Annotated in this window: 112 protein-coding genes, 27 tRNA genes and 1 pseudogene (1 of these 140 running past the window's edge); 61 read left to right on the top strand and 79 right to left on the bottom strand. The window is 41.6% G+C overall.

The annotated features are described in order from the left end of the window. The 6 genes from H6H03_RS11595 to H6H03_RS11620 form a co-directional block, all read left to right on the top strand. Window positions 1-1,261 carry the 3' portion of a cysteine desulfurase gene (locus tag H6H03_RS11595; protein WP_190955276.1) on the top strand. The gene continues 2 nt to the left of window position 1, outside the view, so only the last 1,261 of its 1,263 coding nucleotides appear in the window; only part of the start codon is in view: it crosses the left edge, with 1 base visible at window position 1; the stop codon is at window positions 1,259-1,261. Window positions 1,262-1,377: 116 nt separating this feature from the next. Then, complete coding sequence (locus tag H6H03_RS11600) at window positions 1,378-1,590, top strand: hypothetical protein (protein ID WP_242057831.1); 213 nt, start codon at window positions 1,378-1,380, stop codon at window positions 1,588-1,590. A gap of 26 nt (window positions 1,591-1,616) precedes the next feature. Further along, on the top strand, window positions 1,617-2,249 hold the full coding sequence (locus H6H03_RS11605) for a Uma2 family endonuclease (protein ID WP_190955277.1): 633 nt from the start codon (window positions 1,617-1,619) through the stop codon (window positions 2,247-2,249). Between the two features lie 51 nt (window positions 2,250-2,300). Beyond that, on the top strand, window positions 2,301-2,933 hold the full coding sequence (locus tag H6H03_RS11610; RefSeq protein ID WP_190955278.1) for a Uma2 family endonuclease: 633 nt from the start codon (window positions 2,301-2,303) through the stop codon (window positions 2,931-2,933). A gap of 113 nt (window positions 2,934-3,046) precedes the next feature. After that, window positions 3,047-3,268 carry an addiction module protein gene (locus tag H6H03_RS11615; protein ID WP_190955279.1) on the top strand — a complete coding sequence of 74 codons (222 nt, stop codon included), beginning with the start codon at window positions 3,047-3,049 and terminating at the stop codon, window positions 3,266-3,268. After that, window positions 3,265-3,564, top strand: a complete 300-nt coding sequence (locus H6H03_RS11620; RefSeq protein ID WP_190955280.1) for a type II toxin-antitoxin system RelE/ParE family toxin — start codon at window positions 3,265-3,267, stop codon at window positions 3,562-3,564. The genes H6H03_RS11615 and H6H03_RS11620 overlap by 4 nt, the downstream gene beginning before the upstream one ends. A gap of 104 nt (window positions 3,565-3,668) precedes the next feature. On the opposite strand, the gene H6H03_RS11625 is transcribed toward H6H03_RS11620, so the two are convergent. Beyond that, a complete protein-coding gene (locus tag H6H03_RS11625) occupies window positions 3,669-4,367 on the bottom strand; it encodes a Uma2 family endonuclease (RefSeq protein ID WP_190955382.1) in 699 nt (232 codons plus the stop codon). Between the two features lie 220 nt (window positions 4,368-4,587). Here H6H03_RS11625 and H6H03_RS11630 point away from each other — a divergent pair, with 220 nt between their 5' ends. The 6 genes from H6H03_RS11630 to H6H03_RS11655 all read left to right on the top strand — a co-directional run bounded on the left by H6H03_RS11630 (window position 4,588) and on the right by H6H03_RS11655 (window position 11,504). Continuing rightward, the gene (locus tag H6H03_RS11630; RefSeq protein ID WP_190955281.1) at window positions 4,588-6,165 is read left to right on the top strand and encodes a type II CAAX endopeptidase family protein; all 1,578 of its coding nucleotides are present in this window, start codon (window positions 4,588-4,590) and stop codon (window positions 6,163-6,165) included. A 728-nt stretch (window positions 6,166-6,893) separates the two neighbouring features. Beyond that, entirely contained in the window at window positions 6,894-7,169 is a 276-nt protein-coding gene (locus H6H03_RS11635; protein WP_096534455.1) for a TM2 domain-containing protein, read from the top strand. 232 nt (window positions 7,170-7,401) lie between these two features. Further along, window positions 7,402-7,554 (top strand): hypothetical protein, encoded by a 153-nt coding sequence (locus H6H03_RS11640; protein ID WP_190955282.1) that lies wholly within the window; start codon window positions 7,402-7,404, stop codon window positions 7,552-7,554. Window positions 7,555-7,783: 229 nt separating this feature from the next. After that, window positions 7,784-7,963 (top strand): hypothetical protein, encoded by a 180-nt coding sequence (locus H6H03_RS11645; protein ID WP_190955283.1) that lies wholly within the window; start codon window positions 7,784-7,786, stop codon window positions 7,961-7,963. A gap of 335 nt (window positions 7,964-8,298) precedes the next feature. Beyond that, window positions 8,299-10,824 carry a heavy metal translocating P-type ATPase gene (locus tag H6H03_RS11650; RefSeq protein ID WP_190955284.1) on the top strand — a complete coding sequence of 842 codons (2,526 nt, stop codon included), beginning with the start codon at window positions 8,299-8,301 and terminating at the stop codon, window positions 10,822-10,824. Window positions 10,825-10,994: 170 nt separating this feature from the next. Beyond that, complete coding sequence (locus tag H6H03_RS11655; protein ID WP_190955285.1) at window positions 10,995-11,504, top strand: FHA domain-containing protein; 510 nt, start codon at window positions 10,995-10,997, stop codon at window positions 11,502-11,504. Window positions 11,505-11,594: 90 nt separating this feature from the next. On the opposite strand, the gene H6H03_RS11660 is transcribed toward H6H03_RS11655, so the two are convergent. Beyond that, window positions 11,595-11,942: a hypothetical protein gene (locus tag H6H03_RS11660; protein WP_190955286.1), complete on the bottom strand. Its 348-nt coding sequence runs from the start codon at window positions 11,940-11,942 to the stop codon at window positions 11,595-11,597. A gap of 348 nt (window positions 11,943-12,290) precedes the next feature. Here H6H03_RS11660 and thyD point away from each other — a divergent pair, with 348 nt between their 5' ends. Continuing rightward, window positions 12,291-13,211, top strand: coding sequence for a thylakoid membrane protein ThyD (gene thyD, locus H6H03_RS11665; RefSeq protein ID WP_190955287.1), 921 nt, complete (start codon window positions 12,291-12,293; stop codon window positions 13,209-13,211). 101 nt (window positions 13,212-13,312) lie between these two features. On the opposite strand, the gene H6H03_RS11670 is transcribed toward thyD, so the two are convergent. The 3 genes from H6H03_RS11670 to H6H03_RS11680 all read right to left on the bottom strand — a co-directional run bounded on the left by H6H03_RS11670 (window position 13,313) and on the right by H6H03_RS11680 (window position 14,661). Further along, the gene (locus H6H03_RS11670) at window positions 13,313-13,561 is read right to left on the bottom strand and encodes a hypothetical protein (RefSeq protein WP_190955288.1); all 249 of its coding nucleotides are present in this window, start codon (window positions 13,559-13,561) and stop codon (window positions 13,313-13,315) included. A 185-nt stretch (window positions 13,562-13,746) separates the two neighbouring features. Next, a complete protein-coding gene (locus tag H6H03_RS11675) occupies window positions 13,747-14,169 on the bottom strand; it encodes a tetratricopeptide repeat protein (protein ID WP_190955289.1) in 423 nt (140 codons plus the stop codon). A 135-nt stretch (window positions 14,170-14,304) separates the two neighbouring features. Then, a complete protein-coding gene (locus tag H6H03_RS11680; protein WP_190955290.1) occupies window positions 14,305-14,661 on the bottom strand; it encodes an iron-sulfur cluster assembly accessory protein in 357 nt (118 codons plus the stop codon). A 329-nt stretch (window positions 14,662-14,990) separates the two neighbouring features. On the opposite strand from H6H03_RS11680, the gene H6H03_RS11685 reads away from it, so the two are divergent. The 5 genes from H6H03_RS11685 (at window position 14,991) to H6H03_RS11705 (ending at window position 21,157) form a co-directional block, all read left to right on the top strand. Next, window positions 14,991-16,631, top strand: a complete 1,641-nt coding sequence (locus tag H6H03_RS11685) for a DUF6930 domain-containing protein (RefSeq protein ID WP_190955291.1) — start codon at window positions 14,991-14,993, stop codon at window positions 16,629-16,631. 1,631 nt (window positions 16,632-18,262) lie between these two features. After that, window positions 18,263-18,439 (top strand): CopG family transcriptional regulator, encoded by a 177-nt coding sequence (locus H6H03_RS11690; RefSeq protein WP_190955292.1) that lies wholly within the window; start codon window positions 18,263-18,265, stop codon window positions 18,437-18,439. 274 nt (window positions 18,440-18,713) lie between these two features. After that, the gene (zds, locus tag H6H03_RS11695; protein ID WP_190955293.1) at window positions 18,714-20,153 is read left to right on the top strand and encodes a 9,9'-di-cis-zeta-carotene desaturase; all 1,440 of its coding nucleotides are present in this window, start codon (window positions 18,714-18,716) and stop codon (window positions 20,151-20,153) included. A 53-nt stretch (window positions 20,154-20,206) separates the two neighbouring features. Then, window positions 20,207-20,650: an SRPBCC family protein gene (locus H6H03_RS11700; RefSeq protein WP_190955294.1), complete on the top strand. Its 444-nt coding sequence runs from the start codon at window positions 20,207-20,209 to the stop codon at window positions 20,648-20,650. 222 nt (window positions 20,651-20,872) lie between these two features. Continuing rightward, window positions 20,873-21,157 carry a hypothetical protein gene (locus H6H03_RS11705; protein WP_190955295.1) on the top strand — a complete coding sequence of 95 codons (285 nt, stop codon included), beginning with the start codon at window positions 20,873-20,875 and terminating at the stop codon, window positions 21,155-21,157. On the opposite strand, the gene H6H03_RS11710 is transcribed toward H6H03_RS11705, so the two are convergent. The 4 genes from H6H03_RS11710 to H6H03_RS11725 all read right to left on the bottom strand — a co-directional run bounded on the left by H6H03_RS11710 (window position 21,139) and on the right by H6H03_RS11725 (window position 24,148). After that, window positions 21,139-21,357 carry a type II toxin-antitoxin system HicB family antitoxin gene (locus H6H03_RS11710; protein WP_190955296.1) on the bottom strand — a complete coding sequence of 73 codons (219 nt, stop codon included), beginning with the start codon at window positions 21,355-21,357 and terminating at the stop codon, window positions 21,139-21,141. The two genes, H6H03_RS11705 and H6H03_RS11710, sit on opposite strands and share 19 nt — an antisense overlap. A gap of 206 nt (window positions 21,358-21,563) precedes the next feature. Then, complete coding sequence (locus H6H03_RS11715; protein ID WP_190955297.1) at window positions 21,564-21,800, bottom strand: 2Fe-2S iron-sulfur cluster-binding protein; 237 nt, start codon at window positions 21,798-21,800, stop codon at window positions 21,564-21,566. Between the two features lie 201 nt (window positions 21,801-22,001). Beyond that, entirely contained in the window at window positions 22,002-23,480 is a 1,479-nt protein-coding gene (gene cobQ / locus H6H03_RS11720; RefSeq protein WP_190955298.1) for a cobyric acid synthase CobQ, read from the bottom strand. 263 nt (window positions 23,481-23,743) lie between these two features. Beyond that, window positions 23,744-24,148 carry an Npun_F0494 family protein gene (locus H6H03_RS11725; protein ID WP_190955299.1) on the bottom strand — a complete coding sequence of 135 codons (405 nt, stop codon included), beginning with the start codon at window positions 24,146-24,148 and terminating at the stop codon, window positions 23,744-23,746. 182 nt (window positions 24,149-24,330) lie between these two features. On the opposite strand from H6H03_RS11725, the gene H6H03_RS11730 reads away from it, so the two are divergent. After that, window positions 24,331-24,768 (top strand): peroxiredoxin, encoded by a 438-nt coding sequence (locus tag H6H03_RS11730; RefSeq protein WP_190955300.1) that lies wholly within the window; start codon window positions 24,331-24,333, stop codon window positions 24,766-24,768. 183 nt (window positions 24,769-24,951) lie between these two features. Here H6H03_RS11730 and H6H03_RS40265 read toward each other — a convergent pair whose 3' ends face one another. The 3 genes from H6H03_RS40265 to H6H03_RS11745 form a co-directional block, all read right to left on the bottom strand. Continuing rightward, entirely contained in the window at window positions 24,952-25,443 is a 492-nt protein-coding gene (locus tag H6H03_RS40265) for a hypothetical protein (protein ID WP_242057832.1), read from the bottom strand. 32 nt (window positions 25,444-25,475) lie between these two features. Next, complete coding sequence (locus tag H6H03_RS11740; protein WP_190955301.1) at window positions 25,476-26,363, bottom strand: ABC transporter permease; 888 nt, start codon at window positions 26,361-26,363, stop codon at window positions 25,476-25,478. A 164-nt stretch (window positions 26,364-26,527) separates the two neighbouring features. Next, the gene (locus H6H03_RS11745) at window positions 26,528-27,547 is read right to left on the bottom strand and encodes an ABC transporter ATP-binding protein (RefSeq protein WP_190955302.1); all 1,020 of its coding nucleotides are present in this window, start codon (window positions 27,545-27,547) and stop codon (window positions 26,528-26,530) included. Window positions 27,548-27,704: 157 nt separating this feature from the next. Between H6H03_RS11745 and H6H03_RS11750 the strand changes: the two genes are divergently transcribed. Continuing rightward, window positions 27,705-28,058, top strand: coding sequence for a hypothetical protein (locus tag H6H03_RS11750; RefSeq protein WP_190955303.1), 354 nt, complete (start codon window positions 27,705-27,707; stop codon window positions 28,056-28,058). 31 nt (window positions 28,059-28,089) lie between these two features. Here the strand turns inward: H6H03_RS11750 and H6H03_RS11755 are convergent, their stop codons facing one another. Next, window positions 28,090-29,568: an aminotransferase class I/II-fold pyridoxal phosphate-dependent enzyme gene (locus tag H6H03_RS11755; RefSeq protein ID WP_190955304.1), complete on the bottom strand. Its 1,479-nt coding sequence runs from the start codon at window positions 29,566-29,568 to the stop codon at window positions 28,090-28,092. A 60-nt stretch (window positions 29,569-29,628) separates the two neighbouring features. On the opposite strand from H6H03_RS11755, the gene H6H03_RS11760 reads away from it, so the two are divergent. From H6H03_RS11760 to H6H03_RS11770, 3 genes are all read left to right on the top strand, one after another. Then, window positions 29,629-29,973, top strand: coding sequence for a DUF6883 domain-containing protein (locus H6H03_RS11760; protein WP_190955305.1), 345 nt, complete (start codon window positions 29,629-29,631; stop codon window positions 29,971-29,973). Then, the gene (locus H6H03_RS11765; RefSeq protein WP_190955306.1) at window positions 29,960-30,220 is read left to right on the top strand and encodes a DUF4926 domain-containing protein; all 261 of its coding nucleotides are present in this window, start codon (window positions 29,960-29,962) and stop codon (window positions 30,218-30,220) included. Before H6H03_RS11760 ends, H6H03_RS11765 begins: the two co-directional genes overlap by 14 nt. 115 nt (window positions 30,221-30,335) lie before the next feature. Next, window positions 30,336-31,043 (top strand): M15 family metallopeptidase, encoded by a 708-nt coding sequence (locus H6H03_RS11770; RefSeq protein ID WP_190955307.1) that lies wholly within the window; start codon window positions 30,336-30,338, stop codon window positions 31,041-31,043. A 100-nt stretch (window positions 31,044-31,143) separates the two neighbouring features. Here H6H03_RS11770 and H6H03_RS11775 read toward each other — a convergent pair whose 3' ends face one another. Together H6H03_RS11775 and H6H03_RS11780 are read right to left on the bottom strand one after the other, a co-directional pair. Beyond that, window positions 31,144-31,617: a TspO/MBR family protein gene (locus tag H6H03_RS11775; RefSeq protein WP_190955308.1), complete on the bottom strand. Its 474-nt coding sequence runs from the start codon at window positions 31,615-31,617 to the stop codon at window positions 31,144-31,146. Between the two features lie 120 nt (window positions 31,618-31,737). After that, the gene (locus H6H03_RS11780; protein WP_190955309.1) at window positions 31,738-32,211 is read right to left on the bottom strand and encodes a TspO/MBR family protein; all 474 of its coding nucleotides are present in this window, start codon (window positions 32,209-32,211) and stop codon (window positions 31,738-31,740) included. 134 nt (window positions 32,212-32,345) lie between these two features. Between H6H03_RS11780 and H6H03_RS11785 the strand changes: the two genes are divergently transcribed. Both H6H03_RS11785 and H6H03_RS11790 read left to right on the top strand, forming a co-directional pair. Then, entirely contained in the window at window positions 32,346-32,546 is a 201-nt protein-coding gene (locus H6H03_RS11785; protein WP_190955310.1) for a hypothetical protein, read from the top strand. A gap of 59 nt (window positions 32,547-32,605) precedes the next feature. Continuing rightward, window positions 32,606-33,199 (top strand): DUF3611 family protein, encoded by a 594-nt coding sequence (locus H6H03_RS11790; RefSeq protein WP_190955311.1) that lies wholly within the window; start codon window positions 32,606-32,608, stop codon window positions 33,197-33,199. A 771-nt stretch (window positions 33,200-33,970) separates the two neighbouring features. Here H6H03_RS11790 and H6H03_RS11795 read toward each other — a convergent pair. Then, window positions 33,971-34,603 (bottom strand): YdeI/OmpD-associated family protein, encoded by a 633-nt coding sequence (locus H6H03_RS11795; RefSeq protein ID WP_190955312.1) that lies wholly within the window; start codon window positions 34,601-34,603, stop codon window positions 33,971-33,973. 58 nt (window positions 34,604-34,661) lie between these two features. On the opposite strand from H6H03_RS11795, the gene H6H03_RS11800 reads away from it, so the two are divergent. The 3 genes from H6H03_RS11800 to H6H03_RS11810 all read left to right on the top strand — a co-directional run bounded on the left by H6H03_RS11800 (window position 34,662) and on the right by H6H03_RS11810 (window position 36,866). Then, entirely contained in the window at window positions 34,662-35,321 is a 660-nt protein-coding gene (locus H6H03_RS11800) for a DNA-3-methyladenine glycosylase family protein (RefSeq protein ID WP_190955313.1), read from the top strand. Between the two features lie 136 nt (window positions 35,322-35,457). After that, window positions 35,458-36,462, top strand: a complete 1,005-nt coding sequence (locus tag H6H03_RS11805) for a DMT family transporter (protein ID WP_190955314.1) — start codon at window positions 35,458-35,460, stop codon at window positions 36,460-36,462. Between the two features lie 197 nt (window positions 36,463-36,659). Then, on the top strand, window positions 36,660-36,866 hold the full coding sequence (locus H6H03_RS11810) for a hypothetical protein (protein ID WP_190955315.1): 207 nt from the start codon (window positions 36,660-36,662) through the stop codon (window positions 36,864-36,866). Between the two features lie 171 nt (window positions 36,867-37,037). On the opposite strand, the gene H6H03_RS11815 is transcribed toward H6H03_RS11810, so the two are convergent. From H6H03_RS11815 to era, 3 genes are all read right to left on the bottom strand, one after another. Continuing rightward, the gene (locus H6H03_RS11815) at window positions 37,038-37,286 is read right to left on the bottom strand and encodes a hypothetical protein (RefSeq protein ID WP_190955316.1); all 249 of its coding nucleotides are present in this window, start codon (window positions 37,284-37,286) and stop codon (window positions 37,038-37,040) included. A 57-nt stretch (window positions 37,287-37,343) separates the two neighbouring features. Beyond that, entirely contained in the window at window positions 37,344-38,021 is a 678-nt protein-coding gene (locus H6H03_RS11820; protein WP_242057833.1) for a response regulator transcription factor, read from the bottom strand. A 75-nt stretch (window positions 38,022-38,096) separates the two neighbouring features. Continuing rightward, a complete protein-coding gene (gene era, locus H6H03_RS11825; RefSeq protein ID WP_190955317.1) occupies window positions 38,097-39,071 on the bottom strand; it encodes a GTPase Era in 975 nt (324 codons plus the stop codon). A gap of 493 nt (window positions 39,072-39,564) precedes the next feature. Between era and H6H03_RS11830 the strand changes: the two genes are divergently transcribed. Both H6H03_RS11830 and H6H03_RS11835 read left to right on the top strand, forming a co-directional pair. Further along, entirely contained in the window at window positions 39,565-40,647 is a 1,083-nt protein-coding gene (locus tag H6H03_RS11830; RefSeq protein ID WP_190955318.1) for an ATP-dependent 6-phosphofructokinase, read from the top strand. Between the two features lie 3 nt (window positions 40,648-40,650). Continuing rightward, on the top strand, window positions 40,651-40,869 hold the full coding sequence (locus tag H6H03_RS11835; RefSeq protein ID WP_190955319.1) for a hypothetical protein: 219 nt from the start codon (window positions 40,651-40,653) through the stop codon (window positions 40,867-40,869). Between the two features lie 2 nt (window positions 40,870-40,871). Here H6H03_RS11835 and H6H03_RS11840 read toward each other — a convergent pair whose 3' ends face one another. The 5 genes and pseudogenes from H6H03_RS11840 to H6H03_RS11860 all read right to left on the bottom strand — a co-directional run bounded on the left by H6H03_RS11840 (window position 40,872) and on the right by H6H03_RS11860 (window position 44,985). Beyond that, window positions 40,872-41,993 carry a geranylgeranyl reductase family protein gene (locus H6H03_RS11840; RefSeq protein ID WP_190955320.1) on the bottom strand — a complete coding sequence of 374 codons (1,122 nt, stop codon included), beginning with the start codon at window positions 41,991-41,993 and terminating at the stop codon, window positions 40,872-40,874. Between the two features lie 301 nt (window positions 41,994-42,294). After that, window positions 42,295-42,864, bottom strand: a pseudogene (locus H6H03_RS42225) (REP-associated tyrosine transposase). Between the two features lie 243 nt (window positions 42,865-43,107). Then, window positions 43,108-43,656 (bottom strand): ribosome recycling factor, encoded by a 549-nt coding sequence (frr, locus tag H6H03_RS11850; RefSeq protein ID WP_190955321.1) that lies wholly within the window; start codon window positions 43,654-43,656, stop codon window positions 43,108-43,110. Then, window positions 43,643-44,371 carry a UMP kinase gene (gene pyrH / locus H6H03_RS11855; protein WP_190955322.1) on the bottom strand — a complete coding sequence of 243 codons (729 nt, stop codon included), beginning with the start codon at window positions 44,369-44,371 and terminating at the stop codon, window positions 43,643-43,645. The genes frr and pyrH overlap by 14 nt, the downstream gene beginning before the upstream one ends. Window positions 44,372-44,442: 71 nt before the next feature. Further along, the gene (locus H6H03_RS11860) at window positions 44,443-44,985 is read right to left on the bottom strand and encodes a thioredoxin family protein (RefSeq protein ID WP_190955323.1); all 543 of its coding nucleotides are present in this window, start codon (window positions 44,983-44,985) and stop codon (window positions 44,443-44,445) included. A 590-nt stretch (window positions 44,986-45,575) separates the two neighbouring features. Between H6H03_RS11860 and H6H03_RS11865 the strand changes: the two genes are divergently transcribed. From H6H03_RS11865 to H6H03_RS11870, 3 genes are read left to right on the top strand one after another with little or no spacing between them, the layout of a single operon-like run. Beyond that, window positions 45,576-46,481: an alpha/beta fold hydrolase gene (locus tag H6H03_RS11865; protein ID WP_190955324.1), complete on the top strand. Its 906-nt coding sequence runs from the start codon at window positions 45,576-45,578 to the stop codon at window positions 46,479-46,481. Between the two features lie 49 nt (window positions 46,482-46,530). After that, window positions 46,531-46,632, top strand: coding sequence for a XisH family protein (locus H6H03_RS40270; RefSeq protein WP_242057837.1), 102 nt, complete (start codon window positions 46,531-46,533; stop codon window positions 46,630-46,632). Beyond that, a complete protein-coding gene (locus tag H6H03_RS11870) occupies window positions 46,592-46,888 on the top strand; it encodes a XisI protein (protein ID WP_242057838.1) in 297 nt (98 codons plus the stop codon). Before H6H03_RS40270 ends, H6H03_RS11870 begins: the two co-directional genes overlap by 41 nt. 709 nt (window positions 46,889-47,597) lie before the next feature. Here H6H03_RS11870 and H6H03_RS11875 read toward each other — a convergent pair. Then, window positions 47,598-47,816: a hypothetical protein gene (locus H6H03_RS11875; protein WP_190955326.1), complete on the bottom strand. Its 219-nt coding sequence runs from the start codon at window positions 47,814-47,816 to the stop codon at window positions 47,598-47,600. 402 nt (window positions 47,817-48,218) lie between these two features. After that, the gene (locus H6H03_RS11880) at window positions 48,219-49,400 is read right to left on the bottom strand and encodes a low temperature requirement protein A (protein WP_190955327.1); all 1,182 of its coding nucleotides are present in this window, start codon (window positions 49,398-49,400) and stop codon (window positions 48,219-48,221) included. 317 nt (window positions 49,401-49,717) lie between these two features. On the opposite strand from H6H03_RS11880, the gene H6H03_RS11885 reads away from it, so the two are divergent. After that, window positions 49,718-50,227: a cupin domain-containing protein gene (locus H6H03_RS11885; RefSeq protein ID WP_190955328.1), complete on the top strand. Its 510-nt coding sequence runs from the start codon at window positions 49,718-49,720 to the stop codon at window positions 50,225-50,227. 351 nt (window positions 50,228-50,578) lie between these two features. Next, window positions 50,579-51,442: a DUF4351 domain-containing protein gene (locus H6H03_RS11890; protein ID WP_190955384.1), complete on the top strand. Its 864-nt coding sequence runs from the start codon at window positions 50,579-50,581 to the stop codon at window positions 51,440-51,442. A 51-nt stretch (window positions 51,443-51,493) separates the two neighbouring features. On the opposite strand, the gene H6H03_RS11895 is transcribed toward H6H03_RS11890, so the two are convergent. Together H6H03_RS11895 and H6H03_RS11900 are read right to left on the bottom strand one after the other, a co-directional pair. Then, window positions 51,494-54,019, bottom strand: coding sequence for a cyclic nucleotide-binding domain-containing protein (locus H6H03_RS11895; RefSeq protein WP_190955329.1), 2,526 nt, complete (start codon window positions 54,017-54,019; stop codon window positions 51,494-51,496). A 284-nt stretch (window positions 54,020-54,303) separates the two neighbouring features. Next, the gene (locus H6H03_RS11900; RefSeq protein WP_190955330.1) at window positions 54,304-54,558 is read right to left on the bottom strand and encodes a hypothetical protein; all 255 of its coding nucleotides are present in this window, start codon (window positions 54,556-54,558) and stop codon (window positions 54,304-54,306) included. Window positions 54,559-54,662: 104 nt separating this feature from the next. Here H6H03_RS11900 and H6H03_RS11905 point away from each other — a divergent pair, with 104 nt between their 5' ends. From H6H03_RS11905 to H6H03_RS11960, 12 genes are all read left to right on the top strand, one after another. Then, entirely contained in the window at window positions 54,663-55,298 is a 636-nt protein-coding gene (locus H6H03_RS11905) for a transaldolase family protein (RefSeq protein ID WP_190955331.1), read from the top strand. Window positions 55,299-56,140: 842 nt separating this feature from the next. After that, window positions 56,141-56,482 carry a hypothetical protein gene (locus H6H03_RS11910; protein WP_199338906.1) on the top strand — a complete coding sequence of 114 codons (342 nt, stop codon included), beginning with the start codon at window positions 56,141-56,143 and terminating at the stop codon, window positions 56,480-56,482. A 33-nt stretch (window positions 56,483-56,515) separates the two neighbouring features. Next, window positions 56,516-56,743, top strand: coding sequence for a hypothetical protein (locus H6H03_RS11915; RefSeq protein ID WP_190955332.1), 228 nt, complete (start codon window positions 56,516-56,518; stop codon window positions 56,741-56,743). Between the two features lie 22 nt (window positions 56,744-56,765). Next, window positions 56,766-57,914 (top strand): hypothetical protein, encoded by a 1,149-nt coding sequence (locus H6H03_RS11920; RefSeq protein WP_190955333.1) that lies wholly within the window; start codon window positions 56,766-56,768, stop codon window positions 57,912-57,914. Between the two features lie 75 nt (window positions 57,915-57,989). Continuing rightward, on the top strand, window positions 57,990-60,146 hold the full coding sequence (locus H6H03_RS11925; RefSeq protein ID WP_190955334.1) for an SIR2 family protein: 2,157 nt from the start codon (window positions 57,990-57,992) through the stop codon (window positions 60,144-60,146). Window positions 60,147-60,178: 32 nt separating this feature from the next. Further along, window positions 60,179-64,117 (top strand): nSTAND1 domain-containing NTPase, encoded by a 3,939-nt coding sequence (locus tag H6H03_RS11930; RefSeq protein ID WP_190955335.1) that lies wholly within the window; start codon window positions 60,179-60,181, stop codon window positions 64,115-64,117. A gap of 73 nt (window positions 64,118-64,190) precedes the next feature. Next, window positions 64,191-65,345, top strand: a complete 1,155-nt coding sequence (locus H6H03_RS11935) for a tRNA-dependent cyclodipeptide synthase (protein ID WP_190955336.1) — start codon at window positions 64,191-64,193, stop codon at window positions 65,343-65,345. Window positions 65,346-65,508: 163 nt separating this feature from the next. Beyond that, window positions 65,509-66,009 carry a hypothetical protein gene (locus tag H6H03_RS11940; protein WP_190955337.1) on the top strand — a complete coding sequence of 167 codons (501 nt, stop codon included), beginning with the start codon at window positions 65,509-65,511 and terminating at the stop codon, window positions 66,007-66,009. Between the two features lie 264 nt (window positions 66,010-66,273). After that, complete coding sequence (locus tag H6H03_RS11945; RefSeq protein WP_190955338.1) at window positions 66,274-67,056, top strand: photosystem reaction center subunit H; 783 nt, start codon at window positions 66,274-66,276, stop codon at window positions 67,054-67,056. A 2-nt stretch (window positions 67,057-67,058) separates the two neighbouring features. Beyond that, entirely contained in the window at window positions 67,059-67,991 is a 933-nt protein-coding gene (locus H6H03_RS11950) for a ribose-phosphate diphosphokinase (protein WP_190955339.1), read from the top strand. A 12-nt stretch (window positions 67,992-68,003) separates the two neighbouring features. Further along, window positions 68,004-68,666 (top strand): phosphoribosyltransferase, encoded by a 663-nt coding sequence (locus tag H6H03_RS11955; protein ID WP_190955340.1) that lies wholly within the window; start codon window positions 68,004-68,006, stop codon window positions 68,664-68,666. A gap of 15 nt (window positions 68,667-68,681) precedes the next feature. After that, window positions 68,682-69,350, top strand: a complete 669-nt coding sequence (locus H6H03_RS11960; protein WP_190955341.1) for a dienelactone hydrolase family protein — start codon at window positions 68,682-68,684, stop codon at window positions 69,348-69,350. Window positions 69,351-69,531: 181 nt separating this feature from the next. Here H6H03_RS11960 and H6H03_RS11965 read toward each other — a convergent pair whose 3' ends face one another. Continuing rightward, window positions 69,532-71,298 (bottom strand): WD40 repeat domain-containing protein, encoded by a 1,767-nt coding sequence (locus tag H6H03_RS11965; RefSeq protein WP_190955342.1) that lies wholly within the window; start codon window positions 71,296-71,298, stop codon window positions 69,532-69,534. 387 nt (window positions 71,299-71,685) lie between these two features. On the opposite strand from H6H03_RS11965, the gene H6H03_RS11970 reads away from it, so the two are divergent. Continuing rightward, a complete protein-coding gene (locus tag H6H03_RS11970) occupies window positions 71,686-72,363 on the top strand; it encodes an SDR family oxidoreductase (RefSeq protein ID WP_190955343.1) in 678 nt (225 codons plus the stop codon). A 133-nt stretch (window positions 72,364-72,496) separates the two neighbouring features. On the opposite strand, the gene H6H03_RS11975 is transcribed toward H6H03_RS11970, so the two are convergent. From H6H03_RS11975 to H6H03_RS12000, 6 genes are all read right to left on the bottom strand, one after another. Beyond that, window positions 72,497-73,552, bottom strand: a complete 1,056-nt coding sequence (locus H6H03_RS11975) for an aromatic ring-hydroxylating oxygenase subunit alpha (RefSeq protein WP_190955344.1) — start codon at window positions 73,550-73,552, stop codon at window positions 72,497-72,499. Between the two features lie 242 nt (window positions 73,553-73,794). Continuing rightward, window positions 73,795-74,232 (bottom strand): secondary thiamine-phosphate synthase enzyme YjbQ, encoded by a 438-nt coding sequence (locus H6H03_RS11980; RefSeq protein ID WP_190955345.1) that lies wholly within the window; start codon window positions 74,230-74,232, stop codon window positions 73,795-73,797. A gap of 71 nt (window positions 74,233-74,303) precedes the next feature. After that, window positions 74,304-75,473 carry a pyridoxal phosphate-dependent aminotransferase gene (locus H6H03_RS11985; RefSeq protein WP_190955346.1) on the bottom strand — a complete coding sequence of 390 codons (1,170 nt, stop codon included), beginning with the start codon at window positions 75,471-75,473 and terminating at the stop codon, window positions 74,304-74,306. Window positions 75,474-75,669: 196 nt separating this feature from the next. Further along, a complete protein-coding gene (locus H6H03_RS11990; RefSeq protein WP_073642669.1) occupies window positions 75,670-75,954 on the bottom strand; it encodes an RNA recognition motif domain-containing protein in 285 nt (94 codons plus the stop codon). Window positions 75,955-76,526: 572 nt separating this feature from the next. Beyond that, entirely contained in the window at window positions 76,527-76,673 is a 147-nt protein-coding gene (locus tag H6H03_RS11995) for a hypothetical protein (RefSeq protein WP_190955347.1), read from the bottom strand. A 72-nt stretch (window positions 76,674-76,745) separates the two neighbouring features. Continuing rightward, entirely contained in the window at window positions 76,746-76,922 is a 177-nt protein-coding gene (locus H6H03_RS12000; protein ID WP_313931834.1) for a plasmid partition protein ParG, read from the bottom strand. Here H6H03_RS12000 and H6H03_RS12005 point away from each other — a divergent pair. The 5 genes from H6H03_RS12005 to H6H03_RS12025 all read left to right on the top strand — a co-directional run bounded on the left by H6H03_RS12005 (window position 76,857) and on the right by H6H03_RS12025 (window position 81,718). Continuing rightward, window positions 76,857-77,057: a hypothetical protein gene (locus H6H03_RS12005; protein ID WP_190955389.1), complete on the top strand. Its 201-nt coding sequence runs from the start codon at window positions 76,857-76,859 to the stop codon at window positions 77,055-77,057. The genes H6H03_RS12000 and H6H03_RS12005 overlap by 66 nt on opposite strands. 150 nt (window positions 77,058-77,207) lie before the next feature. After that, window positions 77,208-77,417 carry a hypothetical protein gene (locus H6H03_RS12010; protein ID WP_190955348.1) on the top strand — a complete coding sequence of 70 codons (210 nt, stop codon included), beginning with the start codon at window positions 77,208-77,210 and terminating at the stop codon, window positions 77,415-77,417. A 963-nt stretch (window positions 77,418-78,380) separates the two neighbouring features. After that, window positions 78,381-79,808 (top strand): galactose oxidase-like domain-containing protein, encoded by a 1,428-nt coding sequence (locus H6H03_RS12015; RefSeq protein WP_190955349.1) that lies wholly within the window; start codon window positions 78,381-78,383, stop codon window positions 79,806-79,808. 114 nt (window positions 79,809-79,922) lie between these two features. Then, window positions 79,923-80,822 carry a hypothetical protein gene (locus H6H03_RS12020; protein ID WP_190955350.1) on the top strand — a complete coding sequence of 300 codons (900 nt, stop codon included), beginning with the start codon at window positions 79,923-79,925 and terminating at the stop codon, window positions 80,820-80,822. 335 nt (window positions 80,823-81,157) lie between these two features. Continuing rightward, complete coding sequence (locus tag H6H03_RS12025; RefSeq protein ID WP_190955351.1) at window positions 81,158-81,718, top strand: Uma2 family endonuclease; 561 nt, start codon at window positions 81,158-81,160, stop codon at window positions 81,716-81,718. 328 nt (window positions 81,719-82,046) lie between these two features. Here the strand turns inward: H6H03_RS12025 and ftsH are convergent, their stop codons facing one another. Further along, window positions 82,047-83,981 (bottom strand): ATP-dependent zinc metalloprotease FtsH, encoded by a 1,935-nt coding sequence (gene ftsH / locus H6H03_RS12030; RefSeq protein WP_190955352.1) that lies wholly within the window; start codon window positions 83,979-83,981, stop codon window positions 82,047-82,049. A 104-nt stretch (window positions 83,982-84,085) separates the two neighbouring features. Then, complete coding sequence (locus H6H03_RS12035; RefSeq protein WP_190955353.1) at window positions 84,086-84,754, bottom strand: DUF1614 domain-containing protein; 669 nt, start codon at window positions 84,752-84,754, stop codon at window positions 84,086-84,088. Between the two features lie 348 nt (window positions 84,755-85,102). Between H6H03_RS12035 and H6H03_RS12040 the strand changes: the two genes are divergently transcribed. From H6H03_RS12040 to H6H03_RS12050, 3 genes are all read left to right on the top strand, one after another. Continuing rightward, window positions 85,103-85,294 carry a hypothetical protein gene (locus tag H6H03_RS12040; protein ID WP_190955387.1) on the top strand — a complete coding sequence of 64 codons (192 nt, stop codon included), beginning with the start codon at window positions 85,103-85,105 and terminating at the stop codon, window positions 85,292-85,294. 90 nt (window positions 85,295-85,384) lie between these two features. Continuing rightward, a complete protein-coding gene (locus tag H6H03_RS12045; RefSeq protein ID WP_190955354.1) occupies window positions 85,385-86,533 on the top strand; it encodes an AI-2E family transporter in 1,149 nt (382 codons plus the stop codon). 165 nt (window positions 86,534-86,698) lie between these two features. Beyond that, window positions 86,699-87,334 carry a type I restriction endonuclease subunit R gene (locus H6H03_RS12050; RefSeq protein WP_190955355.1) on the top strand — a complete coding sequence of 212 codons (636 nt, stop codon included), beginning with the start codon at window positions 86,699-86,701 and terminating at the stop codon, window positions 87,332-87,334. 236 nt (window positions 87,335-87,570) lie between these two features. On the opposite strand, the gene H6H03_RS12055 is transcribed toward H6H03_RS12050, so the two are convergent. Next, window positions 87,571-88,452, bottom strand: coding sequence for a DUF4231 domain-containing protein (locus H6H03_RS12055; RefSeq protein ID WP_190955356.1), 882 nt, complete (start codon window positions 88,450-88,452; stop codon window positions 87,571-87,573). 387 nt (window positions 88,453-88,839) lie between these two features. On the opposite strand from H6H03_RS12055, the gene H6H03_RS12060 reads away from it, so the two are divergent. Further along, the gene (locus tag H6H03_RS12060; RefSeq protein ID WP_190955357.1) at window positions 88,840-90,009 is read left to right on the top strand and encodes a homocysteine biosynthesis protein; all 1,170 of its coding nucleotides are present in this window, start codon (window positions 88,840-88,842) and stop codon (window positions 90,007-90,009) included. Between the two features lie 87 nt (window positions 90,010-90,096). Here the strand turns inward: H6H03_RS12060 and H6H03_RS12065 are convergent, their stop codons facing one another. Next, window positions 90,097-91,113, bottom strand: a complete 1,017-nt coding sequence (locus H6H03_RS12065; protein ID WP_190955358.1) for a hypothetical protein — start codon at window positions 91,111-91,113, stop codon at window positions 90,097-90,099. A 381-nt stretch (window positions 91,114-91,494) separates the two neighbouring features. Here H6H03_RS12065 and H6H03_RS12070 point away from each other — a divergent pair, with 381 nt between their 5' ends. Beyond that, a complete protein-coding gene (locus H6H03_RS12070) occupies window positions 91,495-92,385 on the top strand; it encodes a tetratricopeptide repeat protein (RefSeq protein ID WP_190955359.1) in 891 nt (296 codons plus the stop codon). Here the strand turns inward: H6H03_RS12070 and H6H03_RS12075 are convergent. Then, on the bottom strand, window positions 92,292-92,648 hold the full coding sequence (locus H6H03_RS12075; protein ID WP_190955360.1) for a hypothetical protein: 357 nt from the start codon (window positions 92,646-92,648) through the stop codon (window positions 92,292-92,294). The two genes, H6H03_RS12070 and H6H03_RS12075, sit on opposite strands and share 94 nt — an antisense overlap. A gap of 3 nt (window positions 92,649-92,651) precedes the next feature. Further along, complete coding sequence (locus H6H03_RS12080; protein ID WP_190955361.1) at window positions 92,652-93,272, bottom strand: TMEM165/GDT1 family protein; 621 nt, start codon at window positions 93,270-93,272, stop codon at window positions 92,652-92,654. Window positions 93,273-93,314: 42 nt separating this feature from the next. Between H6H03_RS12080 and H6H03_RS12085 the strand changes: the two genes are divergently transcribed. Then, complete coding sequence (locus H6H03_RS12085) at window positions 93,315-93,548, top strand: hypothetical protein (RefSeq protein WP_190955362.1); 234 nt, start codon at window positions 93,315-93,317, stop codon at window positions 93,546-93,548. An 81-nt stretch (window positions 93,549-93,629) separates the two neighbouring features. Here H6H03_RS12085 and H6H03_RS12090 read toward each other — a convergent pair whose 3' ends face one another. From H6H03_RS12090 to H6H03_RS12115, 7 genes are all read right to left on the bottom strand, one after another. After that, complete coding sequence (locus tag H6H03_RS12090; RefSeq protein ID WP_190955363.1) at window positions 93,630-93,794, bottom strand: DUF29 family protein; 165 nt, start codon at window positions 93,792-93,794, stop codon at window positions 93,630-93,632. Between the two features lie 69 nt (window positions 93,795-93,863). After that, window positions 93,864-95,894: an ELWxxDGT repeat protein gene (locus H6H03_RS12095; RefSeq protein WP_190955364.1), complete on the bottom strand. Its 2,031-nt coding sequence runs from the start codon at window positions 95,892-95,894 to the stop codon at window positions 93,864-93,866. A gap of 661 nt (window positions 95,895-96,555) precedes the next feature. Beyond that, a complete protein-coding gene (locus H6H03_RS12100; protein ID WP_190955365.1) occupies window positions 96,556-97,533 on the bottom strand; it encodes a protochlorophyllide reductase in 978 nt (325 codons plus the stop codon). Between the two features lie 245 nt (window positions 97,534-97,778). Further along, entirely contained in the window at window positions 97,779-97,865 is an 87-nt protein-coding gene (locus H6H03_RS41995) for a DUF6887 family protein (protein ID WP_390842210.1), read from the bottom strand. 75 nt (window positions 97,866-97,940) lie between these two features. Next, window positions 97,941-98,828, bottom strand: coding sequence for a 4a-hydroxytetrahydrobiopterin dehydratase (locus tag H6H03_RS12105; RefSeq protein WP_190955366.1), 888 nt, complete (start codon window positions 98,826-98,828; stop codon window positions 97,941-97,943). Between the two features lie 142 nt (window positions 98,829-98,970). After that, a complete protein-coding gene (locus H6H03_RS12110) occupies window positions 98,971-100,698 on the bottom strand; it encodes a succinate dehydrogenase/fumarate reductase flavoprotein subunit (RefSeq protein WP_190955367.1) in 1,728 nt (575 codons plus the stop codon). Window positions 100,699-101,129: 431 nt separating this feature from the next. After that, entirely contained in the window at window positions 101,130-101,447 is a 318-nt protein-coding gene (locus H6H03_RS12115; protein ID WP_190955368.1) for a hypothetical protein, read from the bottom strand. A 717-nt stretch (window positions 101,448-102,164) separates the two neighbouring features. On the opposite strand from H6H03_RS12115, the gene H6H03_RS12120 reads away from it, so the two are divergent. Continuing rightward, window positions 102,165-102,965, top strand: a complete 801-nt coding sequence (locus H6H03_RS12120; protein ID WP_190955369.1) for a hypothetical protein — start codon at window positions 102,165-102,167, stop codon at window positions 102,963-102,965. Between the two features lie 218 nt (window positions 102,966-103,183). On the opposite strand, the gene H6H03_RS12125 is transcribed toward H6H03_RS12120, so the two are convergent. From H6H03_RS12125 to H6H03_RS12145, 5 genes are all read right to left on the bottom strand, one after another. After that, window positions 103,184-104,452, bottom strand: a complete 1,269-nt coding sequence (locus tag H6H03_RS12125; RefSeq protein WP_190955370.1) for an ABC transporter substrate-binding protein — start codon at window positions 104,450-104,452, stop codon at window positions 103,184-103,186. 195 nt (window positions 104,453-104,647) lie between these two features. Further along, window positions 104,648-104,739 (bottom strand) — tRNA-Ser (locus tag H6H03_RS12130). 85 nt (window positions 104,740-104,824) lie between these two features. After that, entirely contained in the window at window positions 104,825-105,757 is a 933-nt protein-coding gene (gene crtB / locus H6H03_RS12135; RefSeq protein ID WP_190955371.1) for a 15-cis-phytoene synthase CrtB, read from the bottom strand. Next, on the bottom strand, window positions 105,741-107,180 hold the full coding sequence (pds, locus tag H6H03_RS12140) for a 15-cis-phytoene desaturase (protein ID WP_190955372.1): 1,440 nt from the start codon (window positions 107,178-107,180) through the stop codon (window positions 105,741-105,743). Before pds ends, crtB begins: the two co-directional genes overlap by 17 nt. Before the next feature lie 759 nt (window positions 107,181-107,939). Continuing rightward, window positions 107,940-108,887 carry a hypothetical protein gene (locus H6H03_RS12145; RefSeq protein ID WP_190955373.1) on the bottom strand — a complete coding sequence of 316 codons (948 nt, stop codon included), beginning with the start codon at window positions 108,885-108,887 and terminating at the stop codon, window positions 107,940-107,942. A 356-nt stretch (window positions 108,888-109,243) separates the two neighbouring features. Here H6H03_RS12145 and nagZ point away from each other — a divergent pair, with 356 nt between their 5' ends. Continuing rightward, a complete protein-coding gene (gene nagZ / locus H6H03_RS12150) occupies window positions 109,244-110,332 on the top strand; it encodes a beta-N-acetylhexosaminidase (RefSeq protein WP_190955374.1) in 1,089 nt (362 codons plus the stop codon). A 128-nt stretch (window positions 110,333-110,460) separates the two neighbouring features. Here nagZ and H6H03_RS12155 read toward each other — a convergent pair. The 26 genes from H6H03_RS12155 to H6H03_RS12280 form a co-directional block, all read right to left on the bottom strand. Next, window positions 110,461-110,531, bottom strand: a tRNA-Lys gene (locus H6H03_RS12155). A 264-nt stretch (window positions 110,532-110,795) separates the two neighbouring features. Further along, window positions 110,796-110,869, bottom strand: a tRNA-His gene (locus H6H03_RS12160). Between the two features lie 6 nt (window positions 110,870-110,875). Then, window positions 110,876-110,949 (bottom strand) — tRNA-Ala (locus H6H03_RS12165). A gap of 31 nt (window positions 110,950-110,980) precedes the next feature. Beyond that, window positions 110,981-111,054: transfer RNA gene (locus H6H03_RS12170), tRNA-Arg, on the bottom strand. Between the two features lie 6 nt (window positions 111,055-111,060). Beyond that, window positions 111,061-111,136, bottom strand: a tRNA-Val gene (locus tag H6H03_RS12175). Window positions 111,137-111,141: 5 nt separating this feature from the next. After that, a tRNA-Gly gene (locus H6H03_RS12180) sits at window positions 111,142-111,213 on the bottom strand. A gap of 9 nt (window positions 111,214-111,222) precedes the next feature. Beyond that, window positions 111,223-111,293: transfer RNA gene (locus tag H6H03_RS12185), tRNA-Gly, on the bottom strand. Window positions 111,294-111,297: 4 nt separating this feature from the next. Then, window positions 111,298-111,370, bottom strand: a tRNA-Thr gene (locus H6H03_RS12190). A gap of 8 nt (window positions 111,371-111,378) precedes the next feature. Next, window positions 111,379-111,455: transfer RNA gene (locus H6H03_RS12195), tRNA-Met, on the bottom strand. A 10-nt stretch (window positions 111,456-111,465) separates the two neighbouring features. Beyond that, window positions 111,466-111,538, bottom strand: a tRNA-Leu gene (locus H6H03_RS12200). 4 nt (window positions 111,539-111,542) lie between these two features. Then, window positions 111,543-111,615 (bottom strand) — tRNA-Pro (locus tag H6H03_RS12205). A gap of 6 nt (window positions 111,616-111,621) precedes the next feature. After that, window positions 111,622-111,692, bottom strand: a tRNA-Pro gene (locus H6H03_RS12210). Between the two features lie 10 nt (window positions 111,693-111,702). Further along, window positions 111,703-111,777, bottom strand: a tRNA-Leu gene (locus H6H03_RS12215). An 8-nt stretch (window positions 111,778-111,785) separates the two neighbouring features. Beyond that, window positions 111,786-111,858 (bottom strand) — tRNA-Gln (locus H6H03_RS12220). A 3-nt stretch (window positions 111,859-111,861) separates the two neighbouring features. Next, a tRNA-Gln gene (locus H6H03_RS12225) sits at window positions 111,862-111,934 on the bottom strand. A 150-nt stretch (window positions 111,935-112,084) separates the two neighbouring features. Next, window positions 112,085-112,159: transfer RNA gene (locus tag H6H03_RS12230), tRNA-Asn, on the bottom strand. A gap of 6 nt (window positions 112,160-112,165) precedes the next feature. Beyond that, window positions 112,166-112,240: transfer RNA gene (locus tag H6H03_RS12235), tRNA-Phe, on the bottom strand. Between the two features lie 81 nt (window positions 112,241-112,321). Next, window positions 112,322-112,396, bottom strand: a tRNA-Arg gene (locus H6H03_RS12240). 4 nt (window positions 112,397-112,400) lie between these two features. Further along, window positions 112,401-112,490 (bottom strand) — tRNA-Ser (locus H6H03_RS12245). A gap of 4 nt (window positions 112,491-112,494) precedes the next feature. Continuing rightward, a tRNA-Tyr gene (locus H6H03_RS12250) sits at window positions 112,495-112,596 on the bottom strand. A 7-nt stretch (window positions 112,597-112,603) separates the two neighbouring features. Continuing rightward, window positions 112,604-112,675 (bottom strand) — tRNA-Glu (locus H6H03_RS12255). A gap of 59 nt (window positions 112,676-112,734) precedes the next feature. Continuing rightward, window positions 112,735-112,806, bottom strand: a tRNA-Trp gene (locus tag H6H03_RS12260). A gap of 2 nt (window positions 112,807-112,808) precedes the next feature. Then, window positions 112,809-112,883: transfer RNA gene (locus H6H03_RS12265), tRNA-Ile, on the bottom strand. Between the two features lie 7 nt (window positions 112,884-112,890). After that, window positions 112,891-112,963: transfer RNA gene (locus H6H03_RS12270), tRNA-Cys, on the bottom strand. A gap of 3 nt (window positions 112,964-112,966) precedes the next feature. Continuing rightward, window positions 112,967-113,043: transfer RNA gene (locus H6H03_RS12275), tRNA-Glu, on the bottom strand. Between the two features lie 4 nt (window positions 113,044-113,047). Then, window positions 113,048-113,140, bottom strand: a tRNA-Asp gene (locus tag H6H03_RS12280). Window positions 113,141-113,530: the final 390 nt, after the last annotated feature.

Below are 113,530 nucleotides of genomic sequence, written 5' to 3' on the forward strand. Positions count from 1 at the left end.
GACTTTCACCACTACTAAAACCCTTGCTGATAAAGTTCGTGCTGACTTCCCGATTTTGCATCAGGAAGTCAATGAGAAAACCCTAGTTTATCTCGATAATGCTGCAACATCCCAAAAGCCTTTACTCGTATTAAATACCCTGCGGAATTATTACGAGCAATATAATGCCAATGTGCATCGTGGTGCCCATACTCTCAGTGCTAAGGCTACCGATGCTTATGAAGCTGCGCGAGACAAAGTTGCTAAATTTATTAACGCTGCATCGCGTCAAGAAATTGTCTACACCCGCAACGCTAGTGAGGCGATTAATTTAGTCGCTTACAGTTGGGGAATGAATAATTTACAGCCGGGAGATGAGATTATTCTCTCAGTGATGGAACACCACAGTAATATTGTGCCGTGGCAATTGGTGGCACAAAAAACTGGCGCGGTGTTGAAATTTGTTGAACTGACACCAGAACAAACTTTTGATTTAGAGCAGTTTAAAAAGCTGATTTCTGATAAAACAAAACTGGTGTCAGTAGTACATATTTCTAATGCTTTGGGTTGTATTAATCCAGTGCAAGAAATTGCTAGTATTGCTCACAGATACGGTGCGAAATTCTTAGTCGATGCTTGTCAAAGTGTTCCTCACTTTCCGGTTGATGTCCAAAAAATAGATTGTGATTGGTTGGTTGCTTCCGGCCATAAAATGTGCGCTCCAACTGGCATTGGATTTTTATATGGCAAGTTGGAATTATTAGAATCAATGCCACCATTTTTTGGCGGTGGTGAAATGATTGCAGAGGTGTATTTAGACCACTCAACTTATGCAGAATTACCGCATAAATTTGAAGCTGGTACGCCTGCAATTGGGGAAGCGATCGCTCTAGGTGCTGCTGTAGATTATCTTAGTAATATCGGCATGGATAAAATCCACGCCTACGAAGCTGAATTAACCGCTTACTTGTTCCAACAATTAGAGCAAATTCCCCAAATTAAACTTTACGGCCCCAAGCCAAACGCTCAAGGTGAAGGTAGAGCCGCCTTAGCTACATTTACAGCCGAAGGAGTCCACGCCAACGACTTATCTACATTATTAGATCAAGAAGGCGTTGCCATTCGTTCTGGACACCATTGCACTCAACCATTACACCGCTACTTAGGAATTCCTGCAAGCGCACGGGCCAGTTTATCGTTCTACAACACCCGTGAAGAAATTGATATTTTCATCAAAGCACTAAAGGAAACCCTAGACTTTTTTGCTGAATTCTCTAGTTAAAAGTAGACAATGTTTAGATACTGATTGTGTCAATTATTAAGTAATAATATTTGGCACAATTTCACTACCTGGATTATTTACAGGAGTAGCTAAAATGTCTTACACTGACTTTACTCTTGACAAAATTAGAAAAAGCTTCGGTTGCAGAGATGTTAGCAGCTAAATTGTTTAATGAACGTGAAGGAAATAACATTAAAACAATTTATGGTACTGTCACCACTGGAACCACTTGGAAATTTTTAAAGCTGATTGGGCAAGTAGTTGAAATTGATTTAGGTGAACATTATATTAGTGACATAGGTAAAATTTTAGGAATTTTATCTATCTAATATTCTGACAGAAGAAGTATTTTAGTATGCTTGTCGAGTCACTGCCTGCTGAACAAAGAACAGTGCTATATAACATTAGCTGGGAAACCTTTGAAGCCTTACTGAGAGATACGGGTGAGGATAGAGGTTCTCGCTTTGCCTATGACTGCGGCACTTTAGAAATTATGACACCACTTTTTGAACATGAAAACCCTAAAATTCAGTTTGACAGATTGATATTCGCGTTAGCAGTGGAATTAAAAATTAAAATTAGAAGTGCTGGTTCTACAACATTAAAACGTCAACCAATAAGCAAAGGAATAGAACCCGATAGTTGCTATTATATTCAAAATGAACCAACAATTAGAGGTAAACAAAAATTAGATTTAAGAACAGACCCACCACCTGATTTGGCAGTCGAAATTGATATTACTAGTAGTTCTGTTAATAAATTTAATATTTATGCGGCTTTAGGTGTAGGAGAATTGTGGAGATATGACGGTGAAGTTGTGAAATTTTATCAGTTAGTAGAAAGTCAGTATATTGAGATTAATTTTAGTAATGCTTTTCCTTTAGTTTCTGTTAGCGATATGAATAGATTTATCCAGCAAAGTAAAACTATGGATGAAGTAGATTTAGTGGAATCTTTCCGCGCTTGGGTACAAGGTAAATTAGAGTAAAATATACATTATTCACAATTCTAATTAATAGCTTATTATTTCCGAGAAGATATGCTTGTCCAATCAACACCTGCTGAACAAAGAACAGTCCTATACAACATTAGCTGGGAAACCTTTGAAGCCTTGCTTCAAGAGACAGGCGAGGATAGAGGTTCTCGGTTTGCTTATGACTGTGGCACTTTAGAAATTATGACACCACTGTTTGAGCATGAAAACCCTAAAAGCAATTTTGGTAATTTCATCATTGCTTTAGCTGAAGAATTAGATATTGAAGTCAGAAGTGCTGGTTCAACAACATTGAAACGAAGAATTGCAAAGAAGGGAATAGAACCAGATACTTGTTATTATATCCAGAATGAAGCAGCTATTAGAGGTAAGGAAAAACTAAATTTAGAAACAGATCCGCCACCTGATTTAGCAATTGAGATTGACATCACTAGCAGTTCAGTTAATAAATTTGATATTTACGCAGCATTAGGTGTAAATGAACTCTGGAGATATAACGGACAAGATTTGAAATTTTATCAGTTGGTAGAAGGGCAATATGTTGAGTGTGAGTCTAGTATTGCCTTTCCTATAGTTTCAGTTAGTGAGATAAGTAGATTTATTGCTCAGAGTAAAACAAGTGGGGAAATTGCTTTGCTTAAATCATTTCGCACTTGGGTGCAAAAGCGGATAGGTTAGTTCGTCGCTGATTTATCTTGCCGGTAAACTTGAGGCTTTATTTTATTGGGAATAATATAAGTAATTTATAATTTAAAATAAGACTACATTGAGCAACTAAATTAACAAAGAATATGCACCCAATATTAAAAGTAGATATTTCTGAACTCAGTGTATCAGAACGCATACAACTTGCCGAAGATTTATGGGACAGTATTCTTGCTACACCAGATGAAGTTCCTCTAAACGATGAGCAAAAACAAGAATTAGATAGACGTTTGGAAATGCATCGCCAAGACCCAAACCGAGGTTCAAGCTGGCAATCAGTCAAGCAAAGACTAGGTTTATCTGAATGAGCTATCAGTTAATAATTAGTCCAGAAGCAGAATTAGATATTCAAGATGCTTTTGAATGGTACGAGCAACGCGATTCTGGATTAGGTTCAGAATTTGTACGTGCGGTTGATAGCTGTTTAGCTTTAATCGGTCGTAAGCCTTTAGCTTATCCTGTGGTGTATCGGCAAGCACGACGAGCATTAATACGTAGGTTTCCCTATGGTGTTATTTATGTTGTAGAAGAAAATGTCATCACTGTAATTGCTTGCTACCACGTCAAACGTAATCCTAAACAATGGCAAAACAGAAATATTTGAACGCTTGTATTATCTTACGTTCAATTACTTTAAATATTCATAATTCGCGTTATAGAATTAGTTATTAATAAGAGTATAAACAGAGCGATCGCCCCCTCACCAAATCAACTCAAAGTATCTGGATTTATCCCCAACCTTCGCAATTCTTCTGCCAATCTTTGAGCGCGTTGTTCGGCAGTAGTAGCACGTTGTTCTGCAACAATAGCCCGTTCTTCTGGTGTCAAATATCTGACTTTTTGCGCGTCATACCAATACAACCAATCTCGCGTAATTCCTTGATAAGTTCCGCGTTCGTAGCCAATTGCTAAATTTATTTCTGGTAACCAAACTGGATTTCCAGGTTGCAATACATATTCGCCATTTACAAAACGGTAAACCTCTAAAGGCGGTTTTCTCCGGCGTTGGGGATTGTAGACAACATAATACAAAATCTCCATCTCAGCATAAAGTTTCTTTTTGCTGGTGTATTCTCCACGCCGTCTGTGAGAAACAACTTCTAATGCCATAATTGGCATCGCCTTTTCTTCCCACAACACATAACTTAAACGCAAGTTATCATCAAAAACTCGCTCGACTCCTAAGCTTAAAAACCCATCTGGGACAATTGGAGGTAGTTCGGGATCGTAATAAATCCCCATATCAACGCCAAAAAACCAATCCATGCGGTTTGTCCACAGGCAAGCTAAGATGGCTTCTAGCAAGCCGGGAATCAAGTGTTGTAGTTGATTATCGACAGGTTCATCGTCAGAATCGGGCAAATCCTCGGCAGAAGGTAAGCAGTGCAATGGGTTGTAATTTAACATAGCGGGTGCGTAGGCGTAGCCCGTCGTAGACATCGCAGACTCATAATATTGATAATATCTATCCACCTCTGACTTTTTCTTGCGATAATTCCCAAGGGGACGTAAAGAGAAGGGACGCGGGGATGAGGGAGATGAGAAGATGGAGAGTGTGGAAAGAATAACTCTTAACTCCTAACTCCTAACTCCTAACTCAGCACTGAGTACGGTAAAAGAGGTATAGATGACACTCAAGCGGTTGATTTTAGTTTTCATTATGACGCCAATGGCAGTTCTGTTGGCAGTTTTGTCTTTATTCGGTAGTTGGCAAGAACCTCAGTTTCAAAGCCGCTTAGAACTGTACCAAACTAATATCGCTCTACAAGCCCAAGCTTGGCGATCGCAAAATAGCAGCGATGACAACCTCCAGACGATTCGAGGCGCGATACTTGGCGAGCAACCCCTAGAAAGCGCTACAAAGCAGTATCAAGAAGCGCGTCAATCTGTTCAAACTAATTTGGAAAAAGTTAACAACAAACTTGCACAGTTGCGCTCTCAATCTGAAATAACTCCCACACCTCCTAAGCCTTTACCGGATGTTTCTCCTACTACTAAAACTTCTCAAATAGGACAGCAGCAACAGTTACAGAAGTCCTTTAGGGAATTACAAAAATTACTAGCTGAATTAGACTTGCGACTGGGAATTTTACAAGCACAGCAAGGACAAACGGATGCAGCCCTCAAAACTTGGAGCGAATTACAAAAGCGCTCAGATATCAATCCAGAATTTGGGAAAACTGCTGCTGTATTGAGTGGGTTGTGGAGCAATCCTCCCCGGCTGCTCCCCGATGCTCAACAACCGATTCAAAAGAATTTAGAAGGTTGGTTTCGCTCTACTGCTTTGGTTCAGCTATATCAACTCCAGCAGCGAGAAGAAGCTCTAGCGGAAGTTAAAGCGGCACAACAAGAAGCTGCTACTAGTGCAGTGTTGAAGTTAGCACTTATTGGTACTATTCCGACTTTGGCGGCATTAATTGGTCTAATACTGCTGATTTTCTTGTTTGCTCAACGCTTACTCAAAGGAAAAACCTCTTTATTAGCTCAAAATGCTGATTTAGCTTGGTCAACGCCTTGGGATGTGGAAACGGTTTTGCAGGTTTTTGTCGTCGGCTTTTTCTTCATGGGACAACTTTTTGTACCCGCACTACTATCGCTGCTCCCCATCCCGCGTCCGGTGACTGATGTGCGACTCCAAGCTTTTTCAGTTTTAGTTAGTTACGTACTGGTAGCATCAGGAGCTTTGTTAGTACTGTATTTGTCTATTAAACGCTTTTTTCCATTACCAGAACTCTGGTTTCGCTTCCGTTTTCAAGATAAGTGGTTTTTGTGGGGATTGGGGGGCTATTGCGCTGCTTTACCTATAGTTGTAGTAGTATCTTTAATTAATCAACAACTTTGGCAAGGACAAGGTGGTAGCAATCCACTGTTGCAATTAGCCCTCGAAAGCCAAGATACTGTAGCGCTTGGCATATTTTTCTTTACAGCGGCGATCGCGGCTCCATTTTTTGAAGAACTTCTATTTCGCGGCTTTTTGTTACCCTCTCTCACTGGCTATTTACCCGTGTGGGCATCAATTATTATCAGTAGTCTGTTGTTTGCCATCGCTCACCTGAGCCTATCAGAAATTCTCCCACTCACAGCATTGGGCATTGTATTGGGCGTAGTCTACACGCGATCGCGCAATCTCCTCGCTCCCATACTCCTCCACAGCCTCTGGAATAGTGGTACATTATTAAGTCTTTTTGTACTTGGCAGCAATTAATACTAGCAATGTACGGTTGCTAAAAATGGAAATATCTGATTTTATCTCCATAGATAGCAACAATTTACTGGTTATAATTGGTTGTAAGGATAAATACTCGCTAAAAGCCAAACAAAGGCAAAAGCAAATTAAATAATGTTCTGGATATAGACAACAAACTATCGAGCTAAGCATTTATTCTCATAGGGTAATTTTAGCCATTTTCGAGATTTTAATTGGCTTACACAGTTATTTGTGTCTGTAATTAATTGGATTGCAAATCTTGTTTGCACTTGTGCAAGTAGTGATTGATAACTAAACAGGAGTTACAATCTTGCATTTGTACTAGCCACACAACCAATACTTGTGATTGCTGCGATCGTAAAAAAATCCGGAAATAATACTGATGGATTTGTAAAAAGTGGTGTGCATAGCAGTTATTTCTGATAATTAGGGTTAATTCCCATCGAGAATAAATGCCTTGCCAGAAAATCTGCACAATTGCCGCACCAGGGTTTGTAATCAAATCCACCAAAAGCTCTCAAGGAACTACAAATTTTTAAGACATTTGATGTCCGATCTTGCCAAGGTCTTTTCTAGACTAGAAGCACGATGATTGTGGTTTCTATCCTGGCGCTTATTCATACTTAAAAACTTAAAAATATATTTGTTTAGCAAATATATTTACTTACTTTTATTACAATAAAGACTTTATTTTTATACTTCACTAATTAAGGAGCAGCACTAATATGGCAAATCTCAATCCCAGTCATCCTACCAAACAACTTCTAGCTGGTTACTGTGGCATTATCTTGGGAGGATTTGGCGTTCATAAGTTTATTCTCGGATATGCCCCAGAAGGCTTTATCATGTTGGTGATTTCCGTAGTGGGCGGTTCTTTCACCTACGGCGTTGCCTTATTGATTATGCAACTTGTAGGCTTAATTGAAGGCATGATCTACTTGAATAAATCTCCTGAAGAATTTGTCAACACCTACTTTGTGAATAAACAAGGTTGGTTCTAGAAAGTTATTTTTCACACTGGGGTTACTGTGTGAAGTTATATAAACTGTCGCCCATTTAACGCAGCAAATATTTCTGTCTTGGCTGTTGAAGGTTAACTGTTAACCTTCAACAGTCAATAGCATGAAGGTTGAAATTTGACAATTTATTACTGTGAGAGATATGCAGATGGCAAGTAAGAATAACTACATTAGAATCTAGGATGTCATTTACAGTTGAGGAGTATCCCTCATAGTGTCTAATATTAACCAAGGAAATTTGGGTCAAGCGGTAGCAGAAAATTTATTCGGCCCGCTTTTATTTGCCAGTTTTGGGATTGTGGCAGTTCATATTACTGTGGAACTACTCACAAAACGCCGGATTATGGCATTTTATGTCATCTATTAAAACAAAGAAAGTTACAAATTATTTATAGGGCTATTTTTAGTTTTGACTTACTATATTATCCGCTTGTATAAGTTATCACAGGCTGGAGAAATGTATTTTTCTTTTATTAACTCACCTTTGGGCAAACTTCTTTTTTGAATAACTAGTAATTTAAGTTATTGCGTATTTTGTCAAGGATATTTAGATATAACTAAATATTTTTGTTAAAAAAATTCTGAATTCTACTACTATGCTAAGTATCAAACGTAAACATCTAATCTGGATCTTTCTCTTGTTCTTGGGCTTTGGCTATTTCAGCGCCATGTCTAATTTGGAAATTCAGAATTTTTGGAAAAGCCTGATTGTCCTCATGCCAATGCAGGTTGCAGCGATCGTTTATGTGACTTATCTACGCTGGAGCCGCGATTGACGTTCAGCGCGGTACGTTGAAGAAGGCAGAAGGCAGAAGGTTTTGTAAGATCAGGGATTCAGACCCTTCCTAAACAAGAGCCACCAAATTAAAAATTTGGTGCGGGTCTTAAACCCTTACTCCCAAGGCGTCGTGGCAGAGATCAGGAGTCAGAATTTCCTTCTGCCTGGTCGGTGAGCTTGTCGAACTGCTGCCTCCAGCCCTCTGCCTTTCCCGATAAATTAATAAATTTAATATGGTTGACATTAAGTCGTAGTTCCATATTTCGCCTACGCTCGAATTAGAGACGCTTTTAGTCAAGCGTTGAATTTTCGTAGCGAATTTAAACACTTGCCATGCAACTTGTTCCCAAAACGAAGGTAGACCGAGAATTTGCCCCAATTTTAGAAAAAATTATTCTAGATGTTGGAGGTATGAAGTGTGCCGGGTGTGTGAAGGCAGTTGAACGACAGCTAACCCAGCATCCGGGAGTCAAAAGTGCCTGTGTGAACCTAGCTACAGAGGTAGCAGTTGTAGAGTCAGAAGCAGGTATGGTAGATGCAGATGCACTGGCAAAGCAATTAACTACTGTTGGATTCCCGACTCAACCTCGAAAAGCTAGTGGTATAGCAGGCGAGATATCTAAATTAACAGACCCAGCAGAACGACAACGCCAACAAATGCACTCTTCACTAAGGCAGTTGCTGATTGCTGCACTGTTGCTGGTGTTGTCGGCAAGTGGACATTTTGGTAATATTGGCAGTTCAGTATTGCCAATATTGAATAACATCTGGTTCCACTGTGGGCTAGCAACCATCGCCATACTAATTCCCGGCCGCGTGATTATAGTAGATGGTTGGCTGGGGTGGCGGCGAAACGCACCTAACATGAACACCTTAGTGGGATTGGGAACCCTGACAGCCTACCTTGCGAGTTTAGTAGCGCTGCTTTTTCCCCAAATGGGTTGGGAGTGCTTTTTTGACGAACCAGTAATGATGCTGGGCTTTATTTTACTAGGAAGGACATTAGAGCAACAAGCTAGGGGTCGCGCCGCCGCAGCATTTAGGCAATTGCTGGCACTCCAGCCACTCTTAGCGCGGTTAATTGCCAACCCAGAGAAAACAGGAATTGGGTCTTCTAGTGTAGAGATTCCCGCCGAACAGGTGCGGGTTGGGGAGTGGTTACAGGTGCTACCAGGTGATAAAGTCCCCGTCGATGGTGAAGTGGTAGCTGGTCAAACAACAGTGGATGAGTCCATGTTGACTGGGGAAGCAGTACCAGTGAGCAAGCAGCCGGGAGATCTAGTAACCGCCGGGACACTAAATCAGTCAGGAGCGATCGCCATTCAAGCAACACGTGTCGGCAGTGATACAACTTTAGCTCAAATTGTTGCCCTGGTAGAAGCCGCCCAAACCCGCAAAGCCCCAGTACAAAAACTAGCAGATACAGTAGCAGGTTACTTTACCTACGGTGTATTGACAGCATCTGTATTGACATTTTTCTTTTGGTACTTTTTTGGCACTCACATCTGGCCTAATGTCACCATGTCTGGGGGTATGGAAATGGCTCACCACTCCCTAATGAGTACAGATGCGATGAATCACGTCTCTAATCACTCCCCGCTATTAATTAGCTTAAAATTAGCGATCGCCGTTATGGTAGTCGCCTGTCCCTGTGCTTTGGGACTCGCTACACCAACAGCCATTCTTGTTGGTACTGGTATGGGGGCAGAACGGGGTCTGTTAATCAAAGGCGGTGATGTTTTAGAAAAAGTCCACAAGCTAAAGACCGTAGTTTTTGATAAAACCGGGACATTAACCACGGGTAAACCCCTCGTCACAGATTGTTTGTTAATTGAGGGGCTGGGGACTGAGAGTTCCCAATCCCTAATACAACTAGCCGCAGCTGTAGAAAGCGGTACTCACCATCCCCTAGCAAAAGCGATTCAGCAAGAAGCACAGCGGCAGGAGTTATCGATTCCAGAAGCTGTGGACTTTCACACGGAACCAGGACTAGGGGTATCAGCAGTAGTAGACGGTACAGTTGTGCTGTTGGGTAATTCCGACTGGTTGAGTTGGCATGGAATTGCGATGAACGTCACTGCACAACAGCTAGCAGAGGATTGGGCAACAGCTGGTAAAACAGTGGTTTTCGTGGCAGTTGGAGGAACTTTAGCCGGACTGATTGCTGTTAGCGATCGCCTCAGACCAGATGCCAAAACCACCGTTGACAAATTACGTCACATGGGCTTACGAGTAATGCTACTCAGTGGCGATCGCCCAGAAGCAGCCAACGCCATAGCCAAACAATTAGGGTTAGATAGCGCCGATGTCATCGCAGGTGTCCCTCCGGCTAAAAAAGCCGCTGCAATACAAGCTCTCCAGCAAGAGGGACTGGGGACTGCAAAGCAGGGGAACAGGGGAGCAGGGGAGCAGGGGAGAAGTGACAATAGTATTTCCCCTCTGCCCCTCTGCCCCTCTGCTCCTCTGCCTCTTTCCATGCCCAATCCCCAATCCTTTGTCGCAATGGTTGGCGATGGCATCAACGATGCTCCAGCTTTATCCCAAGCCGATGTTGGAATTGCTTTGTACTCTGGGACAGATGTGGCGATGGAAACTGCTGAAATTGTGCTAATGCGCGATCGCCTAAATGATGTCGTCGAATCTATTCAACTCAGTCGCGCTACCTTCAACAAAATTCGCCAGAATCTATTCTGGGCTTTTGCATATAATACAGTTGGTATTCCTTTAGCAGCAGGTGTTTTACTCCCTAGTATTGGTTTTGTTCTTAACCCATCGGGTGCTGCCGCGTTAATGGCTTTTAGCTCTGTTAGCGTCGTTACAAACTCAATATTATTACGGCGCTTGGCTCATCATCCGTAAAAGATCATTGGGTATGAGGTATTGGGGATTGGTTATTCACAAATGACCGATGACCAATAACTAATGACCGATGACTAATGACGAGTAGAACGGCCATGTTCTACTCTTTCAAGGTATTATGCAGTTTTAAAGCTGATTTAAATAGCCACCACAAACTACGGTGCGTGAGAATGGTAAGATATGATACTAAACAAATCTTGATTAATCAAAGTTCCACCGATTTTAGCAACGATTTGTCAATGGCAGCAGAAATCAATGAAAACCATCTACTGATTATTGAAGACGATCAAGGTCGCAAGGAATTTTCTTTAGAGCAGCCCGTCTATTCTATTGGTAGAGACCGCGAATGTAATATCCGTTTGATGTCGCAGTTTGTCTCTCGCCGTCATGCCACATTAGTGAGGTTGCCACGAGAGCATAATAGTCATAGCTACTATTACCGAATAGTAGATGGCGATGCCAAAGGAAAGCCTAGTTCCAACGGTTTGATGATTAATGGACGCAAGATGCCAGCCCACGATCTAAAAAATGAAGACGAGATCGTTTTTGGGCCTCAAGTGCGTGCCATTTATTACCTCTTAAGAAATACTCAGCGTTTGGGGCAAACAGACTCAAGTGAGTACGATATTACATTAATAAACCCCGGTATGACTGAGGATTTAGAAGATTTAGGAGACTGAATTACAACCATTAAAGTGGAAAGCTCATCAATAAAAGTTTGAGAATCCCACAGCTTTGGGCTGTGGGATTCTCAATAATTAGCATCAAAGTTATCCAGCAAGAATTTCAATCAAATGCCAATGACGGCTACTTTCGATCGCCTGCTTGATGAATTCAAACATTTGTCGACAGTAATTATCGACTTGCAGTGGCAATTCTTCATTTTTAATCACAATACTCATCCGGGTTTCTGTTTCAGTACTTTTTGATTTGTCAATCAGTACTTCCACTGTGACTAATTTAGAAAAAGGAACATTACCAGGAAACTCACGAGCGATAATATAATCGCCTGTCTGGTATTGAACATCCAACTGACAGTCCTGTAGAAGTTCTACAAGTAACGGCTGGAGATGGTCACTAGGAACAGAAACAAGAAATGAACAGGTATAGCGACCCATAATAGCCCCACGCCTTGCAACACTCCGTCCATCTTATAATACCGAAGCATGTGACCGAAGAGGACAAGGGGACAAGGGCACAAGCGGACAAGGAAGAGAAAGTTGCAGCAAGTCTTTGGCCTTGTGCTCTATTTTCCTTGTCTTCCCATTTTCTTCACTGTTGTCCCTTTGCCCTCTTGTTTTGAGGGTTTGGCAGGCAATAGATTCATTGATGAAGAAAAATAAAAATTTATACCGAGATTGGTTGCAAGGAGTTGTCTGGGACAGAGACTATAACTTTGCTGCCTTGTAACGTAAGCTTAAAATTTGATAAAAAACTTTAAAATGAGGCTTTGGCAGAGGTAAAAAATGAAAGTAGCAGTTACTGGAGCAACAGGGTTTGTTGGTAGTTGTTTGATACAACGACTCCACCGGGAAGGGCACACAATACTGGTGTTAACTCGGAACACCACTTTTGCTCAAAAAGTTTTTCCATCTGGGGCTTTCCCTAATCTGGAAATTGTTGCTTATACGCCGACTGAATCCGGTTCTTGGCAAAGTGCGATCGCCCTTTGTGATGCGGTAGTTAATTTGGCAGGAGAACCCATTGGTGAGGGACGCTGGACACCAGAACGCAAGCAAGAAATCCTCAATAGTCGGAAGTTAGGCACACAAAAAATCGTGGAAGCGATAGCCACTGTTAATCCAAAACCAACTGTATTAGTGAATGCTTCGGCTATTGGTTACTACGGCACCAGCGAAACGGCTACCTTTGATGAAACAAGTTTATCTGGTAACGATTTTCTCGCCCAAGTCTGCCAAGCTTGGGAAGCAGAAGCTACAAAAGTAAAAGACGCTGGTGTGCGCTTAGTAATTCTGCGTTTCGGTATTGTTTTAGGCAACGGCGGTGCTTTAGCTAAAATGATTCCACCATTTAAGCTTTTTGCTGGCGGCCCCATTGGCACCGGTCGTCAGTGGTTTTCTTGGATTCACGTAGATGACTTAGTTAACCTGATTATGCAAGCTTTAACCAAACCAGAAATCGAAGGGGTGTATAATGCCACAGCCCCTAACCCAGTGCGGATGGCAGACTTAAGCCATTCTTTAGGAGAAGTGATGCACCGTCCTTCTTGGTTACCCGTTCCTGGTTTTGCCATCGAAGCACTTTTAGGAGACGGGGCAATAGTAGTTTTAGAAGGTCAAAAAGTCTTACCCAAGCGCACCGTAGAAACTGGCTTTGAGTACCGTTATTCTAATTTACAATCAGCGCTAAAAGAAATTCTTAAATAGTGATTGGGGAGTAGGGAGTGGGAAGATGGGGAGACGCGGGGACGCGGAGAATAATCAATAAGCAATGCCCAATGCCCCATGCCCAATCCCCAGTCTCCTGACTATTGACTAGAAGAGAAAAATTTTCTGGAAACCCAATTGATAATACCGCTAAGAATGGCACCGCCCATTAGGATACCAATTGCCGGGTTAAATAAGGGTTGCCACAATTGATGCCACAAATCTAAACCCAGGTTGACTCCCGCAGCATCGCCGATCGCCGCGATCGCTAACCAACCAAAGCCAAACAAAACTAAAAACACATCTGCCACTAAAACCAGGTTTAGCCAATTTAATAACTTATCTTTCATGATCGCGATGGGGACTGGATACTAGAGATTGGAGATTGGGCATTAGGGTATGGGGCATTGGGCATTGGGCATTGGGAATGGGGCATTAGCCAAATAGCGCATTGGAAGTGTTTACTGATGACTGAGGAGTTCACAGTTGAAACTTATTCTTCCCATGCCTCCCCTGCCTCTTCATGCCCCATTCCCTACTCTTCAAACAGCCATTTTTTGACTTTGATCAAACTCTGCCAATCTGGTTTCCTGGTTAAACCATCTTCAATACTATTTTTTATTTCATCTGCCCATTCTTCGTTGACAAAAATCAACTGTTGTGCAAAGTCGATGTGTTCTCGCAAACCTTTTTGACCTGTTTCCAGCATTGCGAGGGCAAGATTAATTCTTGCCTGTGGGTCTTGTGGATTTAACTTGACTGCTTTATTTGCAGCTTTGTAAGCCAGGCTGGGTTTGTTATTGAGTAGATATAACCACGCTAAACAAATCCAAGCCGAACTAGTTTTGGGAGCGCGATCGCACACTTCTTTAAACACAGGAATTAAAGATTCTACTGGTTCTCCAGCTTTATAACGTTCTAAACCTGTGTCAAACAGGGATTCAACTGTTTGAGTCATACTAAATTTAGTCAATAGTCATTAATTATTGGTCATTAGTCATTAGTCACTTGTCATTGGTCGTTTGTCATTTGCTTTGGACAAATGACAACTGACAAAGTAAAAATGACAAAGGACACCTAACAAATGACAATATTACACCCCAAATGACTTACCGCAACCGCAAGTTTGGCTGGCGTTGGGGTTAGTAAATTGGAAACCGCCGCCAATCATTGCATCGCTGTAATCCAGCATTAAACCGTAGAGATATAATAGGCTCTTGCGATCGCTAACAATTTGGAAGCCGTCATAATCGAAAACTTCATCCTGAGGGCCGATCTTACTGGTGTCTTCAAAGTCCATCATGTAAGACATCCCAGAGCAGCCACCTTGGCGTACTCCTACCCGCAAGCACAAGTCTTTGCCTTGCCTTTCTTGGAGTAATTTTACTTGGCGCAGTGCGGCTTCACTCAATAGAATTCCGCGTTGTTGTGGCACAGTTGCTTGTGTCATCTGGTTTTTCAACTCCTTAATTATTCCAAGCGTTACCCTGTGTAGGCTTGTTATTGCCTCTGGATTTGCCCTTGGTGTTTTTGTATCCATTCTAGCGGCATAGATGTCGCTAAGTGCCAAATTGTAAACACTCCGTCAAAAGCGGCCAAAGATTTTTATTCTAGAATTGAGAGACTCACTGTATTTTATCGATTTCTATTTTTGGAGTTCAAGCCTTTTGGCAGCCACAGATGCAACCACTCTTCTGGTGCAGCCATGAAAATTTTATCCGAGGCTAGCCATCCCCAAAAGTTTACTTCCTAAATTGCTTCTTTTGATTAAGTTACTCTATGACAAGTTTTAATCGCTCTACCAGTCGTCGGTTGAAGAAATTAACTCAAATTCCTTCTGTATGGGAGGGCGATCGTCGTCCGTTGTCATCACCAGGCCAACATTCAGACTCGGAAGCTAAGGGAGAGTGCATTCTTTGGGTAGATTACTCCCAAGGTATTGTCCGAGGTATGGATGTGGTAGCTTCAGATATCGGCCCGGAAGCAATAGTTCGCACCTTGATGCGAGCAATGGAACATCCCCACAGTCCAGCAAAACCCGCTAGACCCCAAAGAATTGTAGTCAAAGACCGCGAGATCCAATTTTACCTGCGAGGGGTACTGCAAGATTTGGATATCGCTATTGACTATGCACCAGAATTACCTTTAATTGACGAGTTGTTTCGCGGTTTCGCTGATATCCTTGATAGCCAAACCCCCGACTTACCCCCACAGTACGCACAAATTTTGCGAGAGAAGGCATTTGCAATTTGGCAAGCTGCACCTTGGGAATTTTTGGAAGAACAACAAATTTTATCAATAGAAATTAATAAGTGGGATGTTGGTACGCTCTACGCCTCCATTATGGGAATGCTGGGAATGGAGTATGGGATTTTATTTTATCGTTCAGAAGAATCCCTCAAGCGGTTTCGAGCGGCAGTTTTAAGAGATGAAGAATCAAAAGAGCGTTTAGAAGAAGCTTTCCTCAAGCAAGATTGTCTGTTTCTCACTTTTGAGAGTGCTGACGAAATTGACGAAGATGAGGATGATATGGATGATTTGGCAGATTTGCCACTTTCAGATATTGACCCCACTTTCGGTAATATCCACCCTTTAGAAGGGCTGCGTTCTGTTTTATATGATGAGGAAGCACTAGTAATGTATGTTGCCATTGAAAGCTTGAGCCGCTTTCTTCGCGATCACCGACGCCAACTGCATTCCGAAACTTTCCCCACCCTCAGCCGTCGCTATCGCATTTCTCCCCCGCAGTCTGAAGAATCAACTAAATCTGTGGCTGTGACAGTCTCTACCATGCCGGAGTTAGCAGCAGAATTAGAAGAAATGGCTGGCTTTGGTGTTGAGGATGAAGAAATTGACAATCTTGGCTCTGCGACTTTCCGCTCGTTACAAGATGACTTGATACCAGAAGATTCTTTTCTCAGTTTAGGCGTGGTGTCCTGGGAAATGTTGGAGTATCTGCGTAAAGGTGTCAACTACCATAAGGCTGGCGAAATCAAACAAGTGGGTGACGGTTTGCCGGTGATTTTAATTCAAACTTCTCGGCCTAAGGCTAAAACTGTAATTGAAAGAATTGAAGCAACAGGCGGACTCAAAGCAATTTGCTTTAATCCAGGTGCCGACCCCTTTGATGGCGATCGCTACGACCTCGGTTTATTGCAAACTCAAAATGGTGAATTATTTCTCTTTGGCGAATTTTTGGATGAAGATCCAATTCATGTAGAAGCCCGGAAAAAATGGAATCAGCGGTGTAAAAATACTAAAGGCTACTGCGGTTTAATCATTGCCAAAGGACTGACTGGAGCTTCCCGCGGGAATCCTCAATTACGAGATATGATGGCTTTGTTTGAAGCGCGATCGCTCTCACCTAAAGATTTGGGTATTGGCACTCTCCAACTCATGCCCCAGCTTAAATTTGAATAGTTGCAATTCTGGCCGTAATCCTCAATATTAGATTGCGGCTATGGAAGATTGAGTTGATTTTTACAGAATTTATACATATTTGACCGCAGCTGCACTCACAAGCGTAATTTAGAAGTTTCTATTCCTGACTTTGGTACAGACGCTATGAATTGTGCCTCTAGCCACGCGCAAAGCTGAAAGGTAACTTTTAGCAGATTAGTTTCTATGCCTAGACTAAAAACCTACCGCACCAATGGTTAGAGGTTTACTTTACGCAAATTTCATGAAGTATCGATATTTTCAAATTTACCGATATTTGAATTTATACATTTTTTAATTAGTTTATTAAGTTTTAATCAATACTATTTATAAATTCCTTTTTATTGAATTCAACTTAGCTGATGCTTTTAAATCTCGAAATCTTTTTTTAACAATTTTTTGAGCTTAGTATTTTCCTATGTATCGGTATTATTAAGCAAAATCTCAAGAATATATATTTTACTTTATAAGTTTTTTATAAAGTAGCTAAAATAGGCTTTTTTTGTCTAAATAAAGATTACTTAAAGTGCGTATATTGCAGCTATAATAAACACACTACCTAAAAATTTAAATGAAATATAAAATCGTTATTTATAAGTATATTTACTTTTTAAATAAATATTTAATTTCAAATTAAATATTTTGGGACAACCATTCTTATTTTAGTTGAACTATGAGGAAAAATTGACTCGCCAATATGTAAAAAAAATAATTGCCTAAAAACAATTTCTAATACCTTCAGATAGATGAAGACAAGGAAAACAAAAATAATTTGTTGATATGGCAGCAAATTATATCGTTAGAGGGAAGAGAAAAAATATCCAAAAATTCATCGTATCTTTACGGGGAGTTAATGCAAAAGTATGAAACAAAACTAAAATATTATTAGAGTCAACACTCAACTAACATCACATTTTTGGAGTTGATTAATCTGTGTAATATTACAGACAATGTTGTTAAAATTTACCAGCAAATCTTGGATATTTACACCGCAGATTTTTTGGCTGCGAAATTCACAGAACAAATAAATCAGTTAGAGCGACAAAAACTAAAACTTATAAAGCTTGAAGTAAATATTAGCTGATTGGTTGCAGTAATGCCTGTAGATCGGCGTTTGGTCTGAAGCAATCGCTTATTTACCTACTTTTTGAGTAAGCCTTCGCTAGTTATATATACCATTGCAACCTACATCAGAGTAAGCATTTAGGCACAAAAATGGTTCTCAAGCTGGAGTTTCAGATGTTCTTTCCAAGGACGTTGTAAACTTCGCTAAAACACAAGCTCAAATGCTTTACCTGGAAAATAGTTTTGGAAATCTTGATTGAGCCAATAGTAGATATGCCAAATTTACTATTGAAAATCTAGTCGTCAGGGTTTACTCATGCTGTTACTAGGGTTATTATTTGCACAAGCAAGTATGTGCTTTTTATGCTGTCACAATGGTAACGAAAAGTGTAGTTTTTTGATTTTTTTAGAAAATGATGAAACCTTTGACAAAACCAACAATCTTAATATTAATGGTATTACTTGTTTCATGACACAAACTCTGATAATCTTATCGTTTTCCTCTTTACTTAGACCTTTTTCGACGGTGTAAATATACAGCAAATAGCATGATAATGACAAATAAAAAATGGGCCGTAAAACGTATAACTGTCAATCTCGCAACACAAGAAGCGGAAAAACTAGAAAAATATTGTCAGCAAACAGGTAGACCCGCAACTGATGTCATTCGTGAACTGATTAGAAGTTTGCCTATGTCTGAGGATGGCAAAGATGTAAATAGGTAAGAAGATGCTTTTACGACTTACCAGATAACTGCTTTGCCAGCAAAAAAATAACTGTGATAGTTTTTTGAGTCCACTGCAATGGACAAGATTTGGTCTAATCGATACAGGCGCGTTTTTCCCGCGTCTGGTCATTTGCTGAGGCTAGAAGGAGTAATCAAAGACGTTTTAGTATTGACATTGCCTAGCCTTAATATGCTGGTGAGTTGATATTAAGTAGCAAATTCCGACGCCAACCCAGTTACAATCTGTAAAGAAACTGAAAAGGAACGACGGAATGCGTGTTGCAATTGTAGGTGCGGGACTGGCTGGGCTAGCAACCGCAGTGGATCTAGCCGATGCTGGTTGTGAAGTACAGATTTTTGAGTCTCGTCCGTTTGTGGGTGGTAAAGTTGGCAGCTGGGTTGATGGAGATGGCAACCATCTAGAAATGGGGTTGCATGTATTTTTTGGGTGCTACTACCAATTATTTGACTTGATGAAGAAAGTGGGGGTGTTAGAAAACTTACGCCTCAAAGAACATACCCACACTTTTATTAACAAAGGAGGCCGGACTGGTGGTTTAGATTTTCGCTTTATTACAGGTGCGCCTTTTAATGGATTAAAAGCATTTTTTACAACTTCTCAATTATCATTGCAGGATAAATTGCAAAATGCGATCGCCTTGGGTACTAGTCCCATAGTTCGGGGCTTAGTGGACTTTAACGGGGCGATGAAAACCATCCGCAATTTAGATAAAATTAGCTTTGCCGACTGGTTCCGCAGTCATGGCGGCAGTAATGGCAGCATCAAACGTATGTGGAATCCCATCGCCTACGCGCTGGGATTTATTGATTGCGAAAACATTTCTGCCCGGTGTATGTTAACAATATTCCAGTTCTTTGCAGTCAGAACTGAAGCTTCAGTCCTGCGAATGCTGGAAGGTTCTCCAGCTGAGTATTTGCACAAGCCAATTCTGGAATATCTGGAAGCTAGAGGCACTAAAGTTTACACCCGTCGGCAAGTGCGGGAAATCCAGTTTACAGAATCTGACGAACAAACCCGCGTCACGGGCATAACAGTTGCCCAAGGTGATACAGTAGAAACTATTACTGCTGATGCTTATGTCTTTGCCTGTGATGTTCCAGGTATTCAGCGAATATTACCCCAAGAATGGCGTAAGTGGTCAGAATTTGACAATATTTATAAACTCGATGCAGTGCCAGTGGCAACAGTGCAACTACGCTTCGATGGTTGGGTCACAGAACTCAACGATGCCCAACAGCGTAAACAGCTAGATCGAGCAGCTGGAATAGATAATTTACTTTACACAGCCGATGCAGACTTTTCTTGTTTTGCCGATCTAGCTTTGACTAGCCCTGCCGATTATTATCGCCCAGGACAAGGATCTTTATTACAGCTAGTGTTGACACCGGGAGATCCCTTTATTGCACAAAGTAATGAAGCGATCGCTCAACATGTCCTCAAGCAAGTCCACGAACTGTTCCCCTCATCGCGCGACTTAAATATGACTTGGTACAGCGTGGTAAAACTTGCTCAGTCTCTCTACCGAGAAGCACCAGGAATGGATGTGTATCGTCCCAACCAAAAAACACCAGTGCATAATTTCTTCCTTGCGGGGAGTTATACGCAGCAAGACTATATAGATAGCATGGAAGGCGCTACTATTTCTGGTCGGCGTGCAGCAAAAGTGATTTTGGAGAGTTTGAAAAATTGACATAGACACCCAGTGGCTTTTGTCAAAGAGTAGACGCCAAGGAAGAAAAAATAATGTCAGATTGGTTAGAACATACTGTGCAAATAGAAGTAGAAGCTCCCATAGATTTAGTATGGAGCCTCTGGTCTGATTTAGAACAAATGCCCCGATGGATGAAGTGGATTGATTCAGTCAAGATTCCACCAGATAATCCGGATATATCTCTTTGGAAATTGAAGAGCGGCGGTCTAGAATTTACTTGGAAATCCCGAATTCTTAAAGTTATCCCCAACCAAATTATTCAATGGGAATCCATTGATGGTTTGCCGAATCAAGGAGCGATTCGCTTTTACGATCGCCACAGTAGTACTATCGTCAAAATGACTATTTCCTACGCTATCCCCGGCATTATTGGCAAAATTATGGATAACTTATTTTTGGGGCGGGTAGTTGAATCAACAATCCAAGCTGATTTGGAAAGGTTTAGACAATACGCGCTGAATATTAAAGGTAATTGATATAGATAGCAAAAACAGGCAGTAAGAAACAAAGTATAAAAGTTTCTTGCTGTCTGATAGAGACAATATGGATTTTTAAAGGTTTAAGGAGATGCGATCGCACATCTCTATTACTGATTAGGGATTAAGAGATTTTTAATACACAAAAATCTTGTTTAGACTATAACACTTATTATAAAATGTTATAATTTGCTTTATTGTTAATAATTAAGTGAAAATTCAATGCGTCGTCACATTAATTTGAACATCATTGATGAATCTGGTATAAATACACTTTTCTTTAAAGGAGTACCTTGCTCTAAAGCTGATAGAGGAACTTACGATTTTTATATTGGTGGTAAATGTAGAGTTTATCCATCCGGTAGGATTGCAACAATTCTGAAAGAGACTTTATCTCATGATGTTGTTGTTCAGTTTGATAATGGTGATATAGAAACTGTGAATTTGCACAATCTTTTTAGTGAAAGTCTTTTTGGTAGTTCAATTCCCTATAATCCAGCCTCATAAGATGGTTTTGGAAGTGAATCGCCTACAGCTTGGTAAGCAATAATTAGAGACTCTAAAGCTTCAATTCCATTTGCCACTGCCAACTCGTAAGTATCCCCATGAGTTCGCCAGCGTTGTCCTGGGAAATCAGGGAAGCCTACCAAAAAGCAATTATCTTCTTCTGACCATTGAATAAGCATTTGGTACTTAAGCTTACTCATATCGTTTGTTCTCTTCTACTTCTTTATCTGACTTTCTGCACTTATACCAATTCTCTGTCAACTTGCACTGAATAATTAATGTAAGTTATCTCTTCCTTTGTGTCCTTTGCGTCCTTTGCGGTAGCCTGCGGCAAGCCGCTGCGCGTCTACGTTTAAAAAATATTAAGTGCATCTTCATGGAGAGTTGATATTAGAGGGTTAAAAAACTACCAAGTTGGGTCGCTAAATAAATTAATTGTCAATTCTTCGCGTGGTGGTATCGCAGTGATACAGGCGCGGATGTTTTCTCCATCTTCTAATTCCACGGTGCAAGCGTAACAAGACCCCATTAGACAACCGGTGGGAATAAATACTCCAGCCCGGTATGCTACATCCAAAAGGGCTTCTCCCACTTCGGCTTCTACTGTGACATCATCTGGTAAAAAGCGGACACGAACAATCATCAATCTTACGCTTTTGATTTGGAATTGATTCGTAAGGGTTGTTATTTGTCCTTTGTAAAGACAAATGACAAATAACCATCTTAACGAAAAAATGTGCAATCTCTTCTATGTAACTTATACCAATTTGAAAAATCATTGTGACGGATAGATTCACTATACTTAGATTCACCAAAACTATTCAGTATTCAAAATGGTATTAGCTTAAGACAAAAACGGAGTTAAGTCTAAATGGTTTTCAACTTCAGTGGCTAAAGAATCTAAAATCTGTTCTCGTTGTTCCCGGTAGTTAGCAACACCAGTGGGCAGAGATTTTAAACCCCGTTGTTGACGGAGGCGATTTAACCAAGCTCGTCGCCAAGGGCCGTTGTCAAAAATTCCGTGGAGGTAAGTACCCCAGACTGATTGACAACTATCCACTAACCCTAAGTTCACATCGTCAAATAGTGCATGGTAAGATTGGCTATCTATTCCTTGCTGTTCAATGCGCGATCGCCCTTGGTGGATCTCAAAGCCATTAACTGGCAAGCCCAATTGTGGATAATTCGAGCTAACTTGCCGTTGGCGGGCAATTTTCTGTCCTGTAATTACAGTTCTGATTGGTAAAAGATTTAACCCTTGATATCTACCGGCTTGTCCTTCTATTCCTTCTGGGTCGGCTATGATTTGTCCCAGCATTTGATACCCGCCACAGATACCTAAAACCGTTCCCCCAGAGGCTGCGTAATGTTGGATAGCTTCTGCCATGCCGCTTTTTTGCAGTAGTAGCAAATCAGCAATTGTGGTTTTTGTCCCTGGGATAATTACTGCATCTGGATGTCCTAAATCCTGCTTAGGGCTGAGGAATTTTACTGAAACTGAGCTTTCAGATTCTAGAGGGTCAAAATCAGTGAAGTTGGCAATTCTGGGTAAACGAATAACGGCAATATTGAGGTCAGTTTGGGCTTTGTTTGATTGACGTTCTAGCAGGTCAAGGGAGTCTTCTGCCGGAAATACTTCTTGTAAGTAGGGTATAACGCCAACGACAGGAATACCTGTGCGTTCTTCCAACCATTTTATGCCTGGTTCTAGGAGCGATCGCTGTCCTCGGAATTTGTTAATTACTACACCTTTAATTAAAGCCCGTTCGTCCGGTTCTAATAACTCTAAAGTGCCTACCACATGGGCAAAAGCGCCACCCCGGTCAATATCAACTACTAGTAGGGTTGGCGCATTCAAATATTTTGCTACACGCATATTCGTTAAATCACGGTGCTTGAGGTTAATCTCCGCTGGACTACCCGCACCTTCACAAACCAGCAAGTCAAATTCTGTTCCTAAATGCTGTAGCGATTCTTCAATTGTCCGCCAGCCCAGTTCAAAATATTGCTCGTAGTAATCTGCGGCACCCACTTTGCCCACAGCCCTACCTTTAATAATTACTTGCGAAGTCATATCCCCTTGGGGCTTAAGTAAAATTGGGTTCATTTCTACCCAAGGTACAACTCCCGCAGCCCAAGCTTGTACTGCTTGCGCGTAACCAATCTCTCCACCACTGGCAGTGACATAAGCATTTAAAGCCATATTTTGACCTTTAAAGGGAGCCACTCGCCAACCACGCCGCGATAAAATTCGACAAATAGCTGTAGTTAAGAGTGATTTCCCTGCGTGGGATGTTGTCCCCACTACCATAATTGATTTCATAGTCACTATTCAGGTTTTTAATATATAAGGTGAAATTTTAGGCTTGTGGGGACTGGGGACTGGGGACTGGGGACTAGGAAATAAATATTTAGGAAAGAAATACTTTCTCACCCAATGCCCAATGCCCAATGCCCAATGCCCAATGCCCCATGCCCAATGCCCAATGCCTCACCACATTGTAAAGACTTCATGAATGGGTGTCATGTTTCCGTATATTAATTGTTCCCTTTGATTCGTTAATCCTAACTCTTTAGTTTTCTGTTCTAAAAAGGTAACCGCAACCAACGAATCACTGCATTGTATAAACGATCGCGCCATGAAGGAGTACGCCAATTTTCCCCCTGATGTTGTTCTATCAACTGGCGTCCCAAGGGAGTGAGGCGAAAACTATCTGTAATTCCCTGACCATCGACTTCTCGGCGCAATACGCCCACTTCAATCAGCCAACCTAAGGCGTTGTCACATGCTAATTCTGATAAAGGGCGCTGAGTATAACCCTGCTTCAATCCATTTTCCAGGGCGATCGCACTCAACGATACACTCTGGTGCCGCATGAGTTTAAATAAAGATGGATTAAAGGGCGAACATCTTAGCGAGCGATCGGCCCTTTCGATTGTTTTAGGAGGATAGACAAAAGCTTTTGGGTTTTGGAAGTCAACAGGAGGCATTGTGTATAATTAGGAATTTTTTTTTGAATAAAAATTAATTTCAGAATATATTTTTTTGCACCAGTTAGCTCATTAAGAGCAGAATAGTATAGTTATGTTATTTTTTAGTAAATATATTTAATCATTATAAATTATTGTAAAATTTCAAGTGCATCAACAATCTGAAACAGGAAAGGTTAATTATGCCTCTAGCAGTTGGTACGGATGCACCTGCATTTACCGCCAAAGATACAAACGGCAACACAGTCTCTTTATCTGATTTTGCTGGGAAGACAGTTGTTTTGTATTTTTACCCTAAAGATGACACTCCAGGCTGCACCAAACAAGCCTGTAGTTTTCGGGACGCCCAATCTAAATATCAAAATAAAGATGTTGTAGTTCTGGGAGTCAGTGCAGATGATGAAGTTTCTCATCAGGCATTCACCCAAAAATATAATTTGAATTTTCCTCTACTGGCTGACACCGACAAATCCCTCATCAAAGCTTTCGATGTGGATGGCGGCGGTTACGCCAAGCGCGTCACCTACGTAATTGGCCCTGACGGCAAAATTACCCATGTTGACGCTAGTGTAAATACTACCACCCATGCTGAGGATGTTTTAGCTGCACTTGGGTTGTAGTTTTTTGGCTGATATAGCAGGCAATAGGCAATAGGCAATAGGCAACAGGCTGAAAAGTTTCTTGGTGTCGGGGTTTGGCAATTAATTTATGTCGCAACCTAACTTGCAACTGCTATAACTAAGGGTTTTTGAAAAGTTTCATCCCAACCCCAAAAGCTTGGGGTTGGGATTATTCATTTGAATTCAGTTACCTGATGGTAATTTAAATGATGGTAACTGTGGGGTCGCTTGTTGTGCTTGCTGGCACTGGAGTGTTTGCTGTTGATTTGCTTTTAAAGGAGCTGCTGTTGCTGGTTGAGTTGATGATGTCGGCGACGCTGATGCAACCGATGTCGATCCTGGGGTTGTTAGTTGCCCTTGCTGACGACATTGGAGTAATTGTTGCTGCCTAGCTTTAAAAGCTTCTGCGGTTGAGTTGAGTTGTTCGTTCTGTTGCTGAGAATTCCAGTTGAGAGTTCCGAAATTTGCCCGGTGAATCAGATCGAACATGTTGAAATTGTCTGAATTCGAGCGGGAAAAGGGATCGGTATTTTGATCTGTTGTACTACCACTAGGAAAAGCATCCGCTGGACTGAGTTGAGCCAAACTAGGTTGAGCCATCAGTAAGGGAGCGAAGCTAATTCCGGCTGCGGTAGCCAAGAAGAGTCTAGTAATTTGTAAAAATGGTTTTTTCATGGATTTTGACTCAAAAATTGCTCTCTTTTATCTTAAGCAAGAGTCCGTCGTAGTTGGGGCTGAATGCTAACTAAGGTGACAAGGGCAAAGCCAAACAACACCAACAACGCCCCCCCAAAGGTAACATCACCCCAAGGAGCCTGCATGACTACACTATCCAATGCCCAACTGCTGTGGAGATAGAGATAGCGAATGGGTTCGATCGCATAGCTGAGAGGATTCAAGGTAGCCACAACCTGCAACCACTGGGGCATAAACGATAGAGGAGCTAAAGCAGTACTAGCAAATAATAGTGGTAAGTTAGTGACGAAAATTACCGCAATTAGTTCGATGTGTCCGGGTAAGGCAAAAGCTAACCCCAGGGAAATGGCTGTCACACCCAAAGCGAGGAGGAAAACGATTAAAGCGATCGCACCTAAACCAGCTGCATCAGGTATTCCCGCACCTAAAAACGCCGCTGCTCCCACAATCACTGCTGCTTGCAGTAAACTTTGGCTGATAATGAAGATTGCTGAAGCAAAGACAATGGAAAACCGCGATGCTAAAGGTGCTACCAGCAAACGATTCAAAAAGCCGAACTCGCGGTCAAACATCACGGGTAAACCAGCATTCAGCGCTCCCGCAAATGCTGTAAACACAATTACTCCAGCAGCCAAGAATTGACCGTAATTTGTCGTACTGCCAAATAAGCCTTTGGGCGCATTTTGGAATAAAGCGCCAAACAACACCAACCACATCACCGGCTGAATGATTCCGGCGATTAATGTCGAAGGGCGACGTTGCAATTGAATAAACAAGCGACGAGTTAAAGCCAACGTCTCTTGTACCAGTTCGCCGAAAAAATTAGGAGCAGGGTTAGCATCTGCTTGGGGCGATGCTAATGTCTGCCAATTGAGATCGGATTTAGGAGTAACACTCATAAGGATTTTGGATTTTGGATTTTAGATTTTAGATTTTGGATTGGGCATTAGGAAGGGGGAAAGGGAAAGGGGTAAGGGGGAAAGGTTAAATATATCCCTTTACCCTTTACCCTTTAACCTTTTCCCCTACCTCCCCATCCTCCCTATACCCCATGCCCCATTCCCTATCTCATATTCTGCTTTTTCTCAGCTTTGGGATCGCGAGTGGCGATCGCTGCTAGTTCTGCATCCATCAGGGTACGTCCTGTGGCGGCGAGGTAAACGTCATCAAGACTGGGGCGAGATTGGGCGATGCCGAATATGGGCAAGCCGGCGGTATTTAGGGTTTGCTGTATGTTGATGAGAACGTCATTTTGGGGCGTCACCACCAAGTTGAGAGAATTACCTTGGGCGCTGTTGATGATAACTTCTTGGACGAAGGGCAAAGATTGGAGGAGGTTTTTGGCTTTTTCTGCTTCTTCAATGGGGGAAAACTCCTGAATTCGCAAAGTGATGCGATCGCCACCTACTTTATCTTTCAATTGGGAAGGTGTCCCAGCCGCAATCACAACGCCGCGATCGATAATTGCCACGCGATCGGCTAGGGCGTCAATCTCTTCTAAATAATGGCTGGTAATTACTACCGTCGTCCCAGAGGCACGTAATTTTCTCAAAAAATCCCATACCACAAATCGGCTTTCTATGTCAAGCCCTACGGTTGGTTCGTCTAAGACTAAAACATCTGGTGCGTGGAGTAAGCCAGCAGCTAAATCAAGGCGTTTGCGTAAACCACCAGAGTAGGTTCCGCTTTTTTTATTGGCGTATTCTTGTAAACCGAGTAAATCCAATACTGTCTCAATACGCTGTTTGGCTACTGCGCCTGGGATGTGATAAAGTGCTGCTTGCAATTGCAGCAGTTCTCGTCCAGTCAACACTTTATCTATAGCGACTTCCTGAGCTACATAGCCTAGTTTTTGTCTTGCTAGTCTCGGATTATCTAAGACAGAGATCCCGGATACTTCGATTTTGCCAGCATCCGGTGTTGTGAGTGTACACAAGGCACGCAAGGTGGTAGTTTTTCCAGCACCGTTGGGGCCAAGTAAACCAAAGATTTCTCCTGACTCTACCTGAAAAGAAACATCCTTAACGGCAACCACCGTGCCGTAGGATTTTTGCAAATTTTGAATTAAAACGGCGGGAGCCATGACAGCTTTTCCCCAACTATACAAATCTCAATAAATCTATTTTTATTGTAGAAGGTGGGGACAAGGAAATAGCGCATGAGCGAAAATATGTAAATAAGTTCGCTTCATGCGCTATGCTGCCAAAAATTTGGGATTATTTTAAGCAAGTTGTTTGATTGTGTTTGTGGCGAAATATACCAAATACTATAACTTTGCGACTTTAAAACCAGCTTTTGCGACTTTAAAACTAGCTTTTGCGACTTTAAAACTAGCTTTTGCGACTTTAAAACTAGCTTTTGCGACTTTAAAACTAGCTTTTGCGACTTTAAAACTAGCTTTTGCGACTTTAAAACTAGCTTTTGCGACTTTAAAACTAGCTTTTGCGACTTTAAAACTAGCTTTTGCGACTTTAAAACTAGCTTTTGCGACTTTAAAACCAGCTTTTGCGACTTTAAAACTAGCTTTTGCGACTTTAAAACCAGCTTTTGCGACTTTAAAACCAGCTTTTGCGACTAGTTTTGTATTAACTTAAGCAGGAGTGGGAAAACTACAAAATTAGCACGCTATTTAACAACTTTTAACGTTTTGAGGGTAGTATCATTGCAACCGCTGATAAATCCTCCCATTGCCTGGATTTGTTGTAAGTAGTCAAGAACGGGTTTGGTGATGAGTTCCCCTGGCATTAATACGGGAATACCTGGAGGATAAGGACAGACGATTTCGGTACAAATGCGATCGCAAGTCTTTGCTAAAGGTAATGTTTCACTAACAGCAAAAAAAGCTTCACGGGGAGACAAATATAAATTAGTATCGAGTGTTTCGGTAAGATCCTGGCAAATATAGTTTTTAACATTCAACTTGGTTCGGTGATATTCTTTGCCGAGGATGGAAAAACCTTGGACTAATTGTTCAATATCAGCTGCGGTGTTGCCCAAACTAATAATAAAAGTTAGGTGCTGCGGGGAAGGAAATTCAGCAGTCACCGCAAACTTTTCATCTAGAATTTCATCTGCGGCAAATCCGGTTAAACCTAAATTAGAAACAGTTACAGTTAATCGCGTTTTATCTAAAGCCACAAAGCCAGTAGATCCCCCCAACCCCCCTTGAGAAGGGGGGCTTAAGACAGATAAGCCAGGAAGTTGGCTGATTTTGGTTCTGGCTTCTTGGGCAAGTTGCAAAGTGTGAGACATCAGCATTTTTCCGTGGAGTGCCATTTGCTGACGCGCTGCATCTAGGGAAGCTAAAAGTATATAACTGGGACTGGTAGACTGTAGGAGTTGCAAGGCTTTACTAATGCGATCGCTATCTATCCTATTACCTTGGATGTGCAGCATTGATGCCTGTGTCATGGCACCAAGTACTTTGTGGATGGACTGTACAGTTAAATCTGCACCTGCGGCTAAAGCTGGAGTGGGCAATTCGGGATGAAAGTTAAAGTGTGCGCCGTGTGCTTCATCTACCAGTAGAGGAATATTATATTGATGGGTAATATTGGCGATCGCCCTCAAATCTCCACAAACACCGTAATATGTTGGGTAGACTGTCAACACTGCTTTAGCGTCGGGATGTTGTTGGAGTGCAGATTCTATAGCTGTCGGTGTGATGCTATGGGCAATATCTAAAACTGAATCGTATTCAGGATTGAGAAAAATTGGTATTGCACCGGAAAGAATTAAACCAGCGATCGCAGAAGAATGCACATTTCGAGGCAAAATGATTTTATCGCCTGCACCACAAGTAGCGAGAATTGCCGCTTCAATTCCACAGGTAGAACCGTTAACCAGAAACCATGTTTGGGAAGCGCCAAATGCTTGGGCTGCTAATTGTTGCGCTTCTTGAATTACGCCTTGGGGTGCAAAAAGATTATCTAAATCTCCTAATTCGGTTAAGTCAGCGCGAAAGACAGCTTTGCCAAGTAAATCGGCTAGAGGTTGAGAAATGCCATTGCCTTGTTTGTGTCCTGGCGTGTAAAAAGGAGCATGGGCACGTGTTGTGTTGGCTTTTAGGGCGTCTAAGAGGGGTGTTTGGTTTTGATCGAGCATTTAGAGAGAAAGAACCGTTAATGATAAAATTTCAAGTCTGTTAGGGCATATTCATAAACGATGAAATTACCCAACGGCGAGCAAGCAGAGATTTCTATGCAAAAGCTCATAGGTTATTGTCTAAACCCAGAACATCCGAGTGGGAAACATAAAGCCAGAGTTTTCGCATCAATTCTAGGAATCACGCTAGAAAATGCCGATGTTTTGCGTGAACTTATTCAAACAGCAGCAGTTACAGGTGAAGTTGTTCAGCAAAGTACTACACAATTTGGTCAACAGTTTAAGGTAGATTGGATAGTACCTGATACAGACTCAATCAGGCTGCGGACAATCTGGGAAACTACAGCTAATAATCCCTATCCACGTTTGATTACAGCATTTGTGAAATTGAATGAAAAAAATTAAACTTTTGGATACTATTGCTACACTCAAGCCGATTCCTATTGAGAGATTAGAACTAGTGGAAGAAGATTATACTTCTATCGAAAGCTTACCCAGTGGGCAAGTTGGAACAATTGTAGAAGTGTATGAGCAAGAAGAAGAATATCATTATTTAGTCGAGTTTGCTGATACCCAAGGTTGTGAATATGCAATGGCGACTTTGAGAGCAGATGAAATCTTAGTTTTACATTATGATTTGGCAATTGCCTAATTTTTTACTTTAGGGTCTATATCTGAATAAAGTTGCGATCGCTTATAAATTATTCCTCATGCACAGCATAGAGTAATAAATACGAATTACGAATTACGAATTACGAATTATTCACATGAGGCCTTATCATCAAGTTGCGATTTTTGAGTGTGGTGAACCTTTGATGGCGATTCCTTTGGAATTGTTTGCGGTGGAATCTCCCCATCCTTATGAAAAGTTAGGTGCGCCTTATGGCGATCGCTCTCCTTATTATCTCCGTCAAAGCGTCATTGAAAACTTGATTCAAGCGCAAAATTACCTGGAATTGTTGCGTCGGAAATGGCGAATTCAAATCTTTGATGCCTATCGCCCAGTAGCAGTCCAACAGTTTATGGTAGATTACAGCTTCGCGCAAGCAGTACAAGAAAGGGGACTGACTGAGGCAGAATTATTACCAAACCAACGCCAAGAAATTTGGCAGACGGTTTATGAAATTTGGGCTGTACCGAGTTTGGATGAAAAAACTCCCCCTCCTCACAGTACCGGCGCTGCGGTGGATGTAACGCTGGTAGATGATACTGGGGAAATAGTGAATATGGGTTCGCCCATTGATGAAATGTCAGGGCGATCGCATCCTGATTATTATGCCAATAAGGACGACCCACAAGCAGAAAAATATCATGCTCACCGTCAGCTATTGCAAGAGGTAATGTTAAAAGCCGACTTTCAACGCAACCCTAAAGAGTGGTGGCATTTTTCCTTTGGCGATCAAATGTGGGCTTGGCTGAATAATCAATCTCAGAGAGTCAATCCCGTTACCGCACGTTATGGACGTGTTCTATAGATACCTCAGAGGAAAACTCTGCGTGACTCTGCGTTAAAACACTATTTTTTCAACGCAAAGGGGCGCAGAGTCAACGCGAAGGGACGCAGAGGTTTGCTGATTACGCATCTTGAGGATTTAATTCCCTTAACTCCTCTGTGGTGTAAGTTCCAATGGGAGTCCAAATTAGATAAGGAAGGAGTAAAAACGCTGCTAGTGGAGAAATCGGCAAAACGCAGATAGCAAGGACAACGGCACAAATCAAACCAACTAGTCCGAGAATTTCTCCTACTTTAAGACTGCGAAACCTCAGCATTAAAGGTATGTAGGCGACTGTGATAATTTCCACCAAAAGGTACAAACCCATTAACAGCCAAGTAATTATGCCTCCTGGGTTTTTTTGCCAGACAATATTGGCTGAAACTGCACCAGAAATAAAAATCACAGTCCAGATGAATGGAATCAGTGGCTCAAAAACTAGCCATCGAGGGCGACTTAATTTTGCAAACCATTTAACATCGCGGGGCGTGATGAAGAAACTACCAAGGGCAACGAAAAAAGTTACAGCCCCAATTACTATCCAAGATGAAATCATACTCCACTCTTGCTTGTGTATTTTGTCTAGCCATACACTGCAAGTTTGACAATTTAGAAGATAGGTTAAATCATTCGCTGGTGCTAATCTTAATAGAAAAATCCAAAATCTAAAATAGTACTAGGCATCTTGGGGATTGAGGTTAATCATCTGCCAAGTGGTATAAGTTCCGATGGGACTCCAGAGCAAATAAGGAATTAGTAACAGTGCTGCCCAACCAGAAATACTTAAGACTGCAAGCATCAACAAAGCACCAATGAGAAAACCTGTACCACCGAGAATTGTGCCGACTTTTAAGCTACGAAGTCTAAACATTACGGGCGTATAGGCAATAGTCACAATTTCTAATAGCAAATATAAACCCATGATTAACCAGGTTGAAGTACTCCCTGGGTCTTTTTCCCAAACAATATAAGCTGACCAAGCACCGCAAATAAATATTACAGTCCAAATAATTGGAATCGCGCCTTCAAAAGTTAGCCATCTCGGCCGTTGTAAGCGCTTGAACCATTGGCGATCGCCAGGTGTAATCGCGTTAGCCGCCAAGGCAACTAAAAAAGCTACACCGCCAATTACCATCCAAGATTTTATCATGCCCCTTATCCTTTACAAGCGCTATCTATCGCTGAAATATCACTCTTTATAGTGTTATTTTGTCAATTTAGCTGCTAAAGACTCATCATCCTTGAGTTTGATAACTTTTCATCGTTTGGCATGATTTTAAATTATTGAGCATTGGGCATTGGGCATGGGGCATTGGGCATTGGGTGAGAAAGTATTTCTTTCCTAAATATTTATTTCCTAGTCACCAGTCCCCAATCCCCAGTCCCCAGTCCCCAGTCCCCAGTCCCCCATCCCCTATGCCCCACTTCCCATTTATTCCCAAAGATGACAACCCTATTCTGTCTCAAGGTGGGGGTATAGGGTAGAGAGGGGAAATATTCTGAGCAATAGGGGGATAAGGTAATTAAACTCAATGGTAATTAATATGCAAACTGAATCGGAAATGCGCTCATCGAAGACGTTGGCGCAACCATCGCTAGCACCTGAAACGCGAGGAATTGGCAATACTATTCGCCTGACAGGCTGGGTTACTCTGTGGCTCCAATTGGCAATTGGAGCAGTTTCTGTCTTAGCTTTGTTGTTCGCCTTGACTGGTCGTAACTTCGTTCAACAACAGAATACCGGTCTTGGAATTGGCGTATTTTGGGCTGTATGCGGAATTGTGGTGTTGTTATTTAGTCTCTATTTGGATTTTCGTTACACTCGCATAGGCAAAGCTCTAGAAAATAGCAATCCAGCTTTACATCCTAGTAAGCCAGATACAACTAAAATCCTCCGTTTAGGGATAATTATAAGTTTAGTAGGAATATTATTAACTCTTTTAGGTGCTAGTTCAACTATATTTGTCCTAGTTGCAAAATCTATATCTCAACCTCCAGGGGTGGCAATCACTGACCCCTACAGGATTATTCGGCCGATGGATGTTTTTGTTGCTGTGGCAGACATCACCGGAATTGCTGCTCACTATCTAGGTACTGTCGCCTCATTATGGTTGCTGGAGCGAGTCCACCAACACTAGCACCGCTTTAAGTAGTTCGTAATTTCTAATTTTGAACTTTATTAATGAGTATCTGAACTTCATTAATGAGCCTTTGAACTCTATTAATGAGGCTTTGATACTCGCCAACGAGGAGCGTAATCTTAAAACAGACAGACAAGAGAATAGTATTAAAACTTAGTATTAAAACTTTTACAAATGATAGCATTTCACAAAATACTCGATACCAATGATTAGCCTCTAATTCTTTCCACCCTGCTCCCTGCCCCTCTGCCTCTCTTCCTAGCATTAACATTCCTTTAGAGTCTTAAAGTTGCGACTTTAAGACAATTTTGTTTATTACCTATGATAGTTACTAATACTCACCTGAATCAGCGAAAGTAGTGGGAGAAATCGGTGAGGTAAATATACTTAGTAATAGAGGTTCAAAGCATGGACTCAACAGGTAAGGGTCAAATTGTGGACTCGTCCTGGCATCTTCCACTACCGTTGAAAGAGTATGCGATGAGCCGAGTGACTGTCTACTTTTATAGCGACGGGTGGGTTCCAATTAAATATTGTTCTTTGCAAAAGGCAATTTTATTGTGCCACAAAGCAAAACTAGAAGGTATGGAAATTTTAATATTTCCTACTGATTTAGATCCTAACCAATTCTCAAGATCTTTTAATTAAAATGCATTTAGTTCAACCGTTTTTGAAAATACTTTGTAATCAATGAATTGACTATATAGGCGTACATAGGTACGCCTTTTATTTATAGATGCTATTCAAGATTAATACTAACAAAAACTTTTAGCGTTCCAATGGGCTTTTTTTCTGCGCTGCGGAATTAACAGTTTGTTCGATTCTTTTCAACCTTGTTTCTGGACGTTTAGCATTCTCAATCCAAAAAAGAATATTCTTTTTGGATGAGTTGCTAAATGCTTCAAAATAATCTTTAGCAGTTTTGTTTGCTTCTAATGCCTGATTTAAATCTGAGGGAATAATTAATGCTTCGATCGCATCTAAAGAATTCCACGCTCCATTTTGTTTTGCAATTGCAATTTTTTCCAAACCCGCTTTAGTAATTAAACCTTGTTCCATAAGTTCTTCAATATATTGTTTATTTAATTTTGACCATACACTTTTTGATTTTCGAGGTGTAAAAATTTGCATATAACGTTCTGCATCTAATGATTTGACTTTACTATCAATCCAACCAAAACATAAGGCTTCTTTTACTGCTTCGCTATATCGAACACTTGGTTTACCACTTTTGACTTTGTAGTAGATGAGCCACACACCAGAAGAAGTGAGATGGTTTGTTTCTAACCATTTTCGCCATTCTTCGCGGCTATTGGGGCAAAAAGTGGCGAATTCATTATTTAATTTCGATACACCAATATTCTCCGTTTTGATTGGATTTATCTCTGAATTTTGCTGCATTTGCTTGGCGTTAAAGTTGATACATTAGTAATTGCTAGATATTAGAATTATTACAAAAATGACTCAAATACCTGAACTAGAATTGCTGACTGAAGAAAGTTTTAGCCGTGGTTTAATGGTACTTGCCAGTATTGACAATGATTTGGCTCAGATTTTAGAAACACTGGGGCCTCCACCAATTTGGTCAAGAGAACCGGGTTTTGCAACCCTTGTGTGGATAATTCTCGAACAACAAGTTTCCTTAGCAGCTGCAAAAGCTGTATTTACACGTTTATGTGGGGTTGTTGTAACGCTGACGCCAGAAAATTTTCTCACATTGGATGATGCTCAATTAAAAGGGATTGGATTCAGTCGCCAAAAAATTTTATACTGTCGTGGTTTGGCGGATGCGATCGCCACTGGTCAGCTTGACCTCAGTAAGCTCTCAAAAATGGACGAAACTGCTATTAGAACTCAATTAAAGCGTCTCAAAGGGATTGGAGATTGGACAGTTGATATTTATTTACTCATGGCGCTGCAACGTGCTGATGTCTTTCCCAAAGGCGATTTAGGATTAGCGATCGCTTTACAAAAGCTCAAAAACTTGGGAACACGTCCAACACCAGCACAACTAGAAACAATGACTCAACACTGGCGACCCTGGCGAGCGATCGCTGCAAGACTTCTCTGGCACTACTACCTCAGTAATGCCAATAGTAATAAGTTGATGGGCGTCTAAATTGTAGATTTTTATGTATTCTCGCAGTTCAGCATCTCCTATAGGAGAAGACAGTCTTTTACGCTTTATTATCACTAAATGACCAATCACTAATGACCAATTAGAAATTGGCAGTTTGTTTAATCAATATAATCAAATGGTAGAAAATAAATTAAGTCTAACACAAGAAAAATCTGATAAAGCTTCAAACATTCTGCCGATAATAGTAGTCATAATTGCATTATTAGCTTTATCTACAACAGCAATATTTATTAAAATTGCTGTTAGCCAAATGAGTGCTGTTGCTACATTATTTAATCGCTTGTGGATAGCAACTATTATCTTTGGGTTATGGACTGGAATTAACCAAGCACGTACTCAAATTAAAGATGATAAACCGATTTTACCTGAGCAGCGTTATGCAATTAAAGAGATAGCGTTCTTAATAGCAGTGGGTTTAGTTCATGTATTAGGTCGATTATCTTGGACTTGGTCGCTAACTCAAACTGGTGCTGCTAATGCTAATGCCTTAGGTAGTCTCAATCCGATATTTACTACATTAGGGGGATGGCTATTTTTTGGCCAAATTTTTGGGCGCAAATTTATCATCGGTTTGGTTTTGGCTGTACTGGGTGCGATCGCTGTTGGATTTGAAGATTTATTGCGCTCTAATAATAATATTACAGGTGATGTTGTTGCCGTCATTTCATCGGTTTTTTATGCGGCAAACTTTTTACTTATCGAGCAGATTCGTAATAAATTTTCAATTCTCACCATACTTGTGTGGCGTTGTGCGATCGCAACTTCATTGATGATACCAGTAGTACTAATCTTTGAAAAACAAGTTTTCCCAGTTACCTTATCGGGATGGCTAGTAGTATTTGCGCTAGGTGCTATTTGTGAAGCCTTGGGTCATGGACTGATTGTATACAGCCTGAAAACTTTTTCTTCAGGATTCATCTCACTACTATTGTTACTCAATCCAGTGATTGTTGCGATTCTTGCTTGGATACTTTTCTCGGAAAATTTGAGTATTTTTAACTTGCTAGGCCTGGCTTTAATTTTAGGAGGTATTTATCTAGCGACTTCTAACAAAGAATCGATTAAATCTAGCGTTAACAATACCATGCAGGATTCCACGCGATCGTCTACTACTAATTAATTCATAATCCGAATTAATTGTGCCAGGGGTGCAGGGTTACACCCCCTGATATCTATATCTCTAGATATAGGTATATCACACCAGTTTTATTTGTAGGAATTATAAATTTACAAATGTTGAGACAGTAAATTTCTGGAAACTACATTATCTCATTTGTAGGAAATGTTAGTTGATGCTACAAAGCTGAAAAGGAATTTATGATTAGTCGAACTTTGGATTTGATTTTTATCGATAGCTTTGCCTTTATGATTAACAAAACACTAGGTTTACTACTTAGTACTAAAATTTGCAACTACTCATGGGAAGGTAAAGGTGAAGAACTGTCGCAAAAAGAACAGGTAGGTACTGACCATCTACCTCAAGTTTTGATATCACAAGACATTGAACACGGACATCAAAACTGAACCGATAGATGAATAACCAGAGAAATCACCAAACTTTAGATTTTAAATTGTGGATTTTGGATTAAAACTTCAAAATCCACAATTTCAAAAGGTGTGAGAGCAAGTTAATTTATACTGGCTCTGCAAGAAGCAAGCCACGTCTAAAATTGTTAGTTAACGCATAGAGCAAATTTAAAGTTTGGTGAAAGACGTTTTACTTTTTTGCCCTTGTTTACAATAACCTGCCAGGAAGCCTAGCAGTTCATCTTGTTTAAATACAAATCCCACAAAACCTGGTGTATTTATAATTTCAAACAAGCGGGTTCTTGCAGTAGTAAAACTCCATTGCTCGTTCCAAGGTTCACTATTAAACACTTCAACATATAAATAGGCGCACCGTTCTAAATATTCAGTAGTGAAAGTTGCGATTTCTTCTGACATCAAAAAAAAGAAACTTTAGGTAGTCATTAGTAATTTACAAAGCACAAAGTTTATTAATCAAACTAAACCCGAACGCAATGCAACTACCGCTGCTTGTACGCGATCGTCCACTGCTAATTTATTCATAATCCCTCGGACGTGAGTTTTGACGGTGTTGGGGCTGAGATAGAGTTTTTGTGCAATCTCTGGGTTGCTCAATCCGTCTACCATGAGTTTCAATACTTCTAATTCACGTGCAGATAAGTTAGCGTTGTTGTTAGTGGGTGAGGGTGGTTTGAGGTTGTCAATTACTCGTCGGGCAATTTGCGGATCGAGATAGGCTGCACCATCAACTGCGGCAGCGATCGCATTTAACAATCGTTCCACACTTGCACCTTTAATACAATATGCATCGGCGCCGCTAGACAGTGCAGCAATAATTTCTGTCTCCGTTTGATGGGATGTCAGCATCACCACATGAGTTGCAGGCAGCGCTGCCTTAATTTGTTGTGTCGCTGCAATACCATCTAATCGCGGCAACCCAATGTCCATAACCACCACGTCTGGTTTGAGTTGCAGTGCAGCTTGCACGCCCAAATAACCATCTTCGGCTTGTCCAACAATTTCTAAATCGGGATGAGCCATTAAGGATTGCTCTAGCCCCAGTTGCATCATTGGATCGTCTTCAACAATTAACACTCTTAACATAAGTTTCTCATTTGGGGCATAGGGCATAGGGCATAGGGCATGGGGCATTGGTTATTCTCCGCGTCCCCGTGTCCCCGCGTCTCCCTCATCTTCCCAGTCCCCAGTCCCCAGTCCCCAATTTTTCTACTCTTCCACGCGATAGCCTAACTCGGCTAAACTCACCCGCGATTGTCGCCATTTTGGCTGAACTTTCACGAATAGTTCTAGGTAGACTTTGCCAGCGATTAATTTTTGAATTTGTTCGCGGGCTGCGCTACCGATTGCTTTGAGCATCGATCCGCCTTTCCCAATGAGTATGCCTTTTTGGGAATCGCGTTCGACGTTGATGGTGGCGAGTACACGGGTAATATTAGGAGTTTCTTCTACTTGGTCAATGGCGATCGCTACTGAATGGGGTACTTCTTCGCGAGTCAAAAGTATAATTTGTTCGCGGATCAATTCACCCATGATAAAGCGTTCTGGTTGGTCGGTTACCAAGTCGGGCGGATAATATAACGGGCCGATTTCTAAATGTTCAATTAATAATTGTTGCAGTTGTGGTAATCCTGCGCTCGTCTTGGCAGAAAATTTGACAATTTCCCATTCATGGGACTTGGCCATTTCGGCGTAACTATCATCTAAAAACTGTGAATCGGCCGGTTGTTGGTCGATTTTGTTTAAACCCATAACTACTGGTGTTTGGCTGCGACTGAGCAAATCGGCAATGTAGCGATCGCCTGCTCCACACGCCACTGCTCCATCTACCACAAACAGCACTACATCTACCGATTCAATGGCTATTTTGGCATTTTGCACCAAGACTTCCCCTAATTGATGGTGGGGCTTATGAATTCCTGGCGTATCTACAAATATTAACTGCGCTTCTGATGTAGTTAAAATGCCGCGCAAACGGTTACGTGTGGTTTGCGCTACTGGCGATGTGATAGCGATTTTTTGCCCTACTAATTCATTCATCAAGGTAGATTTACCGACATTCGGCCGACCAATAATGCCGATAAAACCTGATTTAAAGCCAGGAGGAGCCTCAGGGATTGTTACTTCTCCTGAAAAAGAGAAGGTGTAATTATCAATACTAGTCACCTTTTGCTCCACCTTCATATTTTAGAGTTGGAATAACTTGGTTTTTTCTCGATCTGAAAACAGACATAGAATCACCCTAGCATTTTCGGGGATTACTTTTTGAGGTTTAATCTACTACTAGCTGCACACTCATATTTTACAGCTGGGGTCAGTTAGTTGTCAGAATTCAGAATCCAGAATTCAGGAGTCAGAATAGAGAATAGGTGAATTTTTTATCAGACTTAGAAACCCCAACTTTGTAAATTTGAACAAAGTCAAGCACCTATAGTAGCCTTGATTTTCGACTGATTCTAGCGCCTTACTCCAAAGCCTTCAGCTTTACTCCTGAATTCTGACTCTTGGCTTTTGAGTTATGAATTATTAAACATAGTTTTGTTTTTAAACACAAAAGCAACATAAAATTACCTTTGCATTTACAGAGAGATGTTTGTTTGGGTTTAATCTATTACTTACTCAGGCTTAAGTTTAATCGGCTAATAGATATATTTGGATCAAAATGTCAAGAAAAGATATGGGAGAACCCAAACGCATTGGAATTCTTACAAGTGGAGGAGATTGTTCTGGCTTAAATGCTGCCATCAGGGCTGTAGTAACTTGTGCTGTGAGTACTTACGGCTGGGAGGTTCTAGGAATTCATCAAGCAACTCTTGGATTAATGGCGCGTCCGCCACAATTCACTAACTTGGAAATCGATAAAGTTGATTCGCTGCTAACTGCGGGTGGCACAATGTTGGGAACAACTAATAAAGGCGATCCTTTTGCTTTTCCAATGGCGGATGGAAGTTTATGCGATCGCTCCGAAGAAATCATTGCAGGTTATCATCAACTAGGATTAGATGCTTTGATTGGTATTGGCGGCGATGGTAGTTTGGCAATTCTCCGCCGCCTCGCACAACAAGGTGGTATTAACTTAGTTGGAATTCCTAAAACCATTGATAATGATATTGGCATTACCGAACATGCCATTGGTTTTGATACAGCAGTAAATATTGCCACGGAAGCATTAGATCGGTTACATTTTACCGCTGCAAGTCATAGCCGAGTCATGATTTTGGAAGTGATGGGGCGTGATGCAGGGCACATAGCCATAGCTGCGGGAATTGCAGGCGGAGCAAATGTAATTTTAATTCCCGAAATTCCCTACACAGTTGAACACATTTGCCACAAAATCAAAGAACGCCAAGAGAAAGGCAAAAATTATTGTTTGATTATTGTTTCTGAAGCTGTTCGTACCCAAGATGGGGAAAACGTCACAATTACAAATCGCTTAGGTCAATCTCGATATGGTGGAATTGGCGAATATCTAGCGGATGAAATTATTCAACACATTGGTGTAGAAACGCGAGTCACCGTTTTAGGACACATTCAACGCGGTGGAACTGCTTCGCCATTGGATAGATTAGTTGCAACAGCCTTTGGCGTAGCCGCAGTTAATCTGATTGCAGAGGCTAAATACGATCGCATGGTCACATGGCAAAATCGCCAAGTATTAAGCGTACCAATTACAGAAGCGATCGCTCAATATAGCGCCGTCGATCCCAACGGTACCTTAGTTAAAACCGCCCGTGGTATGGGTATTTATTTAGGAGATTAGGGCATGGGGCATGTTTTAAACGAGAACGTTGAGGTTTTGAATTGGAACGTTGAGGTTTTGAACGAGAACGTTGAGGTTTTAAACGAGAACGTTGAGGTTTTAAACGAGAACGTTGAGGTTTTAAGTTTTAACCCTCCCCCATGCCCAATGCCCAATGCCCAATGCCCAATGCCCAATGCCCAATGCCCCATGCCCAATGCCCAATGCCCAATGCCCCAATAGATTTAATTGCTAAACCCAGGAATTAAATGCTTCAGCGCCCGACTGGCAACATCGCCATAGCGGAGTTCGCCGCACATAATTTTACCCATGACTTGGGGAGCTGAGGGGTGCTTAATACCAACTTTGTAGCCAATGTTGGAAAATCGATAGAATGCTGTAGCTAATTTTTGCGCCCAAGCCATTTCAGTACCCCATTCTTCATTAATGGCTTCGCTATATTTTTCTAAAGCGTTAATATCACCAGCAAGTGCTTCATTAATGCTTGCGGCTGCGAGTAAACCGCTAAAAATTGAAGGGCGAATGCCTTCTGCTGTCATGGGATCGACTAAACAAGCAGCTTCCCCAGCCAAAAGCGCATTTTGAGCGTGCAGCTTTTGATTACCATCCCAAATACAAAGGGGATGACCATATTGTTTGGTGTTTTTGAGGTCTACGTTTAACGATTTGGCGTACTCATCCAAAATCTTTTTAAAGTTCTGGGGTTGACGACCAATGAAGGTTCCCACACCAATGGAATAACCATCAGCTTTAGGGAAGTTCCACAGATAGCCGTTTTTAGCCAAGCCGAACTCGAAATGAATTGTAGGGTTGTTTTCTGCAATACCAGGAACTTCTGCTTCTAAAGCTCCTGTAAGGAGACGTTTACGTTCTTTGAAACCCAGCCATTTCGCCATCGAGCCTTTAGCACCATCAGCTGCAATTAAGTAACGACCTGTAACTGGCTCGTTGGCTGTGTTAACTTGCCAATAATCACTTTGAAATTCGATACCAGTTACTTCAGTATTATCTTGGAGTCTTGCGCCTTGTTTTTGGGCTTGCTGGACTAAGAAATAATCAAAAACATCCCGCCGTACCATCCAAACTGGTTCTTTTGTGGCGATTTTAGCTTCCACGGGGTCGCCTAGTTTCCAGGTAAAGCGCAGCAAGTCTGCTTTTAAAGAAATTGCTGGGCTAAAATCAAAGTCAAACCATTGAGCGATCGCTGGAGATACACCACCACCACAAGGTTTATATCTTGGCAGGGATTCTTTTTCTAAAACTAATACTGAGCGACCCTGTTTCGCTAAATGATATGCAGCCGTTCCACCAGCTGGCCCAGCACCGACAATGATGCAATCGTACATATTGCTGAAATTTTGCTTCTCAATTAGTTTAAGCTAACGCGTCTACCAACAACTATAGGCAAGAGGCAAGAGGCAATGGGCAATAGGCTTGAAACTATTTTGGTGCCTGGGTTTTAGAGCAGACTTACGTTTTAAACTATGCTTCTAAATTATTTTTAATTCAGTTTTTTGTAGTTTTTTGTAGGTTGGGTTGAGGAACGAAACCCAACATTATCTGTGACAATATCTGAGGTTAATGTTGGGTTTCACTTCGTACCACTTCGTGGAAGCAAGCTACAACCCAACCTACTAGCTAGTAATTTTATTCTTTGCCGATATTGGAATCAAATACAAATTCTTGTTCAGTACCCCACATAATATCATACTTACCTTGACGAATCGAACGATGAAAGCTGGAATATTCCCAATCTTTGGGAGCTTTCACTAAGCCATGTTTGACTGGATTGTAATGAATATATTCAACGTGATTTTTAAAATCTACCTCATCTCTAATCAAGTGTTCCCAAAAACGACGCTGCCAAATAGCTTGCTCTTTTTTATTTCGCCTAGAGGTAGATAGGGTTTCTTGTGATACAGTATCACATTGGCGACTAAAATAGCTTTTAATTAAACGCCAACGAGTAGGAAAATTGCGTAGACGCGAAGCGGCTTGTCGTCAGACATCGCCTTGTGGTAATGTCCAAATACAATGCAGATGGTCGGGTAATAAAACAAAGGCATCAATTATAAATGGATGTTGTTCCATAACATGCCGAAAAGCATTTCTCAATAAAGAGACGTTACTAGGTAAGTCGAATAATCTTTGTCTGTGATATGTAACCAGGGTAAAAAAGTAAGTACCACCCTCTACAGTAGCTCGACGATATTGCATTTGTTGTAAAAATTTTTTGAAACTAAAATTAATCTTATGTAGGTTGGGTTGAGCGCAGCGCAACCCAACTTCTAAGCTGAAATAAAATGTTAAGTGATATTGAACAATTATAAAATCGAGTAAACAATTATAAATGTTGGGTTTATGAATGTTGGGTTTCACTCCGTTCAACCCAACCTACTGTAAGACAAAGGCTGAAGAATGGGATAAATTCTTCAGCCTTTATGCTTTAGACTTTAGACTTTAAACAGTCGTAATGTCTTTTTCTTTTTCTGCCAACGATGCATCTATTTTGGCAATATACTCATTTGTCAGTTTTTGCAAGCTGTCTTGTTGGTCTTTTGATTCATCTTTGGAGATTTCAGAGGCTTTCTCTTGTTTGCGAATGGAGTCTAGAGCATCGCGACGGATGTTGCGAATGGCAACACGACCCTCTTCAGCATACTTAGCAGCCATTTTGACAAATTCTTTCCGGCGATCGCTCGTCAAAGGCGGAATATTCAGCCGAATTACGGTACCATCATTACTGGGTGTTAAACCTACATCCGAAAGAGAAATTGCTTTCTCAATGATGTTTAAAGTGTTGCGCTCGTAAGGTTGAATCAAAATTGTCGAGGCATCTGGCGTGCTAATGTTTGCCACTGACTTTAGGGGTGTAGGCGAACCGTAGTAGTCCACCAAGACTTTATCTAGTAAACTCGCATTGGCGCGGCCAGTGCGAATTGTGTTAAAAGCTCGTTGAGTCGCCTCAACGGTTTTTTGCATCGTACTCTCAGCTTCAGCTAATTTCACAAGAACCTCCCACAAGGGTGCCGATGGTTTCTCCCATGACTGCTCGGTGGATGTTACCTCGCACCGTCAAGTCAAATACCAAAATCGGAATGTTGTTTTCTTTACACAAGGCAATCGCAGTACTATCCATTACTCGCAAATCATGAGCCAAAACGTGCGTGTAGGTGAGGGTTTTATAGCGCTTGGCGTTAGGATGAATTTGAGGATCGGCGTCGTATATTCCGTCTACTTTGGTGGCTTTAAAAATCACTTCGGCATCAATTTCTGCGGCTCTTAATGCGGCAGTGGTGTCTGTGGTAAAAAAGGGATTTCCAGAACCAGCGCCAAAAATTACCACCCGCCCTTTTTCAAGATGACGGATGGCACGACGACGAATATACGGTTCCGCTAATTCTTGCATAGCGATCGCAGTTTGCACCCGCGTCTGCACTCCTATTCGCTCCAGCGAATCTTGCAGCGTCATGGCGTTCATTACCGTGGCAATCATTCCTATGTAGTCAGCGGTTGCCCTATCCATCCCCGCCGATGCTGCTTTGACGCCACGAAAAATATTGCCGCCGCCAACAACGATGGCGATTTGAGTCCCAGTGGCTACCACCTCTTCTACTTCCTGGGCTATTTCTTTCACCACTTCTGGATCAATTCCATAGCCCATGTTGCCCATTAAAGCTTCACCGCTCAGTTTGAGTAAAACCCGTCGGTAATTCGTTCCCATGAAGTTACGCTTTATCAAAAAAGTTGCAATTGCCTCCAATTTAAGATAGCAGTTACAGGGACTATCTATGTCTAGTTACGCCAAATCAATGTAGTACCTATTGGTTCTGTTTGTGGTATGGCTATTTCTTGACCAGCAAACAAACACCCGATCGCAGTTTTCAAATAATTCTGTCCCACAGATAATGGATCTTGGGGGCGATCGTCAATTTGACCTTTGTAGCGTACTATGCCTGTACTATCTATCAAAAATGCCATTGGTGTTTTTGTAGCGCCAAAACTGCGGGTTACATCTTGAGTTGGGTCCCACAAGTAAGGGAAGTTCAACTCGTGACGCTGGGCAAAAACTTTCATATTTTCAAAGGTAGACCCTGAGTCGCTACCATTCATGCCAATCAAGGTAAAGCTTGACAGAGCAAATTCGGCTTGAATCTTTTTGAGTCTGTCTACATACAACTCTACATAAGGACAGTCGTTACATATAAAAACAACACCGACTGCACGGAACTTCTCAAGATAACGGCTAAGATGGTGAACTTGACCATCAATTCCTGGGAGTTCAAAATCTGGTGCGTAGCTTCCGATGGGAGTATCAATTGTTTCTAGTATATTCATCTTTTCTGGCTCGCAGGACTAGGAACAAGAAAAATATTGTTAAATTCAGCGTCAGTTTCCAGTTGCAAACCACCCCTTAGCCGATGCCTCATGTCCAACAATTTTATAAACCAGGTTGGCGATCGTAAATTGTGAAACTACTGAATCTAGCACTGATGCTAATTTCATCACCTTTCTAAGTACTAAGATAGTCTTATATATTACAAATCATTGAGTAAGTAATGTTAATAAATGTAAAGTATCATAAGTAGCACCGTTATCAAAGCTCAAGGATAGCATCACAGTATAAATGTGTGCCAACATGGCGATAATTTGATTCAGATGAGAGAAACTGTAGCTCCTAATACTGACATAATCTAATTTGTGAGTAAATTAGCTTTATCAACAATTATGAACACTGCCTATGCTAGATAAAACTATTTAGCATAACGCTAGTATTAAATGCCTAGAAGCTTTTGGGTTCTATGTCTAAGTTATCACCAGACCAAAAGATTTAATTTGAAAATCTGATAAATTTTACTCAAAATCAAAATCATCTTGCTTGAGTTTACAGCTAAAAATCTTATACCCTTGCGTTCATCAAATTCCCTATGACAACCTCAAGTTCAAAAACAGCGCTTACATCTACAAAAACCTGGATTTGGCAAGGTTTTACTATTTGCTATCAAACCCAAGGAACCACTGGGCCGGCTGTTATTCTGGTGCATGGATTTGGGGCTTCTTGGCAGCACTGGCGAAAAAATATTCCTGTATTAGCAGAGAATTGCCGTGTTTATGCTATTGATTTGATTGGTTTTGGTGCTTCAGCCAAACCCAAACCCGGTGAAAAAATTGCCTATACGTTAGAAACCTGGGGACAGCAGGTAGCAGATTTTTGTCGCGAAGTAGTGGGCGAACCAGCTTTTTTAGTGGGAAATTCCATTGGCTGTATTGTAGCCATGCAAGCAGCGGTGAGTCAGCCAGATATTGCTTTGGGAGTTGCTTTGCTCAACTGTTCTCTACGGTTGTTGCACGATCGCAAACGGGCAACTTTACCCTGGATTCGTCGTGCAGGAGCGCCTTTACTGCAACAGGTGTTATCTATTAAACCAGTTGGCGAGTTCTTTTTCAATCAACTTGCCAAACCGAAAACAGTAAGGAAAATTCTACTCAAAGCTTATGCCAATGCAGAAGTAGTTACAGATGAATTAGTAGATATTCTGACTTCTCCAGCCAGCGATCCTGGTGCTGTGGCTGTGTTTCTGGCATTTACTTCTTATTCCACAGGGCCTTTACCAGAAGACCTTTTACCGTTGTTACCTTGTCCGGCAATTATTTTGTGGGGAGCAGCAGATCCTTGGGAACCGATTGAATTAGGTAGAGAATTAGCTAACTTTCCCCAAGTACAAAAGTTTATTCCTTTAGAAGGAGTGGGGCATTGTCCCCAAGATGAAGCACCAGAGTTAGTTAATCCGATTTTACAAGATTGGCTATTTTTTTTAATTGGAAGTCCCTAAGTAAAATAGAGTTGACAACAACACAAAACTAAATACGGCAGCGAAGGATCTGTTTCATGAAGCGGTAAGGAAAGCACTTGAAAAAGAGCAATGGGTCATCACAGACGACACTGCTCAGAAATTATGCTGCCATACCGATCGCCAACGGTGATATCGAATCGCAGACGATTTTTGATGTGCCTCAAGATCGCTATCAGATGATGAATGTAGGCTGGGATGGCGATCGGCGTGTACATGGCTGCGTTCTGCATTTGGATATCAAAGACGGCAAAATTTGGATACAACACAACACAATCGAACTTCAAATTGCCCAAGAACTAGCTGCAATGGGAATTCCCAAACAAGACATCGTATTAGGGTTTCAAGCCCCTTACGTGCGAGAGTATACAAGATTTGGCGTAGCCTAAATCCATAAAGCCATAAGCTGGGCGTGCATAGCTGTAATAACTGCGGCCTCGTATTGGTTGGGTAAGTCAGGATGTGTTTTTATTTCACGGTACATTCGCGGAAAATATTGCTTATGGTCGCTTTTCGCTACATTAAAAGCCCGATCGTGAAGACCGAGCTTTTAATATGGGGTTATATACCCCGGAGGTTTAGTTATAGAGTTTCAGTATAAATTACTTATCTGATAGAGACTACCACTCCACTCTCACCAATTCCGGAAAGTTACAAAATTTTTCTAGGCATTTACCAATATCTTTATGGTAGAGCATTAATTTTATTGAATACATTAAATTATCATGAAAAACGCTGCCAAAAAATTCCTAACCCATCATGTTGACATCAATGTATAATCAGCATGTGCAAAGCTTGTTGACTCTCATAAAACACGCGCAAATATTTGTATTTACTTCAAGGTAATGTTGAGATTTTAAAGAATTACTCGGATTATTTAGAATGCAGAAAATTGATGCATTCTGCATAGCACCTCCTACAACAATCAAAAGTCTTCTTCTCTAAATAATTTTCCTGAATCTTTGTAAGACTAGCTTGATAAGTGACTCAACACTCAAGCGATGCCTGCGGTGGTCACTGAGCTTTGTCGTACCCCTACGGGGAAGCAAGCTACGCGGAGCGTCTCGTAGAGAAGTGCGGGCTACGCCTACGCGGATTTTAAACTTTAGATGTCGGCTTTAAAAATAGCCATGCCACAAAGAACGTCGCTGCTGTGAATAGTTGCGTCAAATCCAAAGCCGACAGATAGCCATCAGCAAATGAAGCAATACTGCGATCTGTAATCCCAAATACCCAAGATGACAACCCAAACAGCCAAATCCCATTCTTGAGATTTCCTACGAATTCCTTAGACTCTGATGGTTTTTGGTCTTTCACGATCTTCTGCTCCCTTGATGGAGAATCTAGTGATTAGTGAGAAATACACACCTAGAAGAACTTTTTGTGATTCTTGAGGCTGAATTTAGACTCACCTATTAATAATATTAATAAATATTTCACCTACTTGACTTCACCACCCAAAGGTACATCTCCTAATCTTGACATTCTTCCTTTGGTTCTGCCACCTCGGATAGACGGTAATAAATTGAGCCTCAAGCGTTACAGGATAAGACTTTAGTGCTGAAATTACACAATCTTTAGACAACTATATAAATATTTATTGATTTTTTATTTAAAATACTACTTAAGATAGATGTATTCTAAAAGTTTATTTATATTTAGAATAAGTGGATACCTTGTAGGGACGCACAGCTGTGCGCCCCAAGGGTGCGCTAGGAGTTAGATTTCTGGGTCAGCTAAGCGGGTAGTGGGGCGACTTTGGTACAAATCCTGAATGACTTGGAGAGCAGAAACTAGGGCTACAAGGGTAATGACTGCGATCGGTAACAAACCTTTGCCAAAAATAGCGATCGCCATCAACACAACTGCACCTGCAAGTCGATACTTGGAACGGATTTTACAATAACGAATCACCCCAAATCTATGGAGAATACTGACAGCTAGGGAACATAATGCCACTGAACCGCAGATCAGCCAACGGTGAGAATCCGGTAAAGCCAGAGTTGGTTTACTCAACAAGATTTGTTCTACGCCGACTCCAGCCGCAGCAATGCCAATCACTAGGGGTAAATGAGTGTACAGCCAGAGATTGACAACACCAACTTTTCCATCCGTCCGCGCGATCTCAATCGGTTTACCGCCCAGATTATCAAAATAAACCCACCACCAGCTAAAAGCAATAACTAAACCAAATACGGCGGAAATTACGGTTAAAGTATTCCATTTCTGCTCAGAAACACCATTGACCACCGCGATAATTGCTTCACCCAAAACAATAATCGTAAACAATCCGAAACGTTCTGGTAAATGCGAAGCGTGAGGGAGTAATCCTAGTTGAAACTTGCGTCCTGTTAAGGGTGTGGCAAAGTCAATGATGATTCCCAATGTCCAGAGTGCGAATCGCCAAGGAATGGGTATAAATGCCGAAATTAACCAAAGCAAAGCAGCGATCGCAAAACCAATTGCGTAGCGAGTCGTCAAAGGTCGTGCTGAGGGAATGTGTATTCCAGCACGCACATATTCTATCACCAGCACAGTCCGACCGAGAGCGTAGGAAAGGGCAAAACCAGGAGAACTTTCACCTAAACCGTGGTGTATATTCACAGCCATTGCTGCTGCTGTCAGCATTTGTATAGCAATCAGCAGCCGATGTCCAACATCATCACTATCAAAGCGGTTAGCGTAAAATGTAGTGCCAATCCACGACCACCAAACAGGTATAAATAAAACAATAAATCCAAATAATCCTGAAAGTGAGATATCCTCTTTGAGATTGTGAGCGAGTTGGGAAACTGCAACTACAAACACCAAATCATAAAAAAGTTCTAGCCAAGTGGCGCGTCGTTCTTCTTCAGTCTCTTCACCAATACGTAACCTTGGTGGTTGGATAAAATTTGTCATAGTTCCAAGAGCGAATCGTTAATAACTATCCGTTCGCTCATTTTAAGAGGATGAAGGGTCATTAATACCTTCTTGGAAGAGGCAGAGGGGCAAATAAAGGGGACAAGGAGACAAGAAGAATAACTCCTCACTCTTGGAAAAACTTGGGTTAATCGCGTCTCTACTCCTAACTCAGCACTCCCTGTTTGACCTATGCCCCATTGTCAGTAAACACTTGTGCATAAATGCCTAAAATTCTGCTGAAATATTGAAGTAGACATGAGTGATTAATAACTTTTACAAGATTTTTCAAGTACAAATAAAAGAGGGTAACTACAATGACATTCAATATACAAGCTTCATTAGTTCAGCCAGGTAAAGGTTCCACATATTTAGTGCTAGGTGATTTCTACACTCTCCTTGCTGAAGGAAAAGATACAGACGGCAAGTATGGTTTAGTAGAGGCTTTGATGCAACCACAAAGCACTGTACCATCCCATATTCACGATGGAGACGAAGCGCACTATATTCTTGAGGGAGAGGTTGAGTACCAGCTTGACGAGCAAACTATCATTGCAAGTGCTGGAACCTTCTTAAATATTCCTAAAGGTCAATGGCACGGTTTTAAAAATATCGGCTCGAAACCTGTCAAATTACTGATGTGGGTTACACCAGCAGGGGGTGAGCAGTTTTTTGCAGAGGTAGGGCATCCGGTTAACTTACCATTGAGTGAGGAAGAACGCAGTCTTTTCGGAACTGTTAATCCTGCTGATATCGAGAAGGCGATCGCACTTGCTGTGACAAAATATGGTCTAGAATTTAAACTCCCTGCTGCTGAAAATTCTTAAATCAGAATTCAGGATATTGCCTGTAGTGTATGCAGTTTAGCAATTATTTTCCCAGGCTCTAAACGTTTGGTAAAGTCTGGCTCAACAAACGCATAAGCAACTGTACCATCAGGTGCAATTATATAGGTTGCTGGTATTGGCAATTCAAAAGTTTCTGGGTATTGCTCAAAGAACGATGTCTACGACGAGCTTCGCTGACGTAAAGTATTTGATATAAATTCGTTCACGAGTATTAAACACTCGTCGCCGAGTATTAAAGACTCAACGTTGATATATTTAGGAATGCGATCGCTTACTCAAAGCATTGGACGAGATAATAACAATACCTCATTCAATTGTTGGCGATGGTCAATGTCCTTTGATAATCTCTGCAAACTGCTGTCAGAAAAATATCCAGAACGTTTTGCCAGTTGGGTTTTGGGTACACCGCAAACTTCTGTCAAAGTTCTGAAAACCGAATTGAGCATTGAACCAATTCGCGCAGATTATGTGACATTCTTACAACTAGAAGGACGCATACTCCACCTGGAATTTCAAACCAAATTAGAATCGACGCCGCCGCTACCGTTGCGAATGGTAGATTATTGGGTGCGGTTGTATCGTTTGTATCGCTTACCAATAACGCAAGTTATCGTTTTATTACTTCCGCCTGCACCAGAAACGATAATTGAAACAGCTTTTGCAGTGGAAACTACTCGTCACGAATATCGCGTGATTTGTATGTGGTCAGAAAATCCCGAACCATTCCTCAATGACCCGGCTTTGTTACCCTTAGCACCACTGACCGCAACCACCCAACCCCAAGCTTTATTGCAACAAGTTGTGGCGAAAGTAAATCAACTTGAGCCAAGACAACGACCAGAAATTTCAACTTACACTCAAATCTTAGCGGGCTTAAAATACAATCAGGACTTGATTCGACAAATGTTTCGGGAGGGTATGATGCGCGAGTCAGTAATTTATCAAGAAATTCTTAAAGAAGGCGAACAACGAGGGGAACAGCGAGGACGAGAAGAAGGACGAGAAGAAGGACGAAAAGCAGAAGGACAATTGCTGATTCTTCGTCAATTAACCCGGCGTGTGGGAGAATTACCTCAACAAGTGCTAGAGCGAATTGAAACTCTCTCTTTAGAACAATTAGAAAATCTTGGCGAAGCTTTGTTGGATTTTCAAGCGATCGCCGATTTAGAAACCTGGTTTAATACATTAGAGTAGCAAAACTACCAGCACCAAACCAGGCAAAAGTCAAACAATTTTGTATTGTTTTTACAACACAATAATTGCCCACATACTAACACCCAAAGCGATCGCTGCTAAATGTTGCCAAAGAAGGGAACTCAAAGATTGTTTGGCAATTTTTTGTGTTAATAATATCGTCAACAACACTGAAATTATTAAAGTTGTACCTTGCAAAAAACTAATCACAGCCGGATGAGCAATTAACATTGGCAGTTGTTCGCCGTTCAAACCAAGGGTAGCAAAACTCACAGGTAAAATGCGTCCACCTTCACTCAAACCCAAACGCAGATAATGAGCTAAGTTTCCCCCCAAAACTAATGGTAAATATCCATAGGTAAGCTCTACAAATGATTTTGGTTTACGGTTAAAGTTGAACAGTTTCAGCAAGCCATAAGCTGCGAAGACAAAAGCCACTGGAATAATTAACACTAGCAGTGACAATCCTAAGTGTTGCCAAAACACAGTTAAATCCACCTGTAAACCCAACCAAGATTGCAATTCTGGTAAGCGGTGTAGATATACTCCACCTAATAACAAAAACAACAATGCTACTTCATAGGCGCGGGGTACATGGGTTGTCCACAATTCAATACCAGGAGGACGCAAGTTGAATTCCACAGAACGATGGGGACAGGCTTTGAGACAAGTCATGCACAACACGCAATCTCTATTATCTTCTAACTGGGCTGGGTGAGAATACAAAGGACATCCATTTGTTTCCATTCCCTCACCTTTTTGCGGTCCTCCTTTGTAGCATTGATAAGTAGTACAACTTGCAGAACAAATTCCTTGTTGTGCCCGTAGTTCTGTCATTGACAGTTTAGCAAATAAACCATTCATTCCACCTATAGGGCAAAGATATCTGCACCAAAATCGCCGTTCAAAAATTGCCGAAAAAATCATTGCCCCGGCAGTAATTAATAATAATAAACAAGCACTAAGGTAGGCTGTGTTTTCTAGATGCCAGAGTTCTTCCCATAAGAAAATTAGGGTAAATAGTCCAAAGAGAAACCATCCGCCCCATTTTTCAGCTTGCTGTCGAGGCCAACGTTTGAGTTTTCGCGGCCACAACCATAAAGATAGTTTTTGGGTAATTTCTCCGTAAATCATGAAGGGACAAACAGAACACCAAATACGTCCTAAAAAGGGAAAGAGAAATAGGAAAAAAGGCCACCACCAAGCCCAAAATAAATTTAAAACAAAATTGCGATCGCGGGTTTGCGGGCCGATAAATAATACCGCAACAATGATTGCAAAAGCAGTTGCGGTAAAACCATAATTAATCCGATCCGGCCACCAAGGACTGCGTAAAAATTTACGTAAATCGGGATAAATATTTAAAAGATTGACTCGAAATCGCTTTTTCTTTGTTTCAGCTGGCCAAAAGATTTCTTCTGTTAATTCATTAGCATTTTCAGCTTGGACGATCGCTCTTTCTACCAGATTTTTTAATTCTTTGAGATTACCGGGGAAATCGTAAGACTGTAAGCGGCGTAAAGCTTCTGGGGTGATGCGTGGTTTGGGAACGCCTCTAGACCGAACGTAGAGACTGACATAATATTCCACCTGACCTTGAATATCAGTTTTCCGCAACCGTAGCGGCGGTACTTTAATAATATGACCAACGGAGCGATCGATTGTTGGCAGAGTTTTTTCGGAAACGATAAGAATCCGTGCTTTACTAGGACGAGGTTCAGTCTCTGGTTCTCCCGGACGAGCGACGGGAGTATACGTACCAGTTTTGAGCAACTGCGTCACAGCAGGTAATAATTCAGAAGGTAATTCTTGGATGTTGTTGAGAACTAGCGTACCTTCTCCTAACCATTCCAACAGTCCTGGTTTACCGCCAACGCGACCAAATAAATCTGCACCGCTGGTTTGCAGAATACCACAATTGACTTTAATAATTGGTTCTCGTCTTTTGGGGGAACCAAAGTGAATTAAGGCTGCGATATTGTCTTTTTCTAATCCTGGTTCGCCGAAAATATCCACTGACTTGCGGTCATTAGCGGCTTCTCGAATTTGCTCCCGCAGACGTACAGCATAGCGGCTTGTACCGACAATTCCCCGTTGCGCTTTGGTAACTAAATATGGTCGCAAAGCGATGGAACGTTCTTGTTCGTAGCCAAGTGCAGAGGTGACTTGAGCTAATTCTTGAGCCAATTGACGGGAAAAACCCTGAGCAATTTCGGGGTATTGCGCGACTAATTCCCGAAATTTAGTAGCAGGTACAACCCACAAATGACATTCTGTAAGGGTAACAATTGTGAAGGTGGCTAACTCATCCAATACCAACTCTTGGAGGTGAATGACTGCTCCGGGAAGGAAGCCACGAACTAAAGCTGAGTTCTTATGATCGGTATTGTCGCATTCAAGTTGACCATCTTTGAGGATGTAAAGTGCTTCTGGAGTAGTACCTTCCTCCACAAGGTTTACTTGTGCTGGTAAAACTTGTTCTTCAATGACTTGAGCGATCGCATTTAACACTTCAGGTGGGAGAATTCCTAAAGTCGTCCGTTCTTGTAGCCATGTAACCATTTCTGGAGATGTCATATTCGGTTCTCCGTGCAGGTTGCCGTATCAAAGGAATTATCGCTTGAAAGCTGGTCAAGAATTCAAAATTCTCAATTCTCAATTCTGGATAAAGTTTAGATCTGCTTACAGTTTGCCTTTTCTCTCAACTTCTGAAGTAAGTCCCAATAACTTGTTTCATTCTTGGAGACAAACAATGGAAGCCAGTATACTGCTTTTTCTAGTAACCTATTAGTATCATCATTCAAATTTTCAATCAATCTTACTACCGATTTAAATCCCAGCTTCGGAATCGCAAATTCTAATCAAAGTTTAATAGATTGAGCATTAGATTTTACAACTCCATAATTAAATAACAGCGTTACGTAATCTCTTGTATGTAAAACCTTCTTTGCCATTGCAATAGTAATTTGGCTTTTTTCATCAATCATTAACTTGAGGATTTCATACGCTTGAGTTTCAGGTATTGATTTCAAATATTCTAAAATTATCTTTTCCTCATGAGAAGGTAAAGATTTATAAATGCTAGTTTGTATTAACTGTTGAATATTATCATCCATAATTTATTGCTAGGGACTAGGAAATAGTGCAGAATATTTTGTGATATCGGAAAGTCTCAATTGCACATCTGGTGAATTAATTTTGACAATGATTCAGGGAAATTATGGCATTATATCTAGACTCGGCGATCGCATCTGAAGCTGAAATCGTCAAGCATTGGGGTTGGGTAAAGGGTATTACTACTAATCCCACGCTTTTAGCTCAAAGTGATACCCCACCAGAAATCACACTCAAAAAATTAGTTACCTTGACAAATGGTCCGTTATACTATCAACTTATGGCAGGCGATAAAACGGCAATGTTAGCTGAAGGTAAAAAAGCTTTCAAGATTATTGGTTCCCAAACAATTTTGAAGATTCCCGCAACACCTTTAGGCTTTGAAGTAGTAGCAAATTTGTCTTCAGAAATTACTTGTTCGGTGACAGCAATTTATAGCGCAGCACAAGCAGCAGTAGCACGAGAAGCAGGAGCGAAAATTGCCATAGCTTATGTAAATCGCGCGACTCGGTTGTTAGGTGATGGTATTGCTTTAGTCCGAGAAATGGCTAGCGTACTTAAAGGTAGCGACGTGGAAATATTAGCAGCTAGTATAAAATCTCCCCAAGAAGCAGCTGCTTCATTGCAAGCCGGGGCGCATCATTTGACTTTACCTTTAGCAATGTTGCAAGCGATCGCTACTCATGAATTATCACAAAAAACTGTTGAAGATTTCGCCCAGGGAGGCATAGGTTTAGAATAATTCGTAATTCGTAATTCGTAATTAAATATGAGTTTGTCCGATGTCCCTAATCTTTGGGTTCCTTTAGCACTTTTAAGCTTGATTGTCGTAGCGGCTGTATTTTTCAGCCGCAGTAGTTGATATGTACAGTGCAGGTTTAAGTTAAAACAGATTGACGTTCGGATAATTCTTATTATTCAAATTCAAGGGGCGACAAGCGAGTTAAAGTGCTTGCTGTATAAGCTTCATAGCCCTTAAACCTCACTGATAATATGCTTGCTTATTGCGAATCGAACCGACTAGTTCCTCGACCCATACTTGACACCCATACCCTGTTTCTGATTTTGTAACAGCGTTTAGAGGCGATTGTCGCCGGGCTGAATTTTGGTCTCCTCCTAGAGGTTATGCTGTCTATATTCCTCAGTTTTGATAAAACTAATAGTTGTTCTAATTAGTATCAGTATACCTTTTATAAAATAAAGTTTTCTTCGTAGTTAGCGATTTATCGCTCTCTTGCATAGTTTTCCAGGGCTAAAGCCCTTACTACAAACTTAAATTTTATTAAGTCCTTCTACTTAAGACATAGGTTGTCATCTCTTTCACATTCTTGAGGTAGAGATAAATATTTTGAAAAACTACATCCTTTGATTGATAAGTTAATCCAGTTATTTCTTACTATTTAGGAATAACTATAAGAATCCGGTTTGATTACTGAAGTTACCCGTAGAGGAAGGGAACAGGGAACAGAGAAGGAGGAATCAAGGTATACTGATTTTTTTTATGGCTACGCCACGCAAGCTATCAAAAATCAAATAATAATCCTATAGCAAGTCTGTTAATTACTCTAAGTTAATTAACTGTATATGGATAAAAGATTAATATTTATTTTTATTGCAATAGTATTAGCAAGTTTACTATTTTTACCATTATTTACCATAAATCAAGATAAACAACCTTTGTTTTTGTCAAACTCCTTATCAATTAGCCCAACTATTGAACAGGTAAAAGAGCAATACGAATCTGATTTACTGCGTATTAATGGTGTGGTTGGTGTGGGAATTAGTAAATGTGAAGAGAAACCTTGCATCAAAGTGTATTTAGAAAATGAATCTCCGAATTTAAAAAAGCAAATACCAAAGCAATTGGATGGATTTAAAGTAGATACACAAGTGACAGGAGCTATTAAAGCACAGCCTCAACAATAATAAGCATTTTATCTCTGCAAATAGGAAATGACAATGAACCAAGTTAATACAGTTAAACAGGATTACGAGGCACAACTGATGAGGCTACCCAATGTTACAGGGGTTGGCATTGGTGAGAGGAGGGGAAAGACAGTGATTAAGGTTTTTGTCACCCAAAAAGTTCCAGAATCCAACTTAAAGCCCCATGAAGTTGTGCCGAAGTCCATAGAAGGGTGTGAGACAGATGTTGAAGAAATTGGGACTGTAACAGCACAAATTTAAGCAAATCAACGGGAGATTTGATATGAAATTAGATGAAAATAAGATGATACTGTCTCAACAGTACACAGCAGAGGTACAAACAGCTCACAGAGCCGCCGTAGAAGAATTTATGAAACCAGGGCAGCTACGACCCAATGTTGTTGGTTTGGGAGTGGGCGTCAAATGGCGGAATGGAGAACCTACAGGTGAGCCAGCATTGTTAACATTAGTAACTCACAAGATACCAAGAGATGAGTTGAGTAGGGCTGATCTCATACCATCGAGATTGGCAGATATGCAAACTGATGTTTTGGAAATAGGTTATCCTTTCGCGGGAGTGGGAGAGTTACGCCAGAAACCCACACAGGTAAGAACCGAGTTAATACAACCTACTAATGGTGCAACTGGAACTTACCGTGTTACTGAAAGGATGGAGATACCAGAGACTGGGGTTGAGTTGCTGGCTAGACGCGCTCGTCCGGCGGAAGGAGGCTACAGCGTCGGACATTACAAGATTACCGCAGGGACTATTGCTACTTGTGTGTATGATATTTTGCCAGGGGGTTCTACTAACCCTCCTGTGCATGGTGTTGGTATTCCATCCCGTTACTATATTCTCAGCAATAATCACGTTTTGGCTAACAGCAACGATGCTGCGGTGGGAGATCCGATATTGCAGCCAGGCCCCTTTGATGGCGGAAATGCTTCTACAGATATCATTGCGCGTCTGAACCGATTTGTACCGATTGACTTTGAACCAACAATTCCCAGGGAACAGCACCGCAACCTTGTAGATGCTGCGATCGCAGAAGCACAATTCCATGATATTGATCGGGAAATCTACTGGTTGGGTTATGTACGAGGCTGGCGACGCAAGCAGGATGTAACGGTGGGAATGTCTGTGTTTAAAACTGGACGCACTACGAACTTTACAAGCGGTAGAATTACAGCGATTAGCGCCACTGTTGATGTCGGCTATGGTAACGGCAAGGTAGCCCGCTTCAAGGATCAAATTATTACCACTAACATTTCTGCTGGTGGTGATTCTGGTTCACTGGTGGCGACTTTGGTGAATAACACCCCGGCTGCTGTAGGGTTGCTGTTTGCTGGCTCGTCAGTAGCTACTATTGTCAATCAAATCGAAAACGTGCGATCGCTCCTACGAGTAGAAATTGCAGAACAGATGCTCTAATACTGGTCAAGGGTAATAGGGAAAGTTCTCTTCTTAATTCCCAATTACCCTTGACTCCTCTAGGGAGAAATTAAAATGGCGGGAATGACTTGGCTTCATCTTTCAGATTGGCATCAGAAGGGGAAAGAATTTGACAGGCAGGTTGTACGTGATGCCTTAATTAGAGATATTGAGGAGCGGGAGAAAATCAGTCCAGACTTAGCAAAGATTGATTTAATCATCTTTAGTGGTGATGTGGCTCACGCTGGTAAAAAGGAAGAATATACAGCAGCGTGGGAAAATTTATTTGAGCCTGTGCTTCAAGCAACTGGGTTAACTGCCGAGCGGCTGTTTATTGTACCAGGCAACCACGACCTCGATCGCAGTGCCTTTGAATTGCTACCAAATTCTATCCTCAAGCCTTTTGAGTCTAATGAGCAGGTCAAAGATTGGCTGACGAACAAAAAAAAATGCGATCGCCTGCGGGAACCCTTTGAAGCCTACAGGGAATTTGTGACTAAATATACACATCAGACCCAACCTGACTACAGCAGTATCCGCAGACTACAGATCGGAGGAAAGCGGGTAGCATTGCTTGGTCTAAACTCTGCTTTAATGGCTGGACGGGTAAATGAAAGAGGAGAAGTAAATGATGATGGAAAACTAATTGTTGGAGAACCTCAATTGTATGATGCCCTCCACAAGATAGCTAGTGATGAGGTTCGGATTGCGGTGCTGCATCATCCGTTAGAATTGCTAGCTGAATTTGAACGTGATTTAATCACACAACGTCTTCAAGACAATGATGGGTGTCATTTTCTTCTGTGTGGTCATCAGCATAAAGCTAAAGCTTATCAAGTAACTGGAACAACAGGAAACTGTGTAATTATTCCAGCTGGCTCCAGCTACAGCAACCGTGGTTATCACAATGGTTACAATTTTGTACACCTTGATTTTGCAACTAATAAAGGAAACGTATATCTGCGTCTCTGGGATTATGATGAAAACTACTGGCGCGAACATATAGCAAGGTCGCATGAGCATGGGTATGTAATCTTTGAACTTCCAAAAAAAGAGATTAAACGCCCAAACATCCCAAATATTGTCACAGTTCCAGATGAAATACAAAACACGCTTAAACAACACTTCGATTGGCTAATTCCCAAAATCAAAAATGGCTTAGTAATTCCTTTCTTAGGAGCAGATATTAACTTATGCGATCGCTCACAAGATCCAAATTTGGCACCCAAACCGTGGGAATGGAACCTTAACAGTGACTATCCACCTACTAGTGTAGAACTCGCTGCTTACCTAGACAGAAGCCATAAATACTTACAGAGAATGCGTTGTCCGTTATGCGATGAAGAAAATTTGCCTGCTAAATGTCCAATTGTGACACAATTTGTGACTAGACTGGATCTTCAGAATGTGTCGCAATACTTCAATCTTCTGAGTGAGGGTGAAGAGAACATCAAAGAGACAATCACAGCCATCACTGAAAAAGAATACAAACCTAATCGATTGCATCAGTTCTTTGCTGAACTTCCTCGTTTCATGGATGAGATGGGCTATTCTGCGAGGATTAAAAGTTTAGGTGAAAAAACTCGTTATCAACTAATAGTAACGACCAATTTTGATAGAACACTAGAACAAGCCTTTATAAACGCCAAGCAGCCATTCGATTTAGTTTCCTATACGGCAGGTGGTGAAGATAGCGAAGGACAGATTGTTAAACAGTTTGTCCATCAAAGATTTGAACATACAATTGAGGAAGATAAGGATTCACCAGTAGTTCAAAAAGGCCAACTAAAACCGATTCCGCCAGGAACTGCTAACGAATATTCAGACTTTTCACTCAATGAGCGTCCAGTCATCTTAAAACTCTATGGCCCTGTTGATTTGCCAGAACGTCCCAGAAAAAGCTTTGCGATCACAGAAGATCATTTTATTGACTATTTGGCTTATGCCGATAACAAACCTGTGGATTTACTGCCAAGCTATCTGTTAGGTAAACTCAGCAACAGCCATATTTGGTTTTTAGGATATAGCCTACGCTATTGGCATCAGCGTGTCATTTTACACCGCTTGTTGCCAGAGAAAGAACAAAGGAAGACACAAACATGGTGGGCAGTTCACCCAAAACCTGATGCTTTGGATAAGTTCCTTTGGAAGAATAAAGATGTAGAAATCATGAGTGAAATATCTTTAGAAATATATTTTGATGAATTGAACAAAAAACTGAAAAAACATTAGTAAAAATTAAAAGCTGAGAAGTAGAGGAAATTATGTACTGTGATAGCATTGAGATTCCTGTACCCTACAAAGGGCTAATTCCCTATTCACAAACAGATAAGTTGTTCTTCTTTGGGCGAGAAAAAGAACAACAAATAGTAATTCAAAATTTGTGGGCTTCAAGGCTGACAGTTGTCTATGGGGCTAGTGGTGTAGGTAAAAGTTCGCTTATGCGGGCAGGTGTTGCTTATAATTTGCGTCAAGCAGCCTTAGAAAACCAAGAAACAACTGGTAAGCCAGGGTGGGGTGCGATCGTTTTTCCCCCACTAAAGGGCGAATTAGATGATAGTTTGTCTTGGCAAGATCCACTGACAGGGATCAAGAAACAGATGGAAGCAGAAATAACTAATCTTTTCAAAACTGAATCACCACATGAAATTAAGCAACAATTTGAGCAAGCGCTCAAAGCTATTGCCAAAAATCCAGAACAACCTTCTTTTACCGATATCTTGAAGGCTTGGATAGAGATTATTCACCAAGAAGATGAGAGCGGTAGGTTATTTATTATCCTGGATCAGTTTGAGGATTATTTTGATTTCTTAAACGATAATGCTAAAGACACCTTTGCTGATGAATTTTCTCAAGCTGTTAATAACTCTAGTTTGAATCTTCATTTCCTCATTTCTATTCGTGAAGATGCCCTGTCTAAACTTGACCATTTTAAAGGTCGCATCTTCCGTAACTTATTAGATAATCGTATAGCAATCAAACATCTAAACCGCCAATCAGCCCAGGATGCTATTGAGAAACCAATCGCTGAATATAACCGACAGCAAACTATCCTTGATAACCTGTGTAAATCAAAATTAACCGTACTCTACGGTGACAGTAGTGCAGGTAAGAGTACAATTTTGCGAGATGGTATTGCCTATTATCTGCATCAAGCAGCAGAACAAAATCTGCAAAAATCCAGCAAGCTAAAGTTAGCAATTACTCTATTTAATTCTTGGAATAATGGAAAACCATTAGATAATTTATTGTTGCAAATTAAACAATATATTAAAAACATAGGAAATATTGAACTTCCTCACTTAGATTTATCATTTACTGACACCTTACAGGCCTGGACAAAGTTTATTAATATTGATGAGTCTGCTAAGCTATTCATTATCATTGACCAGTTCGAGGAATACTTAATTCATTCTCCAATAGATCAAACAAAATTATTTTTTTATGAGCTTTTTCGTGCGATAAATCATCCTGAACTAAATATTAATTTGCTCCTTTGTCTTCATAAAAATACTCTTCACAAGCTGGATTTTGTTAAAGATGATATAGTGAAATTATGCCCATATTATTTACATATATCATCAGGTTTTGTCAAAAAAGAACCCATTGTAGATAATTTTATCGAGTCTAAAATTGTTCAACATATCGAAGATAAATTAGTCGGTATTGAACCAGACTTAGTTACAGCAGTTTTGGATGATATAGCTCTTTCGCCAACACCATCAGAACAGAGGTTTGAAACTCCTTACCTCCAACTGGTAATGCTTCGTTTATGGAAACAGGAAATGAGAGGCGAATCTCCATCTCGCAGCCTAGAAAAACAAAGCTATATAACCTTAGGCAAAGCAGAGCAAATTGTCCAAGATCATCTCGATCAAAAGCTAGAAGATTTAAAGACTGATTTCAAGATTGATACTTCTTATCGTCTCTTTTACTACTTAGTTACACCATCTGGTGATAAACTTGCCCTCAAAGCCCAAGATTTATGCGATTACGTTAACGCAGAACCAAACCAAACTGAAAAACTTGAGATAGAAAGGGTTTATAAATGGCTAAATAAACTAAGTCAAGGCGAGGCTCGAATTATCCGCCCACTAGCTGCTGATTACTATGAAATTTTCTTAGATGTTTTAGCTAAAGCAATTTGGAAGCGACTACAGCGTCAACGCAAACTCAAAGAAATTGAGCAGATGGCGAAAGATGCTTTGCTACAGTTCGAGTTTTCTGAGCTAGAAGCATTACTGACAGTGATGCGTGCTGGGCAAGAGTTTCAGAATAACATTCAAAATGGACTCTTAGCGCAAGACTGTCACGCTCCCCAATTAAAAACTGCATTGCAGAAGATTCTTGACAATATCAGAGAGGAGAATCAATTTCAAGCACACATAAAAACCATCTATAAGGTTAATTTCAGCCCTGATAGTAAGTATCTTGCTACTGGTTCAGAAGATGGTACTGCCCGTTTATGGGACTTACAAGGTCATTTAAAACAAGAATTCAAAGGTCATCAGGGCTGGGTTTATAGTGTCAGTTTTAGCCCCGATAGTAACTATCTTGTTACTGGCTCTACTGACCATACTGCCCGCCTGTGGGACTTACAAGGCAATCTCCAGCAAAAATTTATAGGACATGAGGGCTGGGTGCTGAGTGTCAGTTTTAGTCCTGATGGTAAATATCTGGCTACTGGCTCTGCTGACGGTACAGCCCGCCTATGGGACTTACAGGGTAATCAGATTGGTGAATCTTTCCAAGTTCATAAGGGCTGGATTTGGAGCGTTAGTTTTAGTCCACCTGATGGCAAATACCTTGCTACTGCCTCATCTGATGGTCATGTTTGCTTGTGGAATTTACAAAATAACTCTTGGGATAAATTTCTAGTCAATGGGGGTACAGTTTATAGTGTCCGTTTTAGTCCACCAGACGGAAAGTATTTTGCTAGTGCCTCATCTGATGGTACTGCTCGCCTATGGGACTTACAAGGCAACCTACAGCAAGAATTTATAGGCCATCAGTGTTGGGTATATAACGTCAGTTTTAGTCTCGATGGTCAGTACCTCGCTACCAGCTCTGCTGACGGCACATCCCGTCTGTGGGACATACAAGGTAATCAATTAGCTGTATTGAAAGATCATAAGGGCTTTGTATGGAGTGCTAGTTTCAGCCCAGATGGTCAGCACCTCGCCACCAGCTCTGCTGACGGTATAGTTCGCCTGTGGAACTCAAGAAACAAGTATCTAGCAAAATTCAACGGTCACAAGGGCTTGGTTTGGAGTGTGAGTTTCAGCCCAGATGGACAGATGCTAGCCACTGGCTCATCTGACAAAACTGCCCGCTTGTGGGACTTACAAGGTAATGCTATTGGTAATCCTTTTCAAGATCATGACAGCCCTATCTTGAGTGTTAGTTTTAGTCCTGATGGACAGAAACTTGCCACTGGCTCAGAAGATGGTACTGCCCATTTGTGTGATTTACAGGGCAATTTACTACAAGAATTTAAAGGTCATAAAGGCTGGGTTTGGAGCATCTGTTTTAGCCCAGACGGAAAGTATTTTGCTACTGCCTCATCTGAGGATGGTACAGCTCGCTTGTGGAACTTGCAAGGCAACTTACTACAAGAATTTAAACACACTAATCCAGTTTGGAGTGTCAGTTTCAGTCCTGATGGACAGAAACTTGCCACTGGTGCTGCCGATAATACAGCCTACCTATGGGATTTACAAGGTAAGTTATTACAAAAATTCAAAGGTCATAAGAACTGGGTTTGGAGTGTCACTTTTAGTCCCGATGGACGGATGCTAGCCACTGGTTCTGCCGATAGTACAGCCCGCCTATGGGACTTCCAGGGAAAATTAGTGCAGGAATTTAAAGGTCACAAGAACTGGGTCTGGAGTGTCAGTTTTAGCCCTGATGGACAAATGCTAGCCACTGGTTCTGCCGATGGTACTGCCTGCCTATGGGACTTACAGGGACAATTAGTGCAAGAATTCAAAGACCATGAGGGAGGGGTTTTCTGTATCAGCCTTAGTCCCGATGGGCAGATGTTAGCCACAACTTCCGTCAATGGAACTGTTCGGCTATGGTCAATTGAAAATTTTGAGTCTCTTTTGGCAAGAGGGTGTAATTGGCTCAAGGACTATTTTGCGAACTATTCTCATGATCGAAAAGATTTAAAGGTATGTGACAACACAGATAGTTCCTCGTAGTTTAACTGTTGTTATGGTTATATAAATTGATATTTAAAAATTTCATTTCTCAATAAATTATCTTATTTTACTTATGTCTATCGAGCAACTTCAAGAATTTCTCAATTTTCACAAAATTAAATATAAAACGATTCATTATTCACCTGCTCATACGTCACAAGAACTTACAATATATAAACATACGTTAGGAATAGATTTAATTGAGTCTGTACTAGTAGAAATTGACGGACAAAAAATAGCTGTGATTCTTTTACCAGCCAGTTTACAAGCCAATGTAGGCTCTCTCCAAGCAGCTTTAGATACAAACAAAGTTAGATTACTTCAGCAGGAAGAATTTGAGCATTTATTCCCCTATTGTGAATTTGGTACACTTCCTCCCTTCGGGGAATTTTACAATATGGAGGTTTTTTGGTGGCAAGATTTAGCTAAAAACCAAGAGGTTGCATTCTACGCTTATTCTTATGCTCATTTGGTTAGAATGAAGTATGCTGATTTTGAAAAACTAATCAATCCTCACAAGGGCATAGTATTTTTGACTAGACCAAAATATCGGGTAGAGATTGCAGCAGTTATCCCACAATTTGCTAGGCATAAACTTGATATATATGAACATTGTTTTTTAGGGATAAGTTTAGAAAGTGAAAATTTTTCCATAGCAAGATTAATAGGAATGACGGATTGGATTAGCAAACATTTTAAAAAATGTACTGTTTTAATTGGTGATAGCATACATCGGATTACTTTACAAATAAATCAAGGTTTAAATGAAAAACAGTCCCTTAACAAGGGACTGTTTTTAGGAAGAGAGTATGTATATAATGCAAATTATGTTTTTGGTAATTACAATGTTAGCTGTCTTTTTAATGTAATTTTTTGCTCAGAAATACAAAAATCAGAAGATTATTTTAAATATTATGAACAGTTACAAAATATTCTTAGGCAGAATGATAATTTTGCCAATTCAGTTAAATTTTCTGTGAAAGAGTTTGTCCTTCGGCACTTTGAGAAAAATACTGAAAATTTTGATAGTTATATAGAATTGTCATCTAGATATTTACTCGAAGAATTAGCTATCTTTGCCTGTCTGGTTAAAGACGACTTATCAATAATGATTTATCCAGGCTCTTTATTAAAGATTTTAGAAGAAATTGCCGAAGGTCATTATTCTGATGTTCCCGATAGCCTAAAAAAGATAGTTCATGTTTCTTTACATCTCAAAAGAAGATAATGCTGCCAGCATAATAGGTTGACAATACTTTCAAAAACTTTATTGCTAAGGAATTAGCAACAATTCAGCTGACGAGCAATTACAGATTGAAAGAAATTTTATCAAACAGCATTCTATGTTGCTAAAAACTCTATTTTAATTTCTATGATATCAGGATTCACCAATGTCTAAAACACCGTCCTTTGAATCTCAGTCGAGTCCACTGGATGATTTTCAACTTGATTTGCTCAAACAGGAATATTTTTTTCTTCAAACTACTATCGAAGACTACAATAAACAGATTTGGGTGATCAAGGCGCTGGGTATTACTGGAACTAGTGCTGTTTTGGGATTCATGTTAAGAGAAAAACAAAATCTCAGCGTCAGTAGCATTGCCTTTATGGGTTGTGCTATACCCTTATTTTTCTGGATTCTCGAAAGTCAATGGAAACATTTTCAGCGTGGTTTTTATCCCCGTGTTGCTCAAATAGAAGCCATTTTTGCTAATACTTATGGTTTATGTAGCCCTAAAATTTACGGTAGTTGGACTTATACTTTCAAGCGCAGTCTTACTCCTCAACATAAAGGTTATCTATGGGATGGTTTACTGAATCGCAGTGTCTGTGTTAGCTATTTGCTAGAGATTGCCTTTCTATGGAGCATCGCTGCGATCGCCTACTTTTAGAAAAGGTATTGATGATTGTTGTATAAATTAGATAAAGTAAGCAATTTTTATTTTATTCTCCACTCATTCATACTTGATTATCTAACATTTTATTTACTTTCATCTATGTGCGATTATTTGATTAAACAATTCCTCACATTTTCTTCACATTTTATTTCTAACCTTAAATTAGAGTTCATGTTTAAAACAACAATGTGGCAAGAGGTGAGCCACTGTATATATTCATCAAACTCCAAGAGAAATAGAGAATATTGGAGGAAAAGTATGCTCAACGTTGTACGTCGTAGTCAAATTATCGGGTGGATAGCAATAGATAGCTCAACCGCTAATAGTTTTGGTGAGTTAGAAGAAGTTTGGTTAGATGATTCTGGGCGTATTGCCTATTTTTCAGGTGGAGAAACTTATTTGCCAGTGAAAAGAATTGCTGGGGTAGGTATGGGTGCGGTTTCTGTCTATTATCCGCCAGTTGAAGACACGCCAGAAAATCTCCGCCGCTTGCATGAAATTACAGTTGAATCTACACTAGGTGAGCCTCTTGGCTGGGTGGAAGATTTTTTATTTGATTGGCAAACGGGAGAAATTGCAGCTTACATTGTGGCGGGAGAAATTGCTGCTCCTTTTGGTGGACGCGCAGTATTGTATCCCGAAGATGTTGAGGAAATTGCCATCAATAAAGTAATTATCAGTGAAGATGTTAAACATCAACTTGAGGCTGAGTCAGAGGGATTGAAGGGTTTCTTCAGCGAGAAATCACAACAGGTGCAACATTTAGTACATATCATAGGCGTTGGCGTAGCCCGCCGAAGGCATCGCCTAGATCATCTGATTTCCCCCAGCGATAAACCAGAAGTTGTCCGCGTCAAAATCAAGGAAGTCAGCGACGAAGTGGCAGGTTCTACTAATCATCCTCATCACGCCTTGCAGGAAGCTACGGAGTTTTTGCAAGAGCAATGGCATAGTTTACAGCAAAGTATTACCCGTGCAGGAGAGCGTGCAAAAGCGTCTCTAGATGCCGCCTGGAAGCAAATCCACCAAATCAAGTCTTGATTATGGACAATTTCATCCTCTTTGCTGGCACAGCTAACTCTGATTTAGCTGCCGCAGTTGCCCAGAAACTCAATATCCCCTTGGGTAAATCTCTAGTTGAACGCTTTCCAGATGGTGAGGTAAATGTGCGACTTCTGGAATCGGTACGCCAAAAGGCTGTGTTTATCCTCCAGTCCACTGCACCACCTGTTAATGACCATCTAGTAGAACTTTTAGCCTTTGCAGATGCTTGTCGTCGGGCGGCGGCTAGTCGAATTACAGCGATTATTCCTTACTTTGGCTACGCCCGTGCAGATAAACGTCACGGTAGGCGCGAACCAATCACCGCCAGTATGGTAGCTGAAGTGTTACAGGCTGTCGGGGTAAATCATGTTGTCACACTAGATTTACACACGCTGCAAATTGAAGGTTTCTTTCGCATTCCTGTAGACAGTCTGACGGCTGTACCAATTTTTTGCGAAGCTATACGCCATTACTTACCGCCTAATTTCGTAGTTGTATCGCCAGATACGGGTCGCGTACAGATGGCTACTCAATATGCCCAAAAACTTGATAATTCTGTAGTCGTGCTACACAAACACCGCACCAGTGGCACAGAAACAGAGGTGACTCGTGTTGTCGGGGATGTAAAGGGTTGTGCCTGCTTAATTATCGATGACATGATTTCCACTGGCGGCACTCTTGCTAAAAGTATTGAAGCGTTACTCAAAGCCGAAGCACGTCCAGAAATAATTATTGCTGCTACTCACGGGTTGTTTGTCAAGGAAGCACGGGCTAAGTTAAGCCATCCCAGTGTTAAGGCGATTTTTGTCACCGACAGTGTAACTCCCAAAGAAACCGACTGGCAGCAATTAAAAATTGTCTCGATCGCACCTTTAATTGCTACTACTATTCAACGATTTAAAACTGATGGTTCAATTAGTGATTTATTTTAGAGGTATAAAACTATGTGGCAAAAGTTCCGTAATCGCACGGAAGCTGGAAAACTGTTAGCTGCTCAGTTAACAGAGTATGCCAATCGTTCAGATGTTTTAGTATTAGGGCTTCCTCGTGGCGGTTTGCCTGTAGCATTTGAAGTAGCCAAGGTACTAGATGCACCTCTAGATGTTTGCTTAGTGCGGAAACTTGGTGTACCTGGACATAAAGAACTAGCGATGGGTGCAATTGCTACCGGAGGAGTTCGTGTTTTGAATGAAAATGTTGTAGATTGGTTGCGGATTCCCCAAGCAACTATTGATGAAGTAGCAGCAATCGAAATGCGGGAATTAGAGCGTCGGAACCAAATCTATCGGGGTAATCGTCCGCTACCAAAAGTCAAAAATCATACAATTATTCTTGTAGATGACGGTATTGCTACGGGTGCTACTATTCGTGCAGCGATCGCTACATTGAAAAAGCAACAACCCCGCCAGCTGGTAGTTGCAGTTCCCGTTGCAGGTGTAGCCACTTGTCAAGAACTACAAGCAGAGGTTGATCGGGTTGTATGTATGATGATGCCAGAAGATTTATATGCGATCGGTCTTTGGTACGAGAATTTTGAGCAAACAACCGACGCAGAAGTATGTGAACTTTTGACAAGACAAAAATTACTGGTAGCAAACGACTCGTAAGTAGAGGTTGAGTCAATGAATAGGACATTAACGCAGAACCCCCAAGAACATCTGGTCTTAGTGACAGCAGGTAAGGTACAGCTAGAGGGCAATTTGGTGATTCCCGATTATGCGACAGGCATAGTGTTATTTGCTCATGGTAGTGGTAGCAGTCGTCACAGCCCTCGCAATCGCTATGTTGCTGAAGTCTTACAACAAGCGGGACTCGCAACTTTGTTAATTGATTTGCTGACTCTGGAAGAAGAAGAAATCGACCTGCGAACAAGACACTTGCGCTTTGATATTGGTTTGTTAGCCTCGCGGTTAGTTGGGGCTACAGATTGGCTGACACATAACCCAGATACTCGACATCTAAAAGTAGGTTACTTTGGCGCGAGTACAGGCGGTGGTGCAGCCCTCGTCGCCGCCGCAGAACGTCCAGAGGCGGTGCAGGCTATTGTTTCTCGTGGCGGACGACCTGATTTAGCTCCTTCAGCCTTACCTCATGTCAAAGCGCCGACATTGTTGATTGTTGGTGGGTACGATCTGGCAGTAATAGCAATGAATGAAGATGCACTACAGCAATTACAAACATCAAAACGCTTAGTGATTATCCCTAATGCCAGCCACTTGTTTGAAGAACCAGGTGCATTAACCGCAGCCGCACAACTGGCAAGTGAATGGTTTACGCACTATCTCAGGTAGATGGGATTGGGGTAAAGGTGTAGGGGGTAGGAGTTTATGGATTAAGCAAGCATATTATCGGCGAGGTTTAAGGGCTATGAAGCTTATACAGCAAGCACTTTAACTCGCTTGTCGCCGCTTGAATTATTCAAATCTCTCCCCGTCCCCGCGTCCCCGTATTCATCTGAACCTGATATAACTCCTAACTCCTTTGCCAAATTTTAATTGTTTTATCCAAACTCCCACTCACCAACATCTCGCCGGAAGCTGTGAAGGCTAATGCTGTAACTATATTTCCATGACCTGTAAAGGTACCGAGCAATTCCCCGGTTTGGACATGCCATAATTTAATAGTTTTATCAGCACTACCGCTGGCGATGATTTGTTCATCGGGACTCAAAGCGATCGCATACACTCTATCTCTATGTCCTTTGAGGGTATGAAGTAATTCTCCAGTCTCCAAATGCCAAATTTTAATCGTTTGATCCCAGCTACCACTGACAAGCAGTTTACCATCTTGACTAATTGCCAAGGAACAAACGATGTGAGAATGACCCATGAGGGTATGCAAAGGTTGTGTATCTTTTAAACTTTTGATCCCTGTTTGGGGTGAAATCCGCCAAACTTTGATTTTGCGATAGCTACCTGTGACCACAGTTTGCCCGTCGGGACTCAAAACCAGGGAATGAGCAGCTGTATCATCTAAAGAGAGAGCGATCGCTACTTGACGGTGAATCAAATCCCAAAATAGAATTTTTCTGTCATCTCCGCCGGTGGCTAACATCCTACCATCTGGGGTGAAAGCAGCACAGCGCACTACTCCATGATGTTTGTGCAGGATATCTATTAAGTCTAGAGCGCCCACGTGCCAAATTTTAATTGTCGAGTCTGCACCGCAGCTGACTAAAGTTTGCCCATCGGAACTAAAAGCTAGGGAATTCACTTCATCCACTAGCCCAGATATCACCCAAGGATACTCTGACAATGTATCTATTAATTCACCTTTGCTTAAATCCCATAGCTTCGTCTCACCACGGCTACCACTTGCCAATATGGGTAAGGCGTTACCATTATTACACCCCGAACTAAAGGCCAAACAATTAATTCCTCTGGTATGCCCTTGTAGAGTCTGCCAGCATTCCCAGTCACCTACTACGTTTTTCAGAGAATGCTCTGTTGGTAGAGTTTGGATTGTCTCTATCGTCGTTTCATGAATTATTGGCGATGTGTCTTTTTTGCCAATAAGTGATTCTAAATACCAACTTAACCCCCCGGCATATAACAAATTGCTCGGAGTAACGTGTATTTTGGGTTCAGAAAATTCTAGTTGATTTGTAGGTAAAAAGCCTGTGATTATGCTCTGCTTTTCATAACCTAATTTACCTGTATATGGATAAAATAAACACAGAAAAATTAAGACTTGGTGATTTCTCAAATCTTCTTGAGTTACCGACCATCTAATTTTGTCTTTCTTAATACCATTAAAACTTTCGCCATCAGCGACGTAAACTTGAACGCTCAGTTGGGGATTATCTTTGAGTACATAAATAAATTTGCTTTGACTAGATAAATTTCCCTCATCATCTAAAGTGATGTTTTCTAAAGTATCTTGGGGGATTTTTTTGAGTAACTTGCCTAGACGTTCGGTGATTATGCGATCGACAATTTTTTCCCGTAAAAGATAATCTTGGGCTTGTTGCTGAAAATATTTGGGAAAGGGTATCGTCCAATCTGGAGGTTCAGGATATTCAGGGGGCATGGGCGGGGGATTTTTGGCGAGAACCTCTGCTTGTTCGCGAGAAAGCTCTTGGAGTTTCGCCAATGCCTCACCCCAAAATGCCATAATTTCTGTGTGGCAACCTTTGACTTGACTTTCAAGCAAAGACAAATCGTAAGTTTTGGGTTTTTTCACACGTTGAAGGAAGTCAGTTTGTTGAGCTTTGAGCAAGCTAATCCAATCCATCTGCATTAGAGGGGCGCACTATTGCATACCTAAGGTAAGCTATACCAATGGAATTACTCAAGTTTATAATCTTTAGTTAATTAAAAATTCAGTAATTTTAGTAGTCTAATAGAACACAAGCATAAGCATCTGTATAGCACCTAGATATTTTATGAACAGATGTAGCCGAGCTACATAGAATTTAGATGATATCAATTAATTCTAACGGACAAAGAAAACAAGATACTGTCTCTGGGGAAACAGTTCTAGTAGTCTAGCAAGTCCAATGAACCCAGGTTAAAAAAAGTTCGTAGTAAGCACTTTAGTCCTTAGGTGGGGACTAATGCTCAAGCACTTATTCATTAGTGCCAATCTTCTGATAAAATCCTTTGGACATAAATAGTTAAGCTGAGTATGACAAGTGCATCTTACATTTTTCTGGCTGGCGCAAGTCGCGGTGTTGGTCAAGAAATTGCTCAATACTTGAGGACACAACAGCTAAAGGTAAAGGCACTCCTGAGAACACTAACAGTTGCTAGTGAATTGGAAAAAATCGGCATTCAAGTAGTTCAGGGAGATGCCTTGAATGTTGGCGATGTCGAACGTGCTGTACAAGCAGATGAACAGATTGACACTATCATCAGTACAATTGGCGGTTTACCAACAGACACAGAAAGACCAGATTACCCCGGTAACAAAAATCTAATCGACGCAGCAGTGAAAGCTGGAGTCCAAAATTTTATTCTTGTGTCTTCCATTGGTGCTGGTGAAAGTGTAAATGCTTTGTCCCCCCAGGTTTTAGCAGCACTAGGAACAGTTTTAGCCGAGAAAAATAAAGCAGAACAACACTTAATTGCCAGCGGACTCACCTACACCATCATCCGTCCTGGTGGGCTGAAGTCAGAACCAGCAACGGGTAATGGTGTTTTAACTGAAGATCCCCGCATCATTGGTAGCATCAATCGCCAAGATGTAGCCCAGTTAGTTTGTCGCTGTTTAAATAGCCAACGCGCTCATAATAAAATCTTGTCAGCGGTAGACCGAAATATGCTATTTGGGCAAACAGAATTTGCTGAGTTTAGCTTGGATTAATCGTTTAAGATATAACGCGATCGTAAAATCCTCAGAACAATAGCCTTTCGTTGCCTATTGCCTATTGCCTGTTGCCTGCTGCCTGTTGCCTGTTGCCTGTTGCCTGTTGCCTGCTGCCTGTTGCCTGCTATTATTAGGCACGCCAACGAAGTATCTGACCCTTAACAGGATTGACAAATTGCCGTCCTTCTGCAATAGACCGAGCATATTCCCGCTTCAACTGGTAATACCACTGCGCCTGGACATCTGAGTCTTTAATTAACCGCAGCACAGGATTATATTTGAGTCCAATTTGCTGTTTTTCCACCACACTGCGGTCTTGACCAAGAAAAGTCCGCGCCAAAACATGCAGTAACGGTTTGAAAAATCCCACCCAAGGAAGTGTCCAGTAAAGAGAAAAAGTTACCTCGGTTTCTGTGTCTGAAATGGGGGTAACTGTGGTTAAATTCACAACTCGATGTTTGCCAATTGTGGTTTCTTCTACCCTAACTCCAGGTAAACGAAAAGAAATCTCAGTTTCCGGTACACCGCCACCAATGAGCCAATATAATCGACCCCCATTGGCTGGTAATCGGTGTCGCCGCATTGTGAAGCCGTGGGGGGAAGCATCAAATTGCTTGACTTCTTCATGCAATTGTTCATTTCGCCACCACCAAGCACGATGAACATAAGGTGAATGGGCGGGGTCCATCAGGCCTACCACTGCATGATCCACAAAACAGGGGAAGCGCATCACCTCTACAAATTGGGGCCATCGCTCCTCAAATCCTGGGATTGCAGGAATTTCCATTTCAGAATCAGGAGGCTGAGGATTATCGCGATCGGGTATGTATATCCAAATATTTCCTTGGGCTTCCCTGATTGGATAAGACTGCACGTCGAAGCGGCTCAAATCCATCTGCTGTTCTTCCACAAGGGACGGTATCGCAGTACAACCCCCACCAGAATTAAAGCGCCAACCGTGATAGCAACATTCCACTTCCTGTCCGTCGAATCTACCACAACTCAAGGGGACACCACGATGCGGACAAATGTCTTGCATCGCAGCCACTTTCCCATCTTTGTCGCGAATTAACAGCACCGGTTCTCCTAAGAAAACGCGGCTGACCATTTTACCTGGCTTCAAATGATTACTAGGCAGAGCATAGTACCAAATGTTACGCAAAAAAAAGTTATCGTTATTTTTCATCACTAACTACATCTTAAATTGGGTTATTCTGGCAGTATTTTGAGTGTTAACAACAAAAAAAGTCAGGAGCCATTACTCACAATTATCGAATTTAATTTGAGTCCGACTGGTAAATGTAGCTTGCTTCGACTAAGAGTATAAACAGGTTTAAGTCATCCAAAAAATTTATAGTAGTTTTAAATCCCTTCCTGACTGCATTCTGAATTCTGGATTCTGAATTCTGACTGCTATTTTTAGTTGCATTATTCACCAGAAATTTGCACAAATACTGTTCTTTTACGCGGCCCATCTAACTCAAAAAACAACACAGACTGCCAAGTTCCTAAAGCTAATTTACCATCAACAATAGGTATTATCTCACTAGTCGCGAGCATCATTGCCATTAAATGAGAGTGAGCATTAATCGGTTCATCTTCTGGAACATCTCTTAAGTGCAAATCATTATGCAAATAGCTGTCTGTTTCTGGCGCTAATTTTTGCAAGAATACTTTTATATCTTCTAATAATCTGACTTCATTTTCGTTGATGGCTAAAGCTGTTGTAGTGTGTCGAGAGAATACTAAAGCTTGTCCATTTTTGATTGAGGTTGAAGCAATCAATTCTTGAATTTGTGGTGTTATATTATGAATATTAATTTTTGGTTCTGTTTCAATTTCAAGTAATTTATTAATAATTGGCATCTGTTAAATTTTAAAGTTTTGGTTTTGTCAATAGTCGGCTAACAATTTTTAATATCTTAAGAAATTTAATATCAACTCCTAATTATATTTTGCAACCCTTCAACTAATCTTTCTATACCTTCTTTTGCGGTCTCTTGTTGCAGCGCACCATAAGCAACGCGTAGATAGCATTGATTATCTATGCCAAAGGTTGTACCTGGGATAACTGCTACTTTATATTCTTGGATGAGTCTTTTAACTAATTCAAAAGCATCGATTTGAGTATGAACTTTCAAGAAAAAATAAAAAGCGCCATTAGCAGGTGTAATAGTACATAAACCTTGGAGGCGGTTGAGGGATTTTAGGACTAGTTGTCGTACTTGAGAAATCGCTCCAATATTTTCCTGTAAATACTTTTCTTTTGCTTGTAATGCTCCTAAGGCTGCATATTGAGAAATTACTGGCGGACAAATTAAAATTGTGTCTTGGACTTTTTTGACGGCGACAAGTAAATGTTGAGGAATTACCATATAACCAATACGCCAACTCGCAAAACCATAGGCTTTGGAAAGGCTATAAAGAGAAATAGTGTATTTGCTACTACCATCAAATGCACCAGGTGAAATATGTTTTACCCCATCGTAGGTAAAGTATTCATAGGCTTCATCACTAATGTGATAAATGCCGCGAGTTCTACAGATTTCATTGACCTGGCGCAATGTGGCTTCACTATAAACAACCCCAGTGGGATTATTTGGTGAAATGGTGACTACAGCGCGTGTTTTGGGTGTAATTGCTTGAGCGATCGCTTCTGTTTGCAGTTGATAATTTTCGTCCGTTGCTACTAATATCGGACGACAACCAGCCATTGCGATCGCCATTTCATGATTGAAATAGTAGGGTGTATTTAAAATAATTTCATCGCCTGGGTTGGTAATAGCAAGAATGGCATTCATAAATCCCATATTGCTCCCCGCTGTCACAACGATGCAGTTTTCTCCATTGATTTCAATACCATTAAAGGCTTGCAATTTTCCTGCAAGTGCTGTCACCAATGGCGCAATACCTTCCACTGATTTGTATAAATGATTATTCTCTTCAGCGAGGAATTTTGGCAAAAATTCTATTGCTTCCGGTGGAGGGGTGTAATAAACAACACCTTGTCCTAAAGAAATTGTTCCAGGAGAATTTTTAATTAGTTCCCCAACCACTGGAATAATGGGCGATTGTATCGCCTGCATACGAGAGGTTAGGGATTCCATGTTTCCATTTAGATCGAGGTAGCTATAATATCTTTTACGGGAGAAGAACCGACTAGTCGCGATATTTTTTAACCAATTGCGACTGGTCGGACGTAGTTCTATGAAGTTGTTTCTTGCCAAATTGTTTCTAGTTAATTTTAGCCACTTAGTCTTACATGACTAAGAAATAATTTGCTATACTAGAAACTCGTCATTATTAAAAATCTTGTTTTTTCGACCAGCTACCTCGTGGATTGTCCTCTCGTGGTTTAGCTTTGTTAACTCTCAGTTGACGGCCCATCCATTCTGCACCATCTAATTCTGTGATGGCTGCGTCCTCTTGAGCATCTTCATTCATATCAACAAAAGCAAAGCCCCGCAGTCGTCCTGTTTCGCGGTCAGTAGGCAAGACAACTCTTTTGACCTCGCCGTAGTCTGCAAACACTGCTCTTAAGTCTGCTTCAGTAGCGCGGTAGGAGAGATTTCCAACGTAAATAGTCATGTGAGATCGGGTAATTTTCAACAAAGAGCGATGAGTTCAGCAAAAAACAGATTTAACAAAATTGCAAATAAATATTGCATATTCCTCTCTGATTCAGCAATAGTTTGATGAATGTTCGAGGGGAGCAGTAAATCAGGTAGCATTAGCTGAACTTAGACATACGCTCATATAATAACTGATTGTGACGTTTTCCAAAGTACTAGATTTGACAAACTCTTATTAACCTAAGTTGCTAGTTCCGCCGAAGTGCGATCGCTACGGAGATGATTTGAGCAGCCAAATTCCCTCTAGAGAAAAAATTATAGGGGCTATATAAAACTAAATAATTGCCTTTTATCCTAAGTAAGTTAGCTAGAATAAATCAAACTATATTACAAAACGTAAATAAACCTGAAACTCTTACCAATTACCAAGAACAAATGATAAATGGCGATAAGAGCTAGTTAGGTTTATTGGGGTCGCTGATGACCGATTAAAGACGATGGAACTGCGATCGCAATCAAAAAAAATCGGTAGAAATCGCATACCCTCAAAGGGCAAGAGGTATAAATGTCTACCTATTTAACCATTATTCACTCCCGGTCATGCCAAGCTGTAATTATACTCTGCCGCTTCAAAATACTTAAATGTTTCACTAGCTCATTTTTGAGTTCTTCGTCTTCGTGAGCGTAGGAGAAGAAAACTTCTATAAGATTTGTGGCTGATGTAGATATGGGCATAAATTATATAAATTCGCAAAGTGTTTCTTACTCAACTGGTTTTACTACCAAGACAATAAATTCGCTACTAGCTTATATGCTCTTTGTCTCCCCAGTTAGGGAAAACTCCTTGCTTTCTAACCATTGCTCGATTAGCTCAATGACTACTTGGCTCATCTTCTTACCCTTCATGACGCAAGTGGCATGGAATCGCTTCTTCAAGTTAACCGTAATATTTATATGCATTTCTTTAGTTGCTTTAGTATTCATGTACCTAATTCCAAGATAGATGAACCTACAAAAGTAGAAATGGCGATTCCTGAAAAACACCATTTGAGGAATGAACAGAGGGATAAAGAAAAGCACTCTCAGGAAAAAAGCAATCCCGCTCTGGGTTGGCTTTGATATATAAGTGTCGGCTGTTTGCAAAATTCCATCAAAAGTATTGACAAGAAAGTTAGCTAAAAACTAAGCTTTAGTTAAGAAAAGGTTATAAAGCACAGAATTTAACTTGTAGAAGTTAATTTTCTCAAACCATTAGTTGAGAAAAAATTATTGCACACCCCAGATCCGGTTCAAGTAGGAGACAGAGTTTTGATTTTACGCCCCTTCTATGTAGCAGGAAAAGTTGGGGTAGTTTGTGGCCGAGAGTCACGCTCAGATGGTCAAGCAACCAACCGTTGGCTGATTCAAGTAGATGTTGAAAATATTGTGCTGTCACTCAAGAGCCACGAGTTTGAGGTAATTAACTCAGAATCACAGTAACTTCCGGATAGTGGTGGCTTGTCAGCAGATTGTTAACAATCGGAAATATAAATGAAGCGATCGCCAGTATTAAGTTAGGTATTAATATTAAGTGCAGACTATACCACTACTTGGTGATAGTGCAGCAAATATAAACAGAATTAATCGTCCAACGAAAGATTAATAAAATTGGAATTAATGTCTTGATATCGCATTCCAAGAGGAAACAATGCTACAATAAATTATTAGCTGTTACACATTTAATTAAATAAATTTCAAATTATAGCGGTTCCCAATCTGGTCAGGTAGGCTTTCAACACCACTAAGCTTGGTAAAATAAATTTAGTGTACCTAATTTGCTTAGGAAACGCTATAGTCGTCTTTTGTTAAAGTTAGAAAACCCAATGGTTTAAAGGCTTTTGTAACTTTGTCTTTCACCTTTGACTAAAAATTTTAATTCATATTAGAAAACAAAGCCTCAAACCTTGCTTAAATCAATGCTCCAGAGTCTGGATTCGATTCTTTTTTTCTAAAAGTGACAGAAGCTTCATAGGAAAGCGATCTCTGGCACAATGTCGCTTTGTGTCTATCCATTCCCAATGAATGTAAAGAAACATTTCTGTTTTTAGAAGGAAAATAAATCTAGCAAATAGTATCAATTTGATACGTCAATTTCATACAAAATTTTGGCATAAAAAATTTAATTAATTGTAGAAATAAACTACTTTTGGCAAAAAATTCTCATAACAGTAAAGGCTGTTGTCTAATTTTGAAGTTGCTTAATAAAAGTTTTATTTCACAATTTTAATTGTGTCTAGATAGACAGAAAAATCTTAAAAGTTTTTATGTGTTCCCAAATTACAGGTTTTACACTTTGCCATCCCACAAGGCAATAGTAAGAAGCCTTTTCATACGTTGTTGCTGTACGTAGTTCGTGAAAGACAACATAAAAATTCTAGTTTTTTAACCAGGGGAGTCAACAAAATGCCTTGGCAACTATCGTCTCAAATTCCGATTAATCCTGTCCATGCTGCTGTGGGAAGAACAGGTAAGGTATTGTTCTTTGGTGGTTCGGGTAACGATCCGAGCCTAGCAGCATATAACAATTCTCCGAAAGGGGTTAGACTTTGGGACCCGAAGAGCGGAACTTTCACCACTCCGACGATTCCACTAGATATTAATGGAGACCCTATTGACGTTTTCTGTTGTGGTCACTCCTTCCGACCTGACGGACAACTGTTTGTTGCAGGTGGAACTTTACAATATGACCCATTCTATGGTATTAGCGATTGCTTCCTATTTAATTTTACTGCCAATAACGGCAATGGAAGTTGGACAAAAGTGGCATCAATGAATAGAGGGCGCTGGTATCCTACCGTCTTAACATTGGGTAACGGTCAAATTTTTGCGCTCTCAGGTTTAGATGTAAATGGCAGTAATACTCGCAACCCAGAAATTTTTAGCGCTTTTACTGGTTGGAACATTTTTACACAACAAACTAGTAATTTAGCTAACTATGCCCACTTGATTCTGTTGAGTAGTGGCAAACTTTTTTATACAGGCGCTCAGATGGGGAGTAACAGAGGTACGTCACCACGCATTCTTACTTTACCCTCACAATTTAATCAAGCGATCGCCGAACAGGCAGTGTCTGGATTAGAAGCTCCAGCTCATGGTAACCAAGCTGCTAGCCTATTGCTCCCACCAGCTCAAGACCAAAAAGTGATGATTATCGGTGGGGGTGGGACTGCAACAACCAACCGAGTTAATATTATCAATTTCAATGCTACTACTCCCACTTATACAGCAGCATCGTATCTCAATAATCCAAGGATGCACCATAATGCTGTTATATTGCCCGATCGCACAGTATTTGTGTGTAATGGCAGCAGAGGGAACGAAAGTATAACAGAATCGACACTACCAGCAGAAATATACAATCCCGCGACGAATACCTGGAAAACCGTAGAGACACCAAATGTAAATGGCCGCGTCTATCATTCAGTGGCGGTGTTGCTCCCAGATGGCACAGTAGCTGTAGCAGGGGGAAATCCTAGACGTGGTACTTATGAAAATCGGATAGAAATTTATAGTCCAGCGTACATATCGCAGACAAGACCCACAATTATTAGTGTTCCCGCAACAGCAACATATAACGCAACAATCACGATCTCTACAAACGTACCTGCAACAAGCATCAAATGGGTTCATGTGATTAGGCCAATGGCACCTACTCATAGTCTAGATACAGAACAACGACTAGTAGATATCCCAATTAAATCTAGGAGCGGCAATTCTTTGACAGCCCAAATAACAGCTAATCGCAACATTGCAGTTCCTGGCTACTATATGTTGTTTGTTGTTAACAACAACAATGTTCCCTCGGTAGCAAGTTGGATTCAAATAAAATAATCCCCAGCGTTCAATTAGCAATCAATTCAAAAATCAAAGCAGTATTAGCCAATGTTGAGGAACTACAGCAAGCGTAGAACAATGGCAAACGGCAAGTAATTCTGGGAGTTACATATGGAACTAAAGTTAACACGCAGACAATTTGGTCAGTTGGCGTTGGCAAGCACCACAGTTGCTGCTATGGGGGTTGTTCTGAGCAAAACCCTTGCAGAAGAGTCCAACACAGATACCCTGATTCTGGGCATCAGAAACGGTATTACTAACAACCCTACTCCTACCAACCTAGACTCAAATATCACCGACCTCGGTGACGCAAGCCAAACCAACGATCCATCTACTCTACAGCCAATCATTGTAGAATCTTTTAACGTCAGCACTCAGGAAATCAAGACCGTGCTGACCACCGCACCGATTTTGGAGACTTGCGAGCAGTTGAGCGGTTTTGTGTCCATAAATGGCAAACTTATAGCAGCCGCGAGCAATATCTGTACAAGAAAGAAAAAGGACAAAAAAGTTCGTTTAATTGATTTAAATTCTCTAGAAACTGTAAATATTTCAGGACTGAAAAACAAGGAAGAAGTTTACCAATTACTGCGTTTGACAGACGGTTCGCTTGCTGCCTTGGTCATCAAAGAAAAAGGAAAGGGGTCTTCTAGGATAGTAACTATTGACTTGAATACAGGTCAGGTTACAGATACAAGCAAAATACCCGAACAAAAGCGGGTGATTGCTCTAGCTGAGTGTCCTGACGGAAGTTTGTATGGGATTGATAGTGATAAGGTAGGCGAAATAAGTTTGTCCCAAATCGGCCAGAAGCAATCAAAAAAATTGAAATCCCAAGGTCAAGCTTTGAATAATGGTTGTGACGGATTAGTTTGCACTTTATCAAACGAATTATTCGCCTTAGTTGCATTTAGGTATGAATCTCCTAAACACGTGGACAAAATCAATAAGGACACTGGAGAAATGCAGACAATAATAGGGTTTGATGTTGCTAAAATTACGCTTGCGTAGACATTATTGCTTATAGCATTTCTTTGTGAGGGTGCGCCAAATTTTTTTACTTATTCTTTGTTGCTTTCTTTGTCCCTTGGCGTTCTTCTCTTCTCTACGAGACGCTAAGAGCGAACGAGACGCTTCTCTACGAGAGGCTTCGCCAACGCGTTGGCGGAAGCCTCTCGTAGAGAAGGCGGTTCGTTTATTAATATATGGCGCATCTTCATACAGAATTGGTATTACTAGAGGCAACGCAGCTTTTCAAATGGCATTTATGTAAAGTGGATTCTGCTTCCAATGGGCGCTTTGCGAGTTCGCACATAATTAAATTATCCCCTCTACGCTATTTGCTTATGACTATTGCCAGTCAACCCCAACTAAGTTTAGATGATTTCCTCAAACTGCCGGAAACTGAACCAGCATCAGATTTTATTAACGGGGAAATCATTCAAAAACCTATGCCTCAAGCTGAACATAGCCGACTACAGACTAAATTTTGTAATGTCATTAATAACGTAACTGAAAACCAAAAAATTGCTTACGCTTTCACAGAACTACGCTGTACCTTTGGCGGTGCTTCTATCGTCCCTGATGTGTCTGTGTTTCGCTGGGATAGAATTCCCAAAACTCCATCTGGCAAAATTGCTAATCGCTTTGAAATTCATCCCGACTGGGCAATTGAAATTCTTTCCCCAGAGCAAAACTTAAAAAAAGTTTTGAGTAAATTATTGCATTGCTCGCGCAATGGTACTGAACTTGGCTGGTTGCTAGACCCAGAGGATGAAAGTATTCTGACAGTATTTCCTCAACAGCGAGTGGAATTATACGAAGGTGCTGATAAATTACCCATTGTTGAGGGTATCGATTTGGAACTGACTGTAGAACAGGTTTTTGCTTGGCTGAGTTGGAGTTAAGGCGAACTTCAAGTTAGAGCAGGTTTCAAGAAAAATGAAGTGTCTTTGACTCAGGTATAAAGCATATTTTACTCCTGAATTCTGATTTTCCTTTAAAAAAAAATTTAAGATAGAAGGTTTTTATAAAATCCATATTAAAAACTGAATTTTTTTATAAAATGAGTTTTGATTAATTGTAAGCAAATAAGAGAGATGATTGTAACCAGATAAATTTCAGCTTGCAATATATAGTATAAAAAATTGGTATTAATTCTGTTGTAATAAACATAGAACTGATTAGAAAAAGCGATCGCCCACTTTTAGAGCGATCGCTTTTCAATCTCAAATTCTAATTTAGAATAGATTGCAACAATGGCTTATCTTGCGATACCTTACCTGTTTGCAACCATTCTTGTACTTCCGTCGGCAATTTTGCTTGAGTAATATATTCCCGCAATTCCAAACCTTCCAAAATTTCTTTTTGCAACAGTTGTTCTGCGGTTTGCTCTAATAACTCGCGGTTATATTGCAAAATAGTCAAAGCGATATGGTGAGCATTATCCAACGTTTGCTTCACTTCGCGATCGATTTCCTCAGCCACTTTGGGACTAATAGCACGGCGTGGGTTGGCATAACCTTCGAGAAACTGCTGTTGAATTTTCTCAAACGCCACTGGCCCAAGTTCATGGCTCATTCCATAAAGAGTAATAGCACGTTCGGCTAACTCAGTCGCTTTTTGGATGTCGTCAGCAGCACCAGTGGAAACTTTGCCAAAAACGATTTCTTCGGCAGAACGTCCACCTAAAAGAGTAGCAATACGCCCGCGAATTTCGTCTTCTAGCATCAAGAAACGGTCTTCTTCCGGCATCTGAATTGTGTAACCCAAAGCACCAACACCGCGAGGAACAACGGATATTTTTTCAACTCTACCCGCACCAGGCATCAGGGCACCGATAATAGCGTGACCAACTTCGTGATAAGCTACGGTCTTTTTCTCAGTCTCATTCAACACGCGGGAGCGTTTTTCTAAGCCAGCAATTAGACGTTCGATACCTTCGTTGAAATCTGCCATCGTCACTGCTTGGCTATTTCGCCGTGCAGCTAAGAGTGCAGCTTCATTTACAAGGTTGGCTAAATCTGCCCCAGCAAAGCCAGGAGTCCTGATGGCAATGGTACTCAAATCGACATCATCAGCCAATTTGACGTTTCTCGCGTGGACTTTGAGAATTGCTTCTCGACCAATTTTATCAGGGCGATCGACGACAACTTGACGGTCAAATCGACCAGGACGGCGTAAAGCCGGATCGAGAATTTCTGGACGGTTGGTGGCGGCGATGATAATTACCCCTGTGTTGGTATCAAAGCCATCCATCTCGCTGAGTAACTGGTTGAGGGTTTGTTCCCGTTCATCATTTCCCCCCATAATCGGCCCAGCACCACCGCGAGATTTACCGAGTGCGTCTAACTCGTCGATAAAGACAATGCAGGGAGCTTGTTCTTTGGCTTGTTCAAACAAATCGCGGACGCGTGCAGCACCGACACCAACAAACAGTTCGATAAATTCGGAACCAGAAATACTGAAGAAAGGAACAGCAGCTTCACCAGCGATCGCTTTTGCTAGTAATGTTTTACCAGTACCCGGAGGCCCTACCAACAGCACACCTTTGGGAATTTTCGCCCCTAGTGCAGTGTATTTTCCAGCGTTTCTCAGAAAATCAATAATTTCTTCTAATTCCGCTTTGGCTTCATCTACACCAGCCACATCAGTAAATTTAACGCCAGTGCTACCTTCCGAATAAATCCTAGCTCTACTTTTACCCACCGTGAGTGCAGCCGGGCCTCCTTGGCGGCTCATTAAAAAGCCCCAAATCCCAAAGAAAATTAACGGTGGTGCAATCCAACTCAGTAAAGTAGCAATCCAAGCATTTTGGTTTGGCGGTGGTGCTGCAAACTGGACATGATGCTCGCGGAGAATTTTTGGCAAATCTAGATCGATACCTACCGGGGTGGTGATGAAAACTTGTTCGGTGACTTTGCCATCGGGAGTTTGAGTTTTGATGGTATATTCAATGCGATCGCCACTAACAATCGCTCGATCTACCTTCCCCGCTTCCACCTCAGCCAAAAATGTGCTATAGGGAATCTGGGGCGATCGCGAAATAAAAAAACTGGGAACAATAAAGTTCAGCAGTAACAACAGGCTTAATAAAATGAAGAAACTGCCACCAAACTGTCGACCTTTGGGCGGTTTCATGGGTCTTTTGTTATTAGTTTCAACAGGCATTTTGATGTACCCTCAATTGAGTTATAAGTGTTGAGTTATGAGTGTTGAGTTATGAGTTTTCACTTTGAATTTCTAACTCCTAACTCTTAACTCCTAACTCTTCACTAGCTTAGTAACAGAGCAAATAATCCACATAAAGCAATGCCATCAAATACACCAGCACCACCGATGCTGAGTACTCCTGCACTCATAGATTGAATATCTTTTAGATGTAGTAAATCAGCACCAATTAAGGTTCCCAGCACACCACCAGCAAAGGCTACAGGAGCAGCATGGGGTACAGCGATTAACATTGCAGATAAAGCAGCAGTCAAGGGAGCCAATAAAGGATTCATTTGAATACCTATTCCGGGCACCACCCGCGCTGCATAATAGCTAACGACGGTAACGATCGCAGTTACAAGCAAAATGAAGAGAGCATTTGCATGAGCAAATTGGTAAAGTGCCAACAACACAGGAATTAAGCCACCACCTACATTTAGTGCTACCACGGTAGAACGCTCAACTCTCCTTAAAGGAATACCCCAAAATTCTTTTAACCATAGTGTCGCAAAATCATCTGCCAGATGGACTGGAGTGGCTAGGCGGTATAGGGGTATATTGATAGTGCTTGTGAAAATTACTAGCACCAGCAATAAAAAAGCGATGTTGGAAGAAAATCCCAGCTTGGCTACTGCGATTTCCACCACATCTACTGCCACAGCAAACCAAATGAATGGTAGTAGTAGTAACAACACAAGAAATAGCAGTAATGAAACTGGTAGGTAAATCATAAGATGAGAAAATTTATAATTGTGTCATATCACACAAACACATTTACAGATGCTATATCGATTCATTCAACAAATGCTTAAGTAGTAATTAAGCTGCTAGGAATATTGACAGTTATAGGTGAAAAATGTAGGTAGGAAAGACTTTTATCTATTTACTAGGCTATTACACTTTGAAATTGCACGACGACTCATAAAATTTGTTGACCGTTAACTGTTAACTGTCAACTATCAAAAGATGTGCTGTGTTAGATGCGCTACAGCTAATCTATTGGTTTCTATTTTAGAAACTAGATAGCGCAGTCCAAATTCGCGTACACCCAACAGAAAAATGTGTATTACCGTACTGTTATGGAAAATCAGCTAGGATTTGTTCTCAAATTACTTCTACTTTCGGCTTTGATATCGGTGTTAATAAAGTACGTTGCTCCATATTTATCAATTTCGGCAACAACAACTAATGCTTTAATTATAGTTTTATTACCGATCGCCATCGTGGCGATCGCTCTACTGTGGCGATTCCAAGCATACAAACAAAGTTAACTTCAATTATCTAGGCACAAGCGATCGAAATCAGCTAACCTAGCTGAATTACAACAAAATTGCATCTCACCAACTGCTGGGAGTTAGCCTGTGAACTTGGGTCAATGGATCGGTTTAATTGCGATCGTTCTTTCTTTATACATTTTGTGGCAAATTCGGGAAGTACTATTACTGATGTTTGCCGCAGTTGTCTTAGCCACCACCTTAAATCGGCTAGCGAAACGCTTCCAACGCTCAGGTATGAAGCGTGGACTGGCCGTACTGTTGTCAGTCGCTATCTTTTTTGCAGTAATCGTGGGTTTTTTCTGGCTAATTGTGCCGCCTTTTGCACAGCAGTTTCAAGAATTAACCTATCGAGTTCCCCAAGGGTTTGGGCGCTTTAATAGTTGGCTAGACGCACTCAGAACCCGCATTCCTAGTGAGTTGGTTCCCTACATTCCAGATCTCAACAGTCTGATCCAACAAGCACAGCCTTTTGTCAATCGGTTATTAGGAAACTCCTTTGCTTTTGTCTCTGGTTCGTTGGAAGTCGTTCTCAAGGTTTTACTAGTGCTAGTTTTAACAGGAATGCTGTTAGCCGATCCCCTAGCTTACCGCAAAGTTTTTGTCCGGCTTTTTCCCTCATTTTATCGGCGACGCGTGGAAGGGATTTTAAGTAAGTGCGAAATTTCCTTGGGGGGATGGGTAACAGGTGCTGTTATTGCGATGGGTGTAGTGGGATTAATGAGCGTAATTGGCTTATCTGTTTTGGGTGTCAAAGCAGCACTCGCTTTAGGGGTTTTGGCAGGATTTTTGAACTTAATTCCCAACCTCGGTCCGACACTGAGTGTAGTACCAGCAATGGCCATCGCTTTGTTAGACGAACCTTGGAAAGCGATCGCTGTTTTGATTCTTTACTTCATCATTCAACAGGTTGAGAGTAATTTCATCACACCCGTTGTTATGGCGCATCAAGTCTCATTGCTACCAGCTGTCACCTTAATTTCTCAATTATTTTTCGTCACTTTTTTTGGATTTTTAGGATTATTTCTTGCACTACCCTTAACTGTTGTCGCTAAGATTTGGGTACAAGAAGTTTTGATTAAAGATGTTTTAGATGAATGGGGAAATCACCATCTACAAGAAACTGAGTTTGTCATCAGTTCTAAATTTCCTCAAGTAGACGATCCTTGGTCAACAGAAACTCCAGCTAGCGATCGAGAACAACCAGTTGATAACGCTTTCCCCAAAGACGAATAGTTATTGAGTACATATAGCGATCGAGTGAAATATTGCATAAAGGTTTGTTGACTGTCAACGGTAGTCAAATAACAACCATAACAGGTATTTTTCACAACTGAAATAGGATTGCTATAGAGAAAATTTCTCGCAGCTAAAGTAAGAACAATAATGAGATGGCAGTAAATGGTTTCTCGCATCGGAATTACTGACAATATTAAAAGCTTGAGCGATTTACAAACTCGCTGTAATTTGCGTCAAACAGATAGCGATCATTTCTTCGTAGAATGGTTTGAAAACTTACCAGAACTTAATCCCCAAGAAAAAGTAGGTATTGCTCGAATCAAACAGCGTTATGATTATCATCGTATCGATGGTCTGCTATTAGAAGGTACAATTAACCTCCTAGTAGTTTCTCCATTGTTGGAACTTGCAGGTTTTCTCGATCCACCTTTCCGAATTCGCTCACCCTATGGTATCGCTTTAGAACTCGACGATCCAGAAGAAACAATTCGCGGTTTTATCGACACACTAGTTGTACAAGAACAACTTTGGATTTTGGTTGTTGAATCCAAGCGAACAAGTATTCCAGTTCCAGCCGCATTACCGCAATTATTAGCTTATATGCTCAGTAATGACCGGAGCGATCGCCCAGTATTCGGTATGGCAACAAACGGTGATGAATTTGTGTTTCTCAAGCTCACTTTCACAGATACTCCTCAGTACGACGTATCACGCACGTTTTCGCTATTTCCTCGCCGACACGAATTGGGTGAAGTTTTACAGATTCTAAAGCGACTCGGACAAGTACTTCTAGAGTAAAATTTTCTTGTCTTCCTAATTAAAAAATAATCTTTTACATCTTCTTAGATTAGCTTTTTGACCCTGTATGTCCTAACATAGCTGACGACTGCAATAATAATAAATCATTTGTAAATAAGAAAATTCCCGACTTTTTAAAAAATCGGGAATTCAATCTTTAGAGTTAGATTAATAAATCTTGTTGGCAAAAATCACCACGGAGAATAGCTAGCTGATTTCTTACCAGAAGCAATTCATCACTTTGTTTTCTCACTAATTGCCTCTTGATTTGGCTCGTTAGATGGAGCAGATTCTGTCTTCTCTGATTGAGTTTCAGAGGCTTGTTGCACTTGGTTGAGATGAATGTTGTTCACTTGAACAATAAAGTATTCTAATGCCTGACTGGCTTTTTGCTGCTGTTGAATTTCGTCAGACACATCATAGCAACGATAAGGCTGAGTAACTCCCAAGATAAATTTTTCTTGTTCAGCCTCTAACAATTCAACGGCTGTATTAGCAGCAATGGAATTCTTTTGAAAAGGAAAAGAGGTAACTATACTGGCGAGTATGGAAGCAAGAGCCGGACAAAGAACGGGGAGCCACTTTAACCAAGGTTGTCCTGTTTCTAATTTATCCACTAGAACTAAAATTGGTGTAACCCCTGATAAAATAACCGTTGCTATTTGCAAAACATAGTAAAGGTTCCTTGAGACATTCTTAATTCTTTTATAATCATCAATCAAATCTTGACAGTATTGTAAAGCTTTTTTTCTAGCTAAAGTCAGAGTATTTTGATTCCAAGAATTATTATTAGCCAATAGGTAAGTATAAAGTTCAGCTTTTTTGGCTAATTCTGACTTGTCAGCCAACTTTCTGGAATTCTGAAATACTTGTCTATTGATTAATAACAAAAAAAACAAAATAGTTAGAGATATCGTTCCATAAATTACAACTGTTCTATCAGTTGAGTAAAAACTAATCAACAGAACAGAAGAGACAAAAATCGCAAGTAATAAATACTCAATTACCTTTAAGGTAAATAATCTTTTTTCTTCTGGCTGAGAGGATAAATTTTCAAATGTATCAGAAATTTGGCTTTGGTTTTTATTTTCAAGATTAGTTAATTCAGAAGTAGTCATTGCTTCTTTCTCAGTTTATTAACGGGTATAATGTAGTAAACTGTGGTCAATCTTAACCATACATACATTTGATTGATAACGCAAGACTTTTGTTGTATTAATTTTACGGCTATCGGGAAGATAGCTAAGAAAGGATACTTAGTATACAGATTGAAAGTTAGCTAAAAATTTTACTTTTGGATAGCATCTAGCGTAGTGATAGTTACGGTGTTGTGAAGGTCGCTCTGAATGGCATTTATGAGTCCATGAAGAGGCCGTCGGCTTGTTGTATGGGTTTTAGTCGGCTTCGGCCTTAAAAAAACTTGAATTTTATAACTATTTCAAGAAGAAATTATGTCATCTGTCATTTATAAAAGAAGACAATAAAAGGCGCTAGCACCAATTAAGATGCGAACAATTGCAGAAATTAACGAAAAAATTAGCCGCCAACGTGCGGTAGTGTTGACAACCGAAGAATTAAAAGCACGAGTTATAGAAATCGGTGTTACTAAAGCTGCCAAAGAAGTTGATGTCATTACCACTGGAACTTTTGAGCCGATGGAATCAAGTGGTGCAATTATCAACCTTGGACACACTGACCCCCCAATCAAAATTCGCCGTTGTTGGTTGGATGGTGTTCCAGCTTACTCTGGTTTTGGGGCGGTAGATTTATATTTGGGCGCCAGTTGTGCTGTGGAAGTGATGGATGGCGAGGAAGCGCGAGAACGCGGTGGCGGTCATGTCATCGAAGATTTGATCGCTGGTAAACCGATACACGTCAGAGCGCAAGGGCAAGTAACAGATTGTTACCCCAGAGCAACATTTGAAACTACAATTACCAGTGAAACAATAAATCAGTTTTATTTATTCAATCCGCGTAATCTTTATCAAAATTTTATCGTTGGTGTGAATGGTGGCGATCGCCCACTTTTTACTTACTTGGGGCCTTTACAACCGCGTTTGGGGAATGCCGTTTACTCTAATCCCGGCGCTATTTCCCCATTACTCAACGACCCGGAACTGCAACTTATTGGTATAGGTACAAGAATTTTTTTAGGCGGTGGTGTTGGCTATGTCGCCTGGGAAGGCACTCAGCACTTTCCCTTACAAAAGCGTTTAGCGAATCGTACACCCATTGGCCCTGCGGCTACTCTAGCTTTAATTGGCGATGCCAAGCAAATGGATGCTCATTGGGTACGGGGTTGTTACTTCAAAAGTTACGGCCCTTCATTAATGTTAGGCGTTGGTGTACCACTTCCGGTATTAAACGAACAAGTAGTTGAACGCTGTGCCGTCCAAGACCAAGATTTAGTAGCCCCAATCGTAGACTTTTCCATTCCGCGTCGGGTGCGTCCCACCTTTGGTTTAGTGAGTTACACCCAACTCAAATCTGGGCGGATTACCATCGAGGGCAAAGCGGTACGCTCTGCCCCCTTAGCGAGTTTGTTTTTTTCCAGGGAAGTTGCCCTAGAGTTAAAACAGTGGATTGAAGCAGGTAAGTTTACCCTTACAGAACCAGTTTCCCCAATTCCAATGGAGCGTTCTTTTCTACCCCAAGATCGTTGGACGGATTTTTGATCTTGGAGACTGGGCATGGGGCATGGGGCATTGGGCATTGGTTATGAATTATTCCCCTTGTCCCCTTGTCCCCTTGTCCCCTTATCCCTACTCTTGGGGTGGTTTCGGCCGCTTAATGGGCTTAGGAGTGGGTGTTTTGGGTATAGGTTTGGAAATTACAGGAGTATCGCTACCTGCACTTGCTTTCTTGATGGGACGGGGAGTTTCGCTACCGCGTCTGGGGGGGAATGGTTTTCTACCACCACCACCACGAGGGCCTCCTTTAACTCCTGGTCTGCGTTTTTTGGGCAAATCAGCGATCGCCTCAGCTTTTTCTACCACTAAAACATCAGCTTCCCGCTTAGCTTGGAAGTCCCAGAATTTCCCTACTGCTTTGGTGGTTAGCACACCCCTCAATTTCAATTTAAAATATTTGGGTTTATCAGTTGGTTTGCGTGGAGCTTGCTTAATTTTGACTACCAAGCTCTTAGCATCAAAAGACTGGTATACTACCTCACCACGAACAGAAAAGCCACCATCTGCAATTTCTGATGAGGGTATCACGGGAATTGTATTGAGTTCAGAGTTTTCAGATAAGCCATCATCAGGCGTTTCTACCTCTTGTGACTCCGAGTCTAGCTCGTCCTCATCTATTGAGTTTTTAGCCAGGTTTTCTGGCTCCCAAACTCCTACAATTTGAATATGCAAAGTATCATTTTCTTGTCTTGTACGTGGATATACTACCCACAAATGTTCTTTCTCTAAGTCTAAGTGATTCTTGACTAGGCTCATAATCCGCCCTAAAAGGACGGCGTTGAGTTCTACACCATCTGTGGTTAGCAGCGTACCTTGGGTAAATTGTTCGCTGCTAGCATGATATCGACCTCGGACTAAACCGATGGCTCGATATTGCATCGGCTCGCTGGGAGGCGGAATCGGTTGCTGTCGATTGGCTAAGTTCCCATTTGGGTCAGTCTCACTGGGGTTAACAGGCGAATTTTCAACTTTAGAGGACTGGTTTGCTGCTGTATTAATAACATTAGCGGCTACCTCTATGGTATTTTTTCCCTGGTTAGAGGCAGAAGAATTGGAAGATTCGGGCAATGGCATCAGGTCGGAATTCATAAAAACTCCTTGCGGCACAGACACATCCCAATTTTGGGATTTAACAAAGGCAGCTGAAAAGAGCGTTTGTGCGGAGTAAAGAAAGTATATTTACTTTTCACAAAGTCACACTAGAGTACTCTACACAATCCTAAAGGCGTTAAATTTAGTGTGTAAACACTAAAAGTCTAATCTAGCGCTCTAGACACTAGTTTCGGAAGCATATCACAGCTACAATTCTGACGGCTCCTCCTAAAGTCATCACTTACTTTAGCAGTGTGGATAGTTAATTGTTATAAAATTCACAGACAATGAGCGGTATTCCGCAAAGTTTTGGAAATTTTTAACTTTACGATTTGTCTAAATCATAATGTCATTAGAATTCAGGAGAAAGACAAAACTGTGTCTCAACCGCGCAATCGCTGGATAGTTCAAGTTATTTTGGTGCTGGCAATTCTCGCTTTTGTGGGTGTTTCGGTGATTCCTTTATTTGGAGCATTGAATAATACGCCATTTTCTAGCCAGAATACCGCTAACACCAAAGGCACTTTGACTTCCTCTGACCAAAAATCAAAACTCGAAGACCAAGTACGGGGATATGAGCTGGTTTTGCAAAGGGAACCAGAAAATCAGACTGCGCTCAAAGGCTTATTAGAAGCGCGGCTACAATTACTCAGCCAAAAAGAAAAAAGCGAGGTCAAACCTTCTGATATTCAAGTCGTTATTGAACCTCTAGAAAAGCTAGCTAAACTCAATCCTGAACAGTCAGAATACGCAGTACTCTTGGCTCAAGCCAAACAGCAAATAGGCGATCGCGAAGGAGCCGCCCAAGCTTATCGCTCGATTTTAGACACAAAGCCGGGTGATTTGAACGCTTTACAAGGAATGGTGGCTCTGCTGCTCAGTCAACAACGCCCGGAAGCAGCCATTGGCTTATTGCAAGATACTCTTACTAATGCTGCCCAAGCAAATACAAATCAACCTGGAAGCATGGACACAGTGGCCGTGCAAGTGTTGTTAGGTAATGTTCACGCTTCCCAGAAACGCTACGCCCAAGCTTCCTCTGTATATGACCAGGCAATAAAGAAAGATCCGAAAGATTTTCGTCCCGTTGTGGCAAAAGCGATGCTCCTGAAAAAGCAGGGCAAAAATGCAGAAGCAAAACCTTTATTCGATCGCGCCGCAGCTTTAGCACCCGCTCAATACAAAGACGGAATCAACAAAGCCGCGACAGATCCTATCACCCCCAATCCGGCTGCATCTGGCACACCTCCGTCGGATAAACCTAAGTGATGGGCATGGGGCAGGGGAGGCAGGGGAGTGTGGGGAGAGAGGGGAGTGTGGGGAGTGTGGGGAGAGAGGGGAGAGAGGGGAGTGTGGGAAGAGAGGGGAGTGTGGGAAGTGTGGGAAGAGAGGGGAGTGTGGGGGGAAAGAGAATTAATGCTTCCCCATCCTCCCACACCTCCCACACCTCCCACACCTCCCACACCTCCCACCCCTCCCACACCTTCCACACCTCCCACCCCTCCCACACTTGCTGCTTGCCCAATGCCCAATTCTCACACTCCTTCAATGGCAGCAACGATACCAAAGATGAAAAACAGGCATCCGCCAATCAAGGTTAGTTGACGTTCAGAAATGCGGCCTGCAATCATTTTGCCGCCGATAACAGCGATCGCTGCACAAATCGCATGTCCCAAAATTGCACCTGTGGTTACTCCAATTGGATTATTGCCGGCTGCTAAGGCAATGGTGGCAATTTGAGTGCGATCGCCCCACTCTGCCATAAAGGTTAATGCAAAGGCTTCTATTAAAATTGATAAGGAACTTTTTCGCTTTGGTAGCTGCAAATCTGCCTGCTTTACCGCAGCTTCGGCCTCTTCTACAATTTCAGTGTCGCAAGCAGAGGCAGGCATCTTACTAGCGTCGTAGAGCAGTTTGATACCAAAGGCGATAAACAAAGTTATTTCAGCATAATGAATATAAACTTTAGGCAATAACGACGCTGCCTGTCCAAATAGCACCGAAAGAATTGTCATCGCGGCTAAGGCAGCTACCACACCTGTGAATACCAGCCGTCGCGAGTGATGCATTGCCAAAATTACAGCAATAAAAAATGTTTTATCGCCTAGTTCTGAAACTGTAATTAATAACAAACCTGCGGTAAAAGCTGTTAACACTCTCTCAAGCTCCTGAAAAATGGTTGCCCGATGTGAAGCTTGATGAGAGCCAAAAAACCTCACCAAGCTTACACTTTTCGGTGTGAACTTAGTGAAGGTCTCGCTTTCAAATATTTTATTACTTGCCACCTGAACCAGGCTTATCGCCAGTATGTTGATTCAGATGCACTGGCTGATAAATTTTTTGCCAGCAGCTACTCCCCTTCTGTTGTGAGTGCAATTATACCTATATTTCAGGTACAAGTCAAGACCACAGATATAGCAGTTACCAATTAAATTAGGACATAAGCTGTAAAACCTTTACACGCTTATTACCTGTTGCGTAAATAAGCGAAAACATACACCTAAATTCAGCGTTTACTGAGGTAAAAATTCATCATTTATAACTTCTGATAGTTGATATGGAAAACTCGCAGGAAAGGATTCCACCGACAAACCAGTTTCAGCTTTTGTTTGCTTAACTGCTTGTGCGTAACACTCTGCAAAAATGGTCTCAAGATAGAGTTTGAGACTGGGCGGCATATCTTTACTGTGATTTTACTCTGGGAAAAGTTAGGCGATCGCAGTAATATCTGCACTAGCCAGTATTGCCTAATTTGAGAACTGGGCGATTTGAACTTGTGCCGTACCACCAACTCCATCTTTATCAAAGAATAGGTTGCCGATAGTTTGATTATAGATAAAGCCGCTTGCCGTTGTTGCACTAGCCCCAAGCTGGAACAAGGTCGAATTGAGCGTTGTATCCTGAGGTTGGCTCAATCCAAATTCTGCTTTGGAAATGGAGATAGTATCATTTTCACCCGCAAAATCAGCAATAGGATTGTAGCCTCCAGTGCAGATATCAGCCAGGTTGAAGCCATCTTGCTCACTTCCACCGATGAGTACATCGTTACCTACACCGCCCAACAAGTTACTATTGCCCGAACCAGCAATGAGACTGTCAGTTGTGGAATTGAAGGTGGTGTCTTCTATTGCTATTTGGTCGGTAATACTATTTTCCAGCGTAGGGGCATCATTAATATTGTTGACTGCGATCGCGATCGTTTTCTCGTGGAATAAGCCTCCTCCATCTGTGGTGCGTAAACGGATGTTGTAGCTATCCTTGGTTTCGTAGTCGGGGGAGACGTTGATACGTAACTCGTTACCAACAATGGTAAAGGCGCTGTTATCTGTGTCGCCTGTACCTGAAACTAGGGTATAGGTATGGGTGTCGTTTATATCAGGGTCAGTGGTGCTAAAGTTACCAATTACTGTATTGGTAGCAACATTCTCGTCAACACTGGTGGCACTCAGACTCAGGTCAGTGGGAGTATTGTTCAGGTCAAGCACAAAAAGTTCTTGTCCAGTGTTCCCGTTGTCAGCAAAAAAGTAGAGCTTGCCATTGATATAAGTTAGGTTGTTAGGGTAAGAGCTACCTATGCCAGAAAAGATATCCTTGAGGCAGACAGTACCAACTTCAGTGCCATCACTCTTCCACAGTTCATTGCCCCCAATGTTGTCATAAGCAACGAAATATAGCGTACCGTTGACATTTGTTAGATATGCAGGGTTAGAGCTACCGATAGCAGAGAAGATATCCTTGACGCGCACAGTACCCACCTGGGTGCCATCACTCTTCCACAGTTCATTGTCTCCACTACTGTCAGTGGCACTAAAGTACAGCGTACCGTTGACATTAGTCAGATACGCAGGGTTAGAGCTACCCGTACCAGCAGAGATATCCTTGACGCGGACAGTACCAGCCTCGGTGCCATCACTCTTCCACAGTTCAGAACTGCCACTGCTGTCAGTGGCAGTGAAGTAGAGCGTGCCGTTGACATTGGTGAGATTTTGGGGGTTGGAGCTACCTGCACCAGAGAAGATATCCTTAACACGGATAGTACCAACTTCAGTGCCATCACTCTTCCACAGCTCATAGCCACCACTACTGTCATAGGCAACGAAGTAGAGGATGCCGTTGACATTGGTTAGATGTTGGGGGTTAGAGCTACCTGCACCAGAGAAGATATCCTTAACGCGGATAGTACCAACCTCGGTGCCATCACTTTGCCACAGTTCATTACCCCCACTACTGTCGCTGGCGCTGAAGTAGAGTGTTCCATTGACATTGGTGAGATTTTGGGGGTTAGAGCTACCTGTTCCCAGGACGATATCCTTGATGCGGATAGTACCAGTTTCAGTGCCATCACTCTTCCACAGTTCGCGACCTCCATTGCTATCGGTGGCAACGAAGTACAGCGTGTCGTTGACATTGGTCAGATTTTGGGGGTTAGAGCTACCTATGCCAGAGAAGATATCCTTGACGGGGATAGTACCCACTTGGGTACCATCGCTCTTCCACAGTTCATTGCCGCCACTGCTGTCGGTGGCACTGAAGTACAGCGTGCCGTTAACATTGGTCAGGTTTTGCGGATAAGAACTAGCTGTGCCAGAGAAGATATCCTTAACACGGAAAGTACCAGCCTCGGTGCCATCACTCTTCCACAGTTCATAGCCACCGCTGTTGTCGATCGCAACGAAGTATAGTGTACCGTTGACATTGGTTAAATATGCTGGGTTAGAGGAAACTCCACTGGTATTTAGATCTTTGATGAGGTTAATCGATCCTTCTTCTGCTGCCATAACCATTTTTCCTTAAACCTTGTGATACACAATCACAAGCCAAATCAGACTTTGATTGATACTGTAAGTGCGATCGCTATTTTTCTTACTATGTAAAAATGCGATCGCACAATTCATCGAGCTTCGCTTTTTTGAAATTAAACAGCCTCCGCAAATATGTGGAATTTTATATATAGGTGATTTAGTTTAATATATTAAGCAGTCCAGAATACTAAATATTTAGACTTAGCATCATATTTTCTGAAATTTCTGTGCTTGTCTACATCTGAAATTCTCCATTAAAAGCAGACAGAAATTTAAGTTCAGGTGGTGAATAGATGAAAAATTCTAAAGATTGGTAAAGAATATTGTTTTATAAACAGGCTATTTTGACGAAGAGAAAAACGGAAATAGTCCTGAAACCAGAATGAGCTTTTTATAGAAATTCCTGTATTTATTCGGCCATACTATTGATAATTTATGATTGAGATTGATCATGCAATCTTCTTTGCTTTTACTGAAGATTATGCCAGAATTAAAGCTCACATCTGAAAATAAAATCCAGTAAAAATATAAACAATAGTTGAGATGACTTAATAATCACCTCAACCATTGTTGACTTGTGCATCATGTCAATTCATTCAAAAAACTGAATTGATGAATCGATTAATCATACACAAGGTTAACGCAAAACCACATTTGGCGATTCAACTCCAACCAACTTGGCGCTGAGTTCCCACATCCGCTCGCCTTTTTCATCATCACGGGCTTGAGGAGAAACTTTTTGAACAAAGGACTTTCCATCTTTCTTTTGACGATTTCCCCAGCTCCAATAGATACCGGATTGATTATATTCAGGATCGGCAACAACAGCAGCAACCCGTTCTCCAGCCAACTCCTGAGACACATATCCGCCAGTGATGTACTTTTGAAATAATGGGAAAAGTTTCTGAAACAGTGGATAGTGGTTTCGGAATAGTGGCGTTTCTGCAACACATCCGGGATAGAGAGAACTGAAGACAATCTTGGTTGACTCGTGGTAGCGCCGATGCAGTTCTCTCATGGTCAACACGTTACAAACCTTGCTGTCTTTGTAGGCTTTAACGGGTTCAAATTTCTTGCCGTCAATCATCGAAATTGGGTCTTTAAATCCTGCTGCGAAACCCTCGAAATTACCCAAGTCTGGACGCGGGGGAATCTTTCCACCGAGTTCGTCTGGGTTGTGGGTGACAGTTCCCAAAATCACCAGCCTTGGCTGTGAAGAAGACTTCTGTAAATCTTCTAGCAAGAGGTTGCACAAAAGGAAATGCCCAAGATGATTGGTAGTGACGGTTAACTCGTAACCTTCTGGGCTGCGTAATGGTTCTTTTAATAAGGGCATATAAATTGCCGCGTTGCAAACCAAAGCATCGAGGGAGTTGCCACTTGCGCGGAAGTTTTTCACAAACTGTCGAACGCTTTCCAAGGAACCAAGGTCAATATGTATGCTGGTATAACTGTTGTAAGGGATTCCCACCGCTTGGGCAGCTTGTTGTGCCTTTGCTAAATCCCGACATGCTAACACCACATACCATCCTCTCTGGGCAAGAGCTTTTGCAGCATACAAACCGACCCCCGAAGAGGCACCTGTAATTACAACCGTTTTCCTATCCTGTGCCATTCTCTTGAGACTCTATTAATCATCTTTTACTATCTCCAGGATTTTACATCACTGGGTTACCACCTCTGATGGTTTAGGTGTTATGGTTGGCGATCGCTTTTCACTCACTTCGATTAAGTTTTTCTAAAAGCAGAGCTTCTACCTCGCTCTCAGCATTGTCTAGCTCGAAAGGATAAGGTTGTTCTGTAGCAGAGTCACAAAGACTCATCAAAACTTACAATACAGCCCCAAATGCTTCTTCATCATTATCTATGTTCTGAAATATACCGTTTTAGTTCTATATTGGTCATTTGGTTAAGGTTCTGATCGTAGAACAAATTTCCAATTCCCATTTTGATTAATTATGACTGCAATCTCATCCTTCAAACCAGCTTGAATATAAAGCGTTTTCAACTTTTAGTGACAGCCTAACTATCCAGTTTGGCTCCAGGAAAATCAGAAAAAGCCTTATCAAAATATTTTGCTAATTGAATATCTCGGTCAGAGATTTGATGACCAATATCCCAAGTTGTTAGATAGACTCTAACAGTTCGCCAAACATTTTCCCATCGAGGATGGTGAAGTGCAATATCACACCCAGGTGCAACCTGATTCATAAATTCGATGGCATAGCGGAAACTTTTGAAGTTGTAGTGGCGAAAAATTTCAACACGCACTTTAGTTGAATCTTCGGGAAGCGGACTAACTACTTTTTTCCATTTTGATAAGTTACCACTGAGTGCAATCTGAAGTTTCTCATCACTAATTGGTTCCGGTTTTTCTGGGTGAGGAGTGGGGTAGATTCCCCAGGGATTCTTGCTTTTAAGGGAACGTTCACTCTTTTTATTTTGATCCGTAACTAATCTTAATTGCTCAAGAACAAGCTTGATGTCATGATCCCAATATGCATCCCGAATATCTACTGCCTGTCTTTTAGTTAAGGCACTAATTGATGTAGGCAACTTATTAGAGGGAGGCATTTTAGCACCCCTAATTAATAACGGTAGTAATTTTTTATCCTCACGAAGTGCAAACTCAATTTCCCGACGAACCCAATCATCTTCTTGATCTATACGACGCAACCCAAATTCATCACTAATGCGAATCCATTCAGTACCTATAACTACGATGACAATTTGAGCCTTTTGCAAAGAATCTTCCAGTTCTTGTGGCCATTGTGTTCCAGGTTCAATGGAAGATGTATCCATGAATACAGTACCTTTTCCTAGCTCTTGAAGAATAGTACTGTGCAAACGTCCAGCTTCGGCAGCACTATCAGCTCTTCGATAACTGATAAAAATTGGTGCATTAAGCATAAGCAATAGAAACTTACTGTTCTTCTTGACTGAGTGCTAAATAAACATGTTGAAATATCAAAATTGCGTATAACGAACAAATATTATACGCAAGATTTAAATCGTTAAAAGAAATTGTATTTTAATTTCCAAGATTTAATAACTAATACTTCCGTTCTTTTGGCTCAAACATAGTAATCGCTACAGGCCGATATTGTATATCAATTCCCGCTGGTGAATAGTAAGCCATTGTGTGTTTGAGAAAGTTAGCATCATCTCGGTCGGAATAATCTTCGCGGAAGTGTGCGCCGCGGCTTTCTTGGCGATTTAGGGCTGAGGCCAAAATCGTCTGTCCCACTACCATTAAACTTCGCAGTTCCAAGGCTTCTACAAGTTCCGTATTCCAGCAACTACCTTTGTCATCTAAATAAATTTGGGGATATCGCTGTTGGATTTCTTCTAGTTTTTGTAACCCTTCACTCATTAATGCCTCAGTGCGGAAAACACCGCAGTACTCAGTCATACAATCTTGGAAGGCTTGACGGACTTGGTTAATGCGATATTGTCCTGGTTGTTCTAGTAAAGCTTGAATTTGTTGCTTGGCTTCGTTGAGGTAGCGTTGCTCATCCACAGAGGGCAATTTACGTTTTTGGACAAATTGGGCGATCGCCGCCCCAGTGCGTTTGCCATAAACTACACATTCTAATAGCGAATTACTACCTAAGCGATTTGCTCCGTGGACAGAAACACAAGCTGTTTCCCCAGCAGCATAGAACCCCTCAACTAAACCATCACCACTACTGCGGACTTGACCTTCAGTGTTAACTGGGATACCACCCATACAATAATGAATTGTCGGGCGCACTGGCATAGGTTGAGTTACAGCGTCAACACCCACTAGTCGATGGGCTTCTTCCCAACAGAAGGGAACGCGACTCATAATTTTTTCTTTACCCATGTGCCGCAGATCCAAATAGACAAAGGGGCCACCAGCACTACCGTCGAGATGGATACCACGCCCTGCGCGAATTTCGTAGGCGATCGCCCGTGAGGTAATATCACGAGGAGCCAGTTCCATGCGACTAGGTGCGTAGTTAGCCATAAAGCGATCGCCTTCGCTATTAATCAAATACGCCCCTTCCCCGCGTACTGCTTCGGAAATCAGCACCCCAACTGGATACAAACCTGTCGGGTGGAATTGCACGAACTCCATATCTTCTAAGGGCAAACCGGCGATCGCGGTCATAGCCAAACCATCACCTGAAGAAGCGTAATCGTTGGAGGTGGTATTATAAACTCGGCCATAGCCGCCTGTCGCAAACATTACGGCCTTAGACCGTACAACCTCAACATGCCCATCCAACAAATGGAACATCACCACGCCCTTGGCCTGCCCCTCTTCTAAAATGAGACGCATCACGTACCACTCTTCATAAACTTGCACGCCATAGCGCCGCAGGTTGTTAACCAATTCATGCAAAATTGCGTGACCAGTTTTGTCTGCGGCGTAGCAAGTCCGGTTATGGGAATGTCCGCCAAAAGCCCGTTGAGCAATGCGACCATCGGGTAACCGCGAGAACAAAACGCCCATGTGTTCCAAGTCGATTACCACATCTGGCGCTTCCTGGGCGAGAATTGCCACGGCATCTTGATCTGCTAAATAGTCAGAACCCTTAACAGTGTCAAAAGCGTGTGCCTCCCAGCTATCTTCTGAATCAACATTTTTCAGCGACGCAGCCATACCACCTTGGGCTGCCACCGAGTGGGAACGAATGGGATGGGTTTTGGCAACCACAGCAACATTTAAACTACGGTCAGTGCGGGCAATTTCCACAGCAGCGCGACATCCTGCCAATCCACCGCCAACAATAATCACATCATGTTCCAGCATTATTTAGCCCCCGACTGCAAACCACTGCTGTTCTATTGTAGAAACCTGATGAAAGCCTTTTTCAATTGATTGAACTAGCTTGAAAAAGGAGCAGGGAATGAGGAGTACGGCAGAAAACCTTTTTGATGTTTGGTTGTGCAATTTTCCCGACTTTCTTAACTATCCATCTCTATAAAAAAATTCCCTGCCCATAGACAGGGATGTTATTACAAATTTTGAAGTTAGATGGTTATGTAATAAATCACACAGCAAGGTCATGAAAATAACTTCTTCCCTACTCCGTACAGACGCGTAGACGCTCGAAGAGCGGCTTCTCGTAAGAATATAATCGCGTCTTTACCGACTCCCTATTTTCAAGAAAAAAGTTAAAAATTCAGAATTAACAGCCAGATCCTGTGACTCCTAACTCTTAATTCTTAACTCTTAACTTATTAGCTAGTTAGTTGTACAGGTTTTTGCTGAGACACATTACCTGGTATGGGTTCCGTTTTGGTTCCAGGTTCTACAGGAACTACTTCAATATGATTTAACAATGTAGTCACAAACGCAAACAGCAAGAAAGGCAGCGATAGCAGAACAACGAGACCTACTGTTGCTAAAGCGTATACCGGCTTTTTAGCACCCATTAGTGCCAAGGCTGATGCCAAACTGAGGGTAATTGTAATTAACCAAACAATTATTTGACCGTAGATATCACCAAAGGTCAGGGTACAGACATAGCGATAGTTTTGAATATTATTTCCGCTCATCACATTTGCCTCAAGTGTCTCCTATAGGTTCTACCTTAAAACTATGTTTGGCTTGCAGACAATTTCTAAATATTTTTGCAAGGTTCGTAATATAAGTTCATATTTACTGTTTTTATTATATAAAGGAAATTTTTAGAGCGGATTAGGGAATATTGATCTGAAGTTGAAGTTACAGATTTAAAGCCTAACTCAAATTAGCTAAGGAATAGTTGTGGCAGACTGTAACTCTGTGCGATCGCTCATCAGTGAAAATTGATAGCTAATTGTTGATAGGTTACAGTTTTTCTTTTAAATCTGAACACTAAAATCAACCGCATTACAGGAGTAGTTGGAGTTATAATAACCAAGTTTCCAGTAACAGCAGAAATGCCAACTTAGTTGTCGAATTAAAGACTGAGAAAGTTTTATCTTGGGGGAATCTAAGCTTTTACTTAAATTGATGATTGCTTCCTTTGTAAGTAGAAGCTTTGCTCTCAAGCACAAAAAATATAATAGCAGGTAAAACCTGGATAATTTTTGTCATCTGTTAAATTCCGGATATTTAGGATGTAGTAATTGATTATTTGCTACTTCTTGTTAAGTAAATAAATCCATCAAAACCAGGATGTAAAAACCGATTTTTTGATGTTAAATTTTGAGTATTGTCCGAATTTGTTGACTCAAATCAACAAAACCCTTTATTTTTCGCGACAATAATTGTTTTAGGAGTGAGTGAACGTGAATACTAGTTTTCTTCGTAAAGGTGTTTTTTGGTTACCAAGTATAGCTGCTCTGACAGTCCTGAGTAGCGGCTTATCTGCTATTGCCCAGACAGTCGATCCGGTAAACACTCAGCCATTGACGGAGGCTCCAGCAGCTGTAGTGTCTGGCAATGAATTAAGTACTGAATTAGAGACTACAGAAACAACTGAACCATCAACAGTAGCAAATGTAACTAAGCTCCAGCAGTTTTCTCATGGTGGGACAGAGGAAACCCTCACACCCATTCCAGGGACAGTGGCAACTTCATCTGCAACGCTTAATTCTCAGCCTGTGCAAGTAAATTCTCAACCATCTGACCCCAGAGTGGCACAATCAGATATCGATCTAGGTACAACTACCCGTGGCGGTAGCAGCTATGTTGGGGTTGCTGCCAACATTGGTTTGAGTGGTGACAGTTCAGCTTTAGGCGATGGCAATTTTGCGGTAATCAGCAAAGTCGGCTTAACAAATACTATATCAGTCCGGCCATCCGCGATATTTGGTGACAACACCACAATTTTACTTCCGGTCACCTATGATTTTTCCTTCCAGTCAACAGATCCTTTTAAGGAACCGTTAGCCATTGCACCTTACGTAGGAGTGGGTGCAGCTTGGAAAACTGGCGATGATTCTGAATTTGCCTTTTTAGTATCTGGTGGCATCGATGTGCCTCTAAATTCTCAATTTACGGCAACAGCGTCTGTGAATGCGGGATTTTTCGATCAAACTGATGTGGGCTTGTTATTAGGTGTTGGTTACAACTTCAATGGCTTTTAAAAGTTAGGAGTTAGGAGTTAGGAGTTAGGAGTTAGGAGTTAGGAGCAAAAAATGATAACAAGCCTACTATGATTTGTGTATTCATCGATCGCAAATTCTCCTAATTCTTGAATTCTTCTGACTCCTAAACTCTGACTTCTCAACTCTCACGTTAGAAGTTAGTACTCCTTAACTCCTAACTCATAACTCCTAACTCCTAACTCTTAACTCCTCACTTTCTACTTAGGGGTAACTTTATCAATTACTTTGATTTTGCCGTCGTCCCCTACTGTCCAGACATCGTAAACACCGACAACATCACCGTTAGCGTCAACATCTACATTACCACTGGCTCCTTGATAGTTAATGTCTTGACCCTTTTGCAGCAACTTCAATCCCTCGCAGACATCGGTAACTTCTGTACCAGGGCCGTCAGCAACTTCACGGATATGCTTGGCTATACCAGCCCCTGTATTTTCTTTAGCGGCTTGGGCTGCCAATACTAATAAAGCAGTAGCATCCCAAGATTGGGGAGCAAATTCGCCTGGTGAACCCCCTTTTTTCTCTTTCCAAAGCTTTTTGAAAGCCTCTAATGCTTTACCATCAGAACCAGGTACTGTGCCGATGATTCCAGATGCAATGAATTTCCCATCGCTACCTTTGCCGACTTGGCCGGGGAATTCGTCTGATTTCATCCCATCTGTGAGCATCACCTGTACGCCTTTGCTTAGACCTTGCTGATATGCTGACTTCAGCAGCAAGCTACCTGTTTCTACGTAAAAAACTCCCAAGACTGCATCGGGTTTCCCACCGAAAGCAGCGGTGGCTTCAGTTTCAAAGGTAGTTGCTTTGGGGTCGTAACGCACAGGATTTTTTTTGTTAACTACGGTTCCGCCTAATTTTTCAAAAGCTTGAACAAATGCTTTTTCAAAGCCGACACCATAGTCGTTATTAATTACGACGGTAGATACTCGCTTGAAACCTTTTTTAGTGGCGAGTTGGGCTAAAGCTGGCCCTTGGTAGCTATCAGGCGGAACTGTACGTGCCCAAAAACCTTTGAAATCGCCTTTTTGTGCCTTTTCTGTAAATACAGGGCTGGTGCTACCTGGTGAAATCAACATCACTTGATTTTGAGCAGCAATTGAAACAGCGGCTGTGGAGACACTGCTAGCAAAAGAGCCAACGACACCTGCAACTTTATCTACTGATGCGAGTTTAGCCATACCAGCAGCACCGGCTTTTGGGTCTGTTTGGTCGTCTACAGCAACAAGGGTAACAGGTTGGCCGTTTACACCACCGCAAGCGTTGACGGTTTCCACTAGTAAGGGAACGCTTGGTGCCATCTGCTGCCCAATAGATGCTAAATCCCCTGTTGTGGGTAAAAGGGAACCTATTTTTAGTCCGCTAGCTGTGGGGTTAGTTCCACCACCGCCTTCACAAGCTCCCAATAGGAACCCACTTCCCAAGGTAGCTATACTCAAGGTTAAGGCTGCACTAATTCTTCGCATAAGTTACTTTCACTCCTCAGAATATTTAGGAGCCTAAAAGTAATGTTCAAACTAGATTTAGAAGTTAGTTTGACTTTATCAGGACTCCAAAGGATAAATCATAGCATCCCTCTGAAGGAGTAAAAGTCCTTAACATTTGTGTGAATATTTTTCTACACACAATGTAGTGCGATATGTAGCTTAAAGTCTCAAAAACGGAGAGGGAGGGATTCGAACCCTCGGTACGGAGTTGCCTGCCGTACAACAGATTAGCAATCTGCCGCTTTCGACCACTCAGCCACCTCTCCACGGTCACGAATAATGATGTTAGCAGATATATTGGGGAGAGTCAATAGTCATTTGTCATAATGACTAATGACCAATGACTAATTCTCACAGGACTTGCGATCGCATCCACGCTACTGGCAAAGAACGTAACTTTCGCCACTGAGGCACGTAGGCGCGTTTTGTAAAGGCATTATAATCGTTACGTTCGATTACGCTTAAAATCCCACTGTAGTGCATTAGAGCTGCCCACACAGGCCAACGACCATCAGGAGCTAGGTAGGAAATTCCTTTTTCCGCCTTGCGATAAAACTGTCGTGCGCGAGCAATTTGAAAGCGCATCAAGGAACGCCAGCGATCGTCAACTATACCCTCGAACAAGTCTTGTTCGGTATAGTTGAATCTTGCCAAATCTTCTAGAGGAATATAAATTCGTCCGCGTCGGGCATCCTCGCCAACATCTCGCAAGATGTTGGTGAGTTGCTTGGCAATTCCCAAGGCAATTTCTTCTTCGGTGGGATTATGTGGCTGTTGTTCGCAGTTCCACGGAGCTGTATTTTTGCTAGTATCCAATCCCATGATTGCTGTGGACATCAAGCCTACAGTGCCGGCAACACGATAACAGTAAAGATATAACTCCTCGAAGGTTTCATAGCGACTTCGGTATAAGTCCATACGTTGACCAGCAATCATATCCCGAAAAGGCTCGATGTCCATCGGGAATCGTTGAACCGTATCTACCAAAGCTACGTCGAAATTATCCAATGGGTGTCCAGCAAAAATCGATTCTAGCTGCTGCTCCCATAGGTCTAGGGTTTCTGGTGTGGTAATAGCAGATGCAGGGCCATCGACCAGTTCATCTAAACGGCGGCACCAAGCATAGATAGCCCAAATAGCAGGACGCTTTTCCTTGCTCAGAAGCAAAGTACTGAGGTAAAAAGTCGTGGAGTATTTGGCTATGAGATGACGACAAAGTTCGTAGGACTCGTCCACAGAGACCAGCGTTTTCATGCGGGCTTTGGATTCAGGCAGTTGCAGCATTCGTTGCAGGCGGTCGGGTGAGCGTTTGCAGGTTTGAGGATTTTGCTACCGGGAAGGCCTCAGAAATCGCCTGTGCTGTCAGCTTACCAGAAAGTACGGCACCTTCCATACTGCCTAAGTAGCGTTGCATGGTGTAACTTCCAGCGAGATAGAAGTTAGCAATCGGCGTGACTTGTGCAGGACGGTACTGTTGGCGACCGGGGGTCGCTTTGTAAACTGAACGCGGCGTTTTCACCACATGAGATTTGAGCAGTTTTGCTGGGTTGTCTCCCCCAAAGTGGTCGGGGAAGAGTTTTTCTAACTCGGCAATTGTCGCAGCCACAATCTCCTCATCGGATTTGGCTATCCAATCTTTTGCCGGTGCTAGAACTAATTCCAGCATCGAGCGGTCAGGGTTGGCGTATTCACGGCAGGTATTGCTCATATCAGCATAAACGCTTAGGAGTGGCGATCGCGAAAATAGCAAGTGATCGATTTGTGTAAGTTTCCGGTCAAACCACAGATGCAGGTTGATCACTGGTACTCCTTCTAAGCCTTCTAGCTTCTGGAAAAACTCTATTTGCTTCCAAGTGCCAGGCAAGATCGCTTTGAGCGGGTCTACTGATATGGCAGATACGTAAGCATCAGCCGTGATAATTTCATCTTCTGCCCCATTTAACCCCCGAATTAAGAATCCTTTGACTGTGTTATCGGGGTTGAGCAAAATCTCTTTCAATGGGGCATTTAACCGCACTTCGCCGCCACGTTCTCTGATGTAATCAACGATAGGGTTGCATAGGCGTTCTGTGGGAGAACCATCCAAAAATGCAATCTTAGAGCCATATCGTTCTTGCAGAAAGCGATTGAGCGCAGTTAAGAGAATCGTTGCAGAAACTTCATCGGGGTTGATAAAGGTGAGGGCTTTACATGCAGCGATAAAAACGTCACTGGTTACTCGCTCATCAACACCTTGCCTTTCCAACCACTGTAGGAAACTGTACTTGTCCATGTCTTCGACATACTTTTGACCCCGAACCACTGCTGGAAGTAGGCCAATCGCAAATCGAATCTTCTGCTCCCATGTCAACATGTCTTTGTTGCGAAGAATCGACGCAATTACGTTGAATGGAGAGGGAATATCTGGAACATCAAAACGTGATAATGTCCCAGGCTTATCTGGTTGATTGAAAATCAGTGTATGCTCTTTCCACTGGAGTCTGTCTTCAATGCCCAACTCCTTGAGCAATTGGAGCATATTCGGATATGCCCCAAAGAAGGCGTGTAACCCGGTTTCGTACCAGTCGCCATCAGAGTCTTTCCAAGCCGCAACAAGACCACCCAGTACGTCCCGGCTTTCCAAGACAACGGGAGTATGACCTGCGTCTGTAAGATATTTCGCGCAGGAAAGTCCTGCTAGACCAGCACCCGCGATCGCTACTCGCATTTAACCCTACTGCCTTTCAATATTTCTTAATGGTTTTGTCGTTCTCATTATACGTTGCAATCCGTTACATTTAGTGGTCGTTGTGCGATCGCTTTCCCAAAAAACTTGTTTAAAAGGGAATTTTGCCTGATACACACCCATCTAGGCAACCATTGTTGACAATGGCTTTACTGCCTTGATTTTATCTAGATTTAGACTACCAGATGTGGAGAAGCAAAAGTCATTACCTCTGACTAAAAAAACTAGTAATTAACTGTTGTCTCTAAGCAGTTGATTTCTTTGGTAATTCGTGTATTTGCTTTCAAGAAACACTGGGAAAAGGGAAAGGGGAAAAGGGAAAAGGATTAAATTACCGATGTTTATTTCATTCGTAGCGCGTAGTGTGCCACCACTCTGGCTGCTCTTAAGAAACGTGGGGAGCCGGGAGTCGAGGAAAAAAAGTGTTTCTTTCATTCATTAAGGCAGACGCCCCGCTGATGTCACGCTGCCAATAAATTAATCTGCCTTTAAGTTGCATAATCCTTAGCCTTAGAAAGACGCGGGGACACGGAGAAGGGGAGACGCTCTGATGCAATTTAAATGATTATTAGCTTACTGCTAATTCATTTCCAGGTTACTTACTGAAATACTTCTTTCAATGTAAAAATAAAGACTTTAATTTATTTCTAATTAAGTATTTTGACTGTTGTAATTGACTTAGGCTTGTGGATATTAAGTAGTAGCTAGAATTGGAGATTAGCGGCGATCGCACAACCTAAACTAAATACATTTCAGTAGGGCAGCTGGTCGTAAATCGTGCTGCATCCCATAGTCAGTTCTGGCAAATTCTATTTGTAATATTAAACGATCTTGATGAGTAGGAGTAATTCCTTTATGGAAACAAAGTGGATCTTCTACAAATCCAAAACCAGCTTTGCCACAAATTTTTACTAAAGATTCCAAACCATAATAATTAATGATATCTTCATCTTTTTCTCGTTTGCGTAGCCACAGATGTGACCATTTTTTATTATTATGGCTACCACGAACACAAACATGAGGGCCGCTGCGATCGTCTACATCAGTTAAATAGAAGAAAAATTTCAGAAAACGATAATCGTCAAGGTCGTAGTGAAACAACTGAGCAGCTTGACTTTGTTCGAGATATGTTGCGTTGCCTGAAAAACTCCACCACATCAAATTCCCTTGATGTATAGGTTCAGCATTTAAAAACGCAGCGGCTATTGCCAATAATTTTGGATCGTTTTGGAGTTTCTTTATAGCAGGGCAAAGCAAACCCGTATTAAAATAACTACCAATTGTAAAGTTTTTTTCTGACTTAGTTTGTGCTTGTTCTTTGTTATGGTAAAAGAAACCCATATCTGTTTTTCGGTTACCATAGCAAGGTGTTGAATAGGCAAATTCCACTATTTCTTGAACAATATTTTCAGGCAGTTGAATTCCCGAATATATGCCTTCAGCTTTTAGATGCTTAACAACGTCATTTACATTTAAATCTGCAAAACAAGAATTGCTTTCATTAAAATCTAATTTAGCTGAGCGTTTTAAGAAATAAATCATAATAGCTCGTCCAATTTTAAATCGAGCAATTTTACGCATCAAAAGCCATCTAGGATTTTTAGTCAATCCTTTGTAATTTTCGTAACAAACATTATAAATTTTGGAAGTAATTCTATCGAGACAGTTATTAAATACACTTATTGACATAAATCTCCCGATATGAAAACAACAGGATGCAATGCCTGTGGCAAAGTACTCTTGGGTTAAAGCAAAAATGCTTTTACCGATCGCTGTTCTAGAATTACGTAAGTAATACCATGTAATTCGTACCTTAATTATTAAAAATCAATAAATATATTTACTTAAGAGTATATTTACCGTTTCTTAAAGTCATTTCGAGTGCTGTTAGCGGTAGCGGGGCGTTTAGCCCGTGTTGGCTGTTGAGTCAGAAGTTATTCTATTCTCCTTGTCCTCTTGTCTGGTTTGCTCCTGCCTTCCCTAGCCCGATAAAAGTATAGGATTAGGGTTGATATTGTTTGCTACACAACTATAGGTAAAAGATTATGGCAGGATCGCAGGAGCTAAATCGCTTTGGACACCACCTGATTCTAGGTATTTCCGGCACTACGTTAAGTGATGAAGATAAACGCGCACTCAGTGAATTAAAGCCAGTTGGGGTAATATTTTTCGCTAAGAATTTTCTTGATGGCACTCCCTATCAGGTTTGGCTAGAAAAGTTCAAGGATTTGAACAAAGAAATACGAGAATATACTGAACGTGATTCAATGTTTGTTACTTTAGATCACGAAGGCGGTCGTGTTGTTCGCACACCTTTACCGATTACACGATTTCCTCATGCGTTGTTGTTGCGATCGCACGCTTACGAAGTAGCAAAAGCAACAGCTATTGAGCTAAAATCTCTCGGAATAAATTTATCTTGGGCGCCTGTAGCAGATATTTTTTCCCATCCCAATAATCCTGTAATTGGGTCTCGTGCCTTTGGTAGTACTCCGGAAACTGCTGCTCAAGATGCCCGTGAATACTACCTTGGACTTCGAGATTCCGGAATTATCGGATCTGCCAAGCATTTCCCTGGACATGGAGATACTAGCCAAGATTCTCACATCGAGCTACCAGTACTCAATTTGACCTTAGAAGATCTGCGACTTCGAGAACTTATACCTTTCAAAACTCTCATCGAAGTACAGATTCCTTTAATTATGACTGCTCATATCTTATTTCCAAAGATAGATCCTGATGTGCCAGCAACCCTTTCTCGACCTATTCTCAAAAACATACTCAGGGAAGAACTTGGCTTTGGGGGAGTCGTTGTTTCTGACGACTTAGATATGAAAGCAGTTTCAGATATGCTGACTCAAACTGGTACTATAGCGAGGTCATTTAATGCTGGCTGCGACCTATTTATTGTTTCCCGTAATATTAATTCGTCATCTATTGAAAGAACTTATCGCATTGCTGAAGATTTTGCCGATTCTCTGGTTAACGGTAGCTTAGATGAATCAGTTGTGGAAGCAGCTAGAGAAAGAATTGAAAAACTACTGGCAGTAACACCGCAATATCCCGTCCAGGCTTTGGATAAAGATGTATTATTGCAACATGCTCAACTAGCGATCGCCAGTTCCTATTCATAATCCAACGTGCATTCAAGTAGTATATTACCAATCGCCAAAAGCCTAGCTAGGATTGCATTTCTTAATTTTGAATTTTGAGTCGCACCTTTGGTCGGCTATAAGCACAACTTGAATTTTGAATTCCTAAATGGGTGGTATAGGGGTCGAACCTATTTCTGCGGGTTAAAAGCCCGCTGCACAGCCGGTATGCCAACCACCCTAGTGAATTTGAATCAAGAAATGAGCAAGTGCGATCGTATTACATCGCAAAATCTGTAATACGAACACTACATATCAATCCACCAGGGAGGTACTGCCCCTCCTATTTCTGTGTTATCAGCACAGCGCCTCGCTTTTCGGCTCCAGGTGGAAAAAGTGGAAGATGGAGGAATCGTAGCTTGCTTCCCGTAGGGTACCCCTACAGTTGCCCGTACCCTGGTTTTCAAGACCAGTTGCCGTCCATTCAGCGGCATCTTCCATCAGGGGCGTCTGACGGGACTCGAACCCGCTCTGACTGGTTCCACAAACCAGCGCCTCGACCGCTTTGGCTTCAGACACCATCAGTGGAATCAATGGGAATTGAACCCATAACCTCCTGCTTGCAAGGCAGGCGCTCTAGCCATTTGAGCTATGACCCCATAAAAATTTAAAATTCAAGACATTTTCAGGCAGGAGTGGTAGGACTCGAACCCACAACTTTCGAGGTAGAAGCTCGAAGCTCTATTCCATTGAGCTACACTCCCAAAATTTGGTAGTCCTGGCAGGAATTGAACCCGCAACATTCTTCTTGTAAGGAAGACACTCTACCAATTGAGCTACAGGACTACGCAAGCGAGTGGAGGGACTTGAACCCACGCACTGAGTATGGCGTACTCAGATGCTACCAATTACATCACACCCGCAAGTTTTAGAGCGGACGGCGAGATTTGAACTCGCACGAAGACGGTGGAAACGTCTCATGCTGCCGTTACATCACACCCGCATCAAGCTGGTAACAGGAATTGAACCTGCAACCTACTGATTACAAGTCAGTTGCTCTGCCAATTGAGCTACACCAGCACTAATTTTGGTGACGGGAGCAGGAGTCGAACCTGCCGATGTTCAGGTTATGAGCCTGATGAGCCACCGTTGCTCCATCCCCGCATACTCACCAATACCCCTGACTGGATTTGAACCAGCAACCTCTTCGTTCTAAGCGAAGCGCCTCTTCCGTTGGGCTACAAGGGCGAAGTCTGAGTGGTAGGGATTGAACCTACGACCTGGAGTTCCCAAAACTCCCGCGCTCCCAACTGCGCCACACCCAGATATTTTGGTACTCTCGACAGGATTTGAACCTGCGACATCCTGCTCCCAAAGCAGACGCGCTACCAAGCTGCGCTACACCCCGTTAGTACTCCTGGTGGGAGTCGAACCCACAACGAAACAGATTTTAAGTCTGCTACCTCTTCCAATTGGGCTACAGGAGCAAGTTTGACAGCCCCACCAGGACTCGAACCTGGAATCATCGCCTTCAAAGGGCGTTATGTTGCCAATTACACCACAGGGCTTTATTGCCAGGGCAGGGTTTGAACCTGCAACCTCATCGTTCAGAGCGATGTGACTTCCCAATTCGTCCACCCGGCATTAAAGAATTCGTAGTTCGTAATTCGTAATTCGTAATTATGTTTTGTGACAGGGATTTAAACCCCGACTAACATACAAGCCGTTTATAGAAACCTGGGTATCAACCCCTATTTAATTACGAATTACGAATTAGTAATTACGAATTATGATTGGCTGCCTCAGTAGGACTCGAACCTACAACCGCGCGGTTAACAGCCGCTTGCTCTGCCATTGAGCTATGAGGCAACGAAGCCCCCCAGGTCGGAATCGAACCGACGACCTCCTGTTTTTCAAACAGGCGCTAACTACCAACTGAGCTACCAGGGGATAAGGAGGAGAGATGGATTTTACCCAGTGGACTGGTTTAATTCAACTCGAATCAGCCACTCCATCATCTCTCCCATGTAACGAGAGTGGAGGGATTTGAACCCTCATGTCTTCAGTTTCGTAGACTGAGATGTTATCCAGTTACACCACACTCTCAAGGCGGAGAGGACAGGATTTGAACCTGCGACGGACATTAACTATCCGCTTCCTCTTAGCAGGAGGACGCTTTGAGCCACTCAGCCACCTCTCCACAGTGGGTCGAGCAGGATTTGTAGCTTGCTTCCCGCAGGGTATCTGCGTGCAAAATAGAACAGTTTTACAGACTGTCGCCTTCAACCAGACTCGGCCATCGACCCCTAATGATTCCCCTGACGGGATTTGAACCCGCAATCTCTGGTTTGAAAGAACAGCGACTTAACCATTCGTCCACAGGGGCATGATTAATCAAACAATTGGCAGTTTAATTGCGAATTGCAACTTGCGAATTAATTTGACGCAGGGACTAGGATTTGAACCCAGAACATCGGATTTGGAGTCACGAGGTGTTACCGTTACACCATCCCTGCATTGGTAGCAGTGGCGGGATTTGCACCCGCATCGACCCGGTTATGAGCCAGGGGCTTTACCGTTAAGCTACACTGCGACACCAAAGGCTGAGGTGAGATTTGAACTCACGATGTCGGTTTTGCAGACCAATGCCTTCAACCACTTGGCTACTCAGCCGTTTGGGAGTCCCGACGAGATTTGCACTCGCAATCTTCAGTTTGAGATACTGACGGCTTCAACTATTCGCCTACGGGACTTCAACCAGGGTGACGGGACTTGTAGCTTGCTTCCCGAAGGGTACCCGCAACATTTCCGCAGACAACGGAACGCTCTAGCCAATTGAGCTACACCCCGATTTTTGGGAATCTGTGCCTAAAACTTGAGGTTTTTAGGCACATATTTTGTTGGTGAACTTGCCCATTTCTTATTCAGTTTTCAAGGTTCAGAAAAATTATTTTTTTGTGTTACAAACTGTTAGGAAAACAACGGAAATTCTAGGTAGTAAACCTGTTGTATATTCCTGATGTATTCCGTGGTTTTAATGAGTGCAAAGTTAGAACTTTTTTCGTTTGTTGCCTCTACTTCCGATGGTTTGCAAGTAGCAGCAGCTTTGTTATTTGGAGACTTTGGTTTATTCCAACGCCTGTCCTGGAGTTGTATGTAGAACATGACTTTGACCTTTGCGAAGCTTGTCTTTTGCTTCACTACATTTATACTACATAATACTACAAGAGAGTGTCAAGG

Origin of the sequence: Nostoc paludosum FACHB-159, assembly GCF_014698835.1 — a bacterium.
Taxonomy (GTDB): Bacteria; Cyanobacteriota; Cyanobacteriia; order Cyanobacteriales; family Nostocaceae; genus Nostoc; species Nostoc paludosum.

What these genes read in the sequence shown, in the direction of transcription:
- H6H03_RS11605 (WP_190955277.1), top strand. Translation starts at nt 1,617, where the DNA reads ATGCTTGTCGAGTCACTGCCTGCTGAACAAAGAACAGTGCTATATAAC.
- H6H03_RS11610 (WP_190955278.1), top strand. Translation starts at nt 2,301, where the DNA reads ATGCTTGTCCAATCAACACCTGCTGAACAAAGAACAGTCCTATACAAC.
- H6H03_RS11615 (WP_190955279.1), top strand. Translation starts at nt 3,047, where the DNA reads ATGCACCCAATATTAAAAGTAGATATTTCTGAACTCAGTGTATCAGAA.
- H6H03_RS11620 (WP_190955280.1), top strand. Translation starts at nt 3,265, where the DNA reads ATGAGCTATCAGTTAATAATTAGTCCAGAAGCAGAATTAGATATTCAA.
- H6H03_RS11625 (WP_190955382.1), bottom strand. Translation starts at nt 4,367, where the DNA reads ATGTTAAATTACAACCCATTGCACTGCTTACCTTCTGCCGAGGATTTG.
- H6H03_RS11630 (WP_190955281.1), top strand. Translation starts at nt 4,588, where the DNA reads ATGACACTCAAGCGGTTGATTTTAGTTTTCATTATGACGCCAATGGCA.
- H6H03_RS11635 (WP_096534455.1), top strand. Translation starts at nt 6,894, where the DNA reads ATGGCAAATCTCAATCCCAGTCATCCTACCAAACAACTTCTAGCTGGT.
- H6H03_RS11645 (WP_190955283.1), top strand. Translation starts at nt 7,784, where the DNA reads ATGCTAAGTATCAAACGTAAACATCTAATCTGGATCTTTCTCTTGTTC.
- H6H03_RS11650 (WP_190955284.1), top strand. Translation starts at nt 8,299, where the DNA reads ATGCAACTTGTTCCCAAAACGAAGGTAGACCGAGAATTTGCCCCAATT.
- H6H03_RS11655 (WP_190955285.1), top strand. Translation starts at nt 10,995, where the DNA reads ATGGTAAGATATGATACTAAACAAATCTTGATTAATCAAAGTTCCACC.
- H6H03_RS11660 (WP_190955286.1), bottom strand. Translation starts at nt 11,942, where the DNA reads ATGGGTCGCTATACCTGTTCATTTCTTGTTTCTGTTCCTAGTGACCAT.
- thyD (WP_190955287.1), top strand. Translation starts at nt 12,291, where the DNA reads ATGAAAGTAGCAGTTACTGGAGCAACAGGGTTTGTTGGTAGTTGTTTG.
- H6H03_RS11670 (WP_190955288.1), bottom strand. Translation starts at nt 13,561, where the DNA reads ATGAAAGATAAGTTATTAAATTGGCTAAACCTGGTTTTAGTGGCAGAT.
- H6H03_RS11675 (WP_190955289.1), bottom strand. Translation starts at nt 14,169, where the DNA reads ATGACTCAAACAGTTGAATCCCTGTTTGACACAGGTTTAGAACGTTAT.
- H6H03_RS11680 (WP_190955290.1), bottom strand. Translation starts at nt 14,661, where the DNA reads ATGACACAAGCAACTGTGCCACAACAACGCGGAATTCTATTGAGTGAA.
- H6H03_RS11685 (WP_190955291.1), top strand. Translation starts at nt 14,991, where the DNA reads ATGACAAGTTTTAATCGCTCTACCAGTCGTCGGTTGAAGAAATTAACT.
- H6H03_RS11690 (WP_190955292.1), top strand. Translation starts at nt 18,263, where the DNA reads ATGATAATGACAAATAAAAAATGGGCCGTAAAACGTATAACTGTCAAT.
- zds (WP_190955293.1), top strand. Translation starts at nt 18,714, where the DNA reads ATGCGTGTTGCAATTGTAGGTGCGGGACTGGCTGGGCTAGCAACCGCA.
- H6H03_RS11700 (WP_190955294.1), top strand. Translation starts at nt 20,207, where the DNA reads ATGTCAGATTGGTTAGAACATACTGTGCAAATAGAAGTAGAAGCTCCC.
- H6H03_RS11705 (WP_190955295.1), top strand. Translation starts at nt 20,873, where the DNA reads ATGCGTCGTCACATTAATTTGAACATCATTGATGAATCTGGTATAAAT.
- H6H03_RS11710 (WP_190955296.1), bottom strand. Translation starts at nt 21,357, where the DNA reads ATGAGTAAGCTTAAGTACCAAATGCTTATTCAATGGTCAGAAGAAGAT.
- H6H03_RS11715 (WP_190955297.1), bottom strand. Translation starts at nt 21,800, where the DNA reads ATGATTGTTCGTGTCCGCTTTTTACCAGATGATGTCACAGTAGAAGCC.
- cobQ (WP_190955298.1), bottom strand. Translation starts at nt 23,480, where the DNA reads ATGAAATCAATTATGGTAGTGGGGACAACATCCCACGCAGGGAAATCA.
- H6H03_RS11725 (WP_190955299.1), bottom strand. Translation starts at nt 24,148, where the DNA reads ATGCCTCCTGTTGACTTCCAAAACCCAAAAGCTTTTGTCTATCCTCCT.
- H6H03_RS11730 (WP_190955300.1), top strand. Translation starts at nt 24,331, where the DNA reads ATGCCTCTAGCAGTTGGTACGGATGCACCTGCATTTACCGCCAAAGAT.
- H6H03_RS40265 (WP_242057832.1), bottom strand. Translation starts at nt 25,443, where the DNA reads ATGAAAAAACCATTTTTACAAATTACTAGACTCTTCTTGGCTACCGCA.
- H6H03_RS11740 (WP_190955301.1), bottom strand. Translation starts at nt 26,363, where the DNA reads ATGAGTGTTACTCCTAAATCCGATCTCAATTGGCAGACATTAGCATCG.
- H6H03_RS11745 (WP_190955302.1), bottom strand. Translation starts at nt 27,547, where the DNA reads ATGGCTCCCGCCGTTTTAATTCAAAATTTGCAAAAATCCTACGGCACG.
- H6H03_RS11755 (WP_190955304.1), bottom strand. Translation starts at nt 29,568, where the DNA reads ATGCTCGATCAAAACCAAACACCCCTCTTAGACGCCCTAAAAGCCAAC.
- H6H03_RS11760 (WP_190955305.1), top strand. Translation starts at nt 29,629, where the DNA reads ATGAAATTACCCAACGGCGAGCAAGCAGAGATTTCTATGCAAAAGCTC.
- H6H03_RS11765 (WP_190955306.1), top strand. Translation starts at nt 29,960, where the DNA reads ATGAAAAAAATTAAACTTTTGGATACTATTGCTACACTCAAGCCGATT.
- H6H03_RS11770 (WP_190955307.1), top strand. Translation starts at nt 30,336, where the DNA reads ATGAGGCCTTATCATCAAGTTGCGATTTTTGAGTGTGGTGAACCTTTG.
- H6H03_RS11775 (WP_190955308.1), bottom strand. Translation starts at nt 31,617, where the DNA reads ATGATTTCATCTTGGATAGTAATTGGGGCTGTAACTTTTTTCGTTGCC.
- H6H03_RS11780 (WP_190955309.1), bottom strand. Translation starts at nt 32,211, where the DNA reads ATGATAAAATCTTGGATGGTAATTGGCGGTGTAGCTTTTTTAGTTGCC.
- H6H03_RS11790 (WP_190955311.1), top strand. Translation starts at nt 32,606, where the DNA reads ATGCAAACTGAATCGGAAATGCGCTCATCGAAGACGTTGGCGCAACCA.
- H6H03_RS11795 (WP_190955312.1), bottom strand. Translation starts at nt 34,603, where the DNA reads ATGCAGCAAAATTCAGAGATAAATCCAATCAAAACGGAGAATATTGGT.
- H6H03_RS11800 (WP_190955313.1), top strand. Translation starts at nt 34,662, where the DNA reads ATGACTCAAATACCTGAACTAGAATTGCTGACTGAAGAAAGTTTTAGC.
- H6H03_RS11805 (WP_190955314.1), top strand. Translation starts at nt 35,458, where the DNA reads ATGGTAGAAAATAAATTAAGTCTAACACAAGAAAAATCTGATAAAGCT.
- H6H03_RS11810 (WP_190955315.1), top strand. Translation starts at nt 36,660, where the DNA reads ATGATTAGTCGAACTTTGGATTTGATTTTTATCGATAGCTTTGCCTTT.
- H6H03_RS11815 (WP_190955316.1), bottom strand. Translation starts at nt 37,286, where the DNA reads ATGTCAGAAGAAATCGCAACTTTCACTACTGAATATTTAGAACGGTGC.
- H6H03_RS11820 (WP_242057833.1), bottom strand. Translation starts at nt 38,021, where the DNA reads ATGCCCCATGCCCTATGCCCTATGCCCTATGCCCCAAATGAGAAACTT.
- era (WP_190955317.1), bottom strand. Translation starts at nt 39,071, where the DNA reads ATGAAGGTGGAGCAAAAGGTGACTAGTATTGATAATTACACCTTCTCT.
- H6H03_RS11830 (WP_190955318.1), top strand. Translation starts at nt 39,565, where the DNA reads ATGGGAGAACCCAAACGCATTGGAATTCTTACAAGTGGAGGAGATTGT.
- H6H03_RS11835 (WP_190955319.1), top strand. Translation starts at nt 40,651, where the DNA reads ATGGGGCATGTTTTAAACGAGAACGTTGAGGTTTTGAATTGGAACGTT.
- H6H03_RS11840 (WP_190955320.1), bottom strand. Translation starts at nt 41,993, where the DNA reads ATGTACGATTGCATCATTGTCGGTGCTGGGCCAGCTGGTGGAACGGCT.
- pyrH (WP_190955322.1), bottom strand. Translation starts at nt 44,371, where the DNA reads ATGGGAACGAATTACCGACGGGTTTTACTCAAACTGAGCGGTGAAGCT.
- H6H03_RS11860 (WP_190955323.1), bottom strand. Translation starts at nt 44,985, where the DNA reads ATGAATATACTAGAAACAATTGATACTCCCATCGGAAGCTACGCACCA.
- H6H03_RS11865 (WP_190955324.1), top strand. Translation starts at nt 45,576, where the DNA reads ATGACAACCTCAAGTTCAAAAACAGCGCTTACATCTACAAAAACCTGG.
- H6H03_RS11880 (WP_190955327.1), bottom strand. Translation starts at nt 49,400, where the DNA reads ATGACAAATTTTATCCAACCACCAAGGTTACGTATTGGTGAAGAGACT.
- H6H03_RS11885 (WP_190955328.1), top strand. Translation starts at nt 49,718, where the DNA reads ATGACATTCAATATACAAGCTTCATTAGTTCAGCCAGGTAAAGGTTCC.
- H6H03_RS11890 (WP_190955384.1), top strand. Translation starts at nt 50,579, where the DNA reads ATGTCCTTTGATAATCTCTGCAAACTGCTGTCAGAAAAATATCCAGAA.
- H6H03_RS11895 (WP_190955329.1), bottom strand. Translation starts at nt 54,019, where the DNA reads ATGACATCTCCAGAAATGGTTACATGGCTACAAGAACGGACGACTTTA.
- H6H03_RS11900 (WP_190955330.1), bottom strand. Translation starts at nt 54,558, where the DNA reads ATGGATGATAATATTCAACAGTTAATACAAACTAGCATTTATAAATCT.
- H6H03_RS11905 (WP_190955331.1), top strand. Translation starts at nt 54,663, where the DNA reads ATGGCATTATATCTAGACTCGGCGATCGCATCTGAAGCTGAAATCGTC.
- H6H03_RS11910 (WP_199338906.1), top strand. Translation starts at nt 56,141, where the DNA reads ATGGATAAAAGATTAATATTTATTTTTATTGCAATAGTATTAGCAAGT.
- H6H03_RS11915 (WP_190955332.1), top strand. Translation starts at nt 56,516, where the DNA reads ATGAACCAAGTTAATACAGTTAAACAGGATTACGAGGCACAACTGATG.
- H6H03_RS11920 (WP_190955333.1), top strand. Translation starts at nt 56,766, where the DNA reads ATGAAATTAGATGAAAATAAGATGATACTGTCTCAACAGTACACAGCA.
- H6H03_RS11925 (WP_190955334.1), top strand. Translation starts at nt 57,990, where the DNA reads ATGGCGGGAATGACTTGGCTTCATCTTTCAGATTGGCATCAGAAGGGG.
- H6H03_RS11930 (WP_190955335.1), top strand. Translation starts at nt 60,179, where the DNA reads ATGTACTGTGATAGCATTGAGATTCCTGTACCCTACAAAGGGCTAATT.
- H6H03_RS11935 (WP_190955336.1), top strand. Translation starts at nt 64,191, where the DNA reads ATGTCTATCGAGCAACTTCAAGAATTTCTCAATTTTCACAAAATTAAA.
- H6H03_RS11940 (WP_190955337.1), top strand. Translation starts at nt 65,509, where the DNA reads ATGTCTAAAACACCGTCCTTTGAATCTCAGTCGAGTCCACTGGATGAT.
- H6H03_RS11945 (WP_190955338.1), top strand. Translation starts at nt 66,274, where the DNA reads ATGCTCAACGTTGTACGTCGTAGTCAAATTATCGGGTGGATAGCAATA.
- H6H03_RS11950 (WP_190955339.1), top strand. Translation starts at nt 67,059, where the DNA reads ATGGACAATTTCATCCTCTTTGCTGGCACAGCTAACTCTGATTTAGCT.
- H6H03_RS11955 (WP_190955340.1), top strand. Translation starts at nt 68,004, where the DNA reads ATGTGGCAAAAGTTCCGTAATCGCACGGAAGCTGGAAAACTGTTAGCT.
- H6H03_RS11960 (WP_190955341.1), top strand. Translation starts at nt 68,682, where the DNA reads ATGAATAGGACATTAACGCAGAACCCCCAAGAACATCTGGTCTTAGTG.
- H6H03_RS11965 (WP_190955342.1), bottom strand. Translation starts at nt 71,298, where the DNA reads ATGCAGATGGATTGGATTAGCTTGCTCAAAGCTCAACAAACTGACTTC.
- H6H03_RS11970 (WP_190955343.1), top strand. Translation starts at nt 71,686, where the DNA reads ATGACAAGTGCATCTTACATTTTTCTGGCTGGCGCAAGTCGCGGTGTT.
- H6H03_RS11975 (WP_190955344.1), bottom strand. Translation starts at nt 73,552, where the DNA reads ATGAAAAATAACGATAACTTTTTTTTGCGTAACATTTGGTACTATGCT.
- H6H03_RS11980 (WP_190955345.1), bottom strand. Translation starts at nt 74,232, where the DNA reads ATGCCAATTATTAATAAATTACTTGAAATTGAAACAGAACCAAAAATT.
- H6H03_RS11985 (WP_190955346.1), bottom strand. Translation starts at nt 75,473, where the DNA reads ATGGAATCCCTAACCTCTCGTATGCAGGCGATACAATCGCCCATTATT.
- H6H03_RS11990 (WP_073642669.1), bottom strand. Translation starts at nt 75,954, where the DNA reads ATGACTATTTACGTTGGAAATCTCTCCTACCGCGCTACTGAAGCAGAC.
- H6H03_RS11995 (WP_190955347.1), bottom strand. Translation starts at nt 76,673, where the DNA reads ATGCCCATATCTACATCAGCCACAAATCTTATAGAAGTTTTCTTCTCC.
- H6H03_RS12005 (WP_190955389.1), top strand. Translation starts at nt 76,857, where the DNA reads ATGGAATCGCTTCTTCAAGTTAACCGTAATATTTATATGCATTTCTTT.
- H6H03_RS12000 (WP_313931834.1), bottom strand. Translation starts at nt 76,922, where the DNA reads ATGAATACTAAAGCAACTAAAGAAATGCATATAAATATTACGGTTAAC.
- H6H03_RS12015 (WP_190955349.1), top strand. Translation starts at nt 78,381, where the DNA reads ATGCCTTGGCAACTATCGTCTCAAATTCCGATTAATCCTGTCCATGCT.
- H6H03_RS12020 (WP_190955350.1), top strand. Translation starts at nt 79,923, where the DNA reads ATGGAACTAAAGTTAACACGCAGACAATTTGGTCAGTTGGCGTTGGCA.
- H6H03_RS12025 (WP_190955351.1), top strand. Translation starts at nt 81,158, where the DNA reads ATGACTATTGCCAGTCAACCCCAACTAAGTTTAGATGATTTCCTCAAA.
- ftsH (WP_190955352.1), bottom strand. Translation starts at nt 83,981, where the DNA reads ATGCCTGTTGAAACTAATAACAAAAGACCCATGAAACCGCCCAAAGGT.
- H6H03_RS12035 (WP_190955353.1), bottom strand. Translation starts at nt 84,754, where the DNA reads ATGATTTACCTACCAGTTTCATTACTGCTATTTCTTGTGTTGTTACTA.
- H6H03_RS12040 (WP_190955387.1), top strand. Translation starts at nt 85,103, where the DNA reads ATGGAAAATCAGCTAGGATTTGTTCTCAAATTACTTCTACTTTCGGCT.
- H6H03_RS12050 (WP_190955355.1), top strand. Translation starts at nt 86,699, where the DNA reads ATGGTTTCTCGCATCGGAATTACTGACAATATTAAAAGCTTGAGCGAT.
- H6H03_RS12055 (WP_190955356.1), bottom strand. Translation starts at nt 88,452, where the DNA reads ATGACTACTTCTGAATTAACTAATCTTGAAAATAAAAACCAAAGCCAA.
- H6H03_RS12060 (WP_190955357.1), top strand. Translation starts at nt 88,840, where the DNA reads ATGCGAACAATTGCAGAAATTAACGAAAAAATTAGCCGCCAACGTGCG.
- H6H03_RS12065 (WP_190955358.1), bottom strand. Translation starts at nt 91,113, where the DNA reads ATGAATTCCGACCTGATGCCATTGCCCGAATCTTCCAATTCTTCTGCC.
- H6H03_RS12085 (WP_190955362.1), top strand. Translation starts at nt 93,315, where the DNA reads ATGAGAGCCAAAAAACCTCACCAAGCTTACACTTTTCGGTGTGAACTT.
- H6H03_RS12090 (WP_190955363.1), bottom strand. Translation starts at nt 93,794, where the DNA reads ATGCCGCCCAGTCTCAAACTCTATCTTGAGACCATTTTTGCAGAGTGT.
- H6H03_RS12095 (WP_190955364.1), bottom strand. Translation starts at nt 95,894, where the DNA reads ATGGCAGCAGAAGAAGGATCGATTAACCTCATCAAAGATCTAAATACC.
- H6H03_RS12100 (WP_190955365.1), bottom strand. Translation starts at nt 97,533, where the DNA reads ATGGCACAGGATAGGAAAACGGTTGTAATTACAGGTGCCTCTTCGGGG.
- H6H03_RS41995 (WP_390842210.1), bottom strand. Translation starts at nt 97,865, where the DNA reads ATGGGAATTGGAAATTTGTTCTACGATCAGAACCTTAACCAAATGACC.
- H6H03_RS12105 (WP_190955366.1), bottom strand. Translation starts at nt 98,828, where the DNA reads ATGCTTAATGCACCAATTTTTATCAGTTATCGAAGAGCTGATAGTGCT.
- H6H03_RS12110 (WP_190955367.1), bottom strand. Translation starts at nt 100,698, where the DNA reads ATGCTGGAACATGATGTGATTATTGTTGGCGGTGGATTGGCAGGATGT.
- H6H03_RS12115 (WP_190955368.1), bottom strand. Translation starts at nt 101,447, where the DNA reads ATGAGCGGAAATAATATTCAAAACTATCGCTATGTCTGTACCCTGACC.
- H6H03_RS12125 (WP_190955370.1), bottom strand. Translation starts at nt 104,452, where the DNA reads ATGCGAAGAATTAGTGCAGCCTTAACCTTGAGTATAGCTACCTTGGGA.
- crtB (WP_190955371.1), bottom strand. Translation starts at nt 105,757, where the DNA reads ATGCTGCAACTGCCTGAATCCAAAGCCCGCATGAAAACGCTGGTCTCT.
- pds (WP_190955372.1), bottom strand. Translation starts at nt 107,180, where the DNA reads ATGCGAGTAGCGATCGCGGGTGCTGGTCTAGCAGGACTTTCCTGCGCG.
- H6H03_RS12145 (WP_190955373.1), bottom strand. Translation starts at nt 108,887, where the DNA reads ATGTCAATAAGTGTATTTAATAACTGTCTCGATAGAATTACTTCCAAA.
- nagZ (WP_190955374.1), top strand. Translation starts at nt 109,244, where the DNA reads ATGGCAGGATCGCAGGAGCTAAATCGCTTTGGACACCACCTGATTCTA.